This window comes from Cellulomonas sp. 73-92, assembly GCF_001898175.1.
Taxonomy (GTDB): domain Bacteria; phylum Actinomycetota; class Actinomycetes; order Actinomycetales; family Cellulomonadaceae; genus Cellulomonas.
Genome location: NZ_MKTH01000014.1, coordinates 116,193 through 230,961 on the forward strand (window position 1 = coordinate 116,193; position 114,769 = coordinate 230,961).

General features: G+C 73.2%; 107 protein-coding genes, 4 tRNA genes and 1 riboswitch (2 of these 112 only partly in view). Of the genes, 81 read left to right on the plus strand and 30 right to left on the minus strand.

Annotated features, from left to right (window positions below):
* Positions 1-593, minus strand: the 5' portion of a protein-coding gene (locus tag BGO37_RS10800) for a LacI family DNA-binding transcriptional regulator (protein ID WP_291754714.1). 436 nt of this gene lie to the left of the window's left edge; the window shows 593 of its 1,029 coding nt (coding positions 1-593); its start codon is at positions 591-593; its stop codon lies beyond the left edge, outside the window.
* Between the two features lie 237 nt (positions 594-830).
* Here BGO37_RS10800 and BGO37_RS10805 point away from each other — a divergent pair, with 237 nt between their 5' ends.
* Both BGO37_RS10805 and BGO37_RS10810 read left to right on the plus strand, forming a co-directional pair.
* Positions 831-3,839 carry a glycoside hydrolase family 2 TIM barrel-domain containing protein gene (locus BGO37_RS10805; protein WP_291754716.1) on the plus strand — a complete coding sequence of 1,003 codons (3,009 nt, stop codon included), beginning with the start codon at positions 831-833 and terminating at the stop codon, positions 3,837-3,839.
* 54 nt (positions 3,840-3,893) lie between these two features.
* Positions 3,894-5,213 (plus strand): MFS transporter, encoded by a 1,320-nt coding sequence (locus BGO37_RS10810; protein ID WP_291754719.1) that lies wholly within the window; start codon positions 3,894-3,896, stop codon positions 5,211-5,213.
* Positions 5,214-5,250: 37 nt separating this feature from the next.
* Here BGO37_RS10810 and BGO37_RS10815 read toward each other — a convergent pair whose 3' ends face one another.
* The 3 genes from BGO37_RS10815 to BGO37_RS10825 are packed head-to-tail and all read right to left on the minus strand — an operon-like array spanning position 5,251 to position 8,391.
* Positions 5,251-5,829 carry a GNAT family N-acetyltransferase gene (locus BGO37_RS10815; RefSeq protein WP_291754722.1) on the minus strand — a complete coding sequence of 193 codons (579 nt, stop codon included), beginning with the start codon at positions 5,827-5,829 and terminating at the stop codon, positions 5,251-5,253.
* Between the two features lie 50 nt (positions 5,830-5,879).
* Entirely contained in the window at positions 5,880-7,268 is a 1,389-nt protein-coding gene (locus BGO37_RS10820; protein ID WP_291754725.1) for an FAD-dependent oxidoreductase, read from the minus strand.
* A 34-nt stretch (positions 7,269-7,302) separates the two neighbouring features.
* Entirely contained in the window at positions 7,303-8,391 is a 1,089-nt protein-coding gene (locus tag BGO37_RS10825) for a winged helix DNA-binding domain-containing protein (RefSeq protein ID WP_291754728.1), read from the minus strand.
* An 84-nt stretch (positions 8,392-8,475) separates the two neighbouring features.
* On the opposite strand from BGO37_RS10825, the gene BGO37_RS10830 reads away from it, so the two are divergent.
* The 5 genes from BGO37_RS10830 (at position 8,476) to BGO37_RS10850 (ending at position 12,478) form a co-directional block, all read left to right on the plus strand.
* Positions 8,476-9,234 (plus strand): IclR family transcriptional regulator, encoded by a 759-nt coding sequence (locus BGO37_RS10830; RefSeq protein WP_291754731.1) that lies wholly within the window; start codon positions 8,476-8,478, stop codon positions 9,232-9,234.
* Between the two features lie 75 nt (positions 9,235-9,309).
* Complete coding sequence (locus BGO37_RS10835; RefSeq protein ID WP_291754732.1) at positions 9,310-10,326, plus strand: thiamine pyrophosphate-dependent dehydrogenase E1 component subunit alpha; 1,017 nt, start codon at positions 9,310-9,312, stop codon at positions 10,324-10,326.
* Between the two features lie 10 nt (positions 10,327-10,336).
* A complete protein-coding gene (locus tag BGO37_RS10840; RefSeq protein ID WP_291754736.1) occupies positions 10,337-11,383 on the plus strand; it encodes an alpha-ketoacid dehydrogenase subunit beta in 1,047 nt (348 codons plus the stop codon).
* Positions 11,380-11,619, plus strand: coding sequence for a lipoyl domain-containing protein (locus tag BGO37_RS10845; RefSeq protein WP_291754738.1), 240 nt, complete (start codon positions 11,380-11,382; stop codon positions 11,617-11,619). The genes BGO37_RS10840 and BGO37_RS10845 overlap by 4 nt, the downstream gene beginning before the upstream one ends.
* 85 nt (positions 11,620-11,704) lie before the next feature.
* The gene (locus BGO37_RS10850) at positions 11,705-12,478 is read left to right on the plus strand and encodes an HAD family hydrolase (protein WP_291754740.1); all 774 of its coding nucleotides are present in this window, start codon (positions 11,705-11,707) and stop codon (positions 12,476-12,478) included.
* On the opposite strand, the gene BGO37_RS10855 is transcribed toward BGO37_RS10850, so the two are convergent.
* The 3 genes from BGO37_RS10855 to BGO37_RS10865 are packed head-to-tail and all read right to left on the minus strand — an operon-like array spanning position 12,378 to position 15,140.
* Positions 12,378-13,169, minus strand: a complete 792-nt coding sequence (locus BGO37_RS10855; protein WP_291754742.1) for an amino acid ABC transporter ATP-binding protein — start codon at positions 13,167-13,169, stop codon at positions 12,378-12,380. The two genes, BGO37_RS10850 and BGO37_RS10855, sit on opposite strands and share 101 nt — an antisense overlap.
* The gene (locus BGO37_RS10860; RefSeq protein ID WP_291754744.1) at positions 13,166-14,176 is read right to left on the minus strand and encodes an amino acid ABC transporter permease; all 1,011 of its coding nucleotides are present in this window, start codon (positions 14,174-14,176) and stop codon (positions 13,166-13,168) included. Before BGO37_RS10860 ends, BGO37_RS10855 begins: the two co-directional genes overlap by 4 nt.
* Positions 14,177-14,186: 10 nt before the next feature.
* Positions 14,187-15,140, minus strand: a complete 954-nt coding sequence (locus BGO37_RS10865) for an ABC transporter substrate-binding protein (protein WP_291754745.1) — start codon at positions 15,138-15,140, stop codon at positions 14,187-14,189.
* A gap of 194 nt (positions 15,141-15,334) precedes the next feature.
* Here BGO37_RS10865 and purT point away from each other — a divergent pair, with 194 nt between their 5' ends.
* Positions 15,335-16,549 carry a formate-dependent phosphoribosylglycinamide formyltransferase gene (gene purT / locus BGO37_RS10870; protein WP_291754747.1) on the plus strand — a complete coding sequence of 405 codons (1,215 nt, stop codon included), beginning with the start codon at positions 15,335-15,337 and terminating at the stop codon, positions 16,547-16,549.
* A gap of 46 nt (positions 16,550-16,595) precedes the next feature.
* Here purT and BGO37_RS10875 read toward each other — a convergent pair whose 3' ends face one another.
* Both BGO37_RS10875 and BGO37_RS10880 read right to left on the minus strand, forming a co-directional pair.
* On the minus strand, positions 16,596-18,062 hold the full coding sequence (locus BGO37_RS10875; protein WP_291754749.1) for a DUF4153 domain-containing protein: 1,467 nt from the start codon (positions 18,060-18,062) through the stop codon (positions 16,596-16,598).
* A 131-nt stretch (positions 18,063-18,193) separates the two neighbouring features.
* Entirely contained in the window at positions 18,194-20,233 is a 2,040-nt protein-coding gene (locus BGO37_RS10880; protein WP_291754751.1) for an NAD(+) synthase, read from the minus strand.
* Positions 20,234-20,460: 227 nt separating this feature from the next.
* On the opposite strand from BGO37_RS10880, the gene BGO37_RS10885 reads away from it, so the two are divergent.
* Entirely contained in the window at positions 20,461-20,667 is a 207-nt protein-coding gene (locus BGO37_RS10885; RefSeq protein WP_291754753.1) for a hypothetical protein, read from the plus strand.
* A gap of 33 nt (positions 20,668-20,700) precedes the next feature.
* Here the strand turns inward: BGO37_RS10885 and BGO37_RS10890 are convergent, their stop codons facing one another.
* The 7 genes from BGO37_RS10890 to BGO37_RS10920 all read right to left on the minus strand — a co-directional run bounded on the left by BGO37_RS10890 (position 20,701) and on the right by BGO37_RS10920 (position 26,269).
* Positions 20,701-21,789: an ABC transporter ATP-binding protein gene (locus tag BGO37_RS10890; protein WP_291754755.1), complete on the minus strand. Its 1,089-nt coding sequence runs from the start codon at positions 21,787-21,789 to the stop codon at positions 20,701-20,703.
* Positions 21,790-21,815: 26 nt separating this feature from the next.
* Positions 21,816-22,613, minus strand: a complete 798-nt coding sequence (locus BGO37_RS10895) for an ABC transporter permease (RefSeq protein WP_291754756.1) — start codon at positions 22,611-22,613, stop codon at positions 21,816-21,818.
* Positions 22,610-23,548, minus strand: a complete 939-nt coding sequence (locus BGO37_RS10900; RefSeq protein ID WP_291754757.1) for an ABC transporter permease — start codon at positions 23,546-23,548, stop codon at positions 22,610-22,612. Before BGO37_RS10900 ends, BGO37_RS10895 begins: the two co-directional genes overlap by 4 nt.
* 4 nt (positions 23,549-23,552) lie before the next feature.
* Entirely contained in the window at positions 23,553-24,701 is a 1,149-nt protein-coding gene (locus BGO37_RS10905) for an ABC transporter substrate-binding protein (RefSeq protein WP_291754759.1), read from the minus strand.
* 166 nt (positions 24,702-24,867) lie between these two features.
* Positions 24,868-25,239 (minus strand): CrcB family protein, encoded by a 372-nt coding sequence (locus BGO37_RS10910; protein ID WP_291754761.1) that lies wholly within the window; start codon positions 25,237-25,239, stop codon positions 24,868-24,870.
* Complete coding sequence (crcB, locus tag BGO37_RS10915) at positions 25,236-25,679, minus strand: fluoride efflux transporter CrcB (RefSeq protein ID WP_291754763.1); 444 nt, start codon at positions 25,677-25,679, stop codon at positions 25,236-25,238. The genes BGO37_RS10910 and crcB overlap by 4 nt, the downstream gene beginning before the upstream one ends.
* Positions 25,680-25,738: 59 nt before the next feature.
* Positions 25,739-26,269, minus strand: coding sequence for a universal stress protein (locus BGO37_RS10920; RefSeq protein WP_291754765.1), 531 nt, complete (start codon positions 26,267-26,269; stop codon positions 25,739-25,741).
* 65 nt (positions 26,270-26,334) lie between these two features.
* Positions 26,335-26,409, minus strand: a riboswitch (Fluoride riboswitch).
* A gap of 116 nt (positions 26,410-26,525) precedes the next feature.
* On the opposite strand from BGO37_RS10920, the gene BGO37_RS10925 reads away from it, so the two are divergent.
* From BGO37_RS10925 to BGO37_RS10935, 3 genes are read left to right on the plus strand one after another with little or no spacing between them, the layout of a single operon-like run.
* Entirely contained in the window at positions 26,526-27,443 is a 918-nt protein-coding gene (locus tag BGO37_RS10925) for a squalene/phytoene synthase family protein (protein ID WP_291754767.1), read from the plus strand.
* Complete coding sequence (locus tag BGO37_RS10930; protein WP_291754771.1) at positions 27,440-28,966, plus strand: NAD(P)/FAD-dependent oxidoreductase; 1,527 nt, start codon at positions 27,440-27,442, stop codon at positions 28,964-28,966. The genes BGO37_RS10925 and BGO37_RS10930 overlap by 4 nt, the downstream gene beginning before the upstream one ends.
* A 48-nt stretch (positions 28,967-29,014) precedes the next feature.
* Positions 29,015-29,875 carry a PIG-L family deacetylase gene (locus BGO37_RS10935; protein ID WP_291754773.1) on the plus strand — a complete coding sequence of 287 codons (861 nt, stop codon included), beginning with the start codon at positions 29,015-29,017 and terminating at the stop codon, positions 29,873-29,875.
* On the opposite strand, the gene BGO37_RS10940 is transcribed toward BGO37_RS10935, so the two are convergent.
* From BGO37_RS10940 to BGO37_RS10960, 5 genes are all read right to left on the minus strand, one after another.
* Entirely contained in the window at positions 29,850-31,187 is a 1,338-nt protein-coding gene (locus BGO37_RS10940; protein ID WP_291754775.1) for a glycosyltransferase, read from the minus strand. The genes BGO37_RS10935 and BGO37_RS10940 overlap by 26 nt on opposite strands.
* Positions 31,188-31,382: 195 nt before the next feature.
* Entirely contained in the window at positions 31,383-31,943 is a 561-nt protein-coding gene (locus BGO37_RS10945; protein ID WP_291754776.1) for a DUF2510 domain-containing protein, read from the minus strand.
* A gap of 144 nt (positions 31,944-32,087) precedes the next feature.
* A tRNA-Val gene (locus BGO37_RS10950) sits at positions 32,088-32,162 on the minus strand.
* 18 nt (positions 32,163-32,180) lie between these two features.
* Positions 32,181-32,251: transfer RNA gene (locus tag BGO37_RS10955), tRNA-Cys, on the minus strand.
* A gap of 46 nt (positions 32,252-32,297) precedes the next feature.
* Positions 32,298-32,369, minus strand: a tRNA-Gly gene (locus BGO37_RS10960).
* A gap of 154 nt (positions 32,370-32,523) precedes the next feature.
* On the opposite strand from BGO37_RS10960, the gene BGO37_RS10965 reads away from it, so the two are divergent.
* Positions 32,524-33,288, plus strand: a complete 765-nt coding sequence (locus BGO37_RS10965; protein ID WP_291754777.1) for an SDR family oxidoreductase — start codon at positions 32,524-32,526, stop codon at positions 33,286-33,288.
* Positions 33,289-33,399: 111 nt separating this feature from the next.
* Here BGO37_RS10965 and BGO37_RS10970 read toward each other — a convergent pair whose 3' ends face one another.
* On the minus strand, positions 33,400-33,828 hold the full coding sequence (locus BGO37_RS10970) for an SsgA family sporulation/cell division regulator (RefSeq protein ID WP_291754779.1): 429 nt from the start codon (positions 33,826-33,828) through the stop codon (positions 33,400-33,402).
* Positions 33,829-34,043: 215 nt separating this feature from the next.
* On the opposite strand from BGO37_RS10970, the gene BGO37_RS10975 reads away from it, so the two are divergent.
* Positions 34,044-34,115, plus strand: a tRNA-Val gene (locus BGO37_RS10975).
* A gap of 82 nt (positions 34,116-34,197) precedes the next feature.
* Here BGO37_RS10975 and BGO37_RS10980 read toward each other — a convergent pair.
* Positions 34,198-35,499: a wax ester/triacylglycerol synthase domain-containing protein gene (locus tag BGO37_RS10980; protein ID WP_291754781.1), complete on the minus strand. Its 1,302-nt coding sequence runs from the start codon at positions 35,497-35,499 to the stop codon at positions 34,198-34,200.
* 185 nt (positions 35,500-35,684) lie between these two features.
* Here BGO37_RS10980 and BGO37_RS10985 point away from each other — a divergent pair, with 185 nt between their 5' ends.
* The 10 genes from BGO37_RS10985 to BGO37_RS11030 all read left to right on the plus strand — a co-directional run bounded on the left by BGO37_RS10985 (position 35,685) and on the right by BGO37_RS11030 (position 46,011).
* Entirely contained in the window at positions 35,685-37,025 is a 1,341-nt protein-coding gene (locus BGO37_RS10985) for a hypothetical protein (RefSeq protein ID WP_291754783.1), read from the plus strand.
* A gap of 175 nt (positions 37,026-37,200) precedes the next feature.
* A complete protein-coding gene (gene thrS / locus BGO37_RS10990; protein WP_291754784.1) occupies positions 37,201-39,201 on the plus strand; it encodes a threonine--tRNA ligase in 2,001 nt (666 codons plus the stop codon).
* Positions 39,198-39,815 (plus strand): HIT domain-containing protein, encoded by a 618-nt coding sequence (locus BGO37_RS10995; RefSeq protein ID WP_291754786.1) that lies wholly within the window; start codon positions 39,198-39,200, stop codon positions 39,813-39,815. Before thrS ends, BGO37_RS10995 begins: the two co-directional genes overlap by 4 nt.
* Positions 39,809-40,420 (plus strand): phosphatidylinositol phosphate synthase, encoded by a 612-nt coding sequence (gene pgsA, locus BGO37_RS11000; RefSeq protein WP_291754788.1) that lies wholly within the window; start codon positions 39,809-39,811, stop codon positions 40,418-40,420. Before BGO37_RS10995 ends, pgsA begins: the two co-directional genes overlap by 7 nt.
* Positions 40,417-41,376, plus strand: a complete 960-nt coding sequence (locus tag BGO37_RS11005; protein WP_291754790.1) for a phosphatidylinositol mannoside acyltransferase — start codon at positions 40,417-40,419, stop codon at positions 41,374-41,376. The genes pgsA and BGO37_RS11005 overlap by 4 nt, the downstream gene beginning before the upstream one ends.
* A gap of 29 nt (positions 41,377-41,405) precedes the next feature.
* Complete coding sequence (locus BGO37_RS11010) at positions 41,406-42,593, plus strand: glycosyltransferase family 4 protein (RefSeq protein WP_291755201.1); 1,188 nt, start codon at positions 41,406-41,408, stop codon at positions 42,591-42,593.
* Complete coding sequence (locus tag BGO37_RS11015) at positions 42,590-43,237, plus strand: hypothetical protein (RefSeq protein ID WP_291754791.1); 648 nt, start codon at positions 42,590-42,592, stop codon at positions 43,235-43,237. The genes BGO37_RS11010 and BGO37_RS11015 overlap by 4 nt, the downstream gene beginning before the upstream one ends.
* A gap of 79 nt (positions 43,238-43,316) precedes the next feature.
* Positions 43,317-44,225, plus strand: coding sequence for a pyridoxal 5'-phosphate synthase lyase subunit PdxS (gene pdxS / locus BGO37_RS11020; protein ID WP_291754793.1), 909 nt, complete (start codon positions 43,317-43,319; stop codon positions 44,223-44,225).
* Positions 44,226-44,243: 18 nt separating this feature from the next.
* A complete protein-coding gene (locus tag BGO37_RS11025) occupies positions 44,244-44,783 on the plus strand; it encodes an NUDIX domain-containing protein (RefSeq protein ID WP_291754795.1) in 540 nt (179 codons plus the stop codon).
* Positions 44,784-44,829: 46 nt separating this feature from the next.
* Positions 44,830-46,011 carry a pyridoxal phosphate-dependent aminotransferase gene (locus BGO37_RS11030; RefSeq protein ID WP_291754796.1) on the plus strand — a complete coding sequence of 394 codons (1,182 nt, stop codon included), beginning with the start codon at positions 44,830-44,832 and terminating at the stop codon, positions 46,009-46,011.
* A 16-nt stretch (positions 46,012-46,027) separates the two neighbouring features.
* On the opposite strand, the gene BGO37_RS11035 is transcribed toward BGO37_RS11030, so the two are convergent.
* On the minus strand, positions 46,028-47,299 hold the full coding sequence (locus BGO37_RS11035) for an aminotransferase class V-fold PLP-dependent enzyme (protein ID WP_291754799.1): 1,272 nt from the start codon (positions 47,297-47,299) through the stop codon (positions 46,028-46,030).
* An 88-nt stretch (positions 47,300-47,387) separates the two neighbouring features.
* On the opposite strand from BGO37_RS11035, the gene pdxT reads away from it, so the two are divergent.
* The 10 genes from pdxT (at position 47,388) to BGO37_RS11085 (ending at position 58,036) form a co-directional block, all read left to right on the plus strand.
* Positions 47,388-47,996, plus strand: a complete 609-nt coding sequence (gene pdxT / locus BGO37_RS11040; protein WP_291754801.1) for a pyridoxal 5'-phosphate synthase glutaminase subunit PdxT — start codon at positions 47,388-47,390, stop codon at positions 47,994-47,996.
* Between the two features lie 57 nt (positions 47,997-48,053).
* On the plus strand, positions 48,054-48,812 hold the full coding sequence (locus tag BGO37_RS11045; protein ID WP_291754803.1) for a YebC/PmpR family DNA-binding transcriptional regulator: 759 nt from the start codon (positions 48,054-48,056) through the stop codon (positions 48,810-48,812).
* Between the two features lie 111 nt (positions 48,813-48,923).
* Positions 48,924-49,490: a crossover junction endodeoxyribonuclease RuvC gene (gene ruvC / locus BGO37_RS11050; protein ID WP_291754805.1), complete on the plus strand. Its 567-nt coding sequence runs from the start codon at positions 48,924-48,926 to the stop codon at positions 49,488-49,490.
* 143 nt (positions 49,491-49,633) lie between these two features.
* On the plus strand, positions 49,634-50,248 hold the full coding sequence (gene ruvA, locus BGO37_RS11055; RefSeq protein WP_291754808.1) for a Holliday junction branch migration protein RuvA: 615 nt from the start codon (positions 49,634-49,636) through the stop codon (positions 50,246-50,248).
* Complete coding sequence (ruvB, locus tag BGO37_RS11060) at positions 50,241-51,305, plus strand: Holliday junction branch migration DNA helicase RuvB (RefSeq protein WP_291754811.1); 1,065 nt, start codon at positions 50,241-50,243, stop codon at positions 51,303-51,305. Before ruvA ends, ruvB begins: the two co-directional genes overlap by 8 nt.
* Before the next feature lie 153 nt (positions 51,306-51,458).
* Entirely contained in the window at positions 51,459-51,881 is a 423-nt protein-coding gene (gene yajC, locus BGO37_RS11065; RefSeq protein WP_291754814.1) for a preprotein translocase subunit YajC, read from the plus strand.
* Between the two features lie 82 nt (positions 51,882-51,963).
* Positions 51,964-53,901, plus strand: a complete 1,938-nt coding sequence (secD, locus tag BGO37_RS11070; protein ID WP_367188104.1) for a protein translocase subunit SecD — start codon at positions 51,964-51,966, stop codon at positions 53,899-53,901.
* Positions 53,901-54,995 carry a protein translocase subunit SecF gene (gene secF / locus BGO37_RS11075; protein WP_291754817.1) on the plus strand — a complete coding sequence of 365 codons (1,095 nt, stop codon included), beginning with the start codon at positions 53,901-53,903 and terminating at the stop codon, positions 54,993-54,995. Before secD ends, secF begins: the two co-directional genes overlap by 1 nt.
* Positions 54,992-55,534: an adenine phosphoribosyltransferase gene (locus BGO37_RS11080; RefSeq protein WP_291754820.1), complete on the plus strand. Its 543-nt coding sequence runs from the start codon at positions 54,992-54,994 to the stop codon at positions 55,532-55,534. The genes secF and BGO37_RS11080 overlap by 4 nt, the downstream gene beginning before the upstream one ends.
* A 174-nt stretch (positions 55,535-55,708) precedes the next feature.
* Positions 55,709-58,036, plus strand: a complete 2,328-nt coding sequence (locus BGO37_RS11085) for a bifunctional (p)ppGpp synthetase/guanosine-3',5'-bis(diphosphate) 3'-pyrophosphohydrolase (RefSeq protein WP_291754823.1) — start codon at positions 55,709-55,711, stop codon at positions 58,034-58,036.
* On the opposite strand, the gene BGO37_RS11090 is transcribed toward BGO37_RS11085, so the two are convergent.
* The 3 genes from BGO37_RS11090 to BGO37_RS11100 form a co-directional block, all read right to left on the minus strand.
* Positions 58,023-58,631 (minus strand): hypothetical protein, encoded by a 609-nt coding sequence (locus BGO37_RS11090; RefSeq protein WP_291754825.1) that lies wholly within the window; start codon positions 58,629-58,631, stop codon positions 58,023-58,025. The genes BGO37_RS11085 and BGO37_RS11090 overlap by 14 nt on opposite strands.
* A 194-nt stretch (positions 58,632-58,825) precedes the next feature.
* Positions 58,826-60,712 carry a DUF349 domain-containing protein gene (locus BGO37_RS11095; RefSeq protein WP_291754828.1) on the minus strand — a complete coding sequence of 629 codons (1,887 nt, stop codon included), beginning with the start codon at positions 60,710-60,712 and terminating at the stop codon, positions 58,826-58,828.
* Positions 60,709-61,497: a peptidylprolyl isomerase gene (locus tag BGO37_RS11100; RefSeq protein WP_291754831.1), complete on the minus strand. Its 789-nt coding sequence runs from the start codon at positions 61,495-61,497 to the stop codon at positions 60,709-60,711. The genes BGO37_RS11095 and BGO37_RS11100 overlap by 4 nt, the downstream gene beginning before the upstream one ends.
* Positions 61,498-61,650: 153 nt before the next feature.
* Between BGO37_RS11100 and BGO37_RS11105 the strand changes: the two genes are divergently transcribed.
* The 3 genes from BGO37_RS11105 to BGO37_RS11115 all read left to right on the plus strand — a co-directional run bounded on the left by BGO37_RS11105 (position 61,651) and on the right by BGO37_RS11115 (position 64,959).
* Positions 61,651-62,358, plus strand: a complete 708-nt coding sequence (locus tag BGO37_RS11105; protein WP_291754834.1) for an MBL fold metallo-hydrolase — start codon at positions 61,651-61,653, stop codon at positions 62,356-62,358.
* A gap of 82 nt (positions 62,359-62,440) precedes the next feature.
* Positions 62,441-64,210, plus strand: a complete 1,770-nt coding sequence (gene aspS / locus BGO37_RS11110; protein ID WP_291754836.1) for an aspartate--tRNA ligase — start codon at positions 62,441-62,443, stop codon at positions 64,208-64,210.
* Positions 64,207-64,959: a GNAT family N-acetyltransferase gene (locus BGO37_RS11115; protein WP_291754838.1), complete on the plus strand. Its 753-nt coding sequence runs from the start codon at positions 64,207-64,209 to the stop codon at positions 64,957-64,959. Before aspS ends, BGO37_RS11115 begins: the two co-directional genes overlap by 4 nt.
* A gap of 219 nt (positions 64,960-65,178) precedes the next feature.
* Here the strand turns inward: BGO37_RS11115 and BGO37_RS11120 are convergent, their stop codons facing one another.
* Positions 65,179-67,425: an MMPL family transporter gene (locus BGO37_RS11120; RefSeq protein ID WP_291754842.1), complete on the minus strand. Its 2,247-nt coding sequence runs from the start codon at positions 67,423-67,425 to the stop codon at positions 65,179-65,181.
* A 142-nt stretch (positions 67,426-67,567) separates the two neighbouring features.
* Here BGO37_RS11120 and BGO37_RS11125 point away from each other — a divergent pair, with 142 nt between their 5' ends.
* From BGO37_RS11125 to aroC, 21 genes are all read left to right on the plus strand, one after another.
* On the plus strand, positions 67,568-68,935 hold the full coding sequence (locus BGO37_RS11125; protein ID WP_291754845.1) for a replication-associated recombination protein A: 1,368 nt from the start codon (positions 67,568-67,570) through the stop codon (positions 68,933-68,935).
* A 313-nt stretch (positions 68,936-69,248) separates the two neighbouring features.
* Positions 69,249-69,875 carry a 30S ribosomal protein S4 gene (rpsD, locus tag BGO37_RS11130; RefSeq protein ID WP_291754847.1) on the plus strand — a complete coding sequence of 209 codons (627 nt, stop codon included), beginning with the start codon at positions 69,249-69,251 and terminating at the stop codon, positions 69,873-69,875.
* 141 nt (positions 69,876-70,016) lie between these two features.
* Complete coding sequence (locus BGO37_RS11135) at positions 70,017-70,394, plus strand: DUF948 domain-containing protein (RefSeq protein WP_291754850.1); 378 nt, start codon at positions 70,017-70,019, stop codon at positions 70,392-70,394.
* Complete coding sequence (locus tag BGO37_RS11140; RefSeq protein WP_291754853.1) at positions 70,391-70,765, plus strand: hypothetical protein; 375 nt, start codon at positions 70,391-70,393, stop codon at positions 70,763-70,765. The genes BGO37_RS11135 and BGO37_RS11140 overlap by 4 nt, the downstream gene beginning before the upstream one ends.
* A 95-nt stretch (positions 70,766-70,860) precedes the next feature.
* Positions 70,861-73,557 carry an alanine--tRNA ligase gene (gene alaS / locus BGO37_RS11145; RefSeq protein ID WP_291754856.1) on the plus strand — a complete coding sequence of 899 codons (2,697 nt, stop codon included), beginning with the start codon at positions 70,861-70,863 and terminating at the stop codon, positions 73,555-73,557.
* 2 nt (positions 73,558-73,559) lie between these two features.
* On the plus strand, positions 73,560-74,096 hold the full coding sequence (gene ruvX, locus BGO37_RS11150) for a Holliday junction resolvase RuvX (RefSeq protein WP_291755203.1): 537 nt from the start codon (positions 73,560-73,562) through the stop codon (positions 74,094-74,096).
* A complete protein-coding gene (gene mltG / locus BGO37_RS11155; protein ID WP_291754859.1) occupies positions 74,093-75,307 on the plus strand; it encodes an endolytic transglycosylase MltG in 1,215 nt (404 codons plus the stop codon). Before ruvX ends, mltG begins: the two co-directional genes overlap by 4 nt.
* Positions 75,308-75,320: 13 nt before the next feature.
* Positions 75,321-76,163, plus strand: a complete 843-nt coding sequence (locus BGO37_RS11160) for a shikimate dehydrogenase (RefSeq protein WP_291755204.1) — start codon at positions 75,321-75,323, stop codon at positions 76,161-76,163.
* 225 nt (positions 76,164-76,388) lie between these two features.
* Positions 76,389-78,062: a GspE/PulE family protein gene (locus BGO37_RS11165; RefSeq protein ID WP_291754862.1), complete on the plus strand. Its 1,674-nt coding sequence runs from the start codon at positions 76,389-76,391 to the stop codon at positions 78,060-78,062.
* A 103-nt stretch (positions 78,063-78,165) separates the two neighbouring features.
* Positions 78,166-79,671 carry a type IV pilus twitching motility protein PilT gene (locus tag BGO37_RS11170; protein ID WP_291754864.1) on the plus strand — a complete coding sequence of 502 codons (1,506 nt, stop codon included), beginning with the start codon at positions 78,166-78,168 and terminating at the stop codon, positions 79,669-79,671.
* Complete coding sequence (locus BGO37_RS11175; RefSeq protein ID WP_291754866.1) at positions 79,671-80,909, plus strand: type II secretion system F family protein; 1,239 nt, start codon at positions 79,671-79,673, stop codon at positions 80,907-80,909. Before BGO37_RS11170 ends, BGO37_RS11175 begins: the two co-directional genes overlap by 1 nt.
* A 182-nt stretch (positions 80,910-81,091) precedes the next feature.
* The gene (locus BGO37_RS11180) at positions 81,092-81,541 is read left to right on the plus strand and encodes a type II secretion system protein (RefSeq protein ID WP_291754869.1); all 450 of its coding nucleotides are present in this window, start codon (positions 81,092-81,094) and stop codon (positions 81,539-81,541) included.
* A gap of 84 nt (positions 81,542-81,625) precedes the next feature.
* Positions 81,626-82,072, plus strand: a complete 447-nt coding sequence (locus BGO37_RS11185; RefSeq protein ID WP_291754871.1) for a type II secretion system protein — start codon at positions 81,626-81,628, stop codon at positions 82,070-82,072.
* Positions 82,073-82,123: 51 nt separating this feature from the next.
* Positions 82,124-83,923, plus strand: a complete 1,800-nt coding sequence (locus tag BGO37_RS11190; protein WP_291754873.1) for a type II secretion system protein — start codon at positions 82,124-82,126, stop codon at positions 83,921-83,923.
* On the plus strand, positions 83,920-84,579 hold the full coding sequence (locus BGO37_RS11195) for a prepilin-type N-terminal cleavage/methylation domain-containing protein (RefSeq protein WP_291754874.1): 660 nt from the start codon (positions 83,920-83,922) through the stop codon (positions 84,577-84,579). The genes BGO37_RS11190 and BGO37_RS11195 overlap by 4 nt, the downstream gene beginning before the upstream one ends.
* A gap of 11 nt (positions 84,580-84,590) precedes the next feature.
* The gene (locus BGO37_RS11200) at positions 84,591-86,156 is read left to right on the plus strand and encodes a hypothetical protein (RefSeq protein WP_291754877.1); all 1,566 of its coding nucleotides are present in this window, start codon (positions 84,591-84,593) and stop codon (positions 86,154-86,156) included.
* A 13-nt stretch (positions 86,157-86,169) separates the two neighbouring features.
* Positions 86,170-86,973: an A24 family peptidase gene (locus BGO37_RS11205; RefSeq protein WP_291755205.1), complete on the plus strand. Its 804-nt coding sequence runs from the start codon at positions 86,170-86,172 to the stop codon at positions 86,971-86,973.
* Positions 86,974-87,083: 110 nt separating this feature from the next.
* Positions 87,084-88,148 (plus strand): type IV pilus assembly protein PilM, encoded by a 1,065-nt coding sequence (pilM, locus tag BGO37_RS11210; protein ID WP_291754881.1) that lies wholly within the window; start codon positions 87,084-87,086, stop codon positions 88,146-88,148.
* Positions 88,145-88,846, plus strand: coding sequence for a fimbrial assembly protein (locus tag BGO37_RS11215; RefSeq protein ID WP_291754884.1), 702 nt, complete (start codon positions 88,145-88,147; stop codon positions 88,844-88,846). The genes pilM and BGO37_RS11215 overlap by 4 nt, the downstream gene beginning before the upstream one ends.
* Positions 88,846-89,649, plus strand: coding sequence for a hypothetical protein (locus BGO37_RS11220; RefSeq protein WP_291754885.1), 804 nt, complete (start codon positions 88,846-88,848; stop codon positions 89,647-89,649). Before BGO37_RS11215 ends, BGO37_RS11220 begins: the two co-directional genes overlap by 1 nt.
* Before the next feature lie 79 nt (positions 89,650-89,728).
* Complete coding sequence (aroC, locus tag BGO37_RS11225; RefSeq protein ID WP_291754886.1) at positions 89,729-90,919, plus strand: chorismate synthase; 1,191 nt, start codon at positions 89,729-89,731, stop codon at positions 90,917-90,919.
* Between the two features lie 31 nt (positions 90,920-90,950).
* On the opposite strand, the gene BGO37_RS11230 is transcribed toward aroC, so the two are convergent.
* Complete coding sequence (locus BGO37_RS11230) at positions 90,951-92,861, minus strand: DUF6541 family protein (protein WP_367188106.1); 1,911 nt, start codon at positions 92,859-92,861, stop codon at positions 90,951-90,953.
* A gap of 214 nt (positions 92,862-93,075) precedes the next feature.
* Between BGO37_RS11230 and BGO37_RS11235 the strand changes: the two genes are divergently transcribed.
* The 4 genes from BGO37_RS11235 (at position 93,076) to aroB (ending at position 97,368) form a co-directional block, all read left to right on the plus strand.
* Positions 93,076-94,332, plus strand: a complete 1,257-nt coding sequence (locus BGO37_RS11235) for a hypothetical protein (protein ID WP_291754890.1) — start codon at positions 93,076-93,078, stop codon at positions 94,330-94,332.
* Entirely contained in the window at positions 94,329-95,555 is a 1,227-nt protein-coding gene (locus BGO37_RS11240; RefSeq protein WP_291754892.1) for a glycosyltransferase 87 family protein, read from the plus strand. The genes BGO37_RS11235 and BGO37_RS11240 overlap by 4 nt, the downstream gene beginning before the upstream one ends.
* 69 nt (positions 95,556-95,624) lie before the next feature.
* The gene (locus tag BGO37_RS11245) at positions 95,625-96,248 is read left to right on the plus strand and encodes a shikimate kinase (protein ID WP_291754894.1); all 624 of its coding nucleotides are present in this window, start codon (positions 95,625-95,627) and stop codon (positions 96,246-96,248) included.
* Positions 96,241-97,368, plus strand: coding sequence for a 3-dehydroquinate synthase (aroB, locus tag BGO37_RS11250; protein ID WP_291754896.1), 1,128 nt, complete (start codon positions 96,241-96,243; stop codon positions 97,366-97,368). Before BGO37_RS11245 ends, aroB begins: the two co-directional genes overlap by 8 nt.
* A 7-nt stretch (positions 97,369-97,375) precedes the next feature.
* Here the strand turns inward: aroB and BGO37_RS11255 are convergent, their stop codons facing one another.
* Complete coding sequence (locus BGO37_RS11255) at positions 97,376-97,939, minus strand: hypothetical protein (protein WP_291754897.1); 564 nt, start codon at positions 97,937-97,939, stop codon at positions 97,376-97,378.
* 105 nt (positions 97,940-98,044) lie between these two features.
* Here BGO37_RS11255 and BGO37_RS11260 point away from each other — a divergent pair, with 105 nt between their 5' ends.
* From BGO37_RS11260 to metK, 19 genes are all read left to right on the plus strand, one after another.
* Positions 98,045-98,485 (plus strand): type II 3-dehydroquinate dehydratase, encoded by a 441-nt coding sequence (locus tag BGO37_RS11260; RefSeq protein ID WP_291754898.1) that lies wholly within the window; start codon positions 98,045-98,047, stop codon positions 98,483-98,485.
* 363 nt (positions 98,486-98,848) lie between these two features.
* Positions 98,849-99,751 (plus strand): DUF559 domain-containing protein, encoded by a 903-nt coding sequence (locus BGO37_RS11265; protein WP_291754899.1) that lies wholly within the window; start codon positions 98,849-98,851, stop codon positions 99,749-99,751.
* Positions 99,752-99,849: 98 nt separating this feature from the next.
* The gene (locus BGO37_RS11270) at positions 99,850-100,440 is read left to right on the plus strand and encodes a hypothetical protein (RefSeq protein ID WP_291754901.1); all 591 of its coding nucleotides are present in this window, start codon (positions 99,850-99,852) and stop codon (positions 100,438-100,440) included.
* 65 nt (positions 100,441-100,505) lie between these two features.
* Positions 100,506-101,168 (plus strand): hypothetical protein, encoded by a 663-nt coding sequence (locus BGO37_RS11275; RefSeq protein WP_291754903.1) that lies wholly within the window; start codon positions 100,506-100,508, stop codon positions 101,166-101,168.
* A gap of 119 nt (positions 101,169-101,287) precedes the next feature.
* Entirely contained in the window at positions 101,288-101,860 is a 573-nt protein-coding gene (locus BGO37_RS11280) for a DinB family protein (protein WP_291754904.1), read from the plus strand.
* Positions 101,861-101,981: 121 nt separating this feature from the next.
* Entirely contained in the window at positions 101,982-102,545 is a 564-nt protein-coding gene (efp, locus tag BGO37_RS11285; protein WP_291754906.1) for an elongation factor P, read from the plus strand.
* Positions 102,546-102,962 carry a transcription antitermination factor NusB gene (gene nusB, locus BGO37_RS11290; RefSeq protein ID WP_291754908.1) on the plus strand — a complete coding sequence of 139 codons (417 nt, stop codon included), beginning with the start codon at positions 102,546-102,548 and terminating at the stop codon, positions 102,960-102,962.
* Positions 102,963-103,129: 167 nt separating this feature from the next.
* A complete protein-coding gene (gene pyrR, locus BGO37_RS11295; protein WP_291754910.1) occupies positions 103,130-103,714 on the plus strand; it encodes a bifunctional pyr operon transcriptional regulator/uracil phosphoribosyltransferase PyrR in 585 nt (194 codons plus the stop codon).
* The gene (locus BGO37_RS11300) at positions 103,711-104,691 is read left to right on the plus strand and encodes an aspartate carbamoyltransferase catalytic subunit (RefSeq protein WP_291754911.1); all 981 of its coding nucleotides are present in this window, start codon (positions 103,711-103,713) and stop codon (positions 104,689-104,691) included. The genes pyrR and BGO37_RS11300 overlap by 4 nt, the downstream gene beginning before the upstream one ends.
* Positions 104,688-106,001 carry a dihydroorotase gene (locus BGO37_RS11305; protein WP_291754912.1) on the plus strand — a complete coding sequence of 438 codons (1,314 nt, stop codon included), beginning with the start codon at positions 104,688-104,690 and terminating at the stop codon, positions 105,999-106,001. The genes BGO37_RS11300 and BGO37_RS11305 overlap by 4 nt, the downstream gene beginning before the upstream one ends.
* Entirely contained in the window at positions 106,001-106,507 is a 507-nt protein-coding gene (locus tag BGO37_RS11310) for a hypothetical protein (protein WP_291754915.1), read from the plus strand. Before BGO37_RS11305 ends, BGO37_RS11310 begins: the two co-directional genes overlap by 1 nt.
* Positions 106,504-107,685: a glutamine-hydrolyzing carbamoyl-phosphate synthase small subunit gene (gene carA / locus BGO37_RS11315; RefSeq protein WP_291754928.1), complete on the plus strand. Its 1,182-nt coding sequence runs from the start codon at positions 106,504-106,506 to the stop codon at positions 107,683-107,685. The genes BGO37_RS11310 and carA overlap by 4 nt, the downstream gene beginning before the upstream one ends.
* The gene (carB, locus tag BGO37_RS11320) at positions 107,685-111,026 is read left to right on the plus strand and encodes a carbamoyl-phosphate synthase large subunit (protein WP_291754930.1); all 3,342 of its coding nucleotides are present in this window, start codon (positions 107,685-107,687) and stop codon (positions 111,024-111,026) included. The genes carA and carB overlap by 1 nt, the downstream gene beginning before the upstream one ends.
* Positions 111,023-111,886 carry an orotidine-5'-phosphate decarboxylase gene (gene pyrF / locus BGO37_RS11325; protein WP_291754932.1) on the plus strand — a complete coding sequence of 288 codons (864 nt, stop codon included), beginning with the start codon at positions 111,023-111,025 and terminating at the stop codon, positions 111,884-111,886. Before carB ends, pyrF begins: the two co-directional genes overlap by 4 nt.
* A 171-nt stretch (positions 111,887-112,057) precedes the next feature.
* Positions 112,058-112,369: an integration host factor, actinobacterial type gene (gene mihF, locus BGO37_RS11330; RefSeq protein WP_291754933.1), complete on the plus strand. Its 312-nt coding sequence runs from the start codon at positions 112,058-112,060 to the stop codon at positions 112,367-112,369.
* 66 nt (positions 112,370-112,435) lie between these two features.
* Positions 112,436-113,026, plus strand: coding sequence for a guanylate kinase (gmk, locus tag BGO37_RS11335; protein WP_291754935.1), 591 nt, complete (start codon positions 112,436-112,438; stop codon positions 113,024-113,026).
* Between the two features lie 70 nt (positions 113,027-113,096).
* Positions 113,097-113,360: a DNA-directed RNA polymerase subunit omega gene (gene rpoZ, locus BGO37_RS11340; RefSeq protein WP_291754937.1), complete on the plus strand. Its 264-nt coding sequence runs from the start codon at positions 113,097-113,099 to the stop codon at positions 113,358-113,360.
* A gap of 10 nt (positions 113,361-113,370) precedes the next feature.
* The gene (gene coaBC / locus BGO37_RS11345) at positions 113,371-114,579 is read left to right on the plus strand and encodes a bifunctional phosphopantothenoylcysteine decarboxylase/phosphopantothenate--cysteine ligase CoaBC (protein WP_291754940.1); all 1,209 of its coding nucleotides are present in this window, start codon (positions 113,371-113,373) and stop codon (positions 114,577-114,579) included.
* Positions 114,580-114,653: 74 nt separating this feature from the next.
* On the plus strand, positions 114,654-114,769 hold the 5' portion of the coding sequence (gene metK / locus BGO37_RS11350; protein WP_291755206.1) for a methionine adenosyltransferase. Its footprint extends 1,084 nt past the window's final position; the window shows 116 of its 1,200 coding nt (coding positions 1-116); the start codon lies at positions 114,654-114,656; the stop codon falls past the right edge of the window.

The following is a 114,769-nucleotide window of genomic DNA, read 5'->3' on the forward strand; positions in this document are numbered from 1 at the left end:
TCGGAGTCCGCCGGCCCGGCGACGTGGTGCACGGTGCGGTGGCCCAGTCCCAGGAGGTGACCGACGGCGTCGAACGTGCCCTGCACCTGGTCGGCGACGACCGCGGGGTAGTGGCCGACGAGCCGGGAGTCGGAGACCACCACGGCCAGGCCGGCGGGCAGGGCGAGCGACTCCGGCGTCGCCTCCTCGGCGCGGATGATGATCAGCCCGTCGATGGCCTGGTGGGTGAGGAGGTGGGCGGCGCTCTCCCACTCGTTGGGGTCGGCGTGGCGCACGCCGACCACGGTCACCGCGTAGTCCTGCGCCTGGGCGGCCTCGATGACGCCCTCGGTGGTCAGCGCCTCGCCGGTGCGCTCGAACCGGTGGGCGAGCAGGCCGATCGTGCCGAAGGCCCCGTTGCGCAGGGCTCGCGCGGCGTGGTTGGGGGAGTAGCCGAGCTGGTCCATGGCGGCGATCACGCGCGCCCGGGTGTCGCCGCTCACGCGCGCCGCCCCGGTGGACACGCGGGACACGGTCTGGGCCGAGACCCCGGCGAGCCGTGCGACGTCCTCGATCGACGGGGCGCGCCGAGGACGACCCGCAGTGGTGGGCATGCGCGCATGCTACGCGCCGACCTGCGGCCTTGATGATGACGTCAACATAGGGGTAGAGGCACGCGCACCGATCGAGAGTCACCGGCGACCGCGCCTCGTTGACAGCGCATCCGCTATACCGCCTATGTTTACGTCAACGCCCATCGTCGACGCGCCTGTCGACGTGGTGGGGGACCGCTCGCGCGAGGCCCCGACGGTGGGGTTCGGCTCGAGATCGAGGCAAGCAGGAGCCATCACGTGACATTCGACATCAGCCGGGTCGCGGACCCGGAGTACTTCGCCGAGAACCGCCTGGCCGCCCATTCCGACCACCGCTGGTTCCGCGACGCCGACGAGGCCGCCTCGGGGGTCAGCGGGTACGAGCAGTCGCTGTCGGGCATGTGGAAGCTCCACTACGCGAAGAACCCCGGCCAGCGGGTCGAGGGCTTCGAGGCGCTCGACCACGACACGTCCGGCTGGGACGACATCCGGGTGCCGGCGCACATCCAGCTCGAGGGCTACGACCGCGCCCAGTACACCAACGTCCAGTACCCGTGGGACGGGCACGAGGCCGTCGAGCCGGGCGAGGTGCCGCAGCGCTACAACCCCGTGGCGAGCTACGTGAGGACGTACACGCCGGACCGGCCGCTGGCGCCGGGGGAGCGGCTGAGCGTGGCGTTCCAGGGCGCCGAGAGCGCCGTCGCGGTGTGGCACAACGGCGTCTACGTCGGGTACGCGGGCGACTCCTTCACGCCGTCGGAGTTCGACCTGACCGACACCCTCGTGGCGGGCGAGAACAAGCTCGCCGCGCAGGTGGTCAAGTGGACCAGCGGCTCGTGGATCGAGGACCAGGACTTCTACCGCTTCTCGGGCCTGTTCCGCGACGTGGTGCTGTACCGGCGTCCCGCGGTCCACGCCGAGGACGTGCGGGTCCGGTCCACGGTGTCCGACGACCTGGCCGAGGCGATCGTCTCGGTCCAGGTCTCGCTCGCAGGGCGCGGGAGCGTGCGGGCTGCGCTCGAGGGGGTCGGGGAGCTGTCCGAGGCGGGCGACGGCGAGCTCGTCGTGCGCGTGGCCGCCCCGCGGCTGTGGAGCGCGGAGGACCCGTTCCGGTACACCCTGACGCTGCAGTTGCGGGACGCCGAGGGCGCGCTCGCCGAGGTCGTCCCTCTGCGCGTCGGCATCCGCCGGTTCGGCATCGAGGACGGGCTGCTGAAGGTCAACGGCCGGCGCGTCGTGTTCAAGGGTGTCAACCGGCACGAGTTCGGCCTCGACGGGCGCGTCATGAGCCGGGAGCAGACGGAGGCGGACGTCCGGCTGATGAAGGCCGCCGGCATCAACGCCGTGCGCACCAGCCACTACCCGAACAACTCCTTCTTCTACGACCTGTGCGACGAGTACGGCCTGTACGTCGTCGACGAGATGAACCTCGAGGCCCACGGCTTGTGGGACGCCGTGAACCGCGGCCGGCTCACGGTCGACCAGGCGGTGCCCGGCGACCGGCCCGAGTGGCTGCCGGCCCTGCTCGACCGGGCCGCGAGCATGGTGCAGCGGGACAAGAACCACGCCTGCGTCGTCATGTGGTCGTGCGGCAACGAGTCGTTCGGCGGGAAGGACATCCTCGCGGTCTCGAACTACTTCCGTGAGGTCGACGACCGACCGGTCCACTACGAGGGCGTGCACTGGGACGACCGCTATCCCGAGACGAGCGACGTCGTCAGCCGCATGTACGCGCCGGCGGCCGAGATCGAGGCGTTCCTCGCCACCCACCGGGACAAGCCGTTCGTCCTCTGCGAGTACGCCCACGCGATGGGCAACTCGTTCGGCGCCGTCGACAGGTACCTCGATCTCGCCTACCGCGAGCCGCTGTTCCAGGGTGGCTTCATCTGGGACTTCGCCGACCAGGCCGTCCGCCTGACCGACCGGTACGGCCGTCCGTACCTCGGCTACGGCGGCGACAGCGGCGAGGCGCCCAGCGACTACGAGTTCTGCGGCAACGGCATCCTCTTCGCCGACCACACGCCGACGCCCAAGCTGCAGGAGGTCAGGTACCTCTACCAGCCGCTCCGCGTCGCCGTCACCGCCGACTCGTTCGTCGTCGAGAACCGCGAGCTGTTCACCGGCACCGAGGCCTACCGCTGCGTCGTCACCCTGCGGCGGGAGGGCCAGGTGCTCGAGGAGGCCACGGTCGCCACCGCGGTCGAGCCTGGTTCGTCGGCCACGTACCCGCTGCCGTTCGCGGCGCCGCGGGCCGCGGGGGAGTACACCGTCGACGTCTCGTTCCGCCTGCCCGAGCCCACGCGGTGGGCCGACGCCGGGCACGAGGTCGCGTGGGGCCAGGGCGTCGTCGTGGTGCCCGCCGCCGCGGCGGCCCCCCGGACGACGAGGGCGCCCGAGCTCGTCGACGGGATCCACAACATCGGGGTGCGGGGCGAGCACTTCGCCGCCCTGTTCTCGCGGCTGCACGGCGGGCTGGTCTCGTACCGCTTCGGCCTCACGCCGGACGGCGGGCACGAGATGCTCCGGGCGGTGCCGCGGCCGAGCTTCTGGCACGCGCCGACGTCGAACGAGAAGGGCTGGAACGGCCCGTTCCACGACGGGCAGTGGCTGCTGGCCAGCCGGTACGCCGACGTCGTCGGCGGCCCCACCGCGCAGCTGCGTGACGGCCGCGCCGAGGTGTCGTACCGCTACGTGCTGCCGACCACGCCGCGCAGCGAGTGCGACCTCGTGTACGCGGTGGACGGGGACGGGCACGTCGACGTGACGCTGACGGCGCGGCCCGGAGACGGTCTGCCGGACATGCCCGAGCTCGGCGTGCTCTTCGAGGCCCCGGCGGACCTGCACCGGCTGCGCTGGTACGGCGAGGGGCCCGACGAGTGCTACGTCGACCGTCGCAACGGGGCGCGCCTCGGGGTGTACTCGAGCGACGTCACCCGCGAGCTGACCCCGTACCTGCGGCCGCAGGAGGCCGGCAGCCGCACCGGCGTGCGGTGGGCGGAGGTCACCGACGAGCGGGGTGCCGGGCTCCGGTTCGACTGCCCCGACGGCATGGAGTTCTCGGCCCTGCCGTGGACGCCGTTCGAGGTCGAGAACGCGGCGCACCACGTCGAGCTGCCGCCGATCCACCGCACGGTGCTCCGCCCCGCGCTCATGCGCCGCGGGGTCGGCGGCGACGACTCGTGGGGCGCGCGGACGCACCCGGAGTACCTGCTGCCCACCGGGACCGAGCTCGTGTTCCGCTTCGGCTTCCAGGGGATGCGGTCGTGACGCCCGCCTGGGAGGCGGGGCACCGCGGTGCCGGGTTCCGGCAGACTCCTCCCCGTGCGCGCGACTGAATCCCGCCACTCGCTGACGAGGGCCGTGGTGGCGCTGCGGGGCAACCCGCGCGCCGCCGTGTACACCGAGCCGATGTGGGGCCTGTCGATGGCCCTGGTCCTGCCGTACGCCTCGGTGTACATGCTGGCCCTCGGGCTCCACGACGAGCAGATCGGCCTGCTCGCGACGATCTCGCTGCTGTCGCAGGTGGTGTTCGGGCTGCTGTCGGGTGTCATCACCGACAAGCTGGGCCGGCGCACCACCACCGCGGTGTTCGACATCGTCGCGTGGGTGGTGCCGTGCGTCGTCTGGGCCGTGGCGCACAACTTCTGGTTCTTCCTCGTGGCGTCCCTGGTCAACGGCACGTGGCAGGTGACCCAGAACTCGTGGGACTGCCTGCTGGTGGAGGACGCGGACCCCCGCCAGATCACGGGGATCTACTCGCTGGTGCGGGTGGCGGCCGACTTCTCGGCCCTCTTCGCCCCGATCGCGGCCCTCCTGGTGTCGCACTACGGGCTGGTGCCGGCGGTCCGGATCCTCTACGTGAACGCGGCCGTGGTGATGGCGATCAAGATCGCGATCCTGTACCGATGGTCGACGGAGACCGCCACCGGCCGGGTGAGGATGGCGCAGACGCGGGGCCGGAGCATGTGGTCGCTGCTCGCCGAGTACCGCGGCGTCCTGCCGATCATCGTGCGGTCGCGGGGGACCATCTTCTCGCTCGGGATCATGGCGATCGTCGCCGCCGTCACCGTCGTCACGCAGACCTTCTGGCAGGTCGTCGTCAGCCAGAAGCTCGGTGTCCCCGACCCGTTGCTGCCGTTCTTCCCGATGGTGCGCTCGGTGCTCACGGTGCTGTTCTTCTTCACCGTGATCCCGCGCCTGACGGGCCGCCGTCACCTCAAGGGCGCGCTGCTCTGGGGGTTCGGCGTGTACCTGGCCGGGCAGGCGCTCCTCGTGGCCATCCCGGGCAGCCCGCCCACCGGCACCACGTACGTCCTGCTCGGCGTGACGCTCGTGCTGGACGGTTTCGGCGCGGGCATCCTCTTCATGCTGTCCGAGTCGCTGGTGGCGCTGCACGTCGACCGCGCGGAGCGGTCGCGCGTGATGGCGGTGCAGCGCACGTGCGTCATGCTCGTGAGCGCGCCGTTCGGGTGGTTCGGCGGCTGGCTGTCGGGGATGGACCGGACGTGGCCCTTCGTCCTGACGTCGCTGCTGCTGCTCGGCGGCGTCCTGGTGACCGCGCTGTTCTTCGTCGCGACGCACGACGAGCCGGACGAGACCCCGGTGCCGGCGCCGCAGACCGCGGAGCCGCACGCCCGGTAGCGCCGGCACCGGCCCGCTGCCCCTGGCGCCGCGGCGATCAGAGGTCGAGCCGGACCACCACCCGGCGTGGGGTGGGACGGCTCACCTCGCGGAACCCTGCCGCGAGGAAGGCGCTCACCGGGCCGACGTTGAGCTCGCCCCAGGTGACCTCCGTGCCGGGCCGCGTGGTCATCGGGTAGCCCTCGATCGCGCGGGCGCCGGCCGCCGCGGCGTGCTCGGCGGCGCCGCGCGCCAGGTCGTAGGTCAGGTGGCGGCCGCGATACCCCAGGCGCACGACGAAGCAGACCGCGGCCCACACGGTCGGGTCGCCCTTGTCCTCGGCGCGGCCCTTCCACGCGACGGGCGAGTTGAGCACCCGCCGGAACCCCGCGCGGGGGCCGACCTCGCACCACCCCACCGGCTCGTCGCCGAGGTACGCGATGACGCCACTGGTCGAGGGGGCGGCGTCGTCGCCCGCGTTCGTCTGCCGGCGGAGGTGGAACGAGCGCTCCTCGAAGGGCATGGGGAACCACGCCGCGTCCGCCCAGACCTGTCGTTGGCACTGGCAGTGGTGCGCGTAGTCGGCGCGTCCGAGGACCGTCTGCAGGTCCTCCCACGACGCCTCGTTCGCGCGCACCACGCGCACCGGCGCCCCGTCCCGCGGCGCGCGCGGCGCTCCCGCCGGCGTCACAGGGAGCCGAACAGGTCGTTCAGCGCCTCGGTCATCGACGGGTGCGTCCAGATGCCGTCGCGCAGGGTGCTCGCGGTGGCGCGCAGGCGCATGGCCAGGGCGACCGTGTTGACGATCTCCTGCGCGTCGTGCGCGAGGATCGCCACCCCGAGCACCTCGTCGGTCTCGGCGTCCACGACGGCCTTCATCAGGCCACGGGCGTCGCCGACGATCTTGGCCCGGGGCACGGTGGCCATGTCCGCCACGTGCCGCACGGCGACACGGACGGCCCGACCGGTGGCGCGGGCCTGGTCCTCGGTCATCCCCACGCGTCCCAGCGGCGGGGTCGTGAACACCGTGTGCGGCACGGCGACCCGGTCGCTCGTCGTGCGGCGCCCCTGGCCGGTGAGCTGGTCGAGGACGATCCGGTAGTCGTCCAGGGACACGTAGGTGTGCTGCGGCCCGCCGTTGACGTCGCCGACCGCGAACACATGCGGTTGGCCCGTGCGCAGGTGCTCGTCGACGACGACGGCCCCGTGCGCGTCCACCGCGATCCCCACCCGATCGAGCCCGAGCCCGGCGGTGACCGGTCGCCGGCCCAGCGCCGCGAGCACCACGTCGCCCATGACCGAGCCGGGGCCGTCAGGGCCGATGAAGGTGACGGTCGCGCCGTCGGCGGTGTCGGCGACCCCGTCGACGGTGACGCCGGCGAGGATCCGCACGCCGACGCCGCTGAGCAGGTCCTCGACCGCGTGCGAGATGTCGGGGTCCTCGGCGCGCAGGAGGCGATCGGACCGCTGCAGGAGGGTCGTCGGCGTGCCGAAGGCGGCGTGCATCGAGGCGAGCTCGACGGCGACGTACCCACCCCCGAGGACGACGAGCGACCGGGGCCGTTCCGCACGCGCGAGCAGGCCGGTGCTCGTCACGACGTGGGCGCTGCCGGCCAGGCCGGGGATCGGCGGGAGCACCGGCTCGGCGCCGGTGTCGATGACGATCGTGTCGGAGGTCACCGTGAGGCGGTCGTCGCCGGCCGTGACCAGGAGGGTGTGCGGGTCGGTGAACTCCGCGCGGCCCGTGAGGACGGTCGCCGTCTCGGGCGTGTCGAGCAGCGCGAAGTTCTTGGCCCGCATCGCCTCGACGAGCGTGGTCGTGAAGGCGAACGCCGCGCGGTAGCCGTCGTCGCGCGCGAGGTGCGGGTCAGGGTGCTCCGAGCGGTAGACCAGCGCCTTGGTCGGCACGCACCCGATGTTGATGCAGGTGCCGCCGTACATCTGCGCCGACTGCTCGATCATCACCACGCGCCGCCCCGCCTTCGCGAGCGCACCGGCGAGCGTCTTGCCGCCCTTGCCGAAGCCGATGACCGCCAGGTCGGCGTGCAGGGCGGGGGGCGTGGGCTGGTCCGGCATGGTGGCTCCCTCGTCGCGGCCGTCCGCACCAACGCTAGGCGGCGGGGTCCGTCCAGGCGAGGGCGGCGCCCACGAAGTCGCCAAAGGAATGGACGGCGTTGCCCACGCCCTCGCGCTCGGCCGGGCTCAGCGGGCGCAGCGGTTCGACGACGACGCGGGTCGGCAGCCCCCGCCCGTCTCGCCGGTAGGCCCACCGCCCGGCCGCCCGGCCGTCGACGAGCACCCAGTGCATCGGCGCCCCACCGCCGCGGGTCAGCAGCACGGCGTCGCCCGTCACCACGTCGCGCGTCCTCAGGTAGGACATCACGAGCTCGTCGTAGGCCTGGACGAGGTCGACGCGGGGCTCGGCCGGCGCGGGCGGCGGGTCCCCGGGCCCCACCCACAAGGTGAGACCGCCGCTGTCGACGCGCTCGAGCTCGCCGGCGACCGACGCGACCGCGGCGCGGGCCTCCGTGAGGGTGAGGCTCGCCCAGCTCGCGAGGTCGTCGATCGTGGCCGGGCCGCGGGTGGTGACGTAGCGGCGGGCGAGCTCGGCGAGCGCCTCCTCGCGTGGTGGGGCGTCGCCCCCGGGCGCCCGCTCGTCGAGCAGCGCGTACGTCTGCTGCCGGTCGGTCACGACGCCGTTGACGACGACCCCTTCGAGCTCGGCGTCCATCACCGCCAGCGTCAGGGCCAGGCCGTCCAGCGCCCACCCCGCCGACGTCAGCGCGGCACCGAGCTCGGGGCGCGTGCGGTGGCGGCCGTCGGCGAGCGCAGTCGCGAGGGCCCTCCGGGTCGCGGCCCGGGTCTCCTCATCGAGCCCCTCCCGGCGGTAGAGCGCGGCGTTGGAGCGCTGCACGCGCGGCGCGGTCGCCCGCAGCAGCCACCGGATGTCCGCCGGGGCCACCGCGTGCCAGGTGGGGCGGAGCACGTGCGTGCGCAGCACGGCGCCCGCGTCCAGCTCGTCCGCCACCGCCTCGCGCGTGACGCCCTCGGCACGCTGGGCGAGCGACCAGGCCGACGGCAGCAGGTCCTGCGCCTGGACCGCGCCGAGCCGCCCGACGACGTCCGCGGCCGAGCGGGTCGCGCCCGGCGTCAGGAGCTGGTTGGCGAGCCGCCAGCGGGCGACCAGTGCGGGGTCCACGCCCGGAGCCTACGGACGACCTCCGACTCCGGCTGCCCGGGCGGCGCCGGTGCGCCAGAGCTACCCTCGTGGCGGAGGACCGCGATGGCGCTGGAACCCACCCTCATCGTCTCGGTCCGGCGGGCGCTCCACCTGCTCGACGCCGTCGGCGAGGCCGGACGCCCGCTGCCGGCCAAGGCGCTCGCCCGCCGGGCCGGGCTGCCCCTGGCCACGACGTACCACCTGCTGCGCACCCTCGTGCACGAGGGCTACCTCACGCGCCTCGACGGAGCGGGCTACGTGCTGGGCGACCACGTCGCCACGCTGCTCGACGGCCCCGCCCAAGCGGCTCGGTGCGCCGTGCGTCGCCGCGAGATCCTCGCCGGGCTGCGCGACGAGCTGTCCGCGGCGTCCTACCTGTCGGTGCTGACGGACGGCGAAATCCGCCTGGTGGACGTCGCCGACGGCCCGGCCACGCCGCGGGTCGACCTCTGGGTCGGCTTCGAGGATGCCGCCCACGCCACCGCGGTGGGCAAGGCCGTGCTGGCGGCGCTGCGCTCGGGCGAGCGCGCCGACTACCTCGCGCGGCACGGTATGGCGGACCTCACGCCGCACACCGTGACGGACGCCCGCGTGCTGCTGCACCAGCTCGAGGCACGGCCGGCGGTCGTGCTGGACCGCGAGGAGTACGCGCTGGGCACCGCGTGCGTCGCGGTGCCGGTCCCGGGCGCGCCGGAGCCCGCCGCCGTGGCGGTGTCCGTGCCCGCGGGGCGGGTGGGGCGGATCGTCGGGCACGCCGACCAGCTGCGGAGCGCCGCCGCCCGGCTGGGCCTGGCGCTGGCCGCACCGGTTGTCACCATCTGAACAACGTCCGCTGTCCCGCCGCGGGCGGCCCGCGCACGCTGGTGACGAGGACTACGACGTCTGGAGGTGCGCGACATGACGACGACGACACCCACCGTCCCGATCGGGACGACGAGCCTCGAGCCCGACGTCCGACGAGGGCTGTACCGGACGATGGTGCTCATCCGGACCTACGAAGAGGCGATCCGGCGCGAGTACTACGCCGACAAGGGGCCGGGCTTCGACATCGGCAAGGGGTTGGTCCCGGGGGAGATGCACCTGTCGGCCGGGCAGGAGCCCGTGGCGGCCGGCATCTGCGCCCACCTGACGGCCGACGACGCCGTGACGGCCACCCACCGTCCCCACCACCTGGCCATCGCGCACGGCGTGGACCTGGACGCGATGACGGCCGAGATCTTCGGCCGCGAGACCGGACTGGGTCACGGCCGCGGCGGGCACATGCACCTGTTCGACCCGGCGACCCACTTCTCGTGCTCGGGCATCATCGCCGAGGGGTACCCGCCGGCACTGGGGCAGGCGTTCGCGTTCGCGCGCCGGGGCAGCGACCGGGTGGCCGTCGCCGTCACGGGTGAGGGCGCGGCCAACCAGGGGGCGTTCCACGAGTCGCTCAACCTCGCCGCGCTCTGGCACCTGCCGGTGGTGTTCGTCGTCGAGGACAACGACTGGGGCATCTCGGTGCCGCGGTCGGCGTCGACGAGCGTGCCGTCCAACGCGGCCCGCGCGGCGGCGTACGGCATCCCGGGCGTCCGCGTCGAGGACAACGCCGTCGAGGGCGTCTGGGCCGCCGCGCAGACCGCGGTCGCGCGGGCGCGGGCGGGCGAGGGTCCCAGCCTCGTCGAGGTCCACACGCTGCGGCTGTGGGGCCACTTCGAGGGCGACGCCCAGGGGTACCGCCCGGACCTCGAGGGCGTCGCCGGACGGGATCCACTGCCCACCTACCGTGCGGCCCTCGAGGCCGACGGCGTGCTCGGCCCCACCGAGGCCGAGACCATCGCCCGCGCGGCGAGCGACCGGGTGGAGGCCGCGATCGCGGCCGCCAAGGCGGCACCGCTGCCGGACCCGGCGCATGCGACCGACTACGTGTTCGCCTGAGGGAGGATCCATGACCACGACGCAGGAGCCTGTGGCGGAGCAGGCGCACGGGACGCACCGGATGACGACCGCCAAGGCCGTCGCCGAGGGCATCGCCACCGAGATGCGCAGGGACCCGTCGGTCGTCTACCTCGGGGAGGACGTCGGCGCGTACGGCGGCATCTTCGGGGCGACCGGCGGGCTGCTCGACGAGTTCGGGCCCAGCCGGATCATCGACACACCGATCTCCGAGACGGCCTTCATCGGGCTGGGCATCGGTGCGGCGGTCGAGGGCATGCGCCCGATCGTCGAGGTGATGTTCACCGACTTCATGGGGGTCTGCCTGGACCAGATCTACAACCACATGGCGAAGATCCACTACGAGTCGGGCGGCAACGTCTCCGTCCCGATGGTGGTGACCATGGCCGCCGGCGGTGGCTACAGCGACGCCGAGCAGCACTCGCAGTGCCTGTGGGGCACCCTGGCGCACCTGCCCGGCATGAAGGTGGTCGTGCCGTCGAACCCCTACGACGCCAAGGGCCTGATGATCTCGGCGATCCGCGACGACGGCCCCGTCGTCTACGTGTTCCACAAGGGCGTCATGGGGCTGGCCTGGATGGCACGCAACGACCGGGCGGTCGGCGACGTGCCCGACGAGGCCTACACCGTGCCGATCGGCAAGGCGGCGGTGTGCCGGGAGGGCAAGGACGTCACCCTCGTGACGATCTCCCGCTCGGTGCACCACGCGCTCGACGTGGCCGAGCGGCTGGCCGACGAGGACGTCTCCGTCGAGGTGATCGACCTGCGCAGCCTGGTTCCCCTCGACCGGCCGGCGATCCTCGCCTCGGTCGCCAAGACGGGCCGGCTCGTCGTCGTCGACGAGGACTACCAGTCCTTCGGCATGTCCGGCGAGGTGGTGGCGACCGTCACCGACGTCGACCCGCACCTGCTGCACGCGCCCGCGCTCAGGGTCGCCAACCCCGACACACCCGTCGCCTACGCGCGGACGCTGGAGCAGGCCATCCTCCCGATGCCCGACCGGATCGAGGCGGCCGTGCGGCGGGTGCTCGCGACATGACGGACATCGTGTTCCCGGCGCTGTCGACGCAGCGCCCGGACGCCGAGGGGGTGGTGACGCGCTGGTTCGTCGCCGACGGCGAGCGCGTCACCACCGGCCAGCTCGTGGGGGAGGTCCAGGTCGACAAGGTGGACGCCGAGGTCGACGCGCCGGCCGACGGGGTGCTGCGCCAGGTGGTGGCGGTCGACGGCGTCGCGCGTCAGGGAGAGGTGATCGGCCGGGTCGACGTCGCCTGACCCTCCCGGGCCATGGTCCCGGGCACATCCGCCGCTCGAGTGGTCGGATGTTTCCAGGACACCGCGGAACCGGGAGGGGATCGGCGTGATCGTGCTGTGGGACCTGGACGGGACGCTCCTGCTGGACGAGAGCCCGGAGGGCGGCCTGGGCGTGTTCGCCCAGGCGCTGCGGGAGGTGAGCGGCCACGAGCCCGTGTCGATCCCGGACCGTCACGGCAAGGTGGACTGGCAGATCCTCGACGAGATCCGGCAGGGCGCGGGGCTCCCGGTGAGCTTCGCCGGCCCGCTGACACGGCGCTTCAAGGAGCTCTCGCAGGAGTGGTACTCCACGCCGGCGAACGCCTGCACCCCGGTGCCGGGCGTGGCGGACGCGCTCATGGCGGTGCACGACGCGGGCTGGGTCAACGCGCTCATCACCGGCAACTCGAAGGTGCGCACCAGGGTCAAGCTGCAGAGCGCGGGCTTCGACCTCGACATGTTCGACTGGGACCACTCGTTCTTCGGCGAGATCTACCCCGACCGGGCGGCGCTGGCTCGGGCGGCGGCGCGCGCGGTGCACCAGGGCGTGCTCGTCGGCGACACGGGTGGGGACGGCGTGGCGGCCAACGCCGGCGGCTTCGCGTTCGTCGCGGTGACGACCGGTGGCCGGTGGGAACGACGCCGCGTCGTTCGCGAAGTTCGGGCCGGTGCTCGTCGTGGACGACTGGGCCACCCAGCTGGGCGACTTCGTCGCGACCGTGACGGGGCTCGCTCGGTAGCTACAGCACCTTCGAGAGGAAGTCCTGCGTCCGCGCCTCGCGGGGGTTCGAGAGGACCTCGTCGGGCGTGCCGCGCTCGACGACCACGCCGTCGGCCATGAAGACGACCTGGTCGGCGACCTCGCGCGCGAAGCCGATCTCGTGTGTGACGACGATCATCGTCATGCCCGAGGCGGCGAGGTCGCGCATCACCGCGAGCACCTCGCCGACGAGCTCGGGGTCCAGCGCGCTCGTCGGCTCGTCGAACAGCATGAGCTCGGGGTCCATCGCGAGCGCCCTGGCGATCGCGACACGTTGCTGCTGCCCACCCGAGAGCTGCGCCGGGTAGTGGTCCATCCGGTCGCCGAGGCCGACGCGCTCGAGCTGGAACACCGCGCGCTCACGGGCCTCGTCCTTGCTCCGGCGCAGCACCTGGACCTGCGCCTCGATCACGTTGCCGAGGGCGGTCATGTGAGGGAAGAGGTTGAACCGCTGGAACACCATGCCGACGTTGGCGCGCTGCCGGGCGATCTCCTTGGGGTGTAGCCGGAACAGCGTGGGCTTGCCGTTCCGCTCGCCCTCCCGGTAGCCCATGAGGACGCCGTCGACGTGGATGCGGCCGGCGCCGATCTCCTCGAGCTGGTTGATGCAGCGCAGGGCGGTGGACTTGCCGCTGCCGGACGGGCCCAGCACCGTGGCGACGGTGCCCTTGGGCACCGTGAGGTCGATGCCGCGCAGCACGTGCGTGTGGCCGTACCACTTGTGCACGCCCTGCATGTCGACCATGGGGGCGTCCGTGCTCGTCGTGCTCATACGCGTCCGCCGTTCGGCCGGCCCATGCCGCCGGCGATGATGTGCCCTTGGTCGTCGACGCCGCCGTACTCGGGCGTCGTGTGCGCGGCGTTGATCGCCTCCTGGCGCAGTGCGCGCCGGCTCGGCCTCGTCGGCGCCGGCCCGTGCGGCTCGAAGCCTCGGCCGTAGTACCGCTCGAGGTAGTGCTGGCCCACCATGAACACGCTGGTCATCAGCAGGTACCAGAGGCAGGCGACGATGAGCAGCGGCACCGGCTGGAAGGTCCGGTTGCCGATCGCGGTGGTCGCGAACTGCAGCTCGAGGTTGAACGGGACCGCGAGGACGAGCGACGTCGTCTTCAGCATCGAGATCGTCTCGTTGCCGGTCGGCGGCACGATGACGCGCATCGCCTGGGGGAGCACGATCCGGCGGAGGATCGGGCCCTCCTTCATGCCGAGCGCGCGGGCCGCCTCGTGCTGGCCGTGGTCCACGCTCTCGAGGCCGGCGCGGACGATCTCGGAGAGGTAGGCGGCCTCGTTGAGGGCCAGGCCGACGAGCGCGGCGACCGCGGCCGTGAACACCTCTTTGGTCGAGATCGACCAGAACTGCGGGCCGAACGGGATGCCGAGCGACATCTTGGGGAAGATGACGGCGATGAGGCCCCAGAACACCAGCTGGGTGTAGACGGGCGTCCCGCGGAAGAACCAGATGTACCCCCAGGCGACCCACCGCATCACGGGGTTCGCCGAGTCGCGCATCACCGCCAGCAGCACCGCGAGCACGATGGCGATGACCATCGCGGAGATCGTCAGGCCGATGGTCCACGCGACGCCGCGCAGGACGGGCATCGTGAACAGGTACTTCCAGACCGTCGGCCAGGCGAACTTCCGGTTGGTGACGAGCGCGTGCCCCGCCATCGCGGCGAGCACGAGCACGACCAGGGCGGACACCCACCGGCCCGGGTACCGGACGGGGACCGCGTGGATCCGTTCCGGGCCCCGGGCGGTGGGCGTCAGCTGCTGCGACACAGGGGCTCGCTCAGCTCACGGAGGGGTTGAGCGTCGCCGTCTTCACGGCGCCGGCGGTGTTGCCCCAGGCCGCGAGGATCTTGCCGTAGGTGCCGTCGTCGATGAGCTTCTGCACGGCCTTCTGGATCGCCGTGGTCAGCGCCTGGTCGTCCTTGGCGACGACGATGCCCTGCGGCGCGGACTCGAAGACGTCGCCGAGCTGCTCGAGCTGGCCGCCGGTCTGGGCGATCGCGTAGGCGATGATCGGCGAGTCGGCGAACATCACGTCCGCCTTGCCGCCGACGAGGTTTGTCGTCACGTCGCTCTGGGCGGCGTACCGCAGCGGCGTCGGGGCGGGCTTGCCGGCGTCGGTGCAGGCCTTCGTCACCGCGTTGGTGAGCTCGTCGTCCTCGACGGTCCCGGTCTGCACGCCGACCGTCTTGCCGCAGACGTTGTTCGGGGCGCCCGTGGTCTCGATCTTCCCGGGGTTGCCGGCCGGCACCGCGAACGCCTCGCCGGCGTTGAAGTACTCGACCATGTTGACCTGCTTCTCGCGGTCGGCGTTGATCGTGAACGACGAGACGCCGATGTCGTACTTGGTGCCGATGGCCGGGATGATGCCGGTGAAGTCGGCGGACTGGATGTTCGCCTTCAGGCCCAGCACGGCGGCGATCGCCTTGGTGAGGTCGACGTCGTAGCCGATCGGCGTGGTGCCGTCCTCGGCGAGGTACTCGGCGGGCGCGTACGAGGTGTCGCTGCCGACCACGAGCGTGCCGGCGGTCTTGATCTTGTCCGGCAGCAGGGCGGCGATGGAGTCGTCCTTCGCCACGGTGGTGGGGTCGAAGGTGCTGCTGCCGGTGCTCGTCGGCGCCGCGGTGCCCGCCGGCGTCTGGGAGGAGCCGGAACCGGGCTGGCCCGACGAGCAGGCGGTGAGGGACAGGGCGACCGCGGCCGCGGCGACCAGGGCCAGGGGGGTCTTGCGCACGGGATGCCTCCAGGCGGTTCGTCCACCCGGCGCGGGCAGGGGGCCTCGGCCGGCTGGACGCTGAACGTAGACCCCGCATGTTACGGGGCCGTGTCGCCCAGCGTGAATGTTTCCAGTCTATGGAATGGTCTTGCATCGGACGACGATCCCGGGTGCGTGCGCGGACCGGTCCGGCGACGCGGGAGGATCTGCGCATGATCCCCGGCACCCTCGGTACGCCCGGCACGCCGTCCGGCACGCGCGTCCTGCTCCTCGGATCCGGCGAGCTCGGCAAGGAGGTCGCCATCGAGCTGGCGCGGTTCGGCGTCGAGGTCGTCGCGGTGGACCGCTACGCCGGTGCCCCGGCGATGGCGGTCGCGGCCCGCTCGCACGTCGTCGACATGCTCGACGCCGACGCGCTGCGGGCGCTGCTCGAGGCGGAGCGCCCGGACGTCGTCGTGCCCGAGGTCGAGGCGATCGCCACGCACGTGCTCGCCGAGGTCGAGGCCACCGGCACGCGGGTGGTCCCCACCGCCCGTGCCGCGCGGCTGACGATGGATCGCGAGGGGATCCGCCGCCTGGCCGCGGAGGAGCTGGGGCTGCCCACCTCGCCCTACGTGTTCACCGACTCCCTCGACGGCATCCGCGCGGCCGTCGAACAGCTGGGCCTGCCGGTCGTCGTGAAGCCCGTGATGTCGTCGTCGGGCCACGGCCAGTCCCTGGTCCGCACGCCCGACGAGGTCGACGCGGCGTGGGAGGTCGCCCGGACCGGAGGCCGCGCCGCGGGCCACGGCGCCGTCCGTGTCATCGTCGAGGGCTTCGTCAGGTTCGACTCGGAGATCACGCTGCTCACCGTGCGGCACGCCGGGGGAGTGACGTTCTGCGAGCCGGTCGGCCACGTCCAGGTCGACGGCGACTACCGCGAGTCCTGGCAGCCGGCGGCGCTGCCGGCGGGCGTGGCCGAGGAGGCGCGGCGCGTGGCCGGCGCGGTCACCGCGGCGCTGGGCGGCTGGGGCATCTTCGGGGTCGAGCTCTTCGTCGTCGGCGACCGCGTGCTGTTCTCCGAGGTGTCGCCCCGGCCGCACGACACGGGGCTGGTGACGCTCGTCTCGCAGGACCTCTCGGAGTTCGCGCTGCACGCGCGCGCCCTGCTCGGCCTGCCGGCGCCGGACCCGCTGCGACTCGGCGCCGGGACCGACGAGCGGGCCGCCGCGTCGTGCGCGGTCCTGGCGCACGGTGACGGCGTGCCGGTGTTCGAGGGCGTCGACGAGGCGCTGGCGGTGCCGACCGCCCAGCTGCGGCTGTTCGGCAAGCCGTCGGTGCACGGGCATCGCCGGGTGGCCGTCACCCTCGCCCGTGGTGCGACGACGGACGAGGCCCGCGCCCGGGCCCGTGCTGCGGCCGAGGCCCTGCGCGTCCGCCTCGTCTAGCGGTCCCCGCCCTCGTCAGTGGGAGGAACCGGGGGAGGCGCGTCGGCTACCGGCCCAGCACTGCGTCCGCGCGCGCACGGCCGTAGTTCCAGCCGGCGAGACCCGTGGCGGGGGCAAGCATCACGCGGTCGAGGACGTCGCGGCGTATCGGCTCGTCGAGTGCGGCGATGGCGGGGATCGCGTCCGCCGAGAGCTCGGACATGTAGGCGACGTCCAGCCCGCCGGGGATATCGGTGGCCGCGGCGTCGTAGCGGACGACCAGGGCGTCCGGGTTCACGGCGGCGAGCGACAGCATCGCCACGGCGACGACGTGGACGGCCGCGCGCGGCAGCCACCCGCCGCGCCACCGGACGCCTGAGACCATGACGAGCACGACGATGGCGCCCATGGCGACCTCGCCCCACACGGCCAGCAGCCGCAGCCGCGTGAGCCCGTAGGCGTCGACGTAGAGCGACATCCGCGCCAGTGACGACGCGACGATGCCGAGCGTCCCGACGCAGAGGGTGCCGAGCGCGACGCGGGTGCGGAGACGGTCGACACGGGTACCCAGCGGGGCGCGCCGAGCCGCCACCGCGACCACGACGAGCGTCAGTGCGGTGACCGCGACGAGCTGGCCGAACCCTTGGCGCGCGTACTGCGCGTACGTCAGCCCGGTGGCCTGCCGGATGTAGGCGTCCCCGCGCGCCAGCGCGGAGAGCCACACGCCGAGGAAGACGAGGACGAGCACGTCGAGCGCGACCACGGGGACGAGCCACTCGGCCGGCTGCGCCGGCGATGCCGGCGACCCCGCCTCGTCAGCCCACGGCCAGCCGGTGCGGCCGAGATGGATCGCCGCGGCCGCGACGAGGGCGACGAGTCCACCGACGAGGACGCGTGCAGCGGCGTCGTTCACCGCCAGGTGCGGCAGCAGCGACGCGAACATCCGGTCGGCGGAGGCGAAGAGCGCGCCGAAGACGAGGACCAGCAGGATCGCTACCGCCACGGACCGTGCGATGCTCCAGGCCGCGCGCCCGCCGGCGCGGGCCAGCCCCCGCACGCCGTGGCCCGTCCACGGGAGCGCCCGGACCACGCTCCCGACCGCAGCCAGCGGAGCCGTGACGACGCCGGTGGCGGTGCGCCCGCCCGTCAGCGCCACGGCGGCGGCGCCGATGCCCACCACCCAGGAGAGGGCGACGAGCCATGAGGCGTCCCGGATCGCGACCGTGGCGAGGAGGAGCGCGGACCACCCCGCCAGGACCAGGTCGCCAGGACGCCGGCGACGGACGAGCGCTGGGGATGCCACGCCCCAGCCGGCGAGGGCGACGAGCGCGGCACCGAGACCGGGGCGCGACCCGACCAGGAGCAGGCCGCCCGCGATCCCAACCGCGCCGGCCGCCACGAGAACGCCGGGTGCCGCACCGGGCCGCGCCCCGGCCCAGAAGTCGGCCGCCTTTCCGGGACGGCTCTCGGGGCCGGTCGCGGTCGCCGCGGGCAGGAGATAGGGGTCGCCCGGGGCGGCTGGCGTCGTCGTCATGGCTCGACCGTAGGAACCCGCGCCTCACCAGGGCGTCCGCCCACCGGCGGGCGGTGCGTGGCTCGTCGTCCGCCTACGGTCGCAGCCCTCACACGGCGTTCACGGCACCGCCACAGGACGTGCGCGGCAGGTCACGACGGGACGTTCGCCTCGATGTCGGCCAGCCACGCCGACGGGTCGGCGTCCGACGGCATGCGCCAGTCGCCGCGGGGCGACATTGTGCCGCCCGCGCTCACCTTGGGGCCGTTCGGGAGCGCGGAGCGCTTGAACTGGTTGCCGAAGAAGCGGCGGACGAAGACGACGAGCCATCGCTTGATCTCGGCGAGCTCGTAGGCACGGCGCTGGTCGGCGGGGTAGCCGGGCGGCCACGCGCCGGCGCCGGCGTCGCGCCAGGCGTGCCAGGCGAGGAAGGCGACCTTCGAGGGGCGCGTGCCGTGGCGCAGCACGTGGAACAGCGTGAAGTCCTGCAGGGCGTAGGGGCCGACGATCTGCTCCGTGCTCTGCATCGGGGCGTCGGCCGTGGCCGGGACGAGCTCGGGGGAGATCTCCTGGCCGAGGATCCGCGTGAGGACCTCGTTCGTGGCGTCGTCGAACAGCCGCTCGCCGATGACCCAGCGGATGAGGTGCTGGATGAGCGTCTTCGGCACGCCGGCATTGACCCCGTAGTGCGACATCTGGTCGCCGACGCCGTACGTGCACCAGCCGAGCGCGAGCTCGGACAGGTCGCCCGTGCCCAGCACGATGCCGCCGCGCTGGTTGGCCGCGCGGAAGAGGAAGTCCGTGCGCAGCCCGGCCTGCACGTTCTCGAAGGTGACGTCGTACTGCTCCGCGCCCTCGGCGTAGGGGTGACCGAGGTCCGCGAGCAGCTGGCGGGCCATCGGGCGGATGTCGACGGTCTCGTGGGTGGTGCCGAGCGCCGCCATGAGCGCCAGGGCGCTGCCCTTGGTCGTCTCCGAGGTGGCGAACCCGGGAAGCGTGAACGCGAGGATGTCGCTGCGGGGCCGGCCCAGCCGGTCCATCGCGTTGGCCGCCACGATGAGCGCGTGCGTCGAGTCCAGGCCGCCCGAGACGCCGATGACGACCTTCGAGCTGCCGATCGCCTGCAGCCGCTGCGCCAAGCCGCTGACCTGGATGTTGTAGGCCTCGTAGCAGTCGAGGGCGAGCCGCGCCGGGTCGTCGGGCACGAAGGGGAACCGGTCGACGTGCCGGCGCAGCCCGATGTCGCCCGCCGGGGGGTCGAGCTCGAACTCGACGCGCCGGAAGGCTCCGGACGGCTCGAAGCCGAGGGCGCGGCGGTTGTCGTCGAACGTGCCCGTGCGCAGCCGTTCCTGGCGGATCCGGTCGAGGTCGACGTCGGCGACCGTCACGCGGGGCCCGTCGGGGAAGCGGTCGCCCTCGGCGAGCAGGTCGCCGATCTCGTAGACCATCGTCTGGCCGTCCCACGACAGGTCGGTGCTCGACTCGCCCCGGCCCGCGGCCGCGTAGACGTAGGAGGCGAGGCACCGCACGGACGCGGAGCGCACCAGCAGCCGGCGGTCCTCCGCCCGGCCCACCGTGATGGGGCTGCCCGAGAGGTTGGTGAGCACGGTGGCGCCGGCCAGCGCCGCGTGCGCGCTCGGCGGGACCGGCACCCACATGTCCTCGCACACCTCGACGTGCAGCACCAGGCCGCGCCCGTCGGTCGCCTCGAAGAGCAGGTCGGGCCCGATCGGCGCCTCCTGGCCGGCGACGACGACGGTGCCGTCGACGTCGTCGCCCGGTGCGAACCAGCGCCGCTCGTAGAACTCCCGGTACGTCGGCACGTACGACTTCGGCGCCACGCCGAGCACCCGGCCGCGGTGCACGACGAGCGCGACGTTGTAGACCCGGTTGCCGAACGCGAGCGGCGCGCCGACGACGAGGACGGGCAGCAGGTCGGCGGAGGCGGCGACCAACCCCTCGATGGCGTCCTGCACCGCGTCGAGGAGGGCGTCCTGGAGGAACAGGTCGTCGATGGCGTAGCCGGACAGGCACAGCTCGGGGAACACGGCCACGCCGACGCCCTCGTCGTGCGCCGTGCGGGCGGCCGCCAGGACCGCCGCGAGGTTGGCGGCGGGGTTGGCCACCGTGACCGGGACGGTGCAGGCCGCGACGCGGACGAACCCCTGGGCGTAGGCGGAGGCGAAATCCACGCGGCGAGTCTTCCACGGCCGCCCCACGCCGTCGCCGCTGGTCGCACTGGTCCCACCGGGACGGGCGACACGCGGCGGCCGGTCACCCTCCAGAGTGAATGCGTCCGGGACGAAAGGCCCGCTACCTGGACGCTTGTCAACCAAGCCCGCCCGTGACTCCTGTCATCGGGGGCGAATACTGGGGACTTTGGTCCCAAAACTGCGGGCTGGCGTGCAGAATTGCCGACATGAACTTCGACTCCGACCCTCAGATCACGTGGGCATGGACCGTGACCGACGCGGAGATCCGCGTCGCGAAGCGTGACTGGTTGCGGGCTCGGGACAACGACGCCCCCACCGAGGACGTCGAGATGGCGTTCGAGTACTACCGCATGCTCATGAGCGCGCAGGCGCAGCAGATCGCCGAGGAGTTCCGCTCCCGGCACACCGCCTGACGGCGCGGTGAGCGCCGCCGGGCACGCGCCCGCTCAGGCCTCCGGGTCACGAGCGGCGACCGGCTCGGGGCGCACCTGCACGCGGACCAGCGCCCCTGTCTCGACCCGCTCGGCCGCCGCGTGCTGCACCACCAGCTCCGTCCCGTCCTCGGTGCGCACCTGCGTGCGGCGCACCGCCCCCAGGTAGCTCGTCGCCACGACGATCGCTGGGGCACCCTCCGGGCCTAGCTCGAGGTTCTCCGGGCGCACGAAGACGAGGGCCGGGCCGTCGACCCGGTCACCGAGCAGCGGCACCCGCCGGCCCAGCACGGTCGCCGTCCCGGCGGACACCATGGCCGGAACCAACGAGCTGCGGCCGATGAACTCCGCGACGAACGGCGTGGCCGGGCGCATGTAGAGGTCCTCGGGCGTGCCGTGCTGCTCGATCGTCCCGGCGTTCATCACGGCGACCCGGTCGGAGATGGCCAGGGCCTCCTCCTGGTCGTGGGTGACGAACACAGTGGTGATCCCCAGGCGCTGCTGGATGCGGCGGATCTCGTCGCGCAGCTGCACGCGCACCTTGGCGTCGAGGGCCGACAGCGGCTCGTCGAGCAGCAGCACACGGGGCTCGGTGACCAGGGCGCGGGCGAGCGCGACCCGCTGCTGCTGGCCGCCGGAGAGCTGGTGGGGGTAGCGCTGCGCGAGCTCCGCGAGGCCGACGAGCTCGAGCGCCGCCGCGACGCGCTCGGCGGCCTCCGCCGCGGGCACGCGGCGCGTGCGCAGCCCGAACGCCGTGTTGCGGGCCACCGACAGGTGCGGGAAGAGCGAGTACGACTGGAACACCATCCCGATGTCCCGCTTGTTCGTCGGGACGCCGGCCATGTCGCGACCGGCGATGGTGATCCGACCGCCGTCGAGGTGCTCCAGGCCCGCGAGCAGGCGCAGCGCCGTGGACTTGCCGCACCCCGAGGGACCGAGCAGGCAGACGAGCTCGCCCGGTGCCACGTCGAGGTCCAGCCCGTGCAGCACGCGCTGGGCGCCGAACGCCTTGACGACGCCGGCGAACCGGACGCCCGAACCGTCCTCGTGGTCGGGCCGGGCGACCGCGGCCGTGCGGTGCGGGGCGGTGAGGGGCAGCGTCATGGGATCTCCGGGGGTGGCGGGGCCGGTCATCGGCCGGACCGGACGGTGAGCAGGCGACCGACGCGGTCGATCACCAGGAGCAGGACGAAGACGAGGGCGAGCGACAGGAGCGACATGATCACCGCCACGAAGGGGTCGATCTTCGAGACGACGACCAGCGCGGTCTGCATGTTCTGCCGGTTGAGCAGGGACGCGATGGTGAACTCGCCGAGCACGACGGCGACCGAGATGAGGCCCGCGAGCATGAGCCCCCGGCGCACGTTGGGCGCGATGACCCGGAGCAGCACGCGTCCCCAGCTCGCGCCGAGCGAGCGCGCGGCCTCCGCGTGGGTCCGGGTGTCGACGGCATCGAGGTTGGCCTGCAGGGCCCGGTAGGCGAACGGCAGGCACGTGATGCCGTAGGCAAAGGCCAGCGACCAGATGCCCGTGCCGAACGCGTGCCCGATGACGAGGTAGATGGGCGCGAGCCCGACGACGAGCGCGATCGAGGGCAGCGCGATCGGCAGGAGCGCGACCACCTCCATCCAGCGCCGCAGCCGCGGGAACCGCAGGTGCACCAGCACCATGGTCGGCGCGACGAGGAGCATGACGATGGCGATGGTTGCCACCGCCAGGACCAGCGAGTTGCGCAGGCCCTGCCACAGCGGGGCGTACACCTCCGGCCGCGCGGGGTGCAGCATGTCCGCCCAGTGACCCCAGCCGTGGCCGTTGCCCTCGCGGAGCGTGAACTCCGCCATGCCCACGAGGGGCACGGCGAACAGCGCGCCGACGAGGGACAGGACGAGCACCCGGAGCCAGCGTGCGGGTGCGATGGCGCGATTCATCGCTGCCACCTCGCCGCGCGGCGCTGCACCGCCGAGTAGGCCCACATCACCAGGGCCATGACGACGACCATGCCGAGCGCGAGCGCGCCCGCGAGGTTCTGGCGTCCGAGCACGGTCTCGCTGGTCAGCGCCGCGCGGATCTGCAGCGGGACGATCTGCGCGCCCTGGCTCGCTAACGCCGCCGCGGTGGCGTACGACGAGAACGCGTTGGCGAAGAGCAGCAGGAAGCTGGCGAGGAACGACGGCGCGAGCACCGGCACGGCGACGCGGGCCCAGAACGTGCGGGTGGTCCCGCCCAGCGTCAGCGTCGCCTCCGCCCACTGCGGCCGCAGCGCCGTCAGCGCCGGCAGGAACGTGATGACCATCATCGGCACCTGGAAGTAGATGTACGGGAGGTACAGCCCGGGCATGGCGTAGATCCACGCGCCGGACGCGAAGATGTCGATGCCGAACGACTGGCGCAGCCAGACGGTCACCATGCCGCGCAGCCCGATCGTCGCGATGAACGCGAAGGCGAGCATGACGCCGCCGAACTGGGCGATCACGCTGGCGGCCGACTCGAGCAGCCCGCGGGCGAAGCCACCTTCGCGCAGGCCGAGGGCCGCGACGCACACGAGCGCGCCGACGACGGCACCGACGACCGCCGAGGCGGCGGACAGGGTGATCGAGTTGCGGAAGGTGCGCAGCACAACGGGATCGCCGAGCGCCGAGAGGTTGCCCCACGTGAACGCGCCGTGCTTGTCGAAGAGCCCCGTCCCGATGGCCAGGACGGTCGGCAGCGCGAGGAAGAGCAGCACGTAGGCGGCGAAGGGCGTCAGGCCGAGCGGGGCCGCGAGGCGCGAGGCGCGCACGCGCCACGCCGGCACCGGCCGGGCCGGACCACGGGGGTCCGGCCCGGCCGCGCCACGCGTGCGCAGGGGGGACAGGGTGGTCATCGGCTCAGGAGATCGCCGCGGCCCACTCCTGGCCGAGGAGATCGCCCGCCTTCTTGCTCTGGGCGTCGGAGGGCACGAGCGTCGTCGCGGGAGCCGGCGGGAGCTTGCTCCACAGCGCCTCGTCGAGGGTCCCGGCCTTCTGCATCGCGGTCGCCCGCACCGGGCGGGCGCCGCCCTTCAGCCAGAGGTTCTGCGCCTGGTCGCTGTAGAGGAACTCCTCCCACAGCCGGGCGGCCGCCGGGTGCGGGGCGTCCTTGTTGACAGCCTGGTTGTAGTACGCCGCATAGCCGTTGCCGGGGAAGACGACGACCTTCCACGCGGGGTTGTCCTTGACGTGCGTCGCGTTGAGGTAGTCCCAATCGAAGACCACCGGGGTCTCGCCGTCGGCGACCGTGGCCGTGGTGACGTCGATCTTCAGGAGGTTTCCGGCCTTCTGGAGCTTGCCGAAGAAGTCGATGCCGGGCTGGTAGTCGTCGAGCGAGCCGCCGGACTGCACGGCCGCCATGCCCACCGCCGCGAAGGCCGCGCCGGCCTGGGTCGGGTCGCCGTTCATGGCGACGGCACCCTTGTAGGCCGGCTTGAGGAGGTCGGACAGCTGGCCGGGCGCGGGGTACTTCGACGAGTCGTACCCGATGGACATGTACCCCCCGTAGTCGCCGGTGAACAGGCCCGACTGCTCCTTGAGGGAGGAGTCGATGTCGTTCCAGCCGGCCACCTTGTAGGGCGCGAAGTGGTCCGTGCTCTGCAGGGCGACGGTGAGGCCGACGTCGAACACGTCGGGCGCGGTGTCCAGGCCCTTGTTCGTCTTGGCGGCGTCGATCTCCTCGGCGCTCGAGGCGTCGGGCGAGGCCTCGTTGACGGTGATGCCGGGGTACTTCGCCTTGAACGCGTCGATGATCTCGCCGTAGTCGGCCCAGTCGCGGGGGAGGGCGATGACGTTGAGCGCGCCCTCCTTCTTCGCGGCGGCGGCGAGGTTCTCCAGCGAGCCGAAGGCGGTGAGGCTGGTGGCGGTCGCGGCGTTCACCGTGCCACCCGCGGTCGACGAGCCGGCCGGGGCGGTGCCACCCGCGGTGGTCGAGCCGGCGGCGGAGCAGGCGGTGAGGGCGAGAGCCGCGGCCAGGCCGAGGACGACCGGCGCCAAGCGCTTCGTCATGAGGAGCGTTCTCCTTGCGATGGAGGGGGCCGGACGCCCTGAGCAGGGCGAAGACCGGACCGGAACGTTCCAGGACGGTAGGAGTGGCCGGTGAGGGGACGGTGAACGGTGGCGGAACGCCGCGCGCACGCCGTCCGACGACATGGCGCCGGAGGGCGCCACCGCGTCAGGTCCAGGCGGCGGTCGCCAGGTAGCCCAGGCTCGCGGCGGCGACGGTCAGCACCAGGGTGCCGAGCGCGTTGGCCACCGCCCGCCGGCGGTCGCCGGCCTGCGCCAGGCGCACGGTCTCGACCATCGCGGTGGAGAACGTGGTGTAGCCGCCGCAGAAGCCCGTCGCAGCCACGGTGTACCAGGTGACCGGCAGCGCGCCCGTGGCCAGGGCGCCCGCGAGGGCGCCGATCACGAGCGACCCGCTGACGTTGATGGCGATCGTCGCGAGCGGGAGCCGCCCGGCCCACCGGCCGCGGAACCAGCCGTCGACGACGAACCGGCTGGCGGCGCCGAGGCCGCCGACGAGGGCGACGAGCAGCGGGGTCATCGCGACGCCTCGCTCGCGACGGCGGCCGCGGCCTCGTCGTGCGCCCTACGTGCGGTGGTGCGGCGCGCCGCCGAGGCGGCGACGGCGACGCCGGCCACGCACGCCAGCGTGCCGCCGACCACGGTGGCGAGGGCGTACCCCACGGCGATCCCGGCCCGGCCGCCGACGAGCAGCCCGTGCAGCTCGAGCGCGAACGCGGAGTACGTGGTGAACCCGCCGAGCACACCCGTGCCGAGCGTCAGGCGCAGCCAGCGCCGCCGGTGCGTCTCGTGGCCGCGGCTGAGCAGCCACTGCAGCAGGAACCCGAGGAGGAAGGCGCCGACGACGTTCTCGGTGAGCGTCCCCAGGGGCACGCCGTCGCGCGGGGGCAGGGCGTGCGAGAGCCCGTAGCGCGCGACGCTCCCGAGCGCGCCGCCGACGGCGACGCTGGCGACGAGCACGGGATCGGTGTGATGCGGAGCGTGATGCGGGGCGTGATGCGGAGCGTGGTGCGGTGCCGTCATGCGGCCGGTCCCGCGGACGCGGCGCCGTGCGGCGGAGCGGGGACGAGCAGCACCGGGCGCCGCTGCGTGTGCGCCAGCCGGCCCGCGACCGAGCCGCTGACCAGCTGGTTCATCCAGTGCATCAGGCCGGGCCGGTGGGTGCCGACGACGATCATCCGGGCGTCGTGCTCGTCGGCCACCAGGGACAGACCCCGAGCGGCCTCGCCCGTCGTGTAGACGAACCGCCACGGCAGTCCCGTCGGGCCGAGCCGCGCCGCGAGCCGGGCGGCGATGGCGTCGTCGGGCGACTCGTCGTCGCCCTCGTCGTGGTCGGAGTCGACGGGCAGCAGGTCGACCGACCCGTCGGGCTCGCGCTCCGCGACGAGGTGCGCCGGGTCCACCCAGACGCACACCAGGCCGGTGCCCAGCGCGCCGGCGAGCGTGGCCGCCTCGTCGACCACGCGCGGGCTCTGCCCCGGCTCGATGCCGACGATGACGGGACGCGCCGGCGACGGCGCGGACCAGGGGCGGGGGAACGAACGTGTCATGGCAGCCTCCGCGTCGTTGCGCAGCTGATCACGCCGATCATCGGGCAATGGGCACACTCCTGTCGCTGGGAGCAGGAACCATCAGCCGGCCGGCGGTTCCGTCGTCATCGACGCGGGCGGGATCCATCGCCGACGGCGACTCTACGGCACGCCGCGGGCCCGCCACGTGCGCACGGTTGGGCGGGAGGTCCCTCGACCGGCGCGGCCACCTCGGCCAGCCTGGAGGCGGTCGATCGGGACAGGGGAGGGGGCACCGGTGCGCGACGCGGCGTGCGGCTCGGCGGCCCAGGTGACGCGGCGCGCCAGCATGCAGTCGTACCTGACCATCCGCGCGCTGGCGGACCCGGCGTACCGGCCCGACGCCTTCGCGCTGTACGCCTACTTCCGATGGCTGGACGACGAGGTCGACGAGCACCTGGCGACGGCCGCCGAGTGCGCAGCGCTCGTCGCGCGCGAACGCCAGCTGCTCGAGGCCGCCGCCGGGGACACGCCGCTGCCGGGGTTCGGCGCGTGCCGGCAGGAGCGGTTGCTCGTCGGGCTGCTGCGGTGCCCGGACGGCACGCCTCGGGGCGACGCCGCCGGGGCCAGGCTCGCCCTGGCGTCGATGCTCGACGTCATGGCGTTCGACGCGACGCGGCGTGGCCGGTCCGTCACCGCCGCCGAGCTCGACGACTACACGCACACGCTCGCGGTCGCGGTGACGGAGGCGCTGCACCACTGCATCGGGCATGGCACCGGTTCGCCGCACGACGCGTCGCGCTACGTCGCCGTCACCGGCGCGCACGTCGCCCACATGCTCCGCGACCTGCGCCGCGACGTCGTCGACGGCTACGTCAACGTGCCCGCCGAGATCCTGGCCGCCGGGGTGTCGCCGGACGAGCCCGACTCCGCCGCCTTCCGTGCCTGGGTGCGGGAACGGGTGGACCTGGCACGCGGCTGCTTCGGCGCGGGACGCGCCTACCTCGCGCGCCTGGACAGCGCCCGGTGCCGGCTCGCCGGGCACGCGTACATCGCGCGGTTCGAGTGGGTCCTGGACGCGATCGAGCGCGAGGGCTACCGCCTGCGGGAGCGGTACCCGGAACGCAGCAGCCTGCGCGGCGGGCTGGCGATCGGGTCCGCCGCGCTCCGGTCGGCGGCGGCGGCGCGCGACCTGCACCCGGTGGGTGGCCGATGACCGGGCGCGCCGGGACGTCCGTCGTGGTGGTCGGCGCCGGTGTCGGTGGGCTGTCGGCGGCGATCCACCTGGCGCGGCACGGCCTGTCGGTGACGGTCGTCGAGAAGAACGCCGAGCCGGGTGGGCGGGTCGGCTCGTTCTCCCGGGACGGTCACGTGTTCGCGACCGGGCCGACGCTGCTCGTCATGCCGCACCTGTACCGCACCGAGCTGGCGGCGCTCGGGGCCGACTTCGAGCGCGACCTCGAGCCGCGGCGGGTGGACCCGACGTACCACCTGGCGTTCGACGACGGCACGCGCCTCGACCTGACCTCGGACCTGACCACCTTGGCGGCGCAGGTCGAGGCCCTCGAGCGGGGCGCGACGGACGGCCTGCTGCGCTACCTCGCGGAAGGCCGCCGCCACTACGACCTCGCGATGCCCGGCCTCGTCGAGCGTGACTTCCGCTCGGCCCGGGAGTTCGTCACGCCGCGCACCCTGGCCCTGGCGCTGCGGCTGCGGGCGCTCCAGCCGCACTACCGGCACATGGCGGAGTTCTTCGCGTCGCCGAGGCTCCGCGCGGCGTTCAGCTTCCAGGACGTCTACATGGGCCTGAGCCCGTTCCGCGCACCTGCCACGTTCTCGCTCACCCCGTACTCGGAGCTCGCGCACGGGGTCTGGTACCCGCGCGGCGGCATGCGCCGCATCGTCGAGGTTCTGGTCGCCCTCGCCGAGGAGGCCGGCGTCCGGTTCGCGTACGACGAGCCCGTGGTTCGCATCGACCTCGAGGGGGAGCGCGCGAGCGGGCTCGTCCTCTCGGGGGGTCGCGCCCTGCGTGCCGACGCCGTGCTCGCGAACGCGGACCTGCCGTACGTCTACCGCCGGCTGCTGCCGGACCGGCGGGCGTCCTCGGCGCTGGCGCGCCGCCGCTCGTCGGGCTCCGCGATCTCGTTCTTCTGGGGACTCGACGCCACGTTTCCCCAGCTCGCGCCCCACACGCTGTTCCTGGCCGACGACTACCGCGACAACTTCGAGCGCATCGAGCGGAACCTGCCGTTGCCCGCCGCGCCGAGCCTCTACGTGCACGCCCCGGCGCGCCTGGACCCGACGGCGGCGCCCGCCGGGGGCGACACCGTCGTCGCGGTGGTCCCGACCGGCCACCTGACGTACGACGGCGACGACCCGCGCCGCGTGGCGGACCAGGGAGCGCAGTGGGCGACCGCCCGAGACGCCGCGCGCCGCGCCGTCCTCGACCGCTTGGGGCTCCTCGGCATCGCGGACCTCGAGCGTCACATCACGGTCGAGGCGACGGCGACGCCATTGGACTGGCGGGGCCGGTTCAACCTCGAGCGAGGTGCGACCCACGGACTGGCGCACACGCTCACCCAGCTGGCGTACCTGCGGCCCCACAACCGCCACGCCCGGTACCGCAACCTTTACTTCGCCGGGGCGTCCACGCACCCCGGCACCGGCGTGCCCACGGCGCTCGTCTCCGGCAGGCTCGCGGCCGCGCGCCTGGTCGACGACCGGACGGGTGCTGCCTAGCCGTGCCGCCCGCCCGGCGGCCGAGCCCGCCACTGGCATGATCGGCGCGTGCCCGGACTGGTCGTGATCTCCCCGCACCTCGACGACGCCGTGCTCTCCCTCGGCGCCTACGTCGCCGATGTGGTCCGTTCCGGCGAGCCGGTGGAGGTCTGGACCGCCTTCACCCGCGCGCCGGCGGCCGGGGCCGTGCCGCGCGGCCTGCGACGCTTCGCCGACTACCGTGCCCGCATCGCCGAGGACGGCCACGCCCTGGAGCTGCTGGGCGCGGGGGCCCGGCGGCTCGACCTGCCCGAGCGGGTGTGGCGCACGCCGCCCGCCCGCGGGCTCGGGGCGGCCTTCCGGACCCCCGTCGACGCGACGGGCTTCGAGCAGCTCGGACCGCTCGAGCACGCGGTCGCCGAGGCGCTCGCGCGCCCTGGGTCCCGGCTCCTCGCACCGCTCGGCATCGGTCACCACGCCGACCACCTGGAGGTCGCGGTGGCCGCGCTGAACGTGGCGCTGCGACTGGGTGCCACGGATCGGGTCGGCTTCTACGAGGACTTCTACGCGCTGGGCAACGGCGCCCGGCGCCGGCACCCGGTGTCGCGGGACGACGCCGGGCCGCTGTGGCGCCGGGTCCGGGACGCCCCCGGCTGGGCGGGGCCGCTCGAGGGCATCGTGCTCGGCGTGACGCCGCTGGTCGCGTCGGGGCCGTCGCTGAGCACGTACGTGCCGGCATCGTCGGCCCTGGCCTGGCGGCCGACGCCCCATCCGGTCGAGCCTTGGGCGCAGGAGCAGCAGCTGGCGGCCGTCGCGCAGTACCGCAGCCAGACGCCCGCGCTCGGCGGGATGCGCCAGCTGGCGAGGATCGTGCGCCGCGCGCACCGGGTGCGCGGCGGGGACCTCATCTGGTCGGTGCGCCCCTGCTGATCCGGTCACCGAGCACCACCGTGCCCGGGTCCGGCACGTGTCCCGCGCCGCCGCCCCGCGTGCTCGAGGGCCGGCGGTCGTCCGACGCCGCGGACGCCGCTCGGCGGATGACGGTGGCGAGCCGGGCGGACTGGACGCCCTCGCCGAGCTGCTCCGCACGGTGGCGCGCCGCGGTGCCGAGCCGCTCCCGGAGCGCGGGATCGCGCAGGTCGGCGAGGGCCTTGGCGTAGCGCGCGGGGTCCGGCGGGACGACGATCGCGGACACGCCGTCCTCGACGACCCCGTTCACGGTGTCCGACACCAGGAGCGCCAGGCGCTCGTGCGCGGCCTCGTTGAGCACGTAGGCCTGCGTGTCCACCACCGACGGGAAGGCGAACACGTCGGCGCTGGCGTAGATCCCGCCGAGCTGCCGCCGCGGGTACGGCCCGATGACCGTCAACCGGTCCGCGACACCGAGCCGGGTCGCCTCGGTCACGAGCCGCTCGCGGAGCGGTCCCTCGCCGACGAGCGCCAGCTGCGCATCCACCCCGGCGTCCACGGCCATCCGCAACGCGTGGAGCAGGAGCCGGAGGTTCTTCTCCGGGGCGAACCGCCCGACGTACAGCACGCGCAGCGCGCCCTCGCGCCAGACCAGCTCGGCGGGCACGGGCGCGGGCGGCAGGCGGTCGATGCCCGTCGGGAGGACCGTCACGGGGACGTCCGGGCAGACGATGCCGTAGGTCGGCAGGCCCTTCGAGGACAGGAGGACGACCTCGCGGGCACTCGCGTACACGGCCGCGGTGGTGCGCTCCACCAGCCGGCCGGGCAGGCCGACGTCCTCCCGACGACCGAGCGGCGGGCGCCGCAGGAACGCCGCGCGCGCGCGTCGCGAGGTCGCCATGAGCAAGAGCGGCTTCACGCCGCTCGACCCCACGGCCCGGAAGGCGCTGTAGTAGGCCGTCGCCCCGGTCGTGTCGGTGGAGACCACCATCACCAGCGGGATGGAGTAGACGGCCGAGAGGATGATCCCGAGCATCCCGACACGCCCGAGGGTCGAGACCACGATCGCGTCCGGTCGCTCGCGGCGGGCGCGAAGCACCTCGGCCAGGACCGAGTACCGGGCGTGGTGATCGCCGGGGTACCCGACGTCACGGATCGACCGGAACGTCACACCCGCCGGCTCCCGGCGGCGACCGGCCTCCCCGCCGTCGGGTGCGAACGTCCGCGGGTCCAGACCGAGGAGCTCGAGCTCGCGCTGCCACGACTCGACCATGTAGGAGGGGCCGGCAGCGTGCCCGAGCGGCAGGTCGACGAAGATCCACACGCTGAGCACTACCCGTGTCCCCTTCGTCGTCCCGCCGATGTGCGAACAGATCGTCTCAGGTCCGGCGACCCTCGCGGGGCGAAGTCCGCCGCCTGCCGGGCGTGTCGGACGGTTCGGGGCCGCGAGGCGCTCGCTCAGGCGGCGCAGCGCCCGGCTCTTGGTGGTCGGCACGGCTCGACGGGCCTCTTCCGTGTCTACCCCGGATCAGTGCCCGACGGTGCCCACGTAGTGCGCCAGATGGTTGAGCGAGATGACCGGACCGGTGACGAGGACCGCCAGCGCCACGACGAGCGCGGCGCTCGCCATCACCCAGGCGGTCGTCGTGAGGACGGGGGCACCCCGGAACGTCGCGTTCTCGTAGTCGCGCCACGCCCGGACGCCGAGGAAGACGGCTGCTGCCACGCCGACGTACCAGATCGTGTCCGCACCGTGCATCGCGATGCCGATCGCACCGGCGACGAGGAGGACTGCGAGAGCGCCGCCGAAGAGCGTGAAGCCCCGGCGACGCAGCCTGAGCGCGTCGTCGAGCCGGTTGCGCCGGTAGGCGGCGCCCTCGGTCACATGGTCGGCGAGGTTGAGGGACTGCCCGATCCGCACGGTGGGGAGGCTGCCGAACGTCGAGGGCGGTGCCGTGGCGGCAGCAGGGACCGACACCGTCGGGACGGTCGGTCGCGTGTGCTCGGTCCAGGTCGAGCCGTCGAACCATCGATCCAGGCCCGGCGTCGCGTCGTCGTGGTACCAGCCTGCAGCGGGGAGCGTGCCCATGGACCGAGTTTCGCAGCACGATCTTCGTCGCGCCGGACGTTTCGCCACGGATCTGGCCCAGAACGCGTAGCCGTACCTCTTCGCCACGACATGCGGAAGGCCGCCTCGGATCTCTCCGAGACGGCCTTCGACCTGCGGTGATGCTGGTGGGCGATACTGGGATCGAACCAGTGACCTCTTCCGTGTCAGGGAAGCGCGCTCCCGCTGCGCCAATCGCCCGTTCCTGGTGGAGCTCCGAGGTGGAGACGGGATTCGAACCCGTGTATACGGCTTTGCAGGCCGCTGCCTCGCCTCTCGGCCACTCCACCCTGAGACGGCGTTCCTCAACGGCTGAGCCGTGGTGGATAGCCTCCGAGCGGACGACGGGATTCGAACCCGCGACCCTCACCTTGGCAAGGTGATGCTCTACCCCTGAGCCACGTCCGCACGCCATGTCTGCCCTTCCGGGCGTCCCTGGTGCGTCGAAGACTCTAGCCGACGGCGGCGACGTGAGTCCAACCGGCCTGGTCACCAGGCGGTCGTGCGTCACACGGGGCGTCACGGCGGGGGCGGTGGGCGGCGCCGCCGGTAGCCTCGCGCCATGGAAGAGGTCGACTTCGGCATCGCGGGCCAGGTGGCGCTCGTGACGGGCGCGTCGCGGGGGATCGGGCGCGACCTGGTGCTCGCGCTGGCCGCCGCCGGCGCGGTGGTCGGGGCCGCGGCGCGCACGACGAGCGACCTCGACCACCTGGTGGCCGAGGTGGCCGCGGGCGGTGGGACGGCCTTCACCGTCGCCATGGACGTGGCGGACGTCGCGTCCGTGCGACGAGCCGTGGCCGAGGTCGAGGCCGTCCACGGGCGCATCGACATCCTCGTGAACGACGCCGGCCTCGGGTTCAACCACGACGCCCTGGACGTCACCGAGGACGACTGGGACCAGATGATGGCCGTGAACGCGCGCGGCCTCTTCTTCGTCACGCAGGCCGTCGCCGCCGGCATGGTGGCTCGCCGGTACGGGAGGGTCGTGCACATCAGCTCGCAGGCGGGCCTCGTCGGGATCCCGCGCCACGCGGTCTACGCGGCGAGCAAGGGAGCCGTCACCATGCTCACCAAGGTGCTCGCGCTCGAGTGGGCCCCGTTCGGTGTCACCGTCAACGCCGTCGCGCCGACCTTCGTCCGCACGCCGGGGACGGCGGCGCGCCTCGACGACCCGGCGTTCGCCGCCGACGTCGTCTCCCGGATCCCGGTAGGCCACGTGGGCACGACGACCGACGTCGCGGCCGCGGTGCGCTACCTCGCCTCGCCGGCCGCGGGCCTCGTCACGGGGACCGTGCTGGTGGTCGACGGCGGCTGGACCGCGCAGTAGGGGACCGACGACTCGGTCGTCGTCGCTCGTCGTGCCCGGACGCGGAACGTGCCCGGACGTGGAAAAGGCCGGAAACCCCTGAGGGGGCGCCGGCCTCGGGCGACGATCGTGTCAGGCGGTGAGCAGCGTCGCGATGAGCGCGCTGATCTCGCCCTCCATGCGCTCGCTCTCGCCACCCAGCGGCACGAGCGACTCGGTCGCGGCGAGGAAGCGGACGACCGGCTCGGTCGGGGCCGCCAGCAGGGCGCTGCCCTCGATGCCGGACAGCGAGATGAGCAGGTAGTCGGGGTCCTCGTCACGCCACACCTGCACGTCACCGGCGCCCGCCGGCTCGTCGGCCGTGGCGTGGATGCCCTGGTCGAGGAGCTCGCGCCCGATCAGCCAGGTGGAGGTCGACTGCGCGCCCCGGAACACCGCGCGCACGGTGTAGGGATCGCCGGTCCGGAAGCCGAGGTCGGTGGTGACCGGCAGGACGCTCGCGTCGGCGCCGATGAGCTGCATGGCGACGACTTCGAGGACGTCGAACGACGAGCTCGTCACCGGCCCTCCCTCTCTTCACGCGAACTCGGACCATTCATGCTGACAAGTACATCGGCTCCGGAGCGGTCTGACTCGATCCCTTGACCCGTGAAGATTCGGTGGAACAGGCAGTAGCACCCATCCCCACAGGCAGAAGCCTGTCGCCTGTCCGGCTTGTCGTCCAGTGTCCGGTTCGGAGTTCACCCCGGAGTGTGGATACGATCTGTCGTCATCGCGGGCGATTGGCTCAGTGGTAGAGCGCCTCGTTCACACCGAGGAGGTCACTGGTTCGAACCCAGTATCGCCCACCCGACGCGAGGGCCCCCGAGCCGGCACTGCCGGTCGGGGGTCCTCGCGCTGTCGGTGGCGCACCGGCGCGCCCGGGCTCGGCTACGGCGGCGGCGTCTGATCGGCGACGAAGGCCTGCAGCTCGGCGCTGAGCAGCGCCACGAGCGCCTCGTCGTCCGGCACGACGTCGGGGTCGGTGACGACCGTGACCGCCAGCTCGCCGGCGTAGGAGAGAACCGCGAACGACGCTCCGACGTTGCCGGGGTTCACCGCGACCGGCAGCAGCGCGCTCACCTCGTGACCGGCGATGCGCAGCCGGTGCGCGGGGCCGCGCACGTTCGTCTCGAACGTGTGGACCAGGCGCTGGTGCTCGACGAACCACCGGAACCATCCGAGCGCGGCGAGCCGGCGGAACGCGGCGCTCAGGGGCAGCGCCGACCGGCCCCGCGGACGGTCCTTGCGGCGCGCCGTGGCGGCGGCGACGTGCCGCACCTGGGCGGCCCGGTCGAGCGCCACGGGCACGGCGACCGGTAGGACGCCGTTGTCGTTGCCGGCCCGTCGGTCGTCCGTGCGCCGGGCCGTCACGGGGACGGACACGACGAGGCGTCGCGGGTGCTCTCCCCGTGCTGCGAGGAGGTCCGCCAGGGCGCCGACGACCGCCGCCACCATGGCGTCGTTGATGCTGCCCCCGTGGCGGTGCGCGCCCTCGCGGAACGCGGCAAGAGTCACGCGGGCGACGTGCAGACGGCGGGTGGGGCCCGTCGCGCGGTTGAGGGACGTGCGGGCGGCGAGGTGAGGCGGCCCGCCGCCGAGGAGCTCCAGCAGCCCGTGCAGCCAGGCCAGCGCACTGCGTGCGGCCCGCGGCGCCTCGAGGGGACGGGGTGCCGCGGCGTCGTCTGCCGGCTCCGGGTCGGCGAGCGCGGCGAGCACTCCCAGGCCGCCCAGGCCGTCGGCAAGCACGTGGTGCAGCACCACCACCAGCGCCCCTCGGCGTGCGGGCGTGTCGTCCCACCCGGTGAGCCACCGCGCCGACCAGAGCGGACGCGCGCGGTCGAGCGGCGTGCAGACGAGGTCTGCGGCGTCGTCGAGCACGGCCCGCTCGCCGCCGCCGGGCAGCTCGCGGGAGGTGACGTGGCGGCCGGGGTCGGCGGCGTCGTCGATGGTCCAGGACGGACGGCGCTGCGGCCCGACGAGCACCTGCACGAGCCGCGGCACGCCTCGAGCCCGGTCGACGAGGGTGTCGGGGACGCGCGTCGTGCCGTCGTCGGCCCCGTCGACCAGGAGGATGGCCGCGATGTGCATCGGCGCCGGGCCGCAGTCCGACGCCAGCATCGTCAGGTCGGCGACGCCCAGCGGCTCGAGGCCGTGGCCCGGGGCGGCCGCACCGGGTCCCGCGGGTGCCATGCCGGGAGGGTCCACCCGGCCCGGTGCCACCGGACGGGGCGGAGGTCCCGCGGTCCCGAGGGGACCCGCCTGGGCCCGCGCCCCCGCAGGCCGGAATCGGGGCATATAGGACTATTGTCCTAAATCACCCTTCGTGCCCATACTCGCCCCAGCCGGCACGCGGCACACCCGGGACGGGGGGGCACATGGAGGAGGGCCCGGCCGCACGCCCGTCCCGCCGCCCCGCCGCGGTCGCGCGGGTCCTGCTCGCGTCGCTCGTCGCCGCACCGGGGCTCGCGGTCGTGCTGTCGGCGTCGAGCGCGTCGGCGGCGCTCGGGGACGGCGGGGACGGCTATGCCGCACCCACCGTCGTGACCGTCGCCGTGCCCTCGCCGCCCGGCCCGGCGCGGCGCGCGGTCGTCGTCCCGTCGCCCACGCCGAGCCCCGCGCCGACGGCGACCGCGGCCGCCGTGGCGCCGAACGTGGTGGTGCCGCCCGCGCAGGCGGCGGCCGCCCCGCCCCAGGACGCGCCGACCCCGATCACGGCTCCGTCGCAGCGCCCGACGATCCTCCGGAACGTCCTCCCGACCATCCGCGACGTGCTGTCCGACCCGCGGCGGATCGCGGTGGGGGCGGCAACGGCGGCGCTGTGGTTCCTGCTCGTCGCGCTGCCCGGCTCCCTGCTGGACTCGGCGATCGAGAGGCGTTCGCACGGCCGGATGGGCCGCGCCCTCGCCGCGGTCAGCCTCGCCCTCACCGGTGCGATCGAGCGGGTGTCCCGACGCACCCGGTGGAAGCTCGCGGGACCCCTGCTCATCGCGCTGCTGGCGGGGGCCGCGTTCGGCTTCGCCGACCCGCACCTCGCCTGGGACGGCCGTTCCCTGAGCACCATGGCGTCCCTGTTCGTCGCGCTCACGCTCATCACCGTGGTCGCCTCCCAGGTCGGCGCGCTGCTCGCCCGGACGTGGTGGGGCATCGACGCCGAGGTGCGGGCCGAGCCGCTCGGCCTGCTGGCGGCTCTCGCGGGCGTCGCGGTCGGGCGGTTCCTGTCGCTCTCGCCGGGCCTCTTCCTCGGGCTCGTCGTCGGCGTCGACGCCGGGGAACGGGCCGACAGGGTGCACCGGAGCAAGGCCGTGGTGGCGCGCCACGCGGTGGTGTTCACCTTCGCCATCGCCGCCTGGGTGGCGTACTCCTCCTTCTTCGCCCATCGCCCCGAGGAGGGGATCGCCGGCTTCACCTCCGACGTGCTGTCCGCGACGACGATCGAGGGGCTCACCTACCTCGTGACGAGCCTGCTGCCGCTGCCGCTGCTGGCCGGCCGCGAGGTCTTCCTGCACTCGAAGCGGCTGTGGGCGGGGCTGTACGGGCCCTTCGCGCTCGTGTTCGCGGTCCTGGCGCTGCCCTCGATCCTCGGCGAGCAGGAGCGCAGCCCGTCGACGGTGGCACGGCAGGGCGCCGTCATGCTGGCGTTCACCGCCGTCTCGATCGTCGGCTGGCTCCGCTCCCGCAACCGCACACCGGCCCCCGACGAGCTCCAGCGCGTCTGATCACGTTTCTCGACAGGCTTCTCGACAGGCTTCTCGCCACGCTTCTCGCCACCCTTCCGGCCACCGGCGCGGCGCCGGGAGCTGGCAGCGGTGCGGGATCGGTAGCATCGAGCACGCCCGGCCCGGCTGTCCGCCGTGAGCCGCGAGGCGAACCGGTCCCCAAGGAGCTGCGGTCGTGTCCGAGCAGATCACCCTCACCGTCGACGGCGTCGTGACGACCGTGGCGGCGGGCACGACGGGCACCGACCTCTTCTCGGACCGGCGGGACGTCGTCGTCGTGCGCGTGGACGGCGAGCTCCGCGACCTGTCGCGCGAGGTGCCCGACGGCGCGGTCGTCGTGCCCGTGACCCTGGCGGAGCCGGACGGCCTCACGGTGCTGCGGCACTCGGCGGCGCACGTGCTGGCGCAGGCGGTCCAGGAGGTCAACCCGAGCGCGCGCCTGGGCATCGGCCCGCCGATCACCGACGGCTTCTACTACGACTTCGACGTCGAGCACCCGTTCACGCCCGACGACCTGCGCGAGCTCGAGAAGGTCATGGCGCGCATCGTCAAGGAGGGCCAGGCGTTCCGGCGCGTCGACGTCTCCGAGGCGGAGGCCCGCAAGATCGAGAAGGACGAGCCCTACAAGCTCGAGCTCATCGGCCTCAAGGGCGACGCGGGGTCGGAGGACGGCGCCAACGTCGAGGTCGGGCTCGGCGGCCTGACGGTGTACCAGAACGTCCGCCGCGACGGCACCGTCGCGTGGCAGGACCTGTGCCGCGGCCCGCACCTGCCGACCACCCGGCCGATCGCCAACGGGTTCCAGCTGATGCGCTCCGCGGCGGCCTACTGGCGCGGCAGCGAGAAGAACCCGCAGCTGCAGCGGGTCTACGGCACGGCGTGGCCGACGAAGGACGAGCTCAAGGCCTACCTCGAGCGCCTCGCGGAGGCGGAGCGCCGCGACCACCGGCGGCTCGGCGCCGAGCTGGACCTGTTCAGCTTCCCCGATGAGATCGGCTCCGGCCTGGCGGTGTTCCACCCCAAGGGCGGGATCGTGCGGATGGAGATGGAGGAGTACAGCCGCCGTCGGCACGTCGAGGCCGGCTACTCCTTCGTCAACACCCCGCACATCACCAAGGCGAAGCTGTTCCAGACCTCGCGGCACCTCGACTGGTACGCCGACGGCATGTACCCGCCGATGCGCCTGGACACCGAGTACCACGAGGACGGGACGGTCAAGCGCGAGGGGCAGGACTACTACCTCAAGCCGATGAACTGCCCGATGCACAACCTCGTCTTCGCCGCGCGCGGGCGCTCCTACCGCGAGCTGCCGCTGCGGCTGTTCGAGTTCGGCACCGTGTACCGGTACGAGAAGTCCGGTGTCGTGCAGGGCATGACCCGAGCCCGCGGCTTCACCCAGGACGACGCGCACATCTACACCACCCGCGAGCAGATGCGCGACGAGCTGGCCTCGCTGCTGACGTTCGTGCTCGACCTGCTGCGCGACTACGGGCTCAACGAGTTCTACCTCGAGCTGTCGACGCGCGACCCGAAGAAGTCGGTGGGCGACGACGCGAGCTGGGACGAGGCGACGGAGACCCTGCGCGAGGTCGCCACCGCCTCGGGCCTGACCCTCGTCGACGACCCGGGTGGCGCGGCGTTCTACGGGCCGAAGATCTCCGTCCAGGCGAAGGACGCGATCGGCCGCACCTGGCAGCTGTCGACCATCCAGCTCGACTTCTTCGAGCCCGAGCTGTTCGAGCTGGAGTACACGGCGGCCGACGGCACGCGGCAGCGGCCGGTGATGATCCACCGCGCGCTGTTCGGGTCGATCGAGCGGTTCTTCGCGATCCTCGTCGAGCACTACGCCGGCGCGTTCCCGGCCTGGCTGGCGCCCGTGCAGGTCGTCGGCGTCCCCGTCGCGGAGGCCTTCGACGACTACGTCAAGGAGGTCGTCGCGAAGCTGACGGCCCGGGGGATCCGCGCCGAGATCGACCTGTCCGACGACCGGTTCGGCAAGAAGATCCGCAACGCCGCGAAGGACAAGGTCCCGTTCGTGCTCATCGCCGGTGGCGAGGACGTCGCGGCGGGCGCCGTCTCGTTCCGCTTCCGCGACGGCCACCAGGAGAACGGCGTGCCGGTCGACGAGGCCGTCGAGCGGATCGTCGCGGCCGTGCGGGACCGGGTGCAGGTGTGAGCGAGGACCCGGGCCCCGGCCCGGCCCTCGACCGCGCCGGGGAGCTCGCGGGGGAGCCCGACGGGTTCCAGCGGCTCTGGACGCCGCACCGCATGGCCTACATCGGGGGGGAGAACAAGCCGGCCGACGGCGCGCCCGGCTCCGGCTGCCCGTTCTGCCGGGCGGCGACGCTGCCCGACGACGAGGGGCTGGTCGTCGGGCGGGGACCGCTGACGTACGCGCTGCTCAACCTCTACCCGTACAACTCCGGGCACGTGCTCGTCTGCCCGTACCGGCACGTCGCCGACTACACCGACCTGACGCCCGACGAGGTCGCCGAGCTGGGCACGACGACGCGGGTGGCGATGCGCGCGCTGCGCGCGGCGTACGCGCCGCAGGGCTTCAACCTGGGCATCAACCTGGGCGACGTCGCCGGTGCCGGCATCGCGGCACACCTGCACCAGCACGTGGTGCCGCGGTGGCGCGGCGACGCGAACTTCCTGCCGATCGTCGCGCGGACGCGGGCGCTGCCGGAGATCCTGGCCGACACGCGGTCCCGGCTCGCCGCCGCGTGGGCGCGGGCCGCCGCCGACGAGCCCGCGGTGCAGCACGACGAGGGGAGCCCGGCGTGCTGAGCCGGTTGCGTGCGGTCTGGGGCCGCCTCATGGGGCCGCTGGCCGACGGCCTGCTGCGCCTGGGCGTCACGCCCGACCAGGTGACGATCGGCGGCACCGTGGTGTCGGTCGCGCTCGCGCTGTGGCTGTTCCCGACCGGCCACCTGTTCCTCGGCGCGATCCTGCTGGGCGTCTTCACCGTGCTCGACACGATCGACGGCCTCATGGCGCGCCGGTCCGGGCACAGCGGCCCCTGGGGGGCGTTCCTGGACTCGACGCTCGACCGGTTCGCCGACGGCGCGATCTTCGCCGGCCTCGTGCTCTGGTACACCGGCCGGGGTACCGACCGGCTGACGGCGATCCTCGCGCTGGCATGCCTGGTGCTCGGGGCGATCGTGCCCTACGCCCGCGCCCGCGCCGAGGGCCTGGGCATGACGGCCAACGTCGGCATCGCCGAGCGTGGCGACCGGATCCTCGTCTCGCTCGTCGCCGCCGGGCTCGTCGGGCTCGGTGTGACGCGCGTCCTGCTCACGGTGGCGCTGGGCCTGCTGGCGGCGGCGTCGCTCGTCACCGTGGTGCAGCGCATGCTCGTCGTGCGCCGCCAGGTGCGGGAGGCGGCCTCTTGAGGCTCGATGTCGGCCGCGCGTACGCGACGGCCTGGCGCTGGGGTCGGCACGTCCCCGGACCCGTGGTGCGGGCGCTGGCCCGGGCGGCCGCCGATGTGACATGGCTCCGCCACGGCGGCGGGGTGCGCCGGCTGGAGGCGAACCTCGCCCGCGTGCGCCCGGACCTGGACGCGCGGGCGCTGAGGCGGCTGTCGCGGGCCGGGATGCGCTCGTACCTGCGGTACTTCGGCGAGGCGTTCACCCTGGCGGGCGTCGGCTGGGAGCGGATCGCCGCACGCGTCACCGTGGTCAACCGCGCGGGGGTGGAGCGGCACCTCGAGCAGGGCCGCCAGGTCGTGCTGGTCCTCGGCCACCTCGGCAACTGGGACCTCGCCGGCGCGTGGGCCACCCGGGAGCTCGCGCCCGTCACCACGGTCGCCGAGCGGCTCGAGCCCGAGGAGGTCTACCAGGAGTTCCTCCGGTTCCGGGAGGGCATCGGGCTGCGCATCATCCCGGCGAGCGGCGGCGGGGACGTGTTCCGTCAGCTCGTGCGGGCCGCGCGCACCGGCCCCGGGCTCATCCCGCTGCTGGCGGACCGGGACCTGACGGCCAAGGGTGTCGAGGTGGACCTGTTCGGGCACCGAGCCCGGGTCGCCGCCGGCCCGGCAGCCCTCGGCGTCGTCACGGGCGCGCCGGTCTTCGCCACCGCCGTCACGTACGAGCGGCTGCGCGGTGCGCGGCGGCGCGCGGCCGGCACGCCCTGGGGCATCCAGCTCGAGTTCATCGAGGTGCCCGTGCCGCCGGCGGAGCTGCCGGCCCGGGAACGGATCCGCGTGATGACGCAGGAATGGGCGGACATCCTGGGTGACCGGATCCGCCGGCACCCGCAGGACTGGCACATGCTGCAGCGCGTGTTCGTCGAGGACCTGGACCCGGAGCGGTACGCCGCCACGGTGGCCGCGGAGGTGAGCCGGTGAGGGCACTGTCCCGCCAGCGGCACCACCACCTGCGGGTGGGCCTCGTCTGCCCGTACTCGTTCGACATGCCGGGGGGCGTGCAGTTCCACGTTCGCGACCTGGCCGAGTCGCTGCTGGAGCGCGGGCACGAGGTGTCGGTGCTCGCGCCCGCCGCGGACGACACGCCGCTGCCCGACTACGTCGTCGCCGCCGGCCGCGCGGTACCGGTGCACTACAACGGCTCGGTGGCCCGCCTGACGTTCGGGCCCGTCACGGCGGCGCGCGTGCGCAAGTGGCTGACCGCCGGCCAGTTCGACGTGCTCCACCTGCACGAGCCGGTGACGCCGAGCGTCGGCATGCTCGCCATGTGGATCGCCGACGGTCCCATCGTCGGCACGTTCCACTCGTCGATGAACCGGTCGCGTTCGCTCCAGCTGGCATACCCCCTGGTGCGCCAGTCGCTCGAGAAGATCTCGGCGCGCATCGCGGTGTCGGAGGACGCCCGCCGCACGCTCGTCGAGCACCTGGGCGGCGACGCCGTCGTCATCCCCAACGGCGTCTTCGTCGACCGCTTCGCGGGCGCCGAGCCGGACGCGCGCTGGACCGGCACCCTCGAGGCGCCCACCATCGCGTTCCTCGGCCGGCTCGACGAGCCCCGCAAGGGGCTGCCCGTGCTGCTGGGTGCCGTGCCGGCGGTGCTGCAGCGGATCCCCGGCGCCCGGTTCCTCGTCGCGGGCCGCGGCGACTTCGGGGCCGACGAGGCGGCGCAGGCTCTCGGCCCGCTGGCCTCCTCCGTCGAGTTCGTCGGCGGGGTGTCCGACGAGGAGAAGGCGCGCCTGCTCGCGTCGGCGGACGTCTACTGCGCGCCGCAGACCGGCGGCGAGTCGTTCGGCATCGTGCTCGTCGAGGCGATGGCGGCCGGGACTCCCGTGGTGGCCAGCGACCTCGGCGCGTTCTTGCGCGTGCTCGACGAGGGCCAGGCCGGGGTGCTGTTCCGCACCGGCGACAGCGCGGACCTGGCGGCCACCCTGCTGCGCGTGCTGGACGATCCCGGGCTGCGCCGCGACAAGGTGGCCGCCGGCCGGCAGGCCGTACGCCGCTACGACTGGCCCGGCGTCACCGACCAGGTGCTGGCCGTGTACGAGATGGCGGTCGCCGGGCACAACGCGCCCGTCGGCGAGGACCCGTCCTCGCTGCGCGGCTCGCGCGGCCGGCGGGCGGGCAAGGAGAACCGGTGAGCTGGAGCTGGGCCGAGGTCGTCCTCGTCGTCGGCGTGGTCCTCGCGCTGGTGCTGTGGTTCGTGTGGGTGGACGCGAGCCGGCTCGACCGGTTGCACCGCCGCGTCGACGCCTCGCGGAGCGTCCTCGACCAGCAGCTGGTGCGGCGGGCGACCGTCGCCGCCGAGCTCGCGACGAGCGGCGCGCTCGACCCGGCGAGCTCGATCGTCGTCGGCGAGGCCGCGTGGGCCGCCCTCACGGCCGGGGGCGACCCCGGGCCCGCCGGCGCCGCGGGTGAGCTGCGCACCGTGCTCGCCGAGGGCGAGCCGCCACCGTCCCGGGTCACCCTCGACGGACTCGACCGCAGCCAGATCGAGAGCGACCTGACCGCGGCCCTGCGCGAGGTGCTCGACGACCCCCACGAGGTGGCCCTCATGGTCACCGACGAGGCCGGCGGCGCCCTGCTCGACGACCTCTCCGCCGCCTGGTACCGGATGCAGCTGGCACGCCGGTTCCACAACGACGCCGTGGCACTGACGCGCAGCGCCCGGCGCGCCCCGCTGGTGCGCCTGCTCCGGCTGGCGGGCAGCGCCCCCGAGCCGGTGACGTTCGAGCTCGACGACGAGTGGCCCGAAGGCCTCCGTCACGTGCTGCCCCGAGGCTGAGACGTTGCGGGCCGGGCTCGGCCGCCGCGGCTAGCATGGAACGAGCACATCCCCCTCCACTTCCGTCTGCGAGGCACACGTGACCAGCGAGAACGAGACCACGGCCGGCGTCGTCGGCACCGCCCGGGTGAAGCGCGGCATGGCCGAGATGCTCAAGGGCGGCGTGATCATGGACGTCGTCACCGCCGAGCAGGCGAAGATCGCCGAGGACGCGGGCGCCGTCGCCGTCATGGCGCTCGAGCGCGTGCCGGCCGACATCCGGGCCCAGGGCGGCGTCGCCCGCATGAGCGACCCCGACCTCATCGACGGGATCATCGCGGCGGTCTCCATCCCGGTGATGGCCAAGGCGCGCATCGGTCACTTCGTCGAGGCGCAGGTGCTGCAGTCGCTCGGCGTCGACTACATCGACGAGTCCGAGGTGCTGACCCCGGCCGACTACGCCCACCACATCGACAAGTGGGCCTTCACCGTGCCGTTCGTGTGCGGCGCCACCAACCTGGGCGAGGCGCTGCGGCGCATCACCGAGGGCGCCGCGATGATCCGCTCCAAGGGCGAGGCGGGGACGGGCGACGTCTCCAACGCGACCACGCACATGCGGCAGATCCGCGACGAGATCCGCCGGCTGACCTCGCTCCCGGAGGACGAGCTCTTCCTCGCCGCCAAGGAGCTGCAGGCGCCGTACGAGCTGGTGGCAGAGGTCGCGAAGGCCGGCAAGCTGCCCGTGGTGCTCTTCACCGCGGGCGGCATCGCGACGCCCGCGGACGCCGCGATGATGATGCAACTCGGCGCCGAGGGCGTCTTCGTCGGCTCCGGCATCTTCAAGTCGGGCAACCCGGCGCAGCGCGCGGCGGCGATCGTCAAGGCGACGACCTTCTACGACGACCCCGACGTCATCGCCAAGGTGTCGCGCGGGCTCGGCGAGGCGATGGTCGGCATCAACGTCGACGACGTCCCGGTGTCGCACCGGCTCGCCGAGCGCGGCTGGTGAGCGCAGCCTCCCGCTGACATGGCCGAGCTGGGACCCGACTGGGTGCCGGGGCCGGACGGCATCCCGTACCGGCGCGCGGCCCGCGTCATCCTGCTCGACGAGGCGGACCGCGTGCTCCTGGTGCGCGGGCACGACGTGGACCAGCCCGAGCGGTCGTGGTGGTTCACCGTCGGCGGCGGCATCGACGCGGGGGAGACGCCCCGGCAGGCGGCGGTCCGCGAGCTCCGCGAGGAGACGGGCATCGCGCTGGTGGAGGGCGACCTCGTCGGCCCGGTCTGCACGCGGCAGGCGCTGTTCGACTTCTTCGCCCGGCTGTGCAGGCAGGACGAGGAGATCTTCGTCGCACGCGTGGACTCGGCGACGCTGCCCCCGCTCTCGCACGACGACTGGACCGACGTCGAGGCCGACGTGCTCGACGAGCTGCGGTGGTGGCAGGTCGACGCCCTCGAGGCCGTCGGCATCGAGGTGTTCCCCGCGGGGCTGCCGGCCCTCGTGCGCTCGCTGCTGCCCGGCTGGGACGGCGTGACCCGGAACCTGGGGCTGGCGCGCGAGACCTGACGGACGCCCCGAAGCGCGAAACGTACTGACCGGTAACATCCACGGCGTGCCTGTCCCCGCGCCGACGTCACCCGCCCTCCGCGTGCCGCGCAGCGGCATCCGCACGCTCATGGACCTCGCGCTGCGCGACCCCGACGCGCTGCACCTGGAGATCGGCGAGCCGGACCAGGGCGTCGCGGCGCACGTCGTCGAGGCCGCGGCGGCCGCCGGGCGAGCCGGGCGCACGGGCTACACCTCCAGCACGGGCCTGCCCGCGCTGCGGGCCGCCGTGGCGGACCGGGTCACCGCGCGTTCGGGGCGCGCGACGAGCCCCGACGACGTCGTGGTGACGCACGGGGCGATGCACGGGCTGGCCATGACGTTCCAGGCCGTCCTCGGCCCGGGCGACGAGGTGCTCGTGCCGGACCCGGCGTTCCCCAACTGGGCGATGGCCGCGACGGCGGCCGGCGCCACCGTGCGCACGTACCCGACCCGGCCGGAGCACGGCTACGTGCCGGTGGCCGCGGAGGTGGCGGCCGCGATCACGCCGCGCACGCGCGCGCTGCTCGTCTGCTCCCCGGACAACCCGACCGGGGCGGTGTACCCCGCGGCGGTGCTCGCCCAGCTCGTCGAGATCGCCCGCCGCCACGACCTGTGGCTCCTGTCCGACGAGTGCTACGAGGCCATCACGTTCGGCGTCCCGTTCGTCTCGCCCGCCGCGTTCGACACCGACGGTCGCGTCGTCGTCGTCGGCAGCGTCTCCAAGACGTACGGCATGACCGGGTGGCGCATCGGCTGGGTGGCCACCGGCTCGCACGAGCTGCTCGAGGTCCTGGGCCACCTCTCGGAGGCGCTCGTCGCGTGCCCGTCGACGGTGGGACAGGTGGGTGCGCTGGCCGCGCTGACCGGGCCGCAGGACGGCGTCGACGTCGCCGTGGCGTCCTACCGCGAACGGCGGGACGCCGCGACCGACCTGCTGGCGGCCCGCGGCCTCGGGTTCACCCGGCCGGAGGGTGCGTTCTACCTGCTCGTGGACGTGGAGGACGACGACACCGACGGCTTCGCCCAGCGCCTCCTGGCGAGCCGCCACGTCGCGGTCGCCCCCGGGGCGACGTTCGGCCTGCAGGCCGCCGGCCGCGTCCGGGTCAGCCTGGCGGCCGCGCGTCCCGTCCTGCTCGAGGGCCTGGCCCGGCTGGCCGACGAGGTCGTCGCCGCCCGTGCGGGGCGCGCGGAGGCCTTCGCCGGCTGAGCGGGTCGGCGGCTCGTCAGGTGACGGTCGAGCGCCGGGCGAACCGCGCGTCGAGGTGCTCGCCCGCGGCCAGCACGTCGGCGTAGGCCTCTGCGGCGGTCAGCATGTCGGCGTGCGTCAGGTAGGGCGCCGCGACGCCCAGCCGGACGATGTCGGGGGCGCGGAAGTCCCCGACGACACCGCGCGCGACCAGCGCCTGGACGATCCCGTACGCGTGCTGGTCGCGCACGCAGACCTGCGACCCGCGCCGGTCGTCCGCCGCCGGCGACACCACGTCCAGGCCCGGCACGAGCAGCTCCAGGCAGCGGCGCAGGAAGCCCGTCAGCGAGGACGAGCGGGCGCGCACGGCGACGACGTCCACACCGTCGAACGCGGTGAGCGCGGCCTCGAGGGTGAGCAGCGACAGCATCGGCGCGGTGCCCGTCCGGGCGCGGGCGACGCCGTCCGCCGGCTCGTACGTGCCGGCCATGTCGAACGGCCGGGCGTGGCCCTGCCACCCGGGGATCGGGTTGACGAACACCGACTGGTGCCGGGAGGCCACGTACAGGTAGGCGGGCGAGCCCGGTCCACCGTTGAGGTACTTGTAGCTGCAGCCGACCGCGAGGTCCACGCCGGCCTCGTCGAGCCCGACCGGGATCGCGCCGGCCGAGTGGCACAGGTCGGCGATCGCGAGCGCCCCGGCGCGATGGGCCGCCGCGACGAGGCCGGCCAGGTCCCAGAGCCGGCCGGTGCGGTAGTCGACGTGCGAGAACGCCACCGCGGCGACCGGATCACCATCGGCGCTCAGCCGGTCGAGGAGCGCCGGCATCTGGTCCGGGTCCGCGAGCTCGACCCGCCAGCCCGCCTCGGCTGCCACGCCGTGCGCCACGTAGAGGTCGGTGGGGAACGAGCCGGGGTCGGTCACGAGGACGCGCGCGTCCGGGCGCAGCGACGCCGCCCCGCGCAGCGCCTGGTAGAGCCGCACCGTGGTGGTGTCGCCGACGACGACCTGCCCGGGGGCGGCGCCGATCAGCCGCCCCACGGCGTCCCCGACCCGGGTCGGGGCCTCCCACCAGCCGGCGGCGTTCCACGACGTGATCAGGCCGCGGCCCCACTCGTCGTGCACGACCCGCTCGAGCGCCGCGGGCACCGCGACCGGCAGCGCGCCGAGCGAGTTGCCGTCGAGGTAGACGACGCCGGGCGGCAGGAGGAACCGCTCGCGCAGGTCGGTCGAGGCGTGGGCTTCGTCCAGCCGGAGGGCTGCGGACCGGAGGGTTCGGCGGGCGCCCTGCCCGAGGTGAGGGGCCATCGCCGGAGCGTATCGGCACGGTCGTCGGGCAGGCCCCGATCGCCCGGGAGGGCGGGGCCCTTCCGCGCCCCGCCTAGACTCCTCGGCCATGACCCCCACCGTCCCGACCGTCGGCGTGCTCGCGCTCCAGGGCGACGTGCGTGAGCACCTCGCCGCGCTCCGGGCGGTCGGCGCCGAGGCGGTCGGGGTGCGCCGTGCGCGTGAGCTGGAGGCGGTCGACGCACTCGTCATCCCCGGCGGCGAGTCGACGACGATCGACAAGCTGCTGCGCGCGTTCGACCTGGTCGAGCCGGTGCGGGAGCGCCTCCGCGCGGGGATGCCCGCCTACGGTTCCTGCGCGGGGATGATCCTGCTCGCGGACCGCCTCATCGGCGCGATCGAGGGGCAGCAGACCCTCGGCGGGATCGACATGACCGTGCGCCGCAACGCGTTCGGCCGCCAGGTCGACTCGTTCGAGACGGACCTCGACATCGCCGGCATCGCGGGCACGGTGCACGCCGTCTTCATCCGCGCGCCGTGGGTCGAGCAGGTGGGCGACGCCGCCGAGGTGCTCGCCCGCGTGGAAGGTGGGCCGGCCGCCGGTAGGATCGTGGCGGTGCGTCAGGGGCCGTTGCTCGTCACGTCCTTCCATCCGGAGGTGACCGGCGACACGCGGGTGCACCGTCTGTTCGTCGACATCGTGCGCGAGAGCCGGTAGCAGCGCCGCGCAGGACGAGCACCACAACGCGGATCCAGGACCGAGGAGCAGCGAGGCATGTCGGGTCACTCCAAGTGGGCCACCACGAAGCACAAGAAGGCGGCCATCGACGCCAAGCGCGGCAAGCTGTTCGCCAAGCTGATCAAGAACATCGAGGTGGCCGCCCGCACGGGTGGAGGTGACCCCGCCGGCAACCCGACGCTGTTCGACGCCATCCAGAAGGCGAAGAAGACCTCGGTCCCCAACGAGAACATCGACCGCGCCGTCAAGCGCGGCTCCGGCCAGGAGGCCGGCGGCGCCGACTACCAGACGATCATGTACGAGGGCTACGGCTCCGGCGGGATCGCCGTGCTGGTCGAGTGCCTGACGGACAACCGCAACCGTGCGGCCTCGGACGTGCGGGTGGCCTTCACCCGCAACGGCGGCTCGATGGCCGACCCCGGATCCGTCTCGTACCTCTTCTCCCGCAAGGGCGTCATCGTCGTGCCCAAGGAGGGCACGAGCGAGGACGCCGTGATGGAGGCGGTGCTCGACGCGGGTGGCGAGGAGGTCACCGACGAGGGCGAGTCCTTCGAGGTGCTCACCGAGGCCACCGACCTGGTGCCGGTCCGCAAGGCCCTGCAGGAGGCCGGGATCGAGTACGACTCGGCCGACGTCGTCTTCTACCCCGCGACGCAGATCGAGGTCGACCTCGACGGCGCGCGCAAGATCCTGCGCCTCATCGACGCCCTCGAGGACTCGGACGACGTGCAGAACGTCTTCACGAACTTCGACGCGTCCGACGAGGTCATGGCGCAGCTCGACGAGGAGGAGTAGCCACTCCTCAGGTGGAGCCGATTGACGTCCGGTGGAGCCGATCGACCGCGACACGCCGTCGCACGAGGTCGAACGGCTCCACTCTTCTCCAGAGGTCGTGAGACTGGCGGCATGCGCGTCCTTGGGGTCGATCCCGGCCTGACCAGGTGCGGGCTGGGCGTCGTCGACGCGCTGCCGGGCCATCGGCTGCAGGCCGTGTGGTTCGGTGTCGCGCGTTCGGACGCCGACGCCGACGTCGACCAGCGGCTGCTGGCGATCGAGCGCCGCCTGGAGGAGGCGCTCGAGGAGCACGCGCCGGACACCGTCGCCATCGAGCGGGTGTTCGCGCAGCACAACGTCAGCACCGTCATGGGCACGGCTCAGGTCGCCGGGCTCGCGCTGGTCGCGGCCGCGCGGCGGCGCATCCCGGTCGCCGTGCACACGCCGTCGGAGGTGAAGGCCGCCGTTACCGGGAACGGCCGCGCCGACAAGGCGCAGGTGCAGGCGATGGTGGCGCGCCTGCTCGGGCTGGAAGAACGGCCGAAGCCCGCCGATGCCGCCGACGCCCTCGCGCTGGCGATCTGCCACCTCTGGCGCCCGCAAGGCGCGATCAGCGCGCCGCAACGCCCGCCCGGCGCGCTGACGCCCGCCCAGCGCGCATGGGCGGCCGCGGAGCAGGCGGCCCGCCGGCGCACCTGACCCCAACCTTCATTTTCCTGACGTTTCGGTTGCGATTCGCGACGAGAACTTCAGGAAAATGGAGGTTGGGGTGGTGGAGTGTCGGGGTGCACGGGTGTCGTACACGTGTGCGAACATGCCCGCATGGCATTCGGGAGGGCATCGTGATCGCGTCGGTCACCGGGACGGTGCAGGCGGTGCGGCTGGACGCGGCAGTCGTCGAGGTCGGCGGGGTCGGCATGCTCGTCCAGGCGACGCCCGCCACGCTGGCCGGGCTCCGCGTGGGGCAGCGCGCCACGTTGCACACGTCGCTCGTCGTGCGGGAGGACTCCCTGACGCTCTTCGGCTTCGCCGAGGCCGACGAGCGCGAGGTCTTCGAGATCGTCCAGACCGTCTCCGGCGTCGGCCCGCGCCTCGCCCTGGCGATGCTCGCGGTGCACAGCCCCGACGGGCTGCGCCGCGCGGTGGCCGACGAGGACTACGGCGCCCTCCAGCGCGTCCCGGGCATCGGGCGCAAGGGCGCGCAGCGCATCGTGCTCGAGCTGGGTGACCGGCTCGGTGCGCCGGCCCCGGCGGCAGGGGGGCGCGCCCCGGTCGCGGCGGTGGGCGACCACCGGGACCAGGTCGTGGAGGCGCTGGTCGGGCTCGGCTGGCAGGCGAGGACCGCCCAGGAGGCCGTCACGACCGTCCTGGAGGGCAGCACGGAGCCCGTGGGCGCCGGCGAGGTCGCCGGCCTGCTGCGCGCGGCGCTGCGGACGCTGGGCGGTGCCCGTGGCTGAGCTCGAGGACGACGAGGCGGTCGTCACCGAGCGGTTCGGTGCCGAGAGCCTGGTCCGGCCGTCCGCCGACGACCTCGAGCGCGCCGCGGAGGCCGCGCTGCGGCCGCGCCGTCTCGCCGAGTTCGTCGGCCAGCGCGTGGTGCGCGAGCAGCTCTCGCTGGTCCTGCAGGCCGCCGCCCGGCGCAACCGGCCGCCGGACCACGTGCTGCTGTCCGGCCCGCCGGGTCTGGGCAAGACGACCCTCGCGATGATCATCGCGGCCGAGCTCGGCACGTCCCTGCGCGTCACCAGCGGGCCGGCGATCCAGCACGCCGGCGACCTGGCGGCGGTGCTGTCCTCGCTCGAGGAGGGCGAGGTGCTGTTCCTCGACGAGATCCACCGGCTGGCTCGGCCGGCCGAGGAGCTGCTCTACGTGGCGATGGAGGACTTCCGGGTCGACGTCGTCGTCGGCAAGGGCGCGGGGGCGAGCGCGATCCCGCTGACGCTGCCGCCGTTCACGGTCGTCGGCGCGACCACGCGGGCCGGCCTGCTGCCGGCCCCGCTGCGCGACCGGTTCGGCTTCACCGGCCACCTGGACTTCTACGCGTCCGACGAGCTCGAGCGGGTGCTCGTCCGCTCCGCCGGTCTCCTGGGGGTGGAGCTGGAGGCCGCCGCCGCCGCCGAGATCGCCTCGCGGTCGCGCGGCACGCCCCGGATCGCGAACCGCCTGCTGCGCCGCGTGCGCGACTGGGCTGAGGTCAAGGGCGACGGCCGGCTGGACCTCGGCGCCGCACGCCGCGCGCTCGAGGTGTTCGAGGTCGACGCCCGCGGCCTCGACCGCCTCGACCGTGCCGTGCTGGAGGCGCTGTGCACGCGGTTCGGTGGCGGGCCCGTCGGCCTGACCACGTTGGCGGTGGCCGTGGGGGAGGAGCCCGAGACCGTCGAGACGGTCGCGGAGCCGTTCCTCGTGCGCGAGGGCCTCGTCGGGCGCACCCCGCGCGGCCGGGTGGCGCTCCCCGCGGCCTGGACCCACCTGGGCCTGGTGGCCCCGGCGCCGCAGGACACGCTCTTCGGGTGAACGCCACGCGGCGTCTCACGCGGGGTCTCACGCGGTGTCCCACGCGGTGTCCCACACAGGGGAACCGAGCAGGGACCTCGGGCGTTGGAGCGACCGGTCCGTACGCCTAGACTGCGTCGGGCACATCGACACGTCAGGAGACGGCACCTCGCCATGGGCAGCAACACCATCATCTGGGCAATCCTCATCGTGCTGCTCGGCGCCATGTGGTTCATGTCCCGGCGCTCCCGCCAGCAGCAGCAGAAGGCGCAGGAGTTCCGGAACAACCTCAAGCCCGGCGACGAGGTCATGACGCACTCCGGGATGCTCGGCACCGTCGTCGAGGTCGAGGGCGACAACATCACCCTCGAGTCCGGCCCGGGCAGCCGCAGCCGCTGGATCCGCGCGGCCATCGCCAAGCTCATCGAGCCGACCACCGAGGTCGCCGACGTCGACGACGAGGCGGACGACCAGGCGGACGACGACTACTACGAGGGTGATGACGTCGAGGTGCCGGACGACATCTCGTCCCTCGACCCGTCGCACGGCACCGCGTCCGGTGACGAGGACGACGAGACCGGCAAGGAAGCGAAGTAACCGCGCGGCCCGGGCACCGCGCCCGGGCCCTCCATCCCACCGGTGACGACGTCGCCGGTGCGTGCACGAGAGAGAACTGATCTTGGCTGCTCCGACAACCCGGCGCCGTCCGGTGCGCACGCTCGTCACCTTGGGCGTCGTCATCGTGGTGATGGCAGCCGCGATCGCCGCGGGGATCACGTGGTCCAAGGCGACCCTGGCCCCCAAGCTCGCGCTCGACCTCGAGGGCGGCACCGAGATCATCCTCACCCCGGTCCCCGAGGCGCAGACCTCCGGCCAGGTGACCTCGACGACGATCACCCAGGCGATCAACGTCATCCGGCAGCGCATCGACGCGTCCGGTGTGGCCGAGGCCCAGATCAGCAGCCAGGGCAGCGGCTCGACGGCGAAGATCGTCGTCTCCCTGCCGGGCACGCCCGACCCGGAGACGGTCAAGCTCGTCACCACGTCGGCCCAGATGGAGTTCCGTCCGGTCCTCAAGCAGAGCTACAGCACCACCCCGACGCCGACCCCGACGCCGACGTCGACCGACACCTCGGGGGCGACGCCGGCGCCCACCGCCTCCGGTGCGGCCGCCGCGGCGAGCGCTACCTCGACGGCCACCGCGGCCGCGAGCAGCGCGGCGAGCGCGGCCCCGACGCCGACGCCCAGCCCGAGCGCCTCGGCCGCCGCCGGTGCCGGCCCGAGCAGCCCGAGCGACGTCGCCTACTACGTGACGCCCGACGTCCAGAAGCAGTTCGACGCCCTCGACTGCAGCAACCAGAAGAACCTGACGGGCGGCGTCAACGGGCCCGCGAACGCGGCCTTCGTCACCTGCTCGCAGGACGGGCTGTCGAAGTACATCCTGGGCCCGGTCGAGGTCGAGGGGCGCCACATCGCCGGCGCGAACTCGGGCCTCAACATCCTCCCGAACGGCACCACCGGCACCACGTGGGTGGTCAACCTCAAGTTCGACGGCCAGGGCACCACGCAGTTCGCGGCCACCACGACGCGGCTGTACAGCTACCACAAGAACAACCAGTCGCCGCTGGACCAGTTCGCCGTCGTCCTGGACGGGCTCGTCGTGTCCGCACCGGCGGTCCAGGACGTCATCCCCAACGGCCAGGCCGTCATCTCCGGCTCGTTCACCCGCACGTCCGCCGCGACGCTGGCCAACCAGCTGTCGTTCGGCTCGCTTCCGGTGAGCTTCCAGGTGGAGAGCCAGCAGCAGATCTCCGCGACGCTCGGCTCCGAGCAGCTCCAGAAGGGGCTCCTGGCGGGCCTGATCGGCCTGATCCTCGTCGTCGTCTACTCGCTGATCCAGTACCGGGTGCTGGGTCTGCTGACGGTGTCGTCGCTGGTCCTGGCCGCGATCATGACGTACCTCGTGATCACGTTGCTGTCGTGGCTGCAGGGCTACCGGCTGTCGCTGCCCGGTGTCGCCGGCCTGATCGTGGCCATCGGCATCACCGCGGACTCGTTCATCGTCTACTTCGAGCGGATCAGGGACGAGCTGCGCGACGGACGGCCGCTGACGGCGGCGGTCGAGCACGGCTGGGCCCGTGCGCGGCGCACCATCCTGGCGTCCGACGCGGTCAACTTCATGGCAGCCGCGGCGCTGTACCTGCTGGCGATCGGCAGCGTCCGAGGCTTCGCGTTCACGCTCGGGCTGACCACGATCATCGACCTGATCATCGTGTTCTTCTTCACGCACCCGATGATGGAGATCATCTCCAAGCTGCGGTTCTTCGGCGAGGGCCATCGGCTCTCCGGCCTGGACCCGCGCCGCCTCGGCGTGGAGGGCGTGCGGTACATGGGCCGTGGCCGGGTCGTCGTGACCCCCAAGGGCAAGGCCGGCGCCGAGGAGGAGGCCACCCCGAAGGCGTGGCCGACGAAGCAGCCCGCGGTCGTCGGCGCACCCGGTATGACCATCGCCGAGCGGCGCGCCGCGGCACGACGCTCGGGCGCCACCGCGCCGCCGCCACCTGACACCTCGTCCGCGCACGACGAGCGCACGACGACCGAAGGGGACGAGCACTGATGGCCGTCGGATTCGCCCAGTGGGGCAACGACCTCTACACGGGCAAGCGGTCGTACGACATCGTCGGTCGCCGTCGCTGGTGGTTCACCGTCTCCGGCGTCCTGGTGCTCGCGGCGATCGTCCTGCTCTTCGCGCCCGGCCTGAACCCCGGCATCGAGTTCCGGGGCGGCTCGGAGTTCGTCGTCACCGGCGCGGCCAACCGCGACCAGCAGAAGGCCGTCGACGTCGTCGCCGCGATCGACAGCCAGGAGGTGGCCCTCGTCACCAACATGGGCACCGACTCGCTGCGGGTGCAGACGCGTCAGCTGGCCAACACCGAGGTCGAGCAGGTGCGGGAAGGGTTGGCGAAGGCGTACGGCGTCTCCGTCAACAACGTCACCAGCACGTTCATCGGCCCGACCTGGGGCGCGGACGTCTCGAAGAAGGCCGTCACCGGCCTCGTCGTCTTCCTCGTGCTCGTCGCGGTCGTCATGACGCTGTACTTCCGGAACTGGCGGATGGCCGTGTCGGCGATCGTCGCCCTCTTCCACGACATCCTCATCACGGCGGGGGTGTACGCGGCCGTCGGCTGGGAGGTCACGCCCGCGACCGTCATCGGGTTCCTGACGATCCTCGGGTACTCGATCTACGACACGGTCGTCGTGTTCGACAAGGTGCGTGAGAACACCGACGGGGTGATCCACCAGAGCCGGTACACGTACTCCGAGAAGGCGAACCTCGCCGTCAACCAGACGCTCGTCCGGTCGATCAACACCTCGGTCGTCGCGCTCCTCCCGGTGGCCGGCATCCTCTTCATCGGCGCGTTCGTCCTCGGCGCCGGCACCCTGCGGGACATCGCCCTGGCGCTGTTCGTCGGCATGCTCGTCGGTGCGTACTCGTCGATCTTCCTGGCCACGCCGCTGGAGGTCGTGCTGCGCGAGCGCGAGCCGGAGATGGTCGCCCTCCGCAAGCGCGTGCTGGCCGGCCGGACGGGCGGTGCAGTCGTCGACGGTGAGCCGGTCCCGGCCGGTGCGGCCGCCACGACGTTCGTCGGCCCGCTGCACCCGGGCGCCCACCAGGGTGTGGCCGCGCAGCCGAAGCGTCGCCGCAAGTGAACGTCCCGGATCGCGCCGCGGTCACCGCTCGCGTCACCGAGCTGCTGCGCGAGGTCCCCGACTACCCCGAGCCCGGCGTCCTCTTCCGGGACATCACCACGGTGCTGGCCGACGGGCCGGCGTTCGCGGACCTCGTCGCGGTCCTGGCGGCGGACGCCCCCGGGCCGGTCGACCTGGTGGCGGGCATGGAGTCGCGCGGCTTCCTGCTCGCGGCGCCGATCGCCGTCGCCCTCGGCGCGGGCGTGGTGCTCGTCCGCAAGGCGGGCAAGCTGCCCGGGCCGACGATCGCGGAGACGTACGACCTCGAGTACGGCACGGCGACGCTCGAGGTGCAGCCGTTCACGGTGCCCGAGGGTTCGCGTGTCCTGGTGGTCGACGACGTCCTGGCGACCGGAGGCACGGCGGCCGCGACGCTCAAGCTGTTCGAGGACTGCGGGGCCCACGTCGTCGGCATCGCCGTGCTGGCGGAGCTGGTGGGCCTGCACGGGCGCGACCGCGTGCCGGGTGTCCCGGTCGACACGCTGCTGACGTTGCCCTGACCTGCCGGTCGTAGACTCCCAGGACAGGGCCGACCAGGACCGACGTCCGCAGGGGAGCCGGGACGGTGCGGCGATCGTGCGGCGCGGGTGCGGAATGGCGCGGCCCGCCGGGGCGTTCCCAGTCGGTGCCCGGGATGGTGTCCGGGCCCGCGGACCGCGAGAGGGGTGACGACGATGACCGACCAGTCCGTCAGCCCGCGCGTCGAGACCCCGACGGAGGCCACGTCGGCCGCGCGCGTGCGTGCTCGCCTGGCGCGGTTCGGCGGCCGCTCGTCGGCCGCGTTCCCGGCGCTCGAGCCGGTGATGCAGGCCGCGCGCGAGCACTTCCCGAAGGCCGACCTGTCGGTGCTCGAGCAGGCGTACGTCGTGGCCGAGCGCGCGCACCGGGGGCAGCTGCGCAAGAGCGGCGATCCCTACATCACGCACCCGGTCGCGGTGGCGACGATCCTCGCCGAGCTCGGGATGTCGGCCTCGGTGCTGGCGGCGGCGCTGCTGCACGACACCGTCGAGGACACCGCCTACTCCCTGGACCAGCTGCGCCACGACTTCGGCCCCGAGGTCGCGATGCTGGTCGACGGCGTGACCAAGCTGGACAAGGTCCAGTACGGCGACGCGGCGCAGGCGGAGACCGTGCGCAAGATGGTCGTCGCGATGTCGCACGACATCCGCGTCCTCGTCATCAAGCTGGCCGACCGGCTCCACAACGCCCGGACGTGGAAGTTCGTCTCGTCGGAGTCGGCCGAGCGCAAGGCCCGCGAGACGCTGGAGATCTACGCGCCGCTGGCCCACCGGCTCGGCATGAACACCATCAAGTGGGAGCTGGAGGACCTCAGCTTCGCGACGCTCTACCCGAAGGTGTACGACGAGATCGTCCACCTGGTGGCGGAGCGCGCGCCGGCGCGCGAGGAGTACCTGTCCACGGTCCGCGAGCAGGTCGGCGCCGACCTGCGTGCCGCGAAGATCAAGGCGACGGTCACCGGTCGGCCGAAGCACTACTACTCGATCTACCAGAAGATGATCGTGCGCGGCCGCGACTTCGCCGATATCTACGACCTGGTCGGCGTACGGGTGCTGGTCGACACCGTCCGTGACTGCTACGCGGCGCTCGGCGCGCTGCACGCGCGATGGAACCCGGTCCCGGGCCGGTTCAAGGACTACATCGCGATGCCGAAGTTCAACCTCTACCAGTCGCTGCACACGACCGTGATCGGGCCTGGCGGCAAGCCCGTCGAGATCCAGATCCGGACGCACGAGATGCACCGGCGGGCCGAGTACGGCGTTGCGGCGCACTGGAAGTACAAGGAGAACGCGAAGGGCGGCAGCACCCAGCCGGCGGTCACCGACAGCCAGGGCAACGACATGAGCTGGCTGCGCCAGCTCGTCGACTGGCAGAAGGAGACGGCGGACCCGAGCGAGTTCCTCGACTCGCTGCGGTTCGAGATCGCCGGCTCCGAGGTCTACGTGTTCACGCCGAAGGGCGACGTCATCGCGCTGCCCCAGGGGTCCACGCCCGTCGACTTCGCCTATGCGGTGCACACCGAGGTGGGCCACCGCACCATGGGTGCGCGCGTCAACGGCCGCCTGGTGCCGCTCGACTCGGCGCTGGAGAACGGCGACGTCGTCGACGTGTTCACGTCGAAGTCGGAGACGGCCGGGCCGAGCCGGGACTGGCTGGGCTTCGTCAAGAGCCCCCGCGCCCGCAACAAGATCCGGCAGTGGTTCACCAAGGAGCGCCGCGAGGAGGCCGTCGAGCGCGGCAAGGACGCGCTGGCCAAGGCGATGCGCAAGCAGCACCTGCCGCTGCAGCGCCTGCTGTCGCACGAGGCCCTCGTCGCTCTCGCCGCCGAGATGCGGTACGCCGACGTGACCGCGCTGTACAGCGCGATCGGCGAGAACCAGGTCGCCGCCACGACGGTGGTGCAGCGGCTCGTCGCGTCGCTCGGCGGGGTGCCGGCGGCCGAGGAGGACCTCGCCGAGGCGACGCGCCCCGGACCCGCCGCGCGCACCGTGCGCCAGGGCGACCCCGGTGTCGTCGTCAAGGGCGTCGGGGACGTCTGGGTCAAGCTGGCCAAGTGCTGCACGCCGGTGCCCGGCGACGGCATCGTCGGGTTCATCACCCGGGGCGCCGGCGTCAGCGTGCACCGTCTCGACTGCACCAACCTCCAGGGGCTCAAGGCGAGCCAGCCCGAGCGGCTGGTCGAGGTCGAGTGGAGCCACACCGGGTCGCAGCTCTTCCTCGTGCAGATCCAGGTCGAGGCCCTGGACAGGTCCCGCCTGCTGTCCGACGTGACCCGCGTCCTCTCGGACCACCACGTCAACATCCTGTCGGCGACGGTCTCGACCAACCGGGACCGGGTGGCGCTCTCACGCTTCGTCTTCGAGATGGCCGAGCCGTCCCACCTGGCGTCGGTCCTCGCCGCGGTGCGTCGGGTGGAGGGCGTCTACGACGTCTACCGGATCACCGGCGCCAAGACCCCCGACCAGCCGGTCATCCGCGCCTGAGCTCGGCGCGGTCCAGCGCCGGGGGAAGCACGGCCTGCAGCTCCGCCAGGAGGGTGCGGGCACGCTGGACGCCCCGCCCGCCCCGCAGCTCGCGCATCGCCGCCAGGGCGGCGTGCGGGTCGAACCCAAGGGGGAGCAGCCCGACCAGGAGGCGCACGACGTCGCCGGGCGCGGCGAAGCGCGCGACGTCCACGCCGGTGCGCTGCACCGTCGTCACACGCCCTGGACCGAGGTCGAGCACGTCCTCGTCCGGCAGCGGCCCTTCCGCGGCGCGGCGCAAGGGGTGCGGGTCGGGGCGGCGCACGCCCGGCGGGACGACGACGTCCACCTTCGTCGGGCGCGGGCCACCCGCGTGCACCCACGCGGCGGCGGCGCGCCCGACGACGCCGCGCTGCGGCACCAGGTCCGACAACGCCGCCAGCCGCAGTCCGGCCGTCACCTCCTGCCCGGCGCGGACCGCGACGCCGTCCCAGATCGGTACGCGAGCCCGATCCAGCAGCATCCCGGTCCACTCGGCCGCGGACAGCTCGTCACGCCGCACCAGCGGGTCCACCTCGAGGGTGGTCGCCCGGTACCGGAGCAGCGCGTTCGACACGTGGGGCAGCATGGCGTGCCGGGCCGCACGCGCGCGCCGCGGCCTGTGGACGAGGCCGCACCACGCCGGAAGACGCCCGCCGGCCGGGTGCCCCACGGCTGTACCTCCGCCCAGGGCGGCGCTCCCGCGTCGCCTGCCGTCAGCCCCGCCGACCGGCGATCAGCCACAGCGCGGCGAGGCGGTCGGAGCGACCGTCAGCCGCGGGCGTCCCGGGCCGCGCGCTCGACCTGCTCGAGCCAGGAGCGTCGAGCGTCGAGCGCGGCCTTGACCTCGGCGGCCTTGCGACGGTCGCCCGTCGCCTCGGCCTTGGCCAGGTCCGCCTCGAGGCCGGCGATCGCCTGCTCGAGCTGTGCGCCCATGCCCTCGGCCCGCGCGCGGGTCTCCGGGTTGCTGCGGCGCCACTGGTGCTCGTCGGCGTCGCGCACGGCCTGCTCGACCGCTCGCAGCCGACCCTCGATGCGCTGCAGGTCGCCGCGCGGCACCTTGCCCGCAGCGTCCCACCGGTCCTGGATCGACCGGAGCGCCGCCTTCGCGGCGGCCAGGTCGCGGACCGGCAGCAGCGTCTCGGCCTCGGCCGCGAGCCGCTCCTTGACCACGAGGTTCGCCGCGTACTCCTCGTCGGTCGCGGCCGCCGCGGCGTCGCGGGACGCGAAGAACGCGTCCTGCGCCGCGCGGAAGCGCGCCCAGAGCGCGTCGTCGACGGGGCGGCTGGCGCGGCCCGCGGCCTTCCACTCGGCCATGAGGTCGCGGTACGCGCCGGCGGTCGCCGCCCAGTCGGTGCTGGTGGCGAGCTTCTCGGCCTGCAGGACCAGCGCCTCCTTGACGTTCTTGGCCGAGGCGTTCCGACTCTCGAGCTCGGCGAAGAAGTGCCGGCGCTCACGGTCGAACGTGGTGCGGGCGTGGCTGAACCGCTTCCACAGCGCTTCCTCGGTGGGGCGGTCGAGCCGCGGCCCGTTGCGCTGGGCGTCCTTCCACTGGTCGAGGAGCGCCCGCAGCTGCTCGCCGGCGGGCCGCCACTGGATGCGGCTCGGGTCGGTGGCGGCGATCGCCTCGGCCTGCTCCACGATCGCGGTGCGCGACTCCTGCGCGGCCTGGCGCGCGGCGGCGCGCTCGGCCTCCGCCGCGGCCCGGCGCTCCGCGGCGACGGCCCGGAGCCCGTCGAGGCGGGCGCGGAGCCCGACGAGGTCGCCCACGGCCGCCGGCGCGACGAGCTCCTCCGTGAGCTTCCCGATGGTCGAGTCGATCTCCTTGACCGACAGGTCGGTCGCCGCCAGACGGGCCTCGAACAGGACCACCTTCGCCTGCAGGTCGATGAAGCGACGCACGTAGAGCGCCATCGCGTCGTCGGCGCTGGCGCCGGGCACCTGGCCGACCTCGCGCTCCTCGTCGCCGTCCTGGACGAGCACGGTGCCGTCCTCGGTGACGCGGCCGAACGCCGACGCGGCGGCGACCTCGGCGGGGTCCAACGGTGCTGCCGGGGCCGGGAGTGTCGGTGCCGCCGGCACCACCGGGACCTGACCCGTGACGGGCGCGGCGGGCGCGCCGGCCGGGGGGACCGGGCGAGGGCGGATCAGCGCCGGTGTCGGGCGTGGCCCCGGTGCGGGCTGCTCGGCGGCGACCGAGGTGGCGGGCTCGTCGAGCACCGCCTCCTGAGCGACGGGCTCCTCGGCCGCGGCGTCCTGTACAACGAGCTCGTCGGCCACGACCTCGTCGGGCACAGCCACGACCTCGTCGGCCGCAGCCACGACCTCGGCGGCGCTGACCTCGGCCTCGACCGTGGCCTCGACCGTGGCCTCCACCTCGGCTTCCACCTCGGCCCCCGCCTCGGCCTCCGCCACGGCCTCCGCCTCGACGTCGGCCGGGGCCAGTTCGGCCGTCGCGTCGAGCTCCTGCTCGATCGCGACCGGCTCGTCGAACGCGGGCTCGATCTCGATGGGCTCGTCCATCCCCGGCTCGATCTCGATCAGGTCGTCGACCGGGGTCACCTCGGCGACCGTCTCGGGGGCGTCCACCTCGTCGGGCGTGACCGCAGCGGGCTCGGGCGCGTCGGGCTGGGCCGGCGTGGCTGGGTTCTCCGTCACTGGGTCTTCACTCCCTCGATGATGACGTCGTGGACGGGCGCGGTGAACTGTCCGCTCACCTCGACCGTCCCTTCGTCGGCGATGGCCTGCAGCACGTCCAGGCCTGACGTGATCGTGCCGAAGACGGTGTAGCCGCCGGCGCTGTCCGACTCGATGGTCGTGTCGCCGTACACCATGAAGAACTGGCTGCCCATCGAGCTCGCCTGCCCGGAGACCCGCGCCATGGCGAGCGTGCCCTTGGGGTACATGTTGTCGGCCGGCGCGTTCTCGATGGGACCCCAGCTGTAGCCGGGGCCGCCCGTGCCGCTGGCGGTCGGGTCGCCGCACTGCAGCACCTTGATCGAGGTGTCCAGCCGGTGGCACTTCGTCTGGTCGAAGTAGCCCTCCTGGGCCAGCGTGACGAAGTTCGCCACCGCCTGCGGGGCCTTGTCGCCGTAGAGCGTGGCGACGATGGTGCCGCGGTTCGTGGTGATCGTCGTGGTCCAGGTGCGGTTCTGCGCGAGCGACTTGTCGGGGACCTTCCCACCGTTGCCGATGCGTGGCGACAGGTCGAGCGCGGCACCGGTCGCCGAGGCGGTGGCGGACGGGGAGCTCGTCGGCGAGGCGGCCGGTGACTTGTCGGAGACGGCGACCGCGATGGCGATGGCCGCGACCACGACGATGACACCGCCGATGGCGCCACCGATGATGTTCCGGCGGCGGCGGGCCGCCCTGGCCTTCGCCTGGCGCTCCTGCCACTTCTCGATCCGGCGCCGTTCGTACTCCCGCTCGCGCTTGCTGGACACACCCTCTCCTCGTCGGGCGCGCGCGCGAGGTCGGCGACCTGCGGGTGCGCACGCCCGGCACAGTCTAGGCAGCGCGGGTGGGTCGGCCACCACTGTGCCCGGGACTCGTCGGCGAGCCAGCCGCCGCCGTCGCTGGCGACTACCGTGCGGCACGTGGAGATCGTCGAGATCACGTCCCGCGTGCTCGGCGCACGCTGCACCATCGCCGCGGCCGGCGGCGTCGCCGTCGTCGTCGACGCGGGTGCCGGCGTCGGCGCCGAGGTGCTCCGGGTGGCCGACGAGCGGGGGCTGCGGATCGTCGCGGTGCTGGCCACCCACGGCCACGCGGACCACACCTGGGACGCCGGCCCGCTCACCGCGCGGCTCGGCGTGCCGCTGCTCATCCATGCCGCGGACGCCTACCGCCTCGACGACCCGTTCGGCACGCTCGGCGTGCTCGGGGACGCACCGCCCGGCGGCGAGGGCGCGCTGGCCCAGGTGCTCCGGCTTGCCGGCCTCGACCCGGCGGCGTACGCGCCGCCGGCTCAGGTGGTCACCTTCGGCGGCACCCCGGGCCCGGACGGCCGCTCGGCCGACGAGGTCCTCGACCTCGACGGCGTGACCGTCGTGGCTCGGCACGCCCCCGGGCACACCGAGGGGTCGACGATCTTCCTGCTGGACGGCCCGGTCGCACTGACCGGGGACGTCGTCTTCGCCGGCACCATCGGCCGCACCGACCTGCCCGGCGGCGACGACCTCGTCATGTCGCGGACGCTGCGCGAGGTGGTGGAGCACCTGCCGCACGACGCGCGCCTGCTGCCGGGCCACGGGCCGGCGACCCTCCTGTCGAAGGAGCTGCGGCACAACCCGTACCTCGGCTGACGGCCGCCAGGGCGCTCCGGCCCGGCCAGTAGGATCGTCGGGCGCCTTGGCGCCCACGACGACGACGAACGAAGGACCTTCCGTGCTGCGCACCCATACCGCCGGCTCGCTGCGCGCCGAGCACATCGGCACCACCGTCACCCTCACCGGGTGGGTGGATCGGCGGCGCGACCACGGGGGCGTGGCCTTCGTCGACCTGCGGGACGCCTCGGGCATCGCCCAGGTCGTCGTCCACGACGAGGCGGTGGCCCACGCGCTGCGCAGCGAGTTCGTGCTGCAGGTGACCGGCGAGGTGACCCGCCGGCCCGAGGGCAACGAGAACCCGCACCTGCCCACCGGCGAGATCGAGGTCATCGCCAAGGACGTCGTGACCCTCAACGAGGCCGCGCCGCTGCCGTTCCAGGTGTCGTCGGCGGTCGACGAGACGCCGGGCGAGGAGGTCCGGCTGCGCTACCGGTACCTCGACCTGCGCCGCCCCGCGCCCGCGCACGCGCTGCGGCTGCGCGCCAAGGTGAGCCAGGCCGCCCGCCGCGTGCTCGACGACCACGGGTTCGTCGAGATCGAGACGCCGACCCTCACGCACTCGACGCCGGAGGGCGCCCGCGACTTCCTGGTGCCGGCGCGCCTGTCGCCTGGCTCCTGGTACGCGCTGCCGCAGTCGCCGCAGCTGTTCAAGCAGCTCCTCATGGTCGCCGGCATGGAGCGCTACTACCAGATCGCCCGCTGCTACCGCGACGAGGATTTCCGCGCCGACCGGCAGCCGGAGTTCACGCAGCTCGACGTCGAGATGAGCTTCGTCGAGCAGGACGACGTCATCGCGGTCGCCGAGGACGTGCTGGTGGCCCTCTGGGACCTCGTCGGGCACCGGATCGAGACGCCAATCCGCCGCATGACCTTCGCGGACGCGATGGCGCGGTACGGCTCGGACAAGCCGGACCTGCGGTTCGGTCTGGAGCTGACCGACCTGACCGAGTACTTCCAGGACACCCCGTTCCGCGTGTTCCAGGCGCCGTACGTCGGCGCCGTGGTGCAGCCCGGCGGCGCCTCGACACCGCGACGCGGCTTCGACGCCTGGCAGGAGTGGGCGAAGCAGCGCGGCGCCAAGGGGCTCGCGTACGTGACGATCGGCGACGACGGCGAGCTCGCCGGACCGGTCGCCAAGAACATCTCGGACGACGAGCGGGCGCGCCTGGCGGCGACGGTCGGTGCGCAGCCCGGCGATGCCGTCTTCTTCGCCGCCGGGAAGGCGTCGGAGGCGCGCGCGCTGCTCGGCGCGGCCCGGCTGGAGATCGGCCGCCGCGGCGGGCTGATCGACGACGACCAATGGTCGTTCGTGTGGATCGTCGACGCGCCGCTGTTCAAGCCGACCGGCGAGGACGACGACGTCGCGCTCGGCACCAGCGCCTGGACCGCCGTGCACCACGCCTTCACGTCGCCGACGCCGGAGTGGATCGACCGGTTCGAGCACGACCCGGGCAACGCGCTGGCGTACGCCTACGACATCGTCTGCAACGGCAACGAGATCGGCGGCGGCTCCATCCGTATCCACCGCCGCGACGTGCAGGAGCGCGTGTTCGGCGTCATGGGCATCGGCCCGGCCGAGGCGCAGGAGAAGTTCGGCTTCCTGCTCGACGCCTTCCAGTTCGGCGCGCCGCCGCACGGCGGGATCGCGTTCGGCTGGGACCGGATCGTGGCGCTGCTGACCAAGGCCGAGTCGATCCGCGACGTCATCGCGTTCCCGAAGTCAGGCGCCGGGTACGACCCGCTGACGGGCGCGCCGGCGCCGATCACGGCGGCGCAGCGCCGCGAGGCCGGGGTGGACTACAAGCCCAAGCCGGCGGCGGGGGAGTGACGGCAGCGCTCGAGGCGCTCCCGCCGCGGTGGCGGGCCGATCGGGTGGTCCTCAGCGAACGCCGCCTGCTGGACCGGGCGCGCGTGCTCGGGGACGACGACGGCATCGTCGTGCTCGTCGACGGTGACGCCGGGCTGTCGGTCGTCGGCCACGGCCCGGACGGCCGCGCGGCCGGGATCGTGTCCGACCTCGTCGCCGCGGGCGAGCTGCGCGCACCGCTGCGGTGGATGTCCCTGCCGCGCGCGACCGACCTGCCGGCCGACGTGTGCGCGGCGTTGCGCGTCGACCCGCTGCCGGGCTGGGACTGGATGTCCACGACGACGATCGGCGACGTGCCCGGCACCGAGCGCGTCGAGCGCCTCGACCTGGCGGCCGACCTGCCGGCGATCCTCGACTGCCTGCGCGAGTCGAACCCCACCAGTGAGTCCGACCCGACGAACCCGCACGAGGCCGGCTGGTGGGGCGTCCGCTCGGGCGGCCGGCTCCTTGGCGTCATCGGTGCCGGCCGCCGCGGTGCGGCCGCCGAGGACGGCTTCTCGTGGCACCTGCACGGCCTGGGCGTGCGGCCCGAGGGACGGCGGGGTGGCCTCGGCACGGCGCTCCTCGTCGCGGCCACGGCCGAGGGGCTCGCGGCCGGCGCCGAGTGGGTGTCCCTCGGCGTGTGGGCGGCGAACGAGCCGGCCCTGCGCATCTACCGCCGCCTCGGCTTCCGCACCGACCACCAGGGCCGCTCGTACCGTCCGCGCTAGCCGCCCGTCCCTCGCCCGCCGAGCGCCCATCCCGCGCGCGCCGGGCGCCCATCCCGCGCGCGCCGGGCGCCCATCCCTTGCCCGCCGAGCGCCCACTTCGTCGCCGAGACCGGCCCTTCCGACGTCCGCAACGCACGGTCTCGGCGAGAAGCTGGGCGCTCGCTGCCGGAGGGGTGCCCCCACCCGCGCGCCGTGGCTGCTCGTCCGGCGGGTCGGCGGTCAGTGGATGATCGCCGACCGCTCGTAGAGCCGCTTGAGCGGCGCCGGCGCCCACCAGTTCCACCGGCCCAGCACCGTCATCGTCGCCGGCACCAGCAGGCACCGGACGAGGGAGGCGTCGACGAAGACCGCCACCGCCAGCGCGAACCCGACCTCCTTGATGATCAGGAGCCGGCCGGCGACGAACCCGGCGAAGACCACGATGATGATCGCCGCGGCCGACGTGATCACCCGGCCGGAGCGCTGCAGGCCGAGCCGGACCGCCTCGTCGGTCGGGTGCCCGGCGTCGTGCAGCTCCTTCACGCGGGACAGCAGGAACACCTCGTAGTCCATCGCCAGGCCGAACGCGAACGCGAGCACCAGGGCGACCACGTAGGACTCGATGCCCCCGACGGGGATGAAGTCGAGCAGCCCCGACAGGTGTGCGTCCTGGAAGCCCCAGACGAGCACGCCCATGGCCGCCGCCAGCGACAGCGCGTTGGTGAGCAGGGCCTTGATCGGGATCAGCACCGACCCGGTCATGAAGAAGAGCAGCACGAGCGTGGCGAGCGAGACGATCCCGACCACCCACCACACGCGCTCGGTCAGCGCCGCCATGAAGTCGACGGAGTGTGCCGCCTGCCCGGTGACCCAGGTCGGGAAGCCTGGGTCGAGCGCGCGGACCTCGGTGACGACGGATCGTGCGACCTTCCCACCGGCGTCGGTCGAGTCGGGTCGCACGCCGATGACGACGTAGGAGCCGGCGGCACGGGGCGGGTCGACGGTGGCGACGTCGTGCAGCGCGCCGAGCTGCGTCGCCCAGGCCTTGGCGGAGGTGAGCGAGGTCTCCGCGACGACGGTGACGGCGGCGGCCTGGGCGGCGGGGTAGTTCGCCGCGATCGCGTCGATGAACGCGCGCTGGCTGCTCCCGGCCGGCAGCAGCTCGGCGCCGGAGTTGCGCAGCTCCATGTGCCGCACGGGCAGGGCGATGACGCCGAGGACGAGGATGCAGCCGCCGATGACCCACCACGGCCGCCGCTGCACCCGCGCGGTGAGCCGCGAGAAGAACCCCTCCGTGGAGTCCACGTCCGACGTCCGGGCCATGACCCGGCGCAGGCCGGGCACGCGGAGCAGCGGGCTGGGCCGGGACAGCCGCCGCCCGGTCCAGACGAGGAGCGCGGGCACCAGGGTCAGGGCGGTGGCCAGGGCGACCACGACGATCGCGACGGCCGCGGCGCCGATGGACCGCAGGATCGGCGGGCTGAACACGAGCAGGCCCGCGATCGAGATGGCCACGGTGACGGCCGAGAAGGTGACCGTGCGGCCGGCGGTCGCCAGCGTCCGTTCGATCGCCGTCGCGACGGCGCCGTCGCCGCGGCGCCGCCGGGTGGCCGCGCCGCCGTCCCGGTCGACGAGCCGGTGGATCTCCTCCCGGAACCGCGAGACGACGAGCAGCCCGTAGTCGATGGACAGGCCGATGCCGAGGGCCGTGATGACGTCGAGCGTCGAGGCGTCGACGTCCATGAGGTACGTCATGCCGAGCACCGCCGCCAGGCCGACCCCGATCGACGCCAGGGCGCCAGCCATCGGCATGCCGGCCGCCAGGAAGCCGCCGAAGACGAAGATCATCGCGACCAGCGCGATCGGCAGGGCGACCGCCTCACCGGTGCGCAGGTCCCGCTCCACCTGCCCGTGGATGTCGGAGACGATGAGCGACGTCCCGCCCACGATCCCGGTGGCACCCGGCGCTGCCTCCGTCAGCCGCGCCGGCGCCGCCTGGAGGAGGGAGTGCACGGCGTCCAGAGCGGTCTGCTGGGGGCCGTCGGCGAGGTTCGGGTCCAGCCCGACGACGACGAGGAACCCGTGCCCGTCGCGCGCGACCAGCGGCGCCGCCGCCGGGTTCGTCGGGCCACCGGGCAGGGCGAGCGGGTCGACGACCGACACGACGCCGGGCACGGCGGCGAGGTCACGGCGGATCGGGGGCATCGCGGCCGCGACCCCGGCCGAGACCGGGTCCACGCCCGTCAGCACCAGCGTCAGCGACGCACCGCTCTGGTCGATGCGTCCGAGCAGGTCGTCGGCGGCCTTGCTCTGCGACCCGGGCACGTCCGGAGCGCCCGACGTCACCCTGTCGAACACCGACTGGCCGCCGTGGATCCCCAGCCCGGCCACCCCGTAGCCCACCACGGCGAGCAGGAGCCAGACGAGGACGGTGAGCCGGGGGTGGCGGCCGATCACCCGGCCGAGTCGCGCGAACACGCCGATCATCGTTGCAGTCTCCGCGTCCTCGCCGCGCACCCACTTCGTCACTTTCCTGAACGATCGGTTGTGATCCGCTGCGGATCGGTCAGGAAAATGACGAGTCGGGGGTGGGCGGGGCGTGGGGGTGGCGGTGCGTAGGGTGGCGGCCGTGGATCTGTTCGACGCGGTGACGTCCACCGCCGCCGGCCTGCCGGAGGTCGGCCCGGGCGCGCCGCTCGCCGTGCGGATGCGTCCGCGCACGCTCGCGGAGGTCGCCGGGCAGGACCACCTGCTCGAGCCGGGGTCTCCGCTGCGGCGGCTCGTCGAGCCGGCGGACGCCGCGGCGGCACGCACGGCGCCGGCGTCGATCGTGCTCTGGGGGCCGCCGGGCACGGGCAAGACGACGCTGGCGTACCTCGCCGCCGCGACCTCCGGCCGCCGGTTCGTCGAGATGTCGGCCGTCACGGCCGGCGTCAAGGAGGTCCGTGAGGTCATCGAGGACGCGCGTCGTCGGCTGGCCACCGGCGGCGCCGAGACGGTGCTGTTCATCGACGAGGTCCACCGCTTCACCAAGGCGCAGCAGGACGCGCTCCTGCCCAGCGTCGAGAACCGCTGGGTGACGCTCGTCGCGGCCACGACGGAGAACCCGTCGTTCTCCGTCAACTCGCCGCTCCTGTCGCGGTCGCTGCTGCTCACGCTGCGCCCGCTCTCGACCGAGGACGTGCGCGGCCTGGTCCGGCGCGCGGTCGCCGACGAGCGCGGCCTCGCGGGGACGGTCGTGCTGGACGACGACGCCGAGGAGCACCTGCTGCGCCTCGCCGGCGGTGATGCGCGCAAGGCGCTGACCATCCTCGAGGCCGCCGCCGGAGCCGCGCTGCTCGAGCCCCAGGACGGGACCGTACGGGTCGACCTCGCCACGATGGAGAAGGCCGTGGACGTCGCGGCGGTCCGCTACGACCGGGACGGCGACCAGCACTACGACGTCATCAGCGCGTTCATCAAGTCGATGCGTGGTTCGGACGTCGACGCTGCCCTCCACTACCTCGCGCGCATGCTCGCCGCGGGGGAGGACCCGCGGTTCGTCGCGCGGCGCATCGTCATCGCCGCCGCCGAGGACGTCGGGATGGCCGATCCGAGCGCCCTGCAGACGGCGGTCGCGGCGGCGCAGGCCGTCCAGCTCATCGGCATGCCCGAGGCCCGCATCGTGCTGGCGGAGGCCGTGGTGCACCTGGCGACCGCGCCGAAGTCCAACGCGTCCTACCTCGGCATCAACCGGGCGCTGGAGGACGTGCGCGCCGGGCGGCTCGGCTCGGTGCCCGCCCACCTGCGCGACGCGCACTACGCGGGCGCGGCGCGGCTGGGGCACGGCAAGGGCTACGTCTACGCGCACGACGAGCCGCACGCGGTCGCCGCCCAGCAGTACCTGCCCGACGAGCTCGTCGGCACCCGGTACTACGAGCCGAGCGACCGTGGCTACGAGCGGCAGGTGGCCGAGCGGCTGGAGCGGATCCGCCAGCTCCTCGACCCTCCGGGCTGACTCCGGTGCCGCCTGGACCGTCCGGAGCGGTCCAGGCCTCACCGGAGTCGGGCCGGCCCGGGACGGGCCGGATCCCTGGGCTCACGTCGGTGAGCGGCGGACCGCTGGGAGCGGTCCGGGCTGCACCGGAGTCCGCACGGCGGTCGGGCGTCCGGTAGAGTGTCGGGGTTCGCCGTGCGCTCGTCGTGCGCGAACCACCTGGGGTCTTAGCCGGTCCCGCCTCGCGCGGGCACCACATGGTCGGCCCCACGCCCACCGGGCAAACCCGCCCGATCGTGGGTGTGACGTCAACAACGACAGGAACGATTCAGCTGTGACGAACGTGACCCGCTCGCGCCGCCAGGTCCGCCTGAGCCGCGCGCTCGGCCTGGCCCTCACGCCCAAGGCCGTCAAGCACTTCGAGAAGCGCCCCTACCCGCCCGGGGAGCACGGCCGTGCCCGCCGCCGCACCGAGTCGGACTACGCGGTCCGCCTCCGCGAGAAGCAGCGGCTCCGCGCCCAGTACGCGCTGCGCGAGAAGCAGCTGCAGAAGGCGTACGAGAACGCCCGCAAGGCTCCGGGCCTGACCGGTGAGGCGCTCGTCGAGGACCTCGAGACCCGGCTGGACGCGCTCGTCCTGCGCGCCGGCTTCGCCCGCACCATCCTCCAGGCCCGCCAGGTGGTCACCCACCGGCACGTGCTGCTCGACGGCAAGATCGTCGACCGCCCGAGCCAGCGGGTGAAGGAGGGCCAGACCCTCATGATCAAGCCGAAGAGCCAGCCGACGGTGCCGTTCCAGATCGCGGCCGCCGGTGCCCACCGCGACGTGCTCCCGGCCGTTCCGGGCTACCTCGACGTGCAGCTCGAGAAGCTGACCGCCGTGCTGGTCCGCCGCCCGAAGCGCTCCGAGGTCCCGGTGACCTGCGAGGTCCAGCTGGTCGTCGAGTACTACGCCCGCTGACCCAGACCGCTCGACGACGACGCCCCGCGCTGCCACGGCACGCGGGGCGTCGCCGCATCCGCCCGGGTCACGGGGGTCGGGTCGATAAGGTGTGCCAGGTGGCACGGGCGCACCGCGTCCGGTGACGAAGGGAGCGGCATGGTGGCTGAGGTCGCGCGTTTGCTCGCAGCGATCGCCGGGTTGCTGGCGGCCCTCGGGTTCGCCGTGCTCGTCGGCATCCTCGCCGTGCCGCTGGTCAAGCTGGGCCGCACCTTCGACTCGGCGACCCGTGCGCTCACCGAGATGACCGACCACACGCTGCCGGTCATCGACGAGGCCGCCAAGGCCGTGGCCTCCGGCAACGTGCAGCTGGAGAAGGTCGACAAGGTCACCACCGCAGCCGCCGACGTCTCGCAGAACGTCTCCGCGCTGACCGCCCTGTTCGCCGCGACGGTGGGCGGGCCCATGATCAAGGCGGCGGCGTTCACCCATGGCGTGCGGCGCGCCCTGTCGGTCTTCGGCTCGAGGTCCAAGGCATGAGGCGGCTGTTCTGGATCGGCGTCGGCGTCGGGCTGACGGTCGTCGTGGTGCGGTACGGCCGCCGGCTGTACGCGCAGTACGTGCCGGCGGACGCCGCGGCGGCGATCGACACCGCCGCGAAGGTGCGCCGCACCGCCCGCGGGGTGCTCGGCGAGTTCACCGCCGGCGTGGCCGAGCGCGAGGCCGAGCTGCGGACCGCGCTCCTCGGGGACGACGCGGACCTCGACGAGATCAAGAGCAAGGGCCGAGCTGCCTGGGCCGAGCTGCGCGGATCGCGCGGCCCGGCCGCCCAGTCCCGTCGCGTGCCGCCCGCCTGGGCCTCCGACCAGCTCGAGGACCCGGACGACGACGACGGGTACGCCTTCTTCTGAGCGGACCGGTTCCGCGGAACGTTCGCGCGTCTGCGACGCTTGACCTAGAGGAGCCGCGCCCCCGCTCGGGCGCGCCGAGAACGACGAAGGACACCATGCGTACCGCCGAGATCCGCCAGCGCTGGCTCGACTACTTCGAGTCCAAGGACCACGCCATCGTGCCGTCGGTGCCGCTCATCTCGCCCGACCCCTCGATCCTCTTCACGATCGCGGGCATGGTGCCGTTCATCCCGTACATCCTCGGCACCCAGGAGCCGCCGTGGCCGCGCGTGGCCTCGGTGCAGAAGTGCATCCGCACCAACGACATCGAGAACGTCGGCAAGACCACCCGCCACGGCACGTTCTTCCAGATGAACGGCAACTTCTCGTTCGGCGACTATTTCAAGGAAGGCGCCATCGAGTTCGCGTGGGACCTGCTGACGTCCGCGCACGGCGACGGCGGCTACGGGTTTGACGGCGACAAGCTGTGGGTGACGATCTGGGACCAGGACGACGTCTCGCTCGACGCCCTGCAGAAGGTGGGCATCGACCGCCGGCACATCGTCCAGCTGCCCCGGGAGAAGATCTTCTGGGACACCGGCCAGCCCGGCCCGGCGGGCCCCTGCGCCGAGTTCCACATCGACCGCGGCCCGGAGTTCGGCCCGGAGGCGGTCGGCGGGACCGTCGACCCCGGCGGCGACCGGTACCTGGAGGTCTGGAACCTCGTCTTCGACCAGTTCGTGCGCGGCGAGGGTCAGGGCAAGGACTACCCGCTCCTCGGCGAGCTCGACAAGAAGGCCATCGACACCGGTGCCGGCCTCGAGCGGATCGCGTTCGTGCTCCAGGGCAAGCGCAACATGTACGAGATCGACGAGGTCTTTCCCGTCATCCAACGCGCCCAGGAGATCACCGGCCACACCTACGGCACGGACGAGACCGAGGACGTGCGGATGCGCGTCGTCGCCGACCACGTCCGCAGCGCCCTCATGCTCATCGGCGACGGCGTGACGCCCTCCAACGAGGGTCGTGGCTACGTGCTGCGCCGCCTGCTGCGCCGCACCATCCGGTCGATGCGCCTGCTGGGCGTCCACGAGCCGGTCATGCCCGAGCTGCTGCCCGTCAGCCGCGACGCCATGAGCCCGAGCTACCCGAACGTCGCGACCGACTTCGCCCGCATCTCGCAGATCGCGTACGGCGAGGAGGAGGCCTTCCTGCGGACCCTGGAGTCCGGGACGACGATCCTCGACACCGCGGTCGCCTCGGCCCGCCGCTCGACCCCGCAGGGGAGCACGCCGGTGCTGTCCGGCGAGCAGGCGTTCGCGCTGCACGACACCTACGGCTTCCCGATCGACCTGACCCTGGAGATGGCGGCGGAGCAGGGCGTCGACGTCGACGAGCAGGCGTTCCGCTCGCTCATGGCGGAGCAGAGGTCCCGGGCCCGCGCCGACGCGCTGGCGAAGAAGACCGGCCACGCGAACACCCAGGTCTACAACGAGGTCCACCAGCGGCTGCTCGGCGACACCGGCCACGCGGTGCGGTTCGTCGGCTACACCGACACGATCGCCCGCGGCAACGTCGTCGGCCTGCTCGTGGACGGCCAGCCGGCGCCGGCCGCCACCGCCCCGGCCAACGTCGAGGTCATCCTCGACATCACGCCGTTCTACGCCGAGGCGGGCGGTCAGCTCGCCGACCAGGGCGTCATCCTGTTCGACGGCGGCGCCCGCATGGAGGTCGACGACGTCCAGGCGCCGATCAAGGGCCTCAACGTCCACCGCGGCCGCCTGGTCGACGGCACGGTGACGTTCGGCGAGCCGGGCACGGCGTCCATCGACACGGACCGCCGCCGCGCGATCGCCCGCGCCCACACGGCCACCCACATGGTCCACAAGGCCCTACGCGAGGAGCTCGGGTCCACCGCGACGCAGGCGGGGTCGGAGAACGCGCCGAGCCGCCTGCGCTTCGACTTCCGCTCCGGCTCGGCCGTCCCGTCGGGGTCGCTCGCGACGATCGAGGGCCGCGTCAACGAGCGCCTCCAGGACAACCTCGAGGTGACCGACCGGACGATGCCGATCGACGAGGCGCGCGCCCTGGGCGCGATGGCCCTGTTCGGCGAGAAGTACGGGAATATCGTCCGCGTCGTGTCCATCGGTGGCGACTGGTCGCTCGAGCTCTGCGCGGGCACCCACGTCAAGCAGTCGGGCGAGCTCGGTCTGGTCACGCTGCTGGGGGAGGCGTCCATCGGTTCGGGCGTGCGCCGCGTGGACGCGCTCGTCGGCGACGGGGCCTACAGCCAGCACGCCAGGGAGCGGGCGCTCGTCGGGCAGCTGTCCGGCCTGCTGGGTGCGCGGCCCGACGAGCTGGCCGACCGGGTCTCGAACCTGCTCACCAGGCTCAAGGACTCCGAGAAGGAGCTCGCCGGCCTGCACCAGGGCCGCCTCCTGGCCCAGGCGAGCACCCTCGCCGGCGCGCCCGTCATCGTCGGCACCACGCGCGTCGTGGCGAGCGACGCCGGCGAGATCGCGTCGGCCGACGACCTGCGCACGCTGGTGCTCGACGTCCGCACACGGCTCGGGGACTCCGCGCCGTCCGTGGTCGCCGTCGCGGGGACGAGCAAGGGCCGCCCGGTCGTCGTCGTCGCGACGAACGCCCCCGCGCGGGAGGCGGGACTGCGGGCCGGCGCCCTCGTCCGCGTGGCGTCGCAGGTGCTCGGCGGCGGCGGCGGCGGCAAGGACGACGTGGCGCAGGGCGGTGGGCAGGACGCGACCCAGGTCCGGGCGGCGCTGGAGGCGATCGTCGCAGCGGTCCCGGCGTGAGCGTGGCGGACCTCGACCTCGTCGTGCGCGGACCCCGGATCGGGGTGGACGTCGGGACGGTGCGCGTCGGCCTGGCGGCCAGCGACCCGGACGGTCTCATCGCGACGCCCGTGGCGACCCTGCCGCGCGGGGGTGGAGACCTCGAGACGATCGTGGGCGAGGTGCGTGAGCGCGGTGCACGGACCGTGTACGTCGGCCTGCCCCGCCACCTGTCGGGCGCCGAAGGCGCTTCCGCAGGCGGCGCGCGCGCGTACGCTGTCACCTTGGCGCAGCGGGTCGCACCAGTCCAGGTGCGTCTCGTCGACGAGCGGATGAGCACGGTGTCCGCCCATCGTGCGCTGCGGGCGTCGGGGAGACCCGGACGCAAGCACCGCTCGGTCGTCGACCAGGCGGCAGCGGTGGTGATTCTGCAGGACGCGTTGGACGCGGAGCGCGCCACGGGACGGCATCCCGGCGAGCTGGTCGGAGCCGACCCGCTCGAAGGCGCGCATGGGGGGCACGCGGACCGGCCAGACGACTCGGGAGTGACGGACTGGTGAGCGACAGCCGCATCGACTGGTGGCCCCCCATGGACGGCGCACCGCCGTCGCCCGACGCCCTCGGCGGTGGCGGCAGCCCCGTGCCGCAGCAGGAACCACCCCGGCGCAGCCGTGCCCGCGACCGGCAGCACGCCGCCCGGCTGAAGTCGCAGCACCGGCGCAGCCGGGTCGTCGCGATCGTCGTCTGCCTGCTGCTGGCGGCCGGGGCGATCTACGTCGGCTGGTCGGTCTTCGGGAACCACGGGGGTGGCGGCGCCGACGCGGCCGTGCAGGACTATCCAGGCCCGGGCGCGTACCCGCCGGCGACCGTGGTGATCAACTCGGGCGACACGGGTGCGGCGATGGCGGTGACCCTGAAGGACGCCGGTGTGGTGGCGACGGAGAAGGCCTTCCGTGACGCGTTCGCCGCGAACCCCGACGCCTCGAAGATCCAGCCCGGCACCTACAGCCTGCTCAAGGAGCAGCGGGCCGCCGACGCCGTGACGGCGCTGCTCAACCCGGCGAACCGCGTCTCGATGAAGGTGACGATCCCGGAGGGATACACGGTCAAGCAGATCGTCCAGCGCGTCAACGAGGTCACGCTGATCCCGGTCGACGACCTGAACGCCGCGCTGAAGGACCCTGCGGCGATCGGCCTGCCCGCCGAGGCGGGCGGCAACGCCGAGGGCTGGCTGTTCCCGAGCACGTACCAGATCGAGCCGAAGGCCACCGCCGCGAGCGTGCTCAAGCAGATGAGCGCGCAGACGGTCAAGGTGCTGACCGCCAAGGGCGTCCCGCAGGACCAGTGGAAGACCGTCCTGACCAAGGCGTCGCTCGTCGAGCGCGAGGCCGGCCGTCCGGAGGACCAGGCCCCGATGGCCCGTGTCATCGAGAACCGGCTCGCTCAGGACATGGCGTTGCAGATCGACGCGACGACGTCCTACGGGCTCGGCCAGACCACGGCGCCGACGACCGCGCAGAACAACGACGCCTCCAACCCCTACAGCACCTACGCGCACACGGGGCTGCCCCCGACGCCGATCGCCTCACCGGGCGAGAGCGCGATCGACGCGGTGCTCAACCCCGCGGACGGCAAATGGATGTTCTGGCAGCTGGTCGACCCCTCGACCAAGGAGACGAAGTTCGAGGAGACGTTCGCCCAGCACACCGCGGACGTCGCTCAGCTGGCCCAGTGGCTGCGGGACCACCCCTCGGCGACGGCCACTCCCTGACCGTGACGACGTGGTGGTGACGTCGCGGCGCGCCGCGGTGCTGGGGCACCCGATCGCGCACTCGCTGTCCCCGGTGCTCCACCGGGCGGCGTACCGGGCGCTCGGCCTCGACCGGTGGCGCTACACCGCCGAGGACGTCACGGCGGAGGACCTCGTCCGCTTCCTCGCCGGCCTGGACGCCGGCTGGGCGGGCCTGTCCCTGACGATGCCGCTCAAGCAGGCGGTGCTGCCGCTGCTCGACCACGTCCAGCCGCTGGCCGAGGTCGTCGGCGCGGTCAACACGGTGCTCGTGCAGCCGGAGCGCGGCGGCTACTCGCTCGTCGGCGCGAACACCGACGTGCACGGCATCGCGGCGGCGCTCCGGGAGGGCCTCGCGGGCCGCGTCCCGGTCACCGCGGCGGTGCTCGGCGGGGGAGCGACGGCCGCCTCCTCGCTGGCGGCGCTGGCCGAGCTGGGCGTTACCGACGCCCTCGTCTACGTGCGCTCGCTCGGCCGCTCGGGCGCGCTCGTCCGCGCCGCGCACCGGATGGGCGTCGCGCCGCAGTTCCGGGGCTACGAACGGGCGCACGACGAGCTTGCCGGCGCCGACGTCGTCATCGCCACCCTCCCGCCCCACGGGGCCGACGAGCTCGCCGCCACCCTCCCGGGGACGCTGCGGGGAGTGCTGCTCGACGTCGCGTACGAGCCTCGTCCCACCGCACTCGGTGCTGCGTGGGCGGCGGCCGGTGGGACGGTCGTCGGCGGCGAACGGATGCTCCTGCACCAGGCGGCCGAGCAGGTGCGGCTCATGACCGGCCGGCCGGCCCCGCTCGAGCAGATGGCCGGCGCGCTCGACGCTGCCCTGGCCGCCCGGTAGCGATCCCTCCCACGGGTGACGGGTTTCACCCGGTCGGATCACCCGACACCACCCTTCCGCGGCGCGCGAGCGCACGCATAGAGTCCCCTCGCACGCCCGGTTTCGCCCGTTTGGTGTCGTCGGACGACTGCGGGCGAGGCACGGCGCCGGGGCTCAGGTCCCGGCGTTCGTCTGCCGATGTAGGAGGCGGCGCCAGGTGCGGGTGCCGGAACAGGGAGGACGTCCGTGAAGCAGCTCGGCGAGATCCTGCTGGACGAGGGTCTGGTCACGGAAGCGCAGCTGCTCGCCGCGATGGACGAGCAGGGCACGCGCAACTCCTCCCTCGGGCGCACGCTCGTGGAGCTCGGGTACCTGAGCGAGGGCCAGCTGGTGCAGGCGCTGGCCGAGCAGGTCGGCATGCAGTACGTCGACCTCGACGACTACCCGGTCGACCGGCAGGCGATCTCGCTGGTGCCGGCAGCCGTCTGCCGCCGCTACACGGTGCTCCCGATCGCGATCCACGACGGGCAGCTGACGCTGGCGACCGCCGACCCGGGCAACGTCGTCGCGATCGACGACGTCCGCACCGTCGTGGGGATGCCGGTGCGTCCCGCCATCGCGACGTACGACAACGTGCTGCGCGCGATCGACCGGTTCTGCCGTGCCGAGGACGAGATGGAGAACCTCTCCACCGCGTACGAGGACGTCACCGCCGAGCCGGAGAACGACCTGGCGCGGATGGGCGACGTCGTCGACGACGACGCGCCGATCGTCCGCTACGTCAACCTGCTGGTCACCCAGGCGATCACCGACCGCGCCTCCGACATCCACATCGAGCCGACCGAGAAGGACCTGCGGGTCCGCTACCGCATCGACGGCGTGCTGCACGAGGTCCAGCGCTCGCCCAAGAACATCCAGGGCGGCGTGATCAGCCGCGTCAAGATCATGAGCGAGATCGACATCGCCGAGAAGCGCAAGCCGCAGGACGGGCGCATGTCGGTGGTCCACAGCGGGCGCAAGATCGACCTCCGCGTCGCGACGCTGCCGACGGTGTGGGGCGAGAAGATCGTCATGCGCATCCTCGACAACTCGACGGCGAGCCTCGACCTGCGCGACCTGTCCTTCCTCGACCGCAACTACGAGACGTACCACGCGTCGTACAGCAAGCCCTACGGGATGATCCTGGTGACGGGGCCGACCGGGTCGGGGAAGTCGACGACGCTGTACGCGACCCTCAACGCGGTGTCCCGGCCCGAGATCAACGTCATCACGGTCGAGGACCCGGTCGAGTACCGGCTGCCGAACATCAACCAGGTCCAGGTCAACCCCAAGGCGGGACTCACCTTCGCCGGTGCCCTGCGGTCGATCCTGCGCAGCGACCCCGACGTCGTCCTCCTCGGTGAGATCCGCGACCACGAGACGGCGCAGATCGCGATCGAGGCCGCCCTCACCGGTCACCTGGTGCTCTCGACCCTGCACACGAACGACGCCCCGAGCGCCATCACGCGCCTCATCGAGATGGGTATCGAGCCGTTCCTCGTCGGCTCGGCGCTCGACTGCGTGGTGGCGCAGCGACTCGCGCGTCGCCTGTGCGAGAAGTGCAAGGCCGAGTACCGGCCGACGCCCGAGGACCTGCTCTCGGCCCGCTTCCCGTGGCAGCCGGGGGAGCCGATGCCGGAGCTCTTCAGGCCCGTCGGCTGCGTCTCCTGCTCGCGCACCGGGTACCACGGCCGGATGGCGCTCCACGAGGTGATGCCCGTGACGGAGGAGATCGAGCGGCACGCCGTCTCCCATTCGTCGAGCGCCGAGATCGCCGCGACCGCGCTGAAGCAGGGCATGGTCGCCCTGCGGGACGACGGCTGGGAGAAGGTCAGGCTCGGCCAGACGTCGATCGAGGAGATCCTGCGGGTCGTGGCGTGATCCGGACGTTCGGCTCAAGTCGGACCGATCGGAACCCGATGCCACATCAGGCATCAGGCCCGGTCAGCAGGGCGAGAGCCCGACAGCACGTGGAGGCGACCAAGTGAGCGAGCCCTATCCTCGGACGCCGGCGGTCCCGCCGCAGCACTCCTACCTGCCGACCGACGCGCAGCGTCAGCCGGGTGGCACCTACCCGGCCTCGGGCTTCACGTTCTCGCCCGTGCCGTCACAGAGCGCCCCGGTCCCGCCGGCGGCGCCGGTCGCCGCGGCCGGCAGCTACTACCCCCAGGTCCCGACGAGCTCGGGCGGCCTGCCGACCGCACCGGTCGCGCCCCCGGCGGCCCCGGTGCCATCGCCCCCCACGGTGCCGGCCACATCGGCGACCTTGGGCTCCGTTCCCAGCACCGACTTGCCGCGACCTGTCGGCCAGCCGGTCTCGACCGCAGGGCGTCCCGTGCGGGTCGGCCAGGTCGAGCTCCACGGCGACGAGCTGCCGATCGACGAGATCCTCCAGGAGATGGTGCGGCTCAACGCGTCGGACGTGCACCTGACCGCCGGCGCCCCGCCGATGGTCAGGGTCTCCGGTGCGCTGCACGCCCTCGAGGGGTACACCATCGTCCTGCCCGAGCCGTTGCGCCGATCGCTCTACGCGATCCTCACCCAGCGCCAGCGGGAGCACTTCGAGGAGGAGCTGGAGCTCGACTTCTCCTACGCAGTCCGAGGACTGGCCCGGTTCCGCGTCAACATCTACCAGCAGCGCGAGTCGATCGGCGCCGCGTTCCGGGTGATCCCGTACGAGATCAAGTCCCTGGAATCCCTCGGGCTGCCGCCCGTGATCAGCACCTTCGCCGGGCTGCCGCGCGGGCTCGTCCTGGTGACGGGCCCGACGGGCTCCGGCAAGTCGACGACGCTCGCGTCGATCATCGACCTCGCCAACCGCACGCGCGAGGACCACATCATGACGGTCGAGGACCCGATCGAGTTCCTCCACCGCCACAAGAAGTGCGTCGTCAACCAGCGCGAGGTGGGCCAGGACACCCACTCGTTCGCGAACGCCCTCAAGCACGTGCTGCGGCAGGACCCGGACATCATCCTGGTCGGCGAGATGCGCGACCTCGAGACCATCTCCGTCGCGCTGACCGCGGCCGAGACCGGTCACCTCGTCTTCGCCACGCTGCACACGCAGGACGCCGCGCAGACCGTCGACCGCATCATCGACGTGTTCCCGTCGCACCAGCAGGCGCAGGTGCGCACGCAGCTGGCCGGCACCCTGCAGGCCGTGGTCTGCCAGACGCTGTGCAAGCGGTCGGACGCGCCCGGGCGTGTGGTGGCCACCGAGGTGCTGGTGGCCACGCCCGCGATCCGGAACCTCGTGCGCGACGGCAAGACCTACCAGATCTACTCGGCGATGCAGGCGGGGGCGCAGCAGGGGATGCACACGCTCGACCAGCACCTGGCCGACCTCGTGCGCAACGGGCGGATCAGCTACGAGGTCGGCCTCGAGAAGTGCCACCACGTCGAGGACTACAACCGGCTGACCGGCCGCTTCTCCGGCCAGACGCAGGGCCAGGCCGGCCTCATGGAGCCGACGCTCGGGCAGGTGCTGTGATGGCCGGCGCCACGGGGACCAAGACCTTCGAGTACGCGGTCCGGGACAAGTCCGGCAAGATCGTCAAGGGCCGCGTCGAGGCGAACAACCAGGCGGCCGTCGCCGGCCGGCTGCGCGAGATGGGCCTGGCGGCCGTCTCCATCAACGAGGTGAGCAACACCGGCCTCAGCCGGGACATCTCGATCCCCGGGTTCGGCGGCGACAAGGTCAAGATCAAGGACCTGGCCATCGCCTCCCGGCAGCTCGCGACGATGATCAACTCGGGCCTCTCGCTCATCCGGGCGCTGGCGATCCTCGCCGACCAGACCGAGTCCAAGGGGCTCGCGAAGGTGCTCGCCCAGGTCCGGAACGACGTGGAGACCGGGCAGTCCTTCTCGCAGTCGCTCGGCAAGCACCCGCTGGTCTTCCCGCCGCTCATGGTGAACATGGTCCGGGCGGGCGAGGTCGGCGGCTTCCTCGACGAGGTGCTGCTGTCGGTGGCGACGAACTTCGAGAAGGAGGTCAAGCTCCGCGGCAAGATCAAGTCCGCGATGACCTACCCGACGATCATCTTCATCTTCGCGATGCTCGCCATGATCGGGATGCTCCTGTTCATCGTCCCGATCTTCGCGAACATGTTCTCGCAGCTCGGTGGCAAGCTTCCGCCGCTGACGCAGTTCCTGGTGTTCCTCTCGAGCGCGCTCAAGATCGGGATCGGCCCGCTGGTCGTGGCGATCATCGTCTTCGCGATCTGGTGGGGCCGGCACAAGAACGACGCCGCGGTGCGGGAGAAGGTCGACCCGTTCAAGCTGAAGGTGCCCGTTTTCGGGCCTTTGTGGAAGAAGATCGCGGTCTCCCGTTTCACCCGAAACTTCGGGACCATGATCAAGTCGGGCGTCCCGATCCTCCAGGCGCTCGACATCGTCGGGGAGACGAGCGGCAACATCGTCGTCGAGCACGCCGCCAAGTCCGTGCAGGACTCGGTGCGCCGGGGCGAGTCGCTGGCCGGGCCGCTGTCGCAGCACCCGGTGTTCCCACCGATGGTGGTGCAGATGATGGCCGTCGGCGAGGACACCGGCGCCCTCGACACCATGCTGAGCAAGGTGGCGGACTTCTACGACGACGAGGTCGAGTCCACCACCGAGCAGCTCACCAGCCTCATCGAGCCGATCATGATCGTCATCGTCGGCGGCATCATCGGCTTCATCGTCATCGGCCTGTACATGCCGATCTTCAGCATCTTCAACGTCATCCAGTGAGGCCCTTCGGCGCCCCTTCGGCCGTCCGGGTGAATGTCGACGAAACGGACCCAACGGACTCAAGTGCCCGGCCCCCGGCGACGATACCCGGAATGCACGTCAGCACCACCAGCAAGACCTGAGCCGGCCACCGCGGCCGGATGCAGCAGGAAAAGACCCTCCCGACTCAACGGAGACTGGACATGATCGCTCGCATCCACAAGTCGATGCAGGAGAAGGACGAGGGCTTCACCCTCATCGAGCTCCTCGTCGTCATGATCATCATCGGCATCCTCGCGGCCATCGCGATCCCGATCTTCCTCAACCAGCGCAAGAAGGCGAACGACACCGCCGGCACGTCGGACGTCTCGACGCTCGGCAAGGAGGTCGCCACCTACTACGTGGACGCCACCGCGGTGCTCCCTGACGCGACCGGCGTCGCGATCGTCTCCAACCGCTACCAGGTGAACAGCGTCGACGTCGGCGCCGAGTCCAAGAACGTCACCGGCGTGGTGCTCAAGACCACCGACACCAGCTCGGTGCAGGCGGCCTCGACCTCGTGGTGCGTGCAGGTCAACTACACCGGCGGAACGCGTTCGATCGTCAAGTACTCGGCTCAGAACGGCCTCGTGGCCGACGGGACCGGTTGCTGAGGTAGGACGGACAGTCTCGCTGAGGGGGGTAGCCACACCGTGGCCGCCCCCCTCAGCGATGGCACCGAGCAGGGGAGGGACACCGTGACGAGAGACAGGCGCCCGTCAGACCCGGGCGGCCCAGCGACGGGGGCAGACGGCTTCGCGCTCATCGAGCTGCTCGTGGTCATGATCATCGTCGCCGTCCTGGCGGCGATCGCCATCCCGATCTTCCTCTCCCAGCGCCAGAAGGCCGCGGAGACCGCCGCCAAGAGCGACGTCGCGAACGTCGGCCGCGAGGTCGTCTCCTACTACGTCGACGGCTCGCTCCCGCTGGTGGCATCGAGCGCCGGGGAGGTCTGGACGCTGACTGACACCGCCTCCGGGGGCTCGTACACCCAGACCGGTCGCCTGTCGCGCGGGGACAGCCTGACGGGCAGCGCTCAGAGCGCCACGGACTTCTGCTTGACCGTGGCCCCGACCATGCCCGGCGCCCGGACGGAGACCTGGAGCTTCAGCGTCAGCGGTCTCGTCGCCGGCGCGACCTGCTAGAAAGCCCGACTCGATGACCGACCCGCGGCAGTGAGAGGAGCCAACGTGACGATGCGGATTCGTCGGGCGCTGGCACGGCGCGCCAGCGGTGACGCGGGCTTCACGCTGATCGAGGTCATCGTCGCGATGGTGATCACGGTCATGGTGATGACCGCCCTGGTGTACGGCGTGGTCGGGACCCTCAAGACCGTCGAGCAGGCCAAGCAGCGGCAAGCCGCCACCGCGCTGGCAACCCAGGAGCTCGAGCGCCTGCGCGCGTTGCCCTACGACACGGTGACGCTGGCCGCCGCCAGCTCGTCGCTCAAGACGCCGAACCCGTACGCCGCCACCGTCAGCGGGGTGAGCACGTTCACACCGCCCGCCGGACTGCTGACGACCGGTTCGGAGTCGCTCGTCGTCAACACCGTGTCGGGCCAGTGGGCCGACGTGTCGGTCGACCAGGTGACCTACCGCGTCTACGACTACGTCACGACCCCCGCACTGACGGGTGGGAACCAGACCTACAACCTCACCGCGGTCGTCCACTGGTCGAGCTCCGTCTGGCCCGGCGGCCGGACGTCGCTGGAGCGGTCCACGACGTTCTCGCCGGCCGGCTGCCTCTCGACCGCCAACAGCCCCTTCGCCGCTCCCTGCCAGGCGTACGTCACCGCCCGCGCCGGCGAGGCCCTCAGCGGTGTGACGATCAGCGACATCAACGACTCGACGCAGCCGATCCTGGGCACCGACACGGACCAGCTGCTGCTCAACTTCTCGACGGCCTCGGCGACGTTCCAGGTGGAGCAGACCGCCACCGGGGGAGCGAACGCGGTCACGACGTCCGCCCAGAGCAAGGGCGGCGCCTCCCCGGCGACCAGCGGGGGTGTGACGGCCAAGGCCGTGGTCGACTCCGACCCGTCGTCGACCCCGAACCAGTCGGTCAGCGTGGTCACCCCGGCGCAGTCGTCGTCCTCGGTGTCCATCACGGGCTCGGGCGGCACGCTCGCCGTCACTCCGTCGACGAGCGACTCGGGCGGCGCGTCGGCCGCCATCGCGGCCGACGGCTCGACGTGCGTCGGTTCGACCGGCACCGCCCTGACGACGGGACCGTCCGGCCAGCTGCGGCCCTGCGCGTCGTCGAACCTGCGCGCGAGCGGCAGCCCGGCGACCGTGCAGTACATCTCGCCGCTGCTGAGCGCCAACCTGACCCTGGCCTCGTTCTCCGCGCAGGTGCAGCCGTCCCGGGCCGTCGCCGCCGTCCTCGGCACGTCCAACACCGGCGCGTGCGACGGGTCCGGGACACCGGTCGACTGCGTCCACGCGTCGACCACCCGATCGCTGGGCACGGCCACCTTCGCCGCCGGCGGCTTCGTGTCCGCGCCGTCGGGATTCACCGGCGGGCTGTGGTCCGTGTCGAACCTCGCCGAGTCCGCCCGGGCCGAGGAGGGCGTGGGCAGCAAGGCGCCGATCTTCACCCGGACGGGCACGTTGAAGGTCTGGAACGGCACCGGTTACACGTCGGTGGACCTCTCCGGCTACGCCGGAGTGGCCGGCGGCCTGGTGCCGCCCACGCAGACATGGACGATCCCCACGACGTCGGTGCAGTACAGCCCCGCCATCACGCTCGTCTACCACGACTCGACCGTCACGGTGCAGCGCCCGGCGATCTCACGGACGCCCACGGCACGGACCGGCAACCCTGCGACCGACTGCAAGGCGGCGGCGTGCGTGACCACGATCGACGGCTCGGCATCTGTGGTGGCGAGCGTGCAGGTGGACGTGCTCGTGAACGGCTCGCTCCTCACGTCGTTCGCGGTCGTCACCGATCTGGGCGGGCTGACCGCGAACGTCTCGTACAAGGCGGCCGCGGCATGATGCGCCGCTGGCTGCGACGCCGGCTCGCGCGGCGTCCGGACGACGGCCTCTCGCTCGCCGAGATGCTGGTCGCGATGATGGTGTTCGCGATGGCGATGGCGATGATCACCGGAGCGCTGATCGCCACGCTGCACGTCACCAAGGGCGCCCAGTCGGCGTCCGACGCCGAGTTCGAGGCACGCCAAGCCCTGGCCATCATCGACCGGCAGGTGCGCTCGGGGAACGTGCTGTTCAGCCCGGCCGACGAGGTGACCTACCTGTCGTCGTGCCACGACCTGGGCGGCAACAGCGGCGACTGCATGCGGATCTACACGCAGTCGAACGGCGACGAGAAGTGCGTCCAGTGGCAGCTGGTACCCGACCCGTCGGCGGTCGGCACGTACCAGCTCCAGATGCGGTCGTGGACGAGCGACTGGCAGTCCTCGGGGAAGGTCACGGCCTGGGCCGTGAACGCGCGAGGGCTCCTGCTGTCGGGATCGCCTTTCACCCTCGACGTCGGCAATGCCGGCCTCTACGGTGAACGACTGCTGAAGGTGCACCTGGTCTCGAAGAACGTGGCCAACGGGCACAACGTGACGATCGACGCCTCGATCTCGGGGCGGAACACGACGTACGGCTACTCCGGCAGCCAGTGCCTGCCGGTTCCTCCAGGGTGAGAGGCACGGAGATGGGTTCTCTCAGGAGACGGCTGGGTCTGGTCACGGGGACGCGCGACTCCGGGATCGCGATCGTCGCGGCGATGGCGGTGGTGATGCTCGCCGCCGTCCTCGTCGTCGTCGCCGTGTCCGTGGCGATGTCGGCCGCCGGCCAGACCGGGCAGGACCGACAGCGCTCGTCCGGTGTCGCCACGGCCGAGGCCCAGGTCGACACCGTGACGGCACAGATCCAGTCGGCGGCGCCTGCTGCCCTCGTGTCCATCTGCGGGGCGAACTCGAGCTCGACGCGGGTCGGGGCCGACACGTTCGCCCTGACCACGACGGTGACCTTCTACAACGCGGCCGGTCAGGAGATCGCCGGCCCCGACGTCGCCTGCAGCGGCATCGCGACGACGCCCGCGACGACGGCGAGGATCGTCGTCAACGCCGTCTCCAGCAAGCTGGCTGGGCAGCTGCCCGCGCAGCGGACGGTCGTCTCGGAGCTCAAGCTGACGCCGTCGTACGCCATCGGCCTGGACAAGGCGATCTTCTCGAACTCCAGCCTGACGATGTCGAACAAGACGGTGCTGAAGTCGGGATCCGGCAAGCCGGACGCCGACATCTACACCAACTCCGACTTCCAGTGCCAGAACAACGAGGAGTTCCACGGCTCGATCTACGCCCAGGGCTCCATCACCATGACCAACACGTGCACGGTGTACGTCGACGCGTGGGCGAGGAACAACGTCTCGTTCACCAACCCGGGCGTGTCCGTCGCCGGCCGCGTGCTGTCGTCAAGGGGGAACGTCTCCCTGGACAAGGCGTCCGTCGGGCAGCAGGCCCGCGCGAAGGGGACCGTCACGGGCAACACCTGCTCCACCGCGGGCAAGTGCTTCCCCGGCTCGACGCTCGACGACCCGCCGACCGTGAGCTTCCCGCAGTTCATCTGGGACTCGACCGCCCAGAGCCAGTGGGTGGCCGCCGGCTACACCAACATCGTCGTCCTGCCGCAGAGCGGCTACCAGTGCGGCAACTACGGGGGTTCCGGCCCGCTCAACGGCAAGGTCGACGGCGGCGGCAAGTGGCTGTACGACCACGCCGCCACACTGCCGGCGAACACGGTGCTCATCGTCAACTGCCCGAGCGACAAGGTGACGCTCCAAGGGATCGACATCTCCCTGAACAAGAACCTGCTCATCCTGTCGCGCGCCGGGATCTCGTTCTCGAACAAGACGACCATCAGCTCGGTCACCGGCACCGGGACGCCGAGCAACCCCAACCTGCTGTACTTCGTCCAGCCCTACGCCGCCACCACCCCGGCCTCGTGGACCTACAGCTGCCAGGGCGACGGCATCAGCCTGGACAACCAGGTGACCGTGGACAACACGGTCAACACCCTCTTCTACTCGCCGTGCCCCATCCGCAAGGCCAACCTCTCCGCGATCGTCGGGCAGGTGTACGGCGGCTCGACGGTCTCGGTGGACAACCAGCTCGACATGACCTACTACCCGCTGCCGGTCTGGGGCGGGATCGCGGCAACGAGCAACACCGTGAAGTCCTACTCCGTCGACGTCATGTACAAGCGCGAAGGGGCCTGACCGGCCGGTGGAGATGCTCCTCGCCGACGGCGGCCGGGCGTTCGTCGTCCCGGCCGCCGCTCTTGTCGGCCTGCTGATCGGCTCGTTCCTCAACGTCGTCGTGTGGCGCGTGCCGCGCGGCGAGTCGATCGTCTCGCCGCCGAGCGCGTGCCCGCGCTGCGGACACCCGATCCGTGCCTACGACAACGTGCCCGTCGTCTCCTGGCTCGTGCTGCGGGGGCGATGCCGCGACTGCGGCGCCCCGATCTCCCGACGCTATCCCCTCGTCGAGGGCGCCACCGGCGTGCTGTTCGCCCTGGCAGCGGCCTGGACCGGGGCGTCCTGGGTGCTGCCGGCTCTGCTGTACCTGGTCGCGATCGGGATCGCCCTGGCGCTGGTCGACCTCGACGTCCACCGGCTGCCCGACGCGATCGTCCTGCCGTCGTACCCCGTCGCGGCCGCGCTCCTCACGCTGGCGTCGTGGAACCCTGGCGGCGCGTCCCACTGGGGCTCGCTGCTGCGTGCCGTCATCGGGTCGGTCGTGCTGCTCGCGGCGTACCTCCTCATGGCGCTCATCTACCCGGCTGGGATGGGCTTCGGTGACGTGAAGCTCGCCGGCGTGCTGGGTCTGTACCTCGGCTGGTTCGGCTGGTGGCCGGTCGCCGTCGGCTTCTTCGCCCCGTTCTTCCTCGGCGGCCTCTTCGCGCTCGGGCTCGTCGCGGCCCGCCGCGCCGGCCGCAAGAGCGGCGTGCCGTTCGGTCCGTGGATGATCCTCGGCACGTGGGTGGGGATCGCCGCGGGAGAGCTGATCGGCCACTGGTACCTCGGCCTCCTGTGAGGCGGGCGAAGGCCCCGTCAGCGGGCCCCTGCACCCCCGGAACTGCTCAAGTCGATCCTTTCGGACACCGATAGGTCGGAAGGACATCCCATCGGAGGAAAGGATCCGGCGTGGCCAGCTCACGCGTGATCGGGCTCGACATCGGGTCCTCGGCGGTGCGCGCCGCCGAGCTCGAGTTCGGCGGCGGCGCCCGGTCGGGCAAGTCCGCCCCCACCCTCGTCCGGGTCGGTGAGGTCGCGCTGCCCCTGGGTGCCGTCCGCGACGGCGAGGTGGTCCAGCCGACCACCGTCTCGCAGGCCCTGAGGCAGCTCTGGTCGCGCGCCAAGTTCGAGTCCAAGGACGTCATCATCGGCGTCGGCAACCAGCGGGTGCTCGTCCGCGACCTCGACCTGCCGGCGATGCCACTGGCACAGCTGAAGTCGTCCCTGCCGTTCCAGGTGGGGGACATGCTGCCGATGTCCGCCGACGAGGCGCTCCTCGACTACTACCCGATCGGCGAGGTCGACGGGCCCCAAGGTCGGATGGTGCGCGGCATGCTCGTCGCGGCGCAGCGTGACACGGTGACGTCCAACGTCCTGGCGGTCGAAGGCGCCGGGCTGCGCCCCGTCATGGTGGACCTCAACGGGTTCGCTCTCCTGCGTGCGCTGGCGCGCGGGGAGTTCGCGGAGCCGACGACGGCGTTCGTCGACGTCGGTGCGACGATCACCACGGTCGTCATCGCCGCCGGCGGCGTACCGCGGCTCGTCCGGTCGCTGCCGAGCGGCGGCCAGCACGTGACGGCTGCCGTGGCCAGCGCCCTCAACGTCGCCGTGCCGGAGGCGGAGAACCTCAAGCGCGAGATCGGCGTCGGGTTCAGCGTCCCGCCGGATCGCCAGCCAGCGGCAGAGGCGATCGGGGCCGTCGTCCGCACACTCGTCGAGAGCGTGCGCAACACCTTCGTCTACTACCAGAGCAACTCTCCTGGCGCGACGATCGACGTGCTGGTCCTCACCGGCGGTGGTGCCCATCTGCCGGGGCTCGGCCAGTACATGTCGAGCGCGACGCGCCTGCCGGCGACCCTCGGCAACCCGATCGCCACGTTGCGGCAGGGCAAGTCCGCCGCGCGCGACGTCCCACCGGGCCGGGAGTCGTTGCTTGCACTCTCGATCGGGCTCGCGTACGGGGTGGCAGCATGACCACGGTGTCGGAGCGGCCGCGCACGCGCGGCGCATCGGGATTCGTCCAGGGGCAGCCGCAGGTCAACCTCCTGCCGCCCGAGGTCCGCGCCGCACGCGGTCTCAAGACCCTCAAGCGCCTGCTCGTCATGGCGCTGGTGCTCGTCGTGCTCCTCTGCGCAGCGTCCTGGGTGTTCGCGCGGAACGACAAGAGCAACGCCGCGGACGGGTTGACGAAGGCGCAGGACAAGACGACGCAGCTCAAGGCCGAGGAGAAGAAGTACGCGGAGGTGCCGCAGGTGCTCGGTCTGCTCGACAGCACCACGAAGGCGCGCGCGCTGGGGATGTCGACGGAAGTTCTGTGGTCGCCGTACTACCAGGCGATCGCCGCGGTGCTGCCCACGGGCGTCAGCTTCGACTCGCTGCAGGTCACCGAGGCGTCGCCGACGACGGCCGCACCGGCCGCCTCGTCTCCGCTCCAGGCGGCGTCCGTCGGGCAGATCCAGTTCACGGCCCGGTCGAAGACGCTGCCGGACACGGCAGCGTGGATCGACGCGCTGGACGCCATCCCGGGCCTCGGCGACGCGTGGCTGACCACCGCCGCGGTCCAGGGTGACACCCCCGCCGATTCCTTCTACAACATCGCCGTCACGGTGCAGGTGCGGCAGTCCGCCTTCGCCCACCGCTTCGACAAGAGCAGCACGGGGGGTAAGGGCTGATGGCCGCCAAGAAGGGAACCTGGATCGGCGGGACGCTCTTCGCCGCTGCCGTCATCGGGGCCGCCACCTGGTTCGGTGCCGTTCATCCGACGCTGTCGGACGCGGCGGCTCTTCGAGCCCAGACCGATGATGTGAACCGCAGCAACCAGACCCTCCAGACGAAGGTCACGCAGCTCGCCGCGGACTTCCAGAAGCTGCCGCAGTACAAGCAGCAGCTCGAGGCACTGAGGATCCAGGTTCCGACGACCGCGCAGCTCTCCGACTACGTGCGCCAGGTGCAGCAGATCGCCACCGCCCACACGGTGGTGGTGACGAGCTTCGCCCCGAGCACCCCGCAAGCGGTCGTGGTGACGCGAGCCGCGGCCCCTGCAGCCACGCCCACGCCCAGCCCGACCGCCAGCGCGTCTCCCAGCGCGTCCGCTACCGCCGACCCGGCCACCCCGGCCAGCACCGCGGCCTCGGCGGCGGCCGCCTCGGGCGTGCCCGCGGGCATGGCGGCCATCCCCGTGTCGATCACGGTGGTCGGCACCTACGACAACACCCTCGCCTTCCTCAACGACCTCCAGACCGGGATCCCGCGCGTCATGCTGGTCTCGGGCTTCACCGGCACCTCGCAGAAGGACGCCGCCGCCTCGGGCGGCAAGCCGGCGACGCACGTGGGAGACCAGGAGCTGGTCGTGACCGGGTTCCTCTACGTGCTGCCGGACCCGACGGCAGCAACACCCGCCCCGAGCCCGACCGCGCCGGTGCTGCCGGCTCCGGCGCCCGGCAAGAACCCGCTGGTCCCGGTCGCCGGGAAGTAGCTCAAGGAACGACGAGGCGGGCGGTCCCACTCCGGGGCCGTCCGCCTCGTCGTCCCACGCGCCATGGCAGGATGCCGCCATGCTGCGCTGGCTGACCTCCGGGGAGTCCCACGGCCCTGCCCTGGTGGGCGTCGTCGAGGGGGTCCCGGCGGGTGTCGCGATCACGACGGCCGACGTCGCGGCGGCGCTGGCTCGTCGTCGGCTGGGCTATGGCCGCGGGGCGCGCCAGGCCTTCGAGCAGGACGAGGTGCGACTGCTGGGCGGCGTCCGGCACGGGCTCACGCAGGGAGGCCCGGTCGCGATCGAGATCGCCAACAGCGAGTGGCCCAAGTGGGTCGACGTCATGGCCGCCGACCCCGTGGACGACCCCGAGCTGCTCAACCGCGCGCGCAACGCACCCCTGACCCGACCGCGGCCCGGGCATGCGGACCTCGTCGGGATGCGGAAGTTCGGCTTCGACGACGCGCGGCCCGTCCTCGAGCGGGCGTCGGCGCGGGAGACGGCCACCCGCGTCGCCCTCGGCACGGTCGCCGCCGCGCTCCTCGAGCAGGCGGCCGGGATCCGGCTCGTCTCCCACGTCGTGCGCATCGGGTCCGTCGCGGCCGCCGCCGAGGCGGCGTCGCCCACCGCCGACGACGTCGCGGCGCTCGACGCCGACCCCGTGCGCTGCTTCGACGCGGCGGCCTCGGCGGCGATGGTCGAGGAGATCGACGGTGCCCGGAAGGACGGCGACACCCTCGGGGGTGTCGTCGAGGTGCTGGCCTACGGCGTCCCGTCCGGCCTCGGCACCTACGTCGCCGACGACCGCAAGCTCGATGCCCGCCTGGCGGCGGCGGTCATGTCGATCCAGGCGATCAAGGGCGTCGAGATCGGGGACGGGTTCACCACCGCGACGCGCCGGGGATCAGCGGCCCACGACGAGATCGAGCGCGGCTCGGACGGCGCCCTGCACCGGCGCACGAACCGCGCCGGCGGCCTCGAGGGCGGCATGTCCAACGGCGAGGTGATCCGGGTGCGCGCCGCGATGAAGCCGATCTCGACGGTGCCGCGGGCGCTCGACACGGTGGACGTCGCCACGGGGGAGAGCGCCAAGGCGCAGCACCAGCGATCGGACGTCTGCGCGGTGCCGCCGGCCGCCGTCGTCGCCGAGGCGATGGTGGCGCTCGTGCTGGCGGATGCGCTCCTCGAGAAGACCGGCGGTGACTCCCTCGCCGAGGTGCGCCGCAACCTGGCGGCCTACCAGTCGGCGATCCCCGACCTGCTGCGCTGATCCGGGTCGGCCACCCGACCGCGGCGGTCGATCAGCCGCACGCGGTGACCTCGTAAACGGCGACAGGGCCGGCGCGGTCGACGAATCTCACGCCGGTGGCCGGAGCCTTCGCAAGCTGTGCGTCCAGAGGGAGCGACTTCCAGGGCTGCCATGGCGAAGGGTCGATATAGAGGTAGCGGATGCCGAGGGCTGCGAGGTCGGCGCACAGCTGCGGGTCCGAGCCGAGGCCACGCAGTCGTGTCACCGCGTCCCTCAGCTCCGGCGTGGGGAGCGTTCCCCAGTCCCTGGGGACCGTCGGGTAGCCGCTCAGTGCATACAGGTAGCTGCCGCCCGAGAACGGCCCGCTCAAGACCGCTCCGCCCGACAGCTCGTGCGGCAGGCGCGCGAGTAGCGCCAGCTCCGGGCCGTTGGTGATCGGTGGCCCCGTCAGGCCACCGTCGTAGGACTTCACGACGAGCCGCGAGAGGTCGAGTGATCCCGGGATCGCCACGGTCAGGAGGACGAGCACGGGAGCCATCACGCGCATCAGCCAGCGCACCTTCGGGCGCGATCGTGCGGCCAGCAGGCGGAAGCTCGCGTGCGAGCCGTAGACGGCCAAGGGGAGCGCGCCGGCGACGATGACCGGGGCGTAGCGACGGGACTCGTCGTACCAGGGCGCGTCCAGCCATGACAGCAGCGGGAGGGACGACGAGGCGGCCAGGAAGAAGCCCGCCATCACGAGCGCGCCGATGGCCATCGGACGTCCCCGACGACGCCACACCGCCGCCGCCCCGACGACGCTCAGGATGAAGACCAGTGCGCCCGAACCATCCGTGAGGAGGGTGGGATCCAGCGTGACGAGGCCGCTGACGGCGCTGACCACCGGGAGGGCGCCCTCGTCGTGGGTCGTCAGGATGCCGTGGACCTCTGGATTGCGCAGCAGGACGGTCGAACCGACACCTATCGCGATGATGGCCACCCCAGCCGCCGCCATGACGAGCCTCCGCCGACTGCGCGCCGCCCAGAGCGACCGCACGCCCCGGACCGCTGCCGGTGCCCACCAACCCGCCGCAAGCAGTCCGAGAGCCAGCGCTGCGTTGGGATGGACAAGGGTGAGGCCCGCCAGGGCGAGCAGCCCCGGTAGCGCGCGGCCGCTCGCGCTCGCCTGGATGCTCTTGCGAGCCACGAGGAGCGCGAGCACGCCCGGGACGAGGGCGGTGCCGACCGAGTTGGGGACCATGCCCTCCGGCGTGAGCGTCAGCGTGAGCGGAAGTGCGACCCCGGGACCGGACACGAGCGCGGCCCAGGGCAGGATCGCCGGCCTGTTCGGGAAGGCGGCGCGGGTCAGAGCCACGACGCCGCACGTCCACGTGATGATCGACGGCAGCAACCAGGCCCACGTGAACGTCGCGGCGACGCCCCCGCTCGGCGCCGCAAGAGCGGCGACAGCGTGCCATCCGGACGGATAGACCGAGCGAGCCACCCCGTCGAGCTGGTCTGCGCCCGTGAGTGTGAACGCCGACGCCTGACCGGACTCGAGGACGCCGCGGAGCCACGTCATGTGGACGCCCGCGTCGTTGGCCACCAGGAGACGCCGCGGATCGCCCATGCCATGGGCCACCACGACCAGCTGGAGACCGGCGGCCACCGCCACCGCTGCCAGCAGCGGCCTGCGGTCCCAGGACAACCGGGGCAGGGCCGGGGCCGTGCGAGTGGCATGTACCCGGACCAAGAGCGCGACGACGGCGGCCAGCGCGGTGCCCCCGAGGGCCACGGGCGCCCCCCACCTCAGGCCAAGGAGACGCGCGATCTCGGCCGTGGTGCCGCAGATGCCGACGGTGATCGCCGGGGCGACGGCGGCGACGTCGACCGCGTGGAGCCGCACGCCGCCCACCCGCAGCACCAGGACCCCGGGCAGCCAGAAGGCGAGGACCACCGCCAGCGGCGCAACGACCCACTCCATCACGGCGCTTACGGAACCATCCGCGGCCGATCGACCGCACTTGACGCGCCGATTGCCGCACGCCTGCCGCGTGCCGGCGGATGCCGGCGGCGTCGGTCGACGCCCGCCCGCACCGGCGCCGGGTTCTCGTGCACTGAACGTCGTACGGTCAACCCGTCGAGCTCCCGTGCCGATAGACACAGCGCCACCACGTGATCTCAGGGGGACTGCCGTCGTGCCGATCGCCACCGACGCTGCGCCGGGCAGACCGCTCGAGACCTGGGTCGCGCGGGAGACCGCGCACCTCGCGACGGCTCGTCCGCTGCTGTACCGCGCCCTGTGGTGGATCTGGAGGCACCCCGCGGCCGCGCTGCTGCCTTTGGCGGTCGTCGTCGGCGGGATCGCCGGCTTCATGCGGCAGGACGGGGACCAGGTCCGATTTCGTGCCGCGGGAGCGGCGATGTTCGGGCACGGGGTGCTCGACACCTTCGGGAACAGCTGGATCCAGGTCGGACCCGTGTACCTCGCCGCCCTCGGGGCGTGGGAGCGGGTAGGCACCCTCGTGGGACTACCCGAAGGCGCGATCGGGACGTCGTCCGCGGCGCTGCAGAGCCTGCTGATCGGCGCGCTGGCGTTGACGGTCGCAGGACGTGCCGCTGCGCTTGGCTTCGCGCCCGTCCGGCGGACGCAGTGGATCGTCGGCACGGTCGTCGTCCTCGGCGGGCTCCTCAACCAGGCGATGTTCGCGGACCACCCCGAGGAGCTGCTGCTCGGTCTCTTGGTGGCCTTGGCCGCCGTCGAGGTCGGACGGGGGCGCCGAGGCCTCGCCGCCGTGCTCCTCGGGCTGGGCGCCGGGGTCAAGACCTGGACCCCGATCTGCGCCGGGGTCCTCTTTCACGGGCGTCGCGCGCGGGCGACGGCCGGCGCCCTCGGCGCTCTCGCCGTCATCCTCGCCCTGATGTACGGCCCCTTCGTGCTCTGGGGGAGCGTGGCGACGTTCGACCTCTCCTGGATCCTGCCGACAGGCAGCTGGTACCAGTCGCTCGCTCCGTCCGCAGTGACCATCGGGTGGGGCTTTCGCCTCCTGCAGGCCGCGGTGGCGGGCGGTGCCGGGGCGCTGCTCGCGCTTCGGCGTCACGGTTCCGTCCTGGCGCCGGCGGTCGTGTCGCTCGCTGCGAGGCTGCTCGTCGACCCGATCCGGCTGTCGTACTACTGGACCGCGCTCGGCGCCGTTCTGGTGGTCTGGCTCTGGACCACGCCGACGCCCCTCGTGCGGCGCGTGCGTGTCGTGGCGACCCTCGCTCTGCCCGTGCTGACCCTGCAGCCCGTGCTGCCCACCGGGGCCTGGTGGAACGCCGGGACCGTGGTCTGCGTGGCTGTGCTCGTCGTGTGCGTGCTCGCCGAACGGCAGCCCCGAATCTCCGGGCCGAAGCCCGGCGGCCCGGCAACCGCCTCCGCGCCGGTCGTTCGCGACGAGATGCGCGTGCCATGACCATCTCCACGGCACCCGGCGAGACCGGGCGGTTGGTCCGCTGGACGCATCGTGAGCTCGACGCGCTGGCCGTCTCGAGGCCACGCGTCGAGGCGCTCCTGCGGCAGGTGTGGCAGCGGCCAGGTGCCGTGACGCTGTCTCTCGCCGCCGTCACGGCCGCAGGCTTCGCGGCCGTCGTCCCCGGGGGCGATGCCGGCCTGTTCCGCGAGGCGGGCACGGGGATGATGGGCCACGGCTTCCTTCAGGTGTTCTCCGACGGGACCCTCCAGATCGGGCCCCTGTACCTCGCGACCGTCGGTGCACTGGCCTGGGTGCTGAACCTCGGCGGCTCGCCGTTGCTCACACGCACCGTGCTCGCCGCCGCTCAGGCGGCCCTGCTCCTGTGGTGCGCGCTGGCGCTCGTCCGTCGGTGCGCCCGCCGGGAGGGGCTTCCTGAGGTGGGCCCGCAGTGGGCGGTCGGGCTGATGCTGGCGATCGGTGGGTTCGTCGCCGAGGCGATCGGCAACGGTCACCCCGAGGAGATCCTGGTGGGCCTGCTCCTGGCCCACGCCGCGCTGTGGGTCACGGAGGGCCGTCCGGCGCTGGCCGGGCTCGCGCTCGGCCTCGGTGGCGGCCTCAAGCAGTGGGCGGCGTTCGGGGGCGGGGTCGTCCTCCTCCGCCGGCGCTGGCGCGACGTCCTCGTAGCGGCGGGCGTGGCCCTGCTCGTCGTCGCTGCCCTCTACGGTCCGTTCCTCCTGTGGGGAACCGTGCACACGTACGACTTCCGCTGGGGGATCGACCAGCGCTCCCTCCTCGGCCGCGTCGGCGCCTCGTGGGGGTTGTCGGACTGGGGCCTCCGCATCCTTCAGGGCGGTCTGGCCGGCCTGGCCGGTTGCGTCGCGGCCTGGCGGAGGCCTCGCTCGCCGCTGACCCCCGTGGCGGTCGCCGTCGCCGTGCGCCTGCTGCTCGACCCTCTGCGCCTCACCTACTACTCGGGCCCCCTCGTCGCGGTGCTCGCCACCTGGGCGTGGACGAGTCGGCACCCGGTCGTCGTCCGCTGGCGGGCCCCGCTGACCCTGCTGTCGCCGATCATGGTCCTCGCCCCGTACCTGCTACCGCCCGATGCCACCTGGGCGGCGGGCTCGGTGCTTCTCGTCGCCGCTCTGGCGTCACTGGCAGGCGCCGGCTATCCGCGGCGCGCACGGCGGAGCCTCCTCCGACCGGCGGTGGGCGCGGACTCGTAAGGCGGACGCACGGCGCCCTCCGACGGTCAACGGCGCCGTGCCGTCCACGGCCCCAACTACGCTGACCCGGTGACCACCCCTGTGCCCGCGGACGGGCCTCGCATCGTCCTCGTCGGGCCGCCGGGATCCGGGAAGACGACCGTGGCCCACGCCCTCGCCGAGCGCTGGCAGCTCGCGGTCCGCGACACCGACTCCGACGTGGAGGCCGTCGCCGGCAAGCCGATCTCGGACATCTTCATCGACGACGGCGAGCCCGCGTTCCGCACGCTGGAACGGGCCGCTGTGGCCCGGGCGCTCGTCGAGCACGACGGCGTCCTCGCCCTGGGCGGTGGCGCGGTGCTCGACCCGCTGACCCAGGAGGCGCTGGCCGCGTACCGCGCACGCGGCGGCGTGGTGGTGTTCCTCGACGTGTCGCTCGCGCACGCGGCGCCGCGGGTCGGGCTCAACCAGTCGCGCCCGCTCCTGCTGGGCAACCCCCGCGCCCGATGGCAGGCGCTCATGAGCGAGCGCCGGCCGGTCTACGAGGCCGTCGCCAACCTGGTCGTCGTGACGGACGACCTGCTGCCCGGTGCCGTCGCGGAACGGATCGAGGCTGAGCTCTCCGCTCGTCGGGCCGCGGCGACGCTCACGCCGCCGAACCCGGGATCGTCCCGAACGGGCGAGCAGGCGGAGGACGGCGCGAGCCATGGCTGAGCCGCGGACCATCCGTGTCGGCGGCGACCAGCCGTACGACGTCGTCGTCGGCCACCACCTGCTCGGCACCATCCCGGCGATGCTCGGCGCCGCGGTCCAGCGCGTGCTCGTCGTGCACCCGGCCGCCCTGGCCACGTCCGCGGACACCGTGCTCGAGGACCTCCGCGCGCACGGGTACGAGGCCTTCGGGGCCGAGGTGCCGGACGCCGAGGACGCCAAGACGGCTGAGGTGGCGGCGTTCTGCTGGGGCGTGCTGGGCCAGGCCGGCTTCACGCGGTCGGACGCGGTCGTCGGGCTCGGGGGCGGCGCGACGACCGACCTTGCCGGCTTCGTAGCGGCGACCTGGTTGCGCGGGGTCCAGGTGATCCAGGTGCCGACGACGCTGCTCGCGATGGTCGACGCCGCGGTCGGTGGGAAGACCGCGATCAACACCGCGGAGGGGAAGAACCTCGTCGGTGCCTTCCACTCCCCGGCCGGAGTGGTGTGCGACCTGGCGGCCCTCGAGTCCATGGAGCGGTTCGACTTCGTCGCCGGGCTGGCCGAGGTGGTCAAGGCAGGGTTCGTCGAGGACCCGGTGATCCTCGACCTCGTCGAGGCGAACGTGCCGGTGCTCACCGATCCGGTCGCGGCCTCGTCGTCCGACGTGCTGCTGGAGCTCGTCGAGCGGGCCGTCGCCTGGAAGGCGCGCGTCGTGGCCGCGGACCTGCGCGAGGCGGGGCCCCGGGAGTTCCTCAACTACGGGCACACGTTCGGGCACGCGGTGGAACGGGTCGAGCGGTACCGGTGGCGGCACGGGGCGGCGGTCTCGGTGGGCATGGTGTACGTCGCCGAGCTGGCGCGGCTGGCGGGGCGGCTGTCCGACGAGGTCGTGGACCGGCACCGCACGGTGCTCTCCGCGCTCGGCCTGCCCGTCAGCTACCGCGGCGACCGGTGGGAGCAGCTGCTGACCGCGATGCAGCGGGACAAGAAGACCCGCGGCTCGCTGCTGCGGTTCGTCGTGCTCGAGGGGCTGGGCAAGCCGGCCCGGCTGGAAGGGCCGGATCCAGCCCTTCTGGCGGCCGCCTACGCCGAGGTCGCGGCGGAGCCGCGGACGGGCTCCGCGTCGCGCATCGACCTGTAGCCGGGCCTCAGCCGCACGGGGACGTCGTCAGGCCACCACTGTCGGAGTACCACGCCGTCGGCGCCTTCCCGGCGGGCGCTCCGGCGAGGCAGTAGCCGGAGGCGACGGGGATCAGCTGCACGGTGACCTCGGCGGACGGGCGGAACCCGAGGTCGCCGAGCGACGCCAGGTCGGTCGGGTACGTGCCCGTCTGCGCCCGGAACACCTGGATCGCGTCCGCGGCGGCCATCAGCTGGGAGCTGACCCGGGCGGTCGTCACGGCGTCGAGCTCGCGCTGCGTGGAACGCGCGACGAGGCGGCCGCCGACGACGACCGCGACGAACACCAGGCCGCCGACGACGATCGCGGCGACGACGACCCAGACCATCGTCCCATCGGGACGTCGGCGGGGAACGCCCGCGGGTGCGGGCGGGCTGGGCAGCGCGGGCACCGCCCCCGGCCCCGGTTCGACGACGCCCCACCCCGGCACGAGGGGGTCCGACGGCTGGCGCTGCACGGGCATCGGGGGCACGTCCGCCTCCGGCTGCCACTGGGCGGCCCCCCACGAGCCGGGCTCCTCGGCCTGCGACATCTCACCCCCCGGGACGGATCGATCCACCGATGGAGGTATCGGCGCGCGGCAGCCTCGACTCGATCGATCCGGCCGGACTCGCTCGTCGTCCCCTAGCCTTGCGGCGTGACACGCGTCCTCGTCCTCAACGGACCCAACCTCGGCCGGCTCGGCGTGCGCGAGCCGGAGGTCTACGGCTCGGCGACGCTGGCCGACCTGACGGCGGCGGCCGCCGGCTGGGGTGCGGAGCTCGGCCTCGAGGTGGAGGTCCGGCAGACCGACGACGAGGCCGAGCTCGTCGGCTGGTTGCACGAGGCGGTCGACACGCGCTCGCACGTCGTGCTCAACCCCGCCGCGTTCACCCACTACTCGTACGCGCTGCGGGATGCGGCCGCCCAGGTCACGGAGGGTGGGCTGGTGCTCGTCGAGGTGCACCTGTCCAACCCGCTCGCGCGCGAGGCGTTCCGGCACGTCTCGGTGATCGGGCCCGTCGCGACCGGCACGGTCGCCGGCTTCGGCTTCCAGTCCTACGAGCTGGCGCTGCGAGCCGTCGCCGCCCGCTCGTAGCGGGACAGGCGGCGGCGCCGCGGTTCGCCGACTCCGGTGCACTCCGGACCGTGATCCACGGTCCCAGGCCCATCGGAGTCGGGGCGCCGAAGGGCGCACCCCGACGTCGGGCGCCGAGGCCCCTGGGAGTCGGGGTGCCGAGGGGGCCCAGTTCTCCGACTCCGGTGCGCTCCGGACCGCGATCCACGGTCCCCGGCCCACCGGGGTCTGGTGTGTCGAGGCACCTCTCCGGGGTTGGTGCGTGGAGGTACCTCTCCGGGGTCGGAAGCACCGAGGCGCCCACAGCCACGGACGGAGCGGGCGCGGGACCCAGCCGCACGGCGTTGAGGGGGCGGGCGGCCGGGTGTGCGTGAGCCTGGCGCCATGCATGGGTCGTCGTGGGTGCCACCCCTCGCCGGTCGCCAGGCGGGCGCGTTCACCCGGCGACAGGCCCTCGACGCCGGCATGACGAAGTCCGAGGTCGCCTGGCGGGTGCACTCGGGTGTCTGGGTCCCCGTGGCGGGCGTCGCGCTGCGGCACTGCGCGCGGGTTCCCGACGAGGTCATGGAGGCGCATGCCGCCCTTCTGACCTGGCCGGACGCCGTCATGGTGCTCGGCAGCGCGGCGCGGCTGCACCGGATTCCCGTCCGGAGCGACGGGCGCATCCATGTCGTCGTCGCGCCCGGTCGGCGACCCCGCGGGCCCCTCGTCCCGCATCGGTTCCCGCTGGAGGACTCCGACACGACGCACGTCCTCGGGATCCCCGTGACGACCGCGCGGCGCACGGCGCTCGACCTCCTGGGGAGACTCCCGGAGACGGCCCGTCTCGAGCTCCTCGCCTGGGTCTCGTCGCGACGCATCCTCACCGCCGGTGACCTGACGTCGTGGGTCCATGAGCACCGCCGGCGGTGGGGCAACCGCGCCCGGGTCGCGGCGGCGGAGCGGCTCGGGTCGGGCGCCGTCAACCCGGCAGAGGAGCGCCTGCACGCGATCCTGCGGCGCGGCGGCGTCGTCGGCTGGCTCGGCGGCGCCTCCCTGCTGGAGCATCTCGGCATCCCCGCCCAGGCGGATGTCTACTTCCCGTCGACACGCCTCGTGATCGAGGTGGACGGGCGTGCGGCGCACGGCCCGGATCGCTTCCAGGCGGACCTCGCGCGTCAGAACATGCTGGTGGCCACCGGGTGCACGGTCCTGCGTTACACGTGGCTGGACCTCGTGGCGCGCCCCGAAGACGTGCTTGCCGAGATTCGCCGCACGCTGGCCGCGCTGCAAGCGCGACTCCGGTGAGCCCGGGACCGCTCAGCACGGTCCCCGCTGCACCGGAGTGGCACACAGTTCAAGCACTCAGCCTTGATTTTGGGAAATCAAGGCATCAGACTTAAGTCATGTGGGTCATCACGGCCGATCAGCGGGGGAGCAGGGTGGTCGGCGAACGCGTGGCCGAGCTCCTCGCCGGGCTGCCCGACGTGGCGGGCATCGTCCGCCCCGCCGAGCGGACGGTCGGCGACGAGGTCCAGGCGGTTCTCGACGACGCGCGCGGTGTGGTCGACCTGACGCTGCACCTGCTGCGCGACGGCGGGTGGAGCGTCGGCATCGGCGCCGGCGCCGTCGACGAGCCTCTGCCCACGTCATCCCGGGAGGCATCGGGGGAGGCCTTCGTCCTGGCACGCGAGGCCGTGGACTCGGCGAAGAGCCGGCACCGATCCGTCCCGGTGGCGGTCCGGGGGGCTGACGCCGACGCCGCCGCCGACGCCGAGGCCGTCCTCACGCTCGTCGGGGCCGTGGCCGCCCGGCGCAGCCCGGCGGGATGGGAGGTCGTGGACCTGGCCGTGGCCGGCGAAGCGCAGTCCGCCATCGCGCGCCGGCTCGGCGTCAGCGTCCAGGCCGTGAGCCAGCGGCTGCGGACCGCGCTCTGGGCCGAGGAGGTGGCCGCGCGTCCGGCGGCCGCCCGGCTCCTCGTCGCGGCGGCGGGCTGACCGGCAGAGCACGTCCCGCGGCGCGTCCGTTGACGGTCGCGGCGGCCCCCGGCACCCTCGCGAGGGTGAACCCGTGGCTCGGCGCCCTCGTCGTCGTCCTGACCCTCGCCCTCTCCACGGGCGGAGGCTGGCTGACCACCCGGCTCGTCCTGCACCTCGCGTCGCGCTCGTCCGACGCCGGGAGGGCGACGAGCCCGGCGAACGCCCTCGCGTCCCGTGGCGGGACGCACCCGGGTTCCGTCGGCGGCGGCTCTGTCGATGCGGCCGTGCCACGGGCCCCCGGCGCGGTCACGGCCACGACGAGCCCGACCGCCGCGCCGCCCGGGGGTGGCCGCGCGACGAGCCCCACCGCGCCGCCCGACACCACCAGCCCTGCCCGGGCGGGCGAACGTGGCGCGGGCGCCTCGACCGAGGCCGACGGCGAACCGGCCGACACGACGGAGCCCGCCGCGACTCCGGCGTCGGACGGCCCCGAGGGACCCCGCGCTCTGGCGGTGCTGCGCGGTGGGACGTGGATCGGCCTGCTGGAGCGCCTCGCCACCACCGGTGCACTGCTGCTGGGCGAGCCGACGGCGGTCGCGGTCGTGGTGGCGGTCAAGGGTCTCGGCAGGTACCCGGAGCTGCGCGAGTACCCGGCGGCGTCCGAGCGGTTCGTGGTCGGCAGCCTCGCGTCGCTGACCTGGGCCGCCGGGGTCGGCTTCGTCGGACGCTGGCTCCTGACCCGCTGAACGGTGATCGCGCCGGCCCGAGGAGCCGGCGCTCCCCAGGCGGCCGAGCGGTCGGGCAGCGTCGATCGGCCGAGCGAATCCAGGTTGCGCCCCGCACAGCCATGCCGTTGTGTCGACCCATGCCCGAGCGATGGACCAAGGCGACCGTGTACCCCGACATGTGGGTCGACCCGGCGGAGGACCCGCGCGAGGCGCTGCGGACGCCCGCCGGCGAGCTCGCCACCCACCGGACCTACCTGCGGCAGTACCGCATGACGCTGGTGATGAAGTGTGACGGGCTCGACGCCGACCAGATGGCTCGCCGCTCGGTGCCGCCGTCCACGCTGTCGCTGCTCGGGCTCGTCCGGCACCTGGCGTACGTCGAGCGCACCTGGTTCCGTCGGGTGCTCCAGGGCCAGGTGGACGTCCCGGCGCTCTACGTCACCCCGGACAACCGCGACCAGGACTTCGACGGCGCGGTCCCGGACCCGGGCGTCGTGGCGGAGGCGTGGGCGACGTGGCAGGCGGAGGTCGACGACGCGGACACCTGGCTCGACACGCTCACCGACGCGGACATGGGTCGCACCGTCGACAACCGTGGCGAGCCCGTGACCGTCCGCGACGTGCTGGAGCACCTCGTCGAGGAGTACGCACGCCACCTCGGCCACGCCGACCTGCTGCGGGAGTGCATCGACGGGCGGGTCGGCCAGTAGCGCGCACGGTAGGATGTCCGACGGCCTGCGGGCCGCGGCGGCCGGACGACGAGCCCACAACGGCGGACGACGACGCAGCGGCGACCGCTTCGAGCACCCCTCCTCGACAGGAAGACGACTAGTGGCGACCACGAACGACCTCAAGAACGGCCTCGTGCTGCGCATCGACGGCCAGCTGTGGACCGTCGTGCAGTTCCAGCACGTCAAGCCCGGCAAGGGCCCGGCGTTCGTCCGGACCACGCTGAAGAACGTGCTGAGCGGCAAGGTCGTCGACCGCACCTTCAACGCCGGCGTCAAGGTCGAGACGGCGAACGTCGACAAGCGCGAGATGCAGTACCTGTACAAGGACGGCGACAACTTCGTCTTCATGGACATCGTCACGTACGACCAGGAGCACATCTCGCAGGACGTCGTCGGTGACGCCGCGCACTTCCTCCTGGAGAACCAGAACGCGATCATCGCGACGAACGACGGCGTGCCGCTGTACATCGAGCTGCCGACCTCCGTGGTCCTCGAGATCACCTACACCGAGCCGGGCCTGCAGGGCGACCGCTCGTCGGCCGGCACCAAGCCCGCCACGCTCGAGACCGGCTACGAGATCCAGGTGCCGCTGTTCCTCGAGACGGGCACCAAGGTCAAGGTCGACACCCGCGACGGCAGCTACCTGGGCCGCGTGAACGACTAGGTGGCCGCCCGCACCAAGGCCCGCAAGCGGGCCCTCGACGTGCTGTTCGAGGCCGACCAGCGCGGCCTCGACCCGTTGACCGTCCTCGCCCGCCGGATCGCCGAGCCCGGCACGCAGGCGCCGGTGCCGCAGTACTCCGTCGACCTCGTCGAGGGGGTCGTCGCTCACCTGGAGCGCATCGACGAGGTGCTCGCAACGCACTCGCACGGCTGGACGGTGGCGCGCATGCCGGCCGTCGACCGCTCGCTGCTGCGCGTGGGGGCGTGGGAGATCCTCTACAACGACGAGGTGCCGGACGCCGTCGCGGTGGCGGAGGCCGTCGCGCTGGCGGAGGAGCTCTCCACGGACGAGAGCCCGTCGTTCGTCAACGGCCTCCTGGCGAGGATTGTCGAGCTGAAGCCGACGCTGCTCGCCTGAGCCGCCGACCTCGGTGCGCTCCGGACCGTGGATCGCGGTCCACGCCTCACCGGAGTCGGTGCGCGGGGGAGCGGAGACGGTAGGGTGTGCACGGCTCCCGCGGCCCCCGGGGAGTCGGCAGACACCTTTAAGGCCCGTCCCGAGAGGCGGGGAAGGAGTCGTGGACCATGGGTCCTGACATGCGCGCACCCGGCGGAGAGGCCGCGGAGGTGCTCGGCCCGGCGGACATCGGCCGGGCCCTCGTCCGCATCGCCCACGAGATCCTCGAGCGCAACAGGGGCGCCGACGGGCTCGTCGTGCTCGGCATCCCGACGAGGGGACTGCCGCTGGCGAACCGGCTCGCCGCGAACCTCGCGGCGGTCGAGCCCGGGGTCGAGGCGGAGCAGATCACCGGCAGCCTCGACGTGACGATGTACCGCGACGACCTCGCGCACCACCCGACGAGGACGATCGGCGCGACGCACGTGCCGCCGGACGGGATCGACGGCAAGGTCGTCGTCCTCGTCGACGACGTGCTCTACTCCGGCCGGACGATCCGGGCCGCGCTCGACGCCCTGAACGACCTCGGCCGACCGCGCGCGGTCCAGCTGGCCGTGCTCGTCGACCGGGGGCACCGCGAGCTGCCGATCCGGGCCGACTTCGTCGGCAAGAACCTGCCGACGGCGAGCACGGAGCGCGTGCGCGTGCTGCTGGCCGAGACCGACGGGCGCGACGGCGTGCTCATCGAGGGACCGACGGGGGCGGGGCGATGAGGCACCTGCTGTCCGCCAAGGACCTGTCGCACGACGAGGCCGTCCTCGTCCTGGACACCGCGGCCCAGATGGCCGCGACCCAGGCGCGGGAGATCAAGAAGCTGCCGACCCTGCGCGGCCGCACCGTGGTGAACCTCTTCTTCGAGGACTCCACCCGCACGCGCATCTCCTTCGAGACAGCCGCCAAGCGCCTGTCCGCCGACGTGCTGAACTTCTCGGCCAAGGGCTCGAGCGTGTCCAAGGGCGAGAGCCTCAAGGACACCGCGCAGACGCTGCAGGCGATGGGCGCCGACGCGGTCGTCGTCCGGCACCAGTCCTCGGGGGCGCCGCACCGGCTGGCCCACGCCGGCTGGATCGACTGCCCGGTGATCAACGCCGGCGACGGCACGCACCAGCACCCGACGCAGTCGCTGCTCGACGCCTTCACCATCCGCCGACACCTCGCGGGCGGCGCGGGCGACCTCGCCGGGCTGCACGTGACGATCGTCGGCGACGTGCTGCACAGCCGGGTGGCCAGGTCGAACGTCGAGCTGCTGACCACCCTCGGCGCGCGCGTGACGCTCGTCGCGCCACCCACCCTCCTGCCGGTCGGTGTCGAGTCGTGGCCGGCGACCACCTCCTACCACCTGGACGACGCGGTCGCCGATCGGCCGGATGCGGTGATGATGCTGCGTGTGCAGCGCGAGCGGATGTCGAGCGCGGGCGGCGGGTTCTTCCCGAGCGGCCTGGAGTACTCGCGCCTGTACGGCCTCGACCAGCGGCGACTGGACGCGCTGCCCGACCACACGATCGTCATGCACCCGGGCCCGATGAACCGCGGCCTGGAGATCTCTGCGGCCGCCGCCGACTCGCCGCGCTCGGTCGTCGTGGAGCAGGTGGCCAACGGCGTCGCGGTCCGGATGGCGGTCCTCTACCTGCTGCTGGCCGGGGCTCAGGCCACCGCGCCGGCCGACGACGAGACGAGGGTCCTGGCATGAGCGTCCGCTACCTCCTGAGGAACGTCGCGCCGCTGGGCGGCGACCGCACGGACGTCCTCGTCGCCGACGGCCTCGTCGCGGCGATCGGCGCGGGGCTGCCCGCCGACGACGAGACCACGGTGATCGACGGCACCGGCCTCGTGCTGCTGCCGGGCCTGGTCGACCTGCACACCCACCTGCGCGAGCCGGGCCGCGAGGACGCCGAGACCGTCGAGACCGGCACCCGGGCCGCCGCGCTCGGCGGCTACACCGCCGTGCACGCGATGGCGAACACATCCCCGGTGGCCGACACGGCCGGAGTCGTCGAGCAGGTGTGGCGGCTCGGGCGCGACGCGGGTTGGGTGGACGTCTACCCGGTGGGCGCCGTCACCGTGGGCCTGGGTGGCGAACGGCTCGCCGAGCTGGGCGCGATGGCGGCCAGCGCCGCCCGGGTGCGGGTGTTCTCCGACGACGGCCGGTGCGTGGCCGACCCGGTGGTGATGCGGCGGGCGCTCGAGTACGTCAAGGCGTTCGACGGCGTCGTCGCCCAGCACGCCCAGGAGCCGCGGCTGACCGAGAACGCGCAGATGCACGAGGGGGTCGTCTCCGCCGAGCTGGGCCTGGCCGGCTGGCCGGCCGTCGCGGAGGAGGCCATCGTCGCGCGCGACGTGCTGCTCGCCGAGCACGTCGGCTCGCGCCTGCACGTGCTGCACGTGTCCACCGCCGGCAGCGTCGAGATCGTCCGGTGGGCCAAGGCCCGCGGGATCGCCGTCACGGCCGAGGTGACGCCGCACCACCTGTTCCTCACGGACGAGTCCGCCCGCGGCTACGACCCCGTGTACAAGGTGAACCCGCCGCTGCGGACGGCGGACGACGTCGAGGCGGTTCGCGCCGCCCTGGCCGACGGCACCATCGACACCGTCGGCACCGACCACGCCCCGCACCCGGCCGAGGACAAGGACTGCGAGTGGGCCGCGGCGGCGTTCGGCATGACCGGGCTCGAGACGGCGCTGTCCGTGGTGCAGGCGACGATGGTCGACGCCGGCCGCATGACCTGGGCGGACGTCGCGCGGGTGATGTCCGTCACCCCGGCCCGCATCGGGCGCGTCGACGACGCCCACGGCCGGCCGATCGCGGTCGGGGAGCCTGCCAACCTCGTCCTGGTCGACCCGGGCGCCCGGCGCGTCGTCGACCCGCGGGCGCAGGCGACCAAGAGCGTCAACTCGCCGTACCGGGGGACCGAGCTGCCGGGGGCCGTCGTCGCGACATTCCTGCGCGGGCGGCCGACCGTCCTGGACGGCGCACTGGTGGAGGGGAAGGTGCTGGCCTGATGTCGACGTGGGCCTCGATCGCGCTCTGGGTCGTCCTGCTGCTGGTGGCCTTCTGGGCCATGTGGCGCGGCTGGCTGCGCCGGGCGCGCGTCTCGGAAGCCGCCGTGCCGGCGATCCCGGCGGTGCCCGACGAGCTCGGCGCCACCCGGCTCGGCCCCCTGGAGGCGACCTACGTCTCGTCGACCACGGCCGGCGACTGGCTCGACCGGGTGGCCGCGCACGACCTCGGCAACCCGGGCGCGGCACAGGTGGAGGTCCACGACTCCGGCGTGCTGCTGCGCCGCCGCGGGGCCACCGACCTGTTCGTCCCGGCCGCGCGGCTGCGCGGCGTGGGCACGGCGCCAGGGATGGCCGGCAAGTTCATGGGGGGCGACGGGCTCGTCGTGCTCACGTGGGACGCGGGCGCCGACCGGCTGCTGGACACCGGGGTGCTCGTCCGTCACCGCGACGAGCGGCCCGCGCTCGTCGCCGCCGTCCAGGCACTCATCCCGGGGGAGGCGGCATGAACCGCGCGGTGCTCGTGCTCGAGGACGGCCGCACGTTCACCGGCGACGCCTACGGCGCGATCGGCCGGACGCTCGGCGAGATCGTCTTCAACACCGGCATGACCGGCTACCAGGAGACGCTGACCGACCCGAGCTACCACCGGCAGATCGTCGTCATGACGGCGCCGCACATCGGGAACACGGGCGTCAACGACGAGGACCCCGAGTCCACGCGGATCTGGGTCGCCGGCTACGTGGTCCGTGACCCCGCCCGGCGTGCCTCCAGCTGGCGCGCGCGCCGCACGCTGGACGACGACCTGGTGGCGCAGGGCGTCGTCGGGATCTCGGGGATCGACACGCGGGCCCTGACCCGGCACCTGCGCGAGCGGGGCGCCATGCGGGCGGGCATCTTCTCGGGCCCTGCCCTCACCGACGAGCGCGGCGACCCCCGTCCGCTCGACGAGCTCCTCGACGAGGTGCTGGCGTCCGCGCCGATGGCGGGCGCCGACCTCGCCGGTGAGGTGTCCACGGGTGCCGAGTACGTGATCCCCGCGCTCGGGCCGGATGGTGCCGAGCTGGCGCAGCCCGTGGCCCGGGTCGCCGCCGTCGACCTGGGCATCAAGTCCATGACGCCGCACCGGATGGCGGAGCGCGGCGTCGAGGTGCACGTGCTGCCGGCGACGGCGACGATCGACGACGTCCTCGCGACCACCCCCGACGGGGTGTTCTTCTCCAACGGCCCGGGCGACCCCGGTGCGGCGACGCACGAGGTCGACCTGCTCCGCGAGGTGCTCGACCGGCGCATCCCGTTCTTCGGCATCTGCTACGGCAACCAGATCTTCGGCCGTGCGCTCGGGTTCGGGACCTACAAGCTCGTCTTCGGCCACCGCGGCGTGAACCAGCCCGTCATGGACCGGACCACGGGCAAGGTGGAGATCACGGCCCACAACCACGGGTTCGCCGTGGACGCCCCGACCGAGGGCGAGGTCACCGCGCCGTTCGACGAGGGCCGGTACGGCCGCGTGCGGGTCAGCCACGTGGACCTCAACGACGACGTCGTGGAGGGGCTGGAGGCCCTGGACCTGCCGGCGTTCTCGGTGCAGTACCACCCCGAGGCGGCCGCCGGCCCGCACGACGCCGCCTATCTGTTCGACCGGTTCCTCGGCCTCATGACGAACGACACGAAGGGCGCCGCCTGATGCCCAAGCGCGACGACATCCGCTCGGTCCTCGTCATCGGCTCCGGGCCGATCGTCATCGGCCAGGCCTGCGAGTTCGACTACTCCGGGACCCAGGCCTGCCGCGTGCTGCGCGCCGAGGGCCTGCGGGTGATCCTCGTCAACTCCAACCCGGCGACGATCATGACCGACCCGGAGTTCGCCGACGCGACGTACCTCGAGCCGATCACCACCGACGTCATCGCCTCGATCATCGAGAAGGAGCGGCCCGACGCGCTCCTGCCGACGCTGGGCGGGCAGACCGCGCTCAACGCCGCGATCGCCCTCGCGGAGGCAGGCGTCCTCGAGAAGTACGGGGTCGAGCTCATCGGCGCCTCCATCGCGGCGATCCGCAAGGGCGAGGACCGCGAGGAGTTCAAGCAGGTCGTCGCCCGGTGCGGGGCCGAGAGCGCGGCGTCCCGGATCGTCCACACGATGGCGGAGGCCTTCGCGGCCGTCGACGAGCTGGGCGGCCTGCCGGTTGTCGTCCGCCCGAGCTTCACCATGGGCGGCCTGGGCAGCGGCATCGCGTACGACGAGGCGGACCTGCGCCGCATCGTCGGCCAGGGGCTGCACGACTCGCCCGTCACCGAGGTCCTCCTCGAGGAGTCGATCCTCGGCTGGAAGGAGTACGAGCTCGAGCTGATGCGCGACCAGCACGACAACGTCGTCGTCGTGTGCTCCATCGAGAACGTCGACCCGGTCGGGGTCCACACCGGCGACTCGGTGACCGTCGCCCCCGCGCTGACGCTCACCGACCGCGAGTACCAGCACATGCGGGACATCGCCATCGCGGTGATCCGCGAGGTGGGCGTCGACACCGGCGGCTGCAACATCCAGTTCGCGGTGCAGCCCGACACCGGGCGGATCGTCGTCATCGAGATGAACCCGCGTGTGTCGCGCTCGTCGGCCCTCGCGTCCAAGGCGACCGGGTTCCCCATCGCCAAGATCGCCGCCAAGCTGGCCATCGGCTACACGCTCGACGAGATCCCGAACGACATCACGGGGTCCACCCCGGCGAGCTTCGAGCCGACGCTCGACTACGTCGTCGTCAAGGTGCCGCGGTTCGCGTTCGAGAAGTTCCCGGCGGCCGACCCGACGCTGACCACGACCATGAAGTCCGTCGGCGAGGCGATGGCGCTCGGACGCAGCTTCACCGAGGCGCTCGGCAAGGCGATGCGCTCGATCGACAAGAAGGGCTCGACGTTCCACTGGGACGGCGAGCCCGCCACCGGCACCGAGCTCGTCACGCTCGTCGACTCCCTGGCGACGCCGACCGACCACCGGTTCGTCGACGTCCAGCAGGCGCTGCGGGCGGGCGTCTCGCTCGAGACGATCTTCGCCACGACGAAGATCGACCCCTGGTTCCTCGACCAGATCGCCCTCGTCAACGAGGTGGCGGCCGACGTCGCGGCCGCACCGGCCCTGACCCGCGACGTCCTCGTGCGCGCCAAGCGCCACGGGCTGTCGGACGCCCAGGTGGCCTCGCTGCGCGGCACGAGCGAGGACTCGGTCCGCAACACGCGGTGGGCCCTCGGCGTCCGGCCGGTCTACAAGACCGTCGACACCTGCGCGGCGGAGTTCGCGGCCCGCACGCCGTACCACTACTCGGCGTACGACGAGGAGACGGAGGTGCAGCCGCGCGAGCGGCCCGCCGTGCTCATCCTCGGCTCGGGGCCGAACCGCATCGGCCAGGGCATCGAGTTCGACTACTCGTGCGTGCACGCCGCGCTCGCGCTCAAGGGCGAGTTCGAGACCGTCATGGTCAACTGCAACCCGGAGACCGTCTCGACCGACTACGACACCTCCGACCGCCTGTACTTCGAGCCCCTGACCTTCGAGGACGTCATCGAGGTCTACGAGGCGGAGAAGGCGGTCGGCCCGGTGGCGGGCCTCATCGTCACGCTCGGCGGCCAGACGCCGCTGTCGCTGGCCCAGCGCCTCGCCGACGCGGGCCTGCCGATCCTCGGCACGTCCCCCGAGGCGATCGACGCCGCGGAGGACCGCGGGGAGTTCGGGAAGGTGCTGGCCGCCGCCGGGCTCCCGGCGCCGGCGTTCGGCACGGCGACCACGCTCGAGGGCGCCCGTGAGGTCGCCCGGGGGATCGGGTTCCCCGTGCTCGTCCGGCCGTCGTACGTGCTGGGCGGGCGCGGCATGGAGATCGTGTACGACGAGCCGCAGCTGACCGAGTACGTCCGGCGGGCGCTGGAGGACGCGGCCGTCGGCGGCCGGGCCGGCACGATGGCGCCGCTGCTCATCGACCGGTTCCTCGACGACGCGATCGAGATCGACGTCGACGCGCTGTTCGACGGCGAGGAGCTGTACCTCGGGGGCGTCATGGAGCACATCGAGGAGGCGGGCATCCACTCCGGCGACTCGGCGTGCGTGCTGCCACCCGTGACGCTGTCGGCCGCCGAGCTGGAGCGCATCTACCGGTCCACGGAGGCGATCGCCCGGGGCGTCGGCGTGCACGGGCTGCTGAACATCCAGTTCGCCCTGGTCAGCGACGTGCTGTACGTGCTGGAGGCGAACCCGCGTGCATCGCGCACCGCTCCGTTCGTCTCGAAGGCGACGGGCGTGCCCCTCGCGAAGGCCGCGGCGCTCGTCATGGTCGGCCGCTCGATCGCGGACCTGCGCGCGGCGGGGATCCTGCCCGCCGACGACGCCCGGCTGCTCGACCTGGACCAGCCGATCGCCGTGAAGGAGGCCGTGCTGCCGTTCCGGCGGTTCCGCACGCGCGACGGGCACGTGGTCGACACCGTGCTCGGCCCGGAGATGCGCTCGACCGGCGAGGTGATGGGCTTCGACGTCGACTTCCCCACGGCGTTCGCCAAGTCGCAGACCGCGTCGTTCGGCGGACTGCCGACGAGCGGCCGCGTGTTCGTGTCGGTGGCCGACCGGGACAAGCGCTCGATCGTCCTGCCCGTCAAGCGGCTCCTGGAGCTCGGCTTCGAGGTGCTGGCGACGGAGGGCACCTCGGTGGTGCTCCACCGGTCGGGCATCGCCTCGACCGTGGTGCGCAAGGAGTCGCAGGGGCCGGGCCCGAACGGCGAGCCGACCATCGTCGACCTCATCTCCGCGGGCGAGGTCGACATGGTCGTCAACACTCCCTCTGGGCAGGGCGCGCGCGCCGACGGGTACCACATCCGCGCCGCGACGGTCGCGGCCGACAAGGCGATCGTCACGACGGTGCAGCAGCTGCACGCCGCCGTGCAGGCCATCGAGGCGGTCCTCGACGGGCCTTTCCGGGTGCGGAGCCTGCAGGAGCACGACGCCGACGGCCGGGCCCGGCGCGCGGCGCGCGGCGTGGCGGCGACCACGTGAGCCGGGAGACGTTCGGCGCCCGGCTCGCCGCGGCGATGGACGCGCTCGGACCGCTGTGCGTCGGGGTCGACCCGCACCCGTCGCTCCTGGCCGCCTGGGGGCTGCCCGACGACACCGCGGGCCTGCGCTCGTTCGCGCTGACCACCCTCGAGGCGGTCGCGGGCGTCGTGCCGGCGGTCAAGCCGCAGGCCGCGTTCTTCGAGCGCCACGGCTCGCGCGGGGTAGCCGTCCTGGAGGAGGTCGTCGCGGCCGGCCGTGACCTGGGGCTGCTGGTCGTGGTCGACGCCAAGCGCGGCGACATCGGCTCGACCATGGCCGCGTACGCCGACGCGTACCTGCGGGACGGCTCGCCGCTCGCCGGCGACGCCCTGACCGTGTCGCCGTACCTCGGCTTCGGATCGCTCGGTCCCGCGGTGGCGGCCGCCGAGGAGAGCGGTCGCGGCCTGTTCGTCCTCGCCCTCACCTCGAACCCGGAGGGCGCGTCGGTGCAGCACGCGCGGTCCGACGACGGCATGCCGGTGGCGGTCGGCATGGCGCACGCCGCCGCCGCGCTCAACGCGGCCGAGCGGGCGCGGAGCGGTGCGCGGCTCGGCTCGGTCGGGCTCGTGGTGGGTGCGACCGTCGGCGACGCCGCCGCGCGGCTCGGCCTCGACCTGGCCGCGGTGGGCGGCCCGCTGCTCGCGCCCGGGGTCGGTGCCCAGGGCGCGGGACCGGCCGAGCTGGCGCGAGTGTTCGGGGACGCGCGCGGCGCCGTGCTCGCCTCGTCGTCGCGCGGCGTGCTGGCCGCCGGCCCGGACCCGGTGGCGCTCCGGGGAGCCGCGGCGCGGGCGCGCGACGAGGCGGCCGCCGCGTTGCGCTGACCGTCCCGGCGGGCGGGTCGATCGAGGCGACCCGGCCGACGGGATCGAAACGTTCCGGCAGGTCGGATCGGCCGACACCCCTCGCGCCACGTTGCCGACTGACCTGCGGCTCGCTAGGTTCGATCCCGATCCCGACCGGGAATCCGGCCCCAGCCAGAGAAGGTGACGCGCGTGGCTCTTCCCCCGCTGACTCCAGAACAGCGCGCAGCAGCGCTCGAGAAGGCCGCCGCCGCCCGGCAGGCCCGTGCCGAGGTCAAGAACCGCCTCAAGTACTCCCAGGGCGCCCTGTCCGACGTCATCGAGCAGGGTCAGAAGGACGAGACGATCGGCAAGCTCAAGGTCGTGTCGCTGCTCGAGTCGCTCCCGGGCGTCGGCAAGGTCAAGGCCCGGGCGATCATGGCCGACATCGGCATCTCCGAGACGCGCCGCGTGCGTGGCCTCGGCCCGCACCAGGTCAAGGCGCTCGTCGACCGCTTCGGCTGATCGGGAGGCGTCTGCGGGCGGTGCCGGCAGACCACCGGCACCCTCCGCACGACCTCAGGAGCACGCATGGCTTCGCCCGCCCGGCTGACGGTCCTCGCCGGGCCCTCCGCCGTCGGCAAGGACACGGTCGCCGCCGACGTCCGCGCTCGTTTTCCCCAGGTGTGGCTGTCCGTGTCGGCCACCACCCGGCCGCCCCGGCCCGGCGAGCTCCAGGGCGTGAACTACCACTTCGTCGCCGACGATGAGTTCGACCGGATGGTCGCGGACGGCGAGCTGCTGGAGTGGGCCGTCGTCCACGGCGTCTACCGCTACGGGACGCCGCGCAAGCCGGTGATCGACCACCTGGCGACCGGCGACCCGGCTCTGCTCGTCATCGACCTGCAGGGCGCGCGGCAGGTGCGCGCGAGCATGCCGGAGGCGCGGTTCGTCTTCCTGGCACCACCCTCGTGGGACGAGCTCGTGCGGCGCCTCGTCGGGCGTGGCACCGAGGGTGAGGCGGAGCGCGAGCGGCGGCTGGCGAGCGCCCGGGTCGAGCTGGCGGCGGAGGCCGAGTTCGACCACGTGATCGTCAACGACGACGTGCACCGGGCGACCGAGGAGCTCGTCGCCGTCATGGGCCTCGACGGGCCGCCGGTCCGTGACGGGGCCGCAGGCTAGACTGGTCGGCAGCCCGCGGGAGCACGTCCCCGCAGCCCCCGAACCCCCAGACCCTCCGGGAGAGGCCACCGTGTCCGGAACCGTCGCCCAGCCCACCGGCATCACCGACCCGCCGATCGACGACCTGCTCGAGAAGGCCGACTCCAAGTACGCCCTCGTGCTGTTCAGCGCGAAGCGGGCGCGCCAGATCAACGCCTACTACGCCCAGCTCAACGAGGGCCTCCTGGAGTACGTCGGGCCGCTCGTCGAGACGCGCCCGCAGGAGAAGCCGCTCTCGATCGCGATGCGCGAGATCGACCGCGGGCTGCTGACGATCGTCCCCGTCGAGGACTGACCTTCCGCCGGTGCGGATCGTCCTGGGCGTCGCCGGTGGCATCGCCGCCTACAAGGCGGCCGTCCTGCTGCGCCTGCTCACGGAGGCCGGCCACAGCGTGCGCGTCGTGCCGACGCGGGCCGCGCTGGAGTTCGTCGGGCGCGCCACGTGGGAGGCACTCTCCGGCCAGCCGGCCACCCCGGAGGTGTTCGACGACGTCACGGGTGTGACGCACGTCGCCCTCGGGAACGAGGCCGATCTCGTGGTCGTCGCCCCCGCCACCGCCGACCTGCTCGCGCGGGCCGCCGCCGGCCTCGCCGACGACCTGCTGACGACCACGCTGCTGGTCGCGCGCTGCCCGGTGCTCGTCGCCCCGGCGATGCACACGCAGATGTGGGAGCACCCGGCGACCGTGGCCAACGTCGCCACGCTGCGCGCCCGCGGCGTGCACGTCCTCGAGCCCGCGGTGGGGCGGCTGACGGGCGCGGACTCCGGTGCCGGCCGGCTGCCCGAGCCCGAGGAGATAGCCGCCGCCGCGTTCACCCTGCTCGCCCCAGGGACGCGGGACCTGGCGGGCCGGCACGTCGTCGTCTCGGCCGGGGGCACCCGCGAGCCGCTCGACCCGGTGCGCTTCCTGGGCAACCGCTCGTCGGGCCGGCAGGGCATCGCGCTGGCCGCCGCCGCGGCCCGGCGCGGCGCCGTCGTGACGCTCGTCGCCGCCAACGTGGCGCTCCCCGTCGGGCCCGGCGTCGAGGTGGTACGCGTCGAGACGGCCGAGCAGCTGCGGGACGCCGTGCGGGCGGCCGCCAAGGACGCCGACGCCGTGGTCATGGCGGCGGCCGTCGCCGACTTCCGCCCCGCCGCCACGGCGGCGGCGAAGATCAAGAAGCAGCCCGGGGGCGTCGCGCCGAGCCTCGAGCTGGTCGAGACGCCGGACATCCTCGCCGAGCTGGCCGCCCGGCGGCTGCGGTCCGGGCAGGTGGTGGTGGGCTTCGCCGCCGAGACGGGCGACGCCGACGGGGACGTCCTGGCGCACGGGCGCGCCAAGGCGCTCCGCAAGGGCGCCGACCTCCTCGTCGTCAACGCGGTCGGCGAGGGGCGTGGCTTCGGCACCGCCGACAACGACGTGGTGATCCTCGACGCCGCCGGTGACGAGGTCGCCCGGGCGGCGGGCAGCAAGGACGAGGTCGCCCACGCCGTGTGGGACGCCGTGCTTCCGCTGCTGGCGGCGGCGCGCTGACTTCCTGCCGGCCTCCCCATGGGCCGAGCACGGACGCGGCCGGCGCGGGCCAGCGGTTAGGCTTCCGGCTCGTGATGTCGTCGAACGCGCGCCTGTTCACCTCCGAGTCCGTCACCGAGGGCCACCCGGACAAGGTCTGCGACCAGATCTCCGACGCGATCCTCGACGCGATGCTGGAGCAGGACCCTTC

Bases quoted from the DNA above. Each gene is read 5' to 3' on its own strand.
- BGO37_RS10855 (WP_291754742.1), bottom strand. From the start codon at position 13,169: ATGAGCACGACGAGCACGGACGCCCCCATGGTCGACATGCAGGGCGTG.
- pyrR (WP_291754910.1), top strand. From the start codon at position 103,130: ATGGGTCCTGACATGCGCGCACCCGGCGGAGAGGCCGCGGAGGTGCTC.
- BGO37_RS11255 (WP_291754897.1), bottom strand. From the start codon at position 97,939: ATGTCGCAGGCCGAGGAGCCCGGCTCGTGGGGGGCCGCCCAGTGGCAG.
- BGO37_RS11305 (WP_291754912.1), top strand. From the start codon at position 104,688: ATGAGCGTCCGCTACCTCCTGAGGAACGTCGCGCCGCTGGGCGGCGAC.
- BGO37_RS10885 (WP_291754753.1), top strand. From the start codon at position 20,461: ATGAACTTCGACTCCGACCCTCAGATCACGTGGGCATGGACCGTGACC.
- BGO37_RS10890 (WP_291754755.1), bottom strand. From the start codon at position 21,789: ATGACGCTGCCCCTCACCGCCCCGCACCGCACGGCCGCGGTCGCCCGG.
- BGO37_RS11045 (WP_291754803.1), top strand. From the start codon at position 48,054: ATGTCGGGTCACTCCAAGTGGGCCACCACGAAGCACAAGAAGGCGGCC.
- BGO37_RS10980 (WP_291754781.1), bottom strand. From the start codon at position 35,499: ATGGCACCCGCGGGACCCGGTGCGGCCGCCCCGGGCCACGGCCTCGAG.
- BGO37_RS10820 (WP_291754725.1), bottom strand. From the start codon at position 7,268: ATGCCGGACCAGCCCACGCCCCCCGCCCTGCACGCCGACCTGGCGGTC.
- aroB (WP_291754896.1), top strand. From the start codon at position 96,241: ATGGCTGAGCCGCGGACCATCCGTGTCGGCGGCGACCAGCCGTACGAC.
- purT (WP_291754747.1), top strand. From the start codon at position 15,335: ATGATCCCCGGCACCCTCGGTACGCCCGGCACGCCGTCCGGCACGCGC.
- BGO37_RS11240 (WP_291754892.1), top strand. From the start codon at position 94,329: ATGACCATCTCCACGGCACCCGGCGAGACCGGGCGGTTGGTCCGCTGG.
- yajC (WP_291754814.1), top strand. From the start codon at position 51,459: ATGGGCAGCAACACCATCATCTGGGCAATCCTCATCGTGCTGCTCGGC.
- BGO37_RS10945 (WP_291754776.1), bottom strand. From the start codon at position 31,943: ATGGGCACGCTCCCCGCTGCAGGCTGGTACCACGACGACGCGACGCCG.
- BGO37_RS11035 (WP_291754799.1), bottom strand. From the start codon at position 47,299: ATGGCCCCTCACCTCGGGCAGGGCGCCCGCCGAACCCTCCGGTCCGCA.
- BGO37_RS10930 (WP_291754771.1), top strand. From the start codon at position 27,440: ATGACCGGGCGCGCCGGGACGTCCGTCGTGGTGGTCGGCGCCGGTGTC.
- BGO37_RS11190 (WP_291754873.1), top strand. From the start codon at position 82,124: ATGCGGATTCGTCGGGCGCTGGCACGGCGCGCCAGCGGTGACGCGGGC.
- BGO37_RS10905 (WP_291754759.1), bottom strand. From the start codon at position 24,701: ATGACGAAGCGCTTGGCGCCGGTCGTCCTCGGCCTGGCCGCGGCTCTC.
- alaS (WP_291754856.1), top strand. From the start codon at position 70,861: ATGCGTACCGCCGAGATCCGCCAGCGCTGGCTCGACTACTTCGAGTCC.
- BGO37_RS10835 (WP_291754732.1), top strand. From the start codon at position 9,310: ATGACGACGACGACACCCACCGTCCCGATCGGGACGACGAGCCTCGAG.
- BGO37_RS11140 (WP_291754853.1), top strand. From the start codon at position 70,391: ATGAGGCGGCTGTTCTGGATCGGCGTCGGCGTCGGGCTGACGGTCGTC.
- BGO37_RS11200 (WP_291754877.1), top strand. From the start codon at position 84,591: ATGGGTTCTCTCAGGAGACGGCTGGGTCTGGTCACGGGGACGCGCGAC.
- BGO37_RS10840 (WP_291754736.1), top strand. From the start codon at position 10,337: ATGACCACGACGCAGGAGCCTGTGGCGGAGCAGGCGCACGGGACGCAC.
- BGO37_RS11085 (WP_291754823.1), top strand. From the start codon at position 55,709: ATGACCGACCAGTCCGTCAGCCCGCGCGTCGAGACCCCGACGGAGGCC.
- BGO37_RS10910 (WP_291754761.1), bottom strand. From the start codon at position 25,239: ATGACCCCGCTGCTCGTCGCCCTCGTCGGCGGCCTCGGCGCCGCCAGC.
- BGO37_RS11220 (WP_291754885.1), top strand. From the start codon at position 88,846: ATGGCCGCCAAGAAGGGAACCTGGATCGGCGGGACGCTCTTCGCCGCT.
- gmk (WP_291754935.1), top strand. From the start codon at position 112,436: ATGGCTTCGCCCGCCCGGCTGACGGTCCTCGCCGGGCCCTCCGCCGTC.
- BGO37_RS11175 (WP_291754866.1), top strand. From the start codon at position 79,671: ATGGCCGGCGCCACGGGGACCAAGACCTTCGAGTACGCGGTCCGGGAC.
- secF (WP_291754817.1), top strand. From the start codon at position 53,901: ATGGCCGTCGGATTCGCCCAGTGGGGCAACGACCTCTACACGGGCAAG.
- BGO37_RS11180 (WP_291754869.1), top strand. From the start codon at position 81,092: ATGATCGCTCGCATCCACAAGTCGATGCAGGAGAAGGACGAGGGCTTC.
- BGO37_RS10895 (WP_291754756.1), bottom strand. From the start codon at position 22,613: ATGAATCGCGCCATCGCACCCGCACGCTGGCTCCGGGTGCTCGTCCTG.
- BGO37_RS10920 (WP_291754765.1), bottom strand. From the start codon at position 26,269: ATGACACGTTCGTTCCCCCGCCCCTGGTCCGCGCCGTCGCCGGCGCGT.
- BGO37_RS11270 (WP_291754901.1), top strand. From the start codon at position 99,850: ATGTGGGTCATCACGGCCGATCAGCGGGGGAGCAGGGTGGTCGGCGAA.
- BGO37_RS10875 (WP_291754749.1), bottom strand. From the start codon at position 18,062: ATGACGACGACGCCAGCCGCCCCGGGCGACCCCTATCTCCTGCCCGCG.
- BGO37_RS11205 (WP_291755205.1), top strand. From the start codon at position 86,170: ATGCTCCTCGCCGACGGCGGCCGGGCGTTCGTCGTCCCGGCCGCCGCT.
- ruvC (WP_291754805.1), top strand. From the start codon at position 48,924: ATGCGCGTCCTTGGGGTCGATCCCGGCCTGACCAGGTGCGGGCTGGGC.
- BGO37_RS11025 (WP_291754795.1), top strand. From the start codon at position 44,244: ATGGCCGAGCTGGGACCCGACTGGGTGCCGGGGCCGGACGGCATCCCG.
- BGO37_RS11300 (WP_291754911.1), top strand. From the start codon at position 103,711: ATGAGGCACCTGCTGTCCGCCAAGGACCTGTCGCACGACGAGGCCGTC.
- BGO37_RS11265 (WP_291754899.1), top strand. From the start codon at position 98,849: ATGCATGGGTCGTCGTGGGTGCCACCCCTCGCCGGTCGCCAGGCGGGC.
- pdxT (WP_291754801.1), top strand. From the start codon at position 47,388: ATGACCCCCACCGTCCCGACCGTCGGCGTGCTCGCGCTCCAGGGCGAC.
- BGO37_RS10985 (WP_291754783.1), top strand. From the start codon at position 35,685: ATGGAGGAGGGCCCGGCCGCACGCCCGTCCCGCCGCCCCGCCGCGGTC.
- BGO37_RS11280 (WP_291754904.1), top strand. From the start codon at position 101,288: ATGCCCGAGCGATGGACCAAGGCGACCGTGTACCCCGACATGTGGGTC.
- BGO37_RS11230 (WP_367188106.1), bottom strand. From the start codon at position 92,861: ATGGAGTGGGTCGTTGCGCCGCTGGCGGTGGTCCTCGCCTTCTGGCTG.
- BGO37_RS11195 (WP_291754874.1), top strand. From the start codon at position 83,920: ATGATGCGCCGCTGGCTGCGACGCCGGCTCGCGCGGCGTCCGGACGAC.
- BGO37_RS10845 (WP_291754738.1), top strand. From the start codon at position 11,380: ATGACGGACATCGTGTTCCCGGCGCTGTCGACGCAGCGCCCGGACGCC.
- BGO37_RS11120 (WP_291754842.1), bottom strand. From the start codon at position 67,425: ATGATCGGCGTGTTCGCGCGACTCGGCCGGGTGATCGGCCGCCACCCC.
- carA (WP_291754928.1), top strand. From the start codon at position 106,504: ATGAACCGCGCGGTGCTCGTGCTCGAGGACGGCCGCACGTTCACCGGC.
- aroC (WP_291754886.1), top strand. From the start codon at position 89,729: ATGCTGCGCTGGCTGACCTCCGGGGAGTCCCACGGCCCTGCCCTGGTG.
- BGO37_RS11215 (WP_291754884.1), top strand. From the start codon at position 88,145: ATGACCACGGTGTCGGAGCGGCCGCGCACGCGCGGCGCATCGGGATTC.
- BGO37_RS11310 (WP_291754915.1), top strand. From the start codon at position 106,001: ATGTCGACGTGGGCCTCGATCGCGCTCTGGGTCGTCCTGCTGCTGGTG.
- BGO37_RS10965 (WP_291754777.1), top strand. From the start codon at position 32,524: ATGGAAGAGGTCGACTTCGGCATCGCGGGCCAGGTGGCGCTCGTGACG.
- carB (WP_291754930.1), top strand. From the start codon at position 107,685: ATGCCCAAGCGCGACGACATCCGCTCGGTCCTCGTCATCGGCTCCGGG.
- BGO37_RS10830 (WP_291754731.1), top strand. From the start codon at position 8,476: ATGGCGCTGGAACCCACCCTCATCGTCTCGGTCCGGCGGGCGCTCCAC.
- BGO37_RS10900 (WP_291754757.1), bottom strand. From the start codon at position 23,548: ATGACCACCCTGTCCCCCCTGCGCACGCGTGGCGCGGCCGGGCCGGAC.